The organism is Tardiphaga sp. vice154 (assembly GCF_007018645.1).
Lineage (GTDB): Bacteria > Pseudomonadota > Alphaproteobacteria > Rhizobiales > Xanthobacteraceae > Tardiphaga.
In genome coordinates this window covers 3376040-3489717 of record NZ_CP041399.1, presented here as the reverse complement: position 1 = coordinate 3489717, position 113678 = coordinate 3376040, and the positions used below count along the sequence as shown (strand labels likewise).

107 protein-coding genes, 1 tRNA gene and 2 pseudogenes (2 of these 110 running past the window's edge) are annotated in these 113678 nt (G+C 64.3%); 69 read left to right on the top strand and 41 right to left on the bottom strand.

The window, feature by feature from the left end:
* From secY to FIU28_RS16265, 7 genes are all read left to right on the top strand, one after another.
* Window positions 1–351, top strand: partial view of a preprotein translocase subunit SecY gene (gene secY, locus FIU28_RS16295; RefSeq protein ID WP_143574266.1) — the 3' portion only. 981 nt of this gene lie to the left of the window's left edge; only the last 351 of its 1332 coding nucleotides appear in the window; its start codon lies beyond the left edge, outside the window; its stop codon occupies window positions 349–351.
* Window positions 348–1271 (top strand): adenylate kinase, encoded by a 924-nt coding sequence (locus FIU28_RS16290; RefSeq protein ID WP_143574265.1) that lies wholly within the window; start codon window positions 348–350, stop codon window positions 1269–1271. Before secY ends, FIU28_RS16290 begins: the two co-directional genes overlap by 4 nt.
* A 192-nt stretch (window positions 1272–1463) precedes the next feature.
* The gene (gene rpsM / locus FIU28_RS16285) at window positions 1464–1832 is read left to right on the top strand and encodes a 30S ribosomal protein S13 (RefSeq protein WP_143574264.1); all 369 of its coding nucleotides are present in this window, start codon (window positions 1464–1466) and stop codon (window positions 1830–1832) included.
* 112 nt (window positions 1833–1944) lie between these two features.
* Window positions 1945–2334: a 30S ribosomal protein S11 gene (gene rpsK / locus FIU28_RS16280; RefSeq protein ID WP_143574263.1), complete on the top strand. Its 390-nt coding sequence runs from the start codon at window positions 1945–1947 to the stop codon at window positions 2332–2334.
* 103 nt (window positions 2335–2437) lie between these two features.
* Complete coding sequence (locus FIU28_RS16275; protein ID WP_143574262.1) at window positions 2438–3469, top strand: DNA-directed RNA polymerase subunit alpha; 1032 nt, start codon at window positions 2438–2440, stop codon at window positions 3467–3469.
* A 114-nt stretch (window positions 3470–3583) separates the two neighbouring features.
* Window positions 3584–4000: a 50S ribosomal protein L17 gene (gene rplQ / locus FIU28_RS16270; protein ID WP_143574261.1), complete on the top strand. Its 417-nt coding sequence runs from the start codon at window positions 3584–3586 to the stop codon at window positions 3998–4000.
* Window positions 4001–4280: 280 nt separating this feature from the next.
* Window positions 4281–5075, top strand: coding sequence for an SDR family NAD(P)-dependent oxidoreductase (locus tag FIU28_RS16265; RefSeq protein WP_143574260.1), 795 nt, complete (start codon window positions 4281–4283; stop codon window positions 5073–5075).
* Window positions 5076–5322: 247 nt separating this feature from the next.
* On the opposite strand, the gene FIU28_RS16260 is transcribed toward FIU28_RS16265, so the two are convergent.
* On the bottom strand, window positions 5323–6336 hold the full coding sequence (locus FIU28_RS16260) for a zinc-binding alcohol dehydrogenase family protein (RefSeq protein ID WP_143574259.1): 1014 nt from the start codon (window positions 6334–6336) through the stop codon (window positions 5323–5325).
* A 127-nt stretch (window positions 6337–6463) separates the two neighbouring features.
* A complete protein-coding gene (locus FIU28_RS16255; protein ID WP_368039313.1) occupies window positions 6464–7906 on the bottom strand; it encodes an OprO/OprP family phosphate-selective porin in 1443 nt (480 codons plus the stop codon).
* A gap of 427 nt (window positions 7907–8333) precedes the next feature.
* On the opposite strand from FIU28_RS16255, the gene FIU28_RS16250 reads away from it, so the two are divergent.
* The 4 genes from FIU28_RS16250 to FIU28_RS16235 all read left to right on the top strand — a co-directional run bounded on the left by FIU28_RS16250 (window position 8334) and on the right by FIU28_RS16235 (window position 12774).
* A complete protein-coding gene (locus tag FIU28_RS16250) occupies window positions 8334–9689 on the top strand; it encodes a DegQ family serine endoprotease (protein WP_246661010.1) in 1356 nt (451 codons plus the stop codon).
* 235 nt (window positions 9690–9924) lie between these two features.
* Window positions 9925–11256, top strand: a complete 1332-nt coding sequence (locus FIU28_RS16245) for a replication-associated recombination protein A (RefSeq protein ID WP_143574257.1) — start codon at window positions 9925–9927, stop codon at window positions 11254–11256.
* Window positions 11257–11401: 145 nt separating this feature from the next.
* Window positions 11402–12094 (top strand): tetratricopeptide repeat protein, encoded by a 693-nt coding sequence (locus tag FIU28_RS16240; protein WP_143574256.1) that lies wholly within the window; start codon window positions 11402–11404, stop codon window positions 12092–12094.
* A gap of 71 nt (window positions 12095–12165) precedes the next feature.
* Complete coding sequence (locus FIU28_RS16235) at window positions 12166–12774, top strand: hypothetical protein (protein WP_246660702.1); 609 nt, start codon at window positions 12166–12168, stop codon at window positions 12772–12774.
* 66 nt (window positions 12775–12840) lie between these two features.
* Here FIU28_RS16235 and FIU28_RS16230 read toward each other — a convergent pair whose 3' ends face one another.
* Complete coding sequence (locus tag FIU28_RS16230) at window positions 12841–13317, bottom strand: cupin domain-containing protein (RefSeq protein WP_143574255.1); 477 nt, start codon at window positions 13315–13317, stop codon at window positions 12841–12843.
* A gap of 1155 nt (window positions 13318–14472) precedes the next feature.
* On the opposite strand from FIU28_RS16230, the gene FIU28_RS16225 reads away from it, so the two are divergent.
* The 11 genes from FIU28_RS16225 (at window position 14473) to FIU28_RS16175 (ending at window position 23376) form a co-directional block, all read left to right on the top strand.
* Window positions 14473–15774 (top strand): RluA family pseudouridine synthase, encoded by a 1302-nt coding sequence (locus tag FIU28_RS16225; protein WP_441351632.1) that lies wholly within the window; start codon window positions 14473–14475, stop codon window positions 15772–15774.
* Window positions 15775–15784: 10 nt separating this feature from the next.
* The gene (gene bluB, locus FIU28_RS16220) at window positions 15785–16432 is read left to right on the top strand and encodes a 5,6-dimethylbenzimidazole synthase (RefSeq protein ID WP_143574254.1); all 648 of its coding nucleotides are present in this window, start codon (window positions 15785–15787) and stop codon (window positions 16430–16432) included.
* 47 nt (window positions 16433–16479) lie between these two features.
* A complete protein-coding gene (locus FIU28_RS16215) occupies window positions 16480–16779 on the top strand; it encodes a hypothetical protein (RefSeq protein ID WP_246660701.1) in 300 nt (99 codons plus the stop codon).
* 58 nt (window positions 16780–16837) lie between these two features.
* Window positions 16838–17623 carry an ATP12 family chaperone protein gene (locus tag FIU28_RS16210; RefSeq protein WP_143574252.1) on the top strand — a complete coding sequence of 262 codons (786 nt, stop codon included), beginning with the start codon at window positions 16838–16840 and terminating at the stop codon, window positions 17621–17623.
* A gap of 55 nt (window positions 17624–17678) precedes the next feature.
* A complete protein-coding gene (gene fliK / locus FIU28_RS16205) occupies window positions 17679–19358 on the top strand; it encodes a flagellar hook-length control protein FliK (protein ID WP_143574251.1) in 1680 nt (559 codons plus the stop codon).
* Window positions 19355–19621 (top strand): EscU/YscU/HrcU family type III secretion system export apparatus switch protein, encoded by a 267-nt coding sequence (locus FIU28_RS16200; RefSeq protein WP_143574250.1) that lies wholly within the window; start codon window positions 19355–19357, stop codon window positions 19619–19621. Before fliK ends, FIU28_RS16200 begins: the two co-directional genes overlap by 4 nt.
* 64 nt (window positions 19622–19685) lie before the next feature.
* On the top strand, window positions 19686–20498 hold the full coding sequence (gene blaOXA / locus FIU28_RS16195; RefSeq protein ID WP_143574249.1) for a class D beta-lactamase: 813 nt from the start codon (window positions 19686–19688) through the stop codon (window positions 20496–20498).
* Between the two features lie 108 nt (window positions 20499–20606).
* Window positions 20607–22139, top strand: a complete 1533-nt coding sequence (locus tag FIU28_RS16190) for an acyl-CoA carboxylase subunit beta (protein WP_143576226.1) — start codon at window positions 20607–20609, stop codon at window positions 22137–22139.
* A gap of 55 nt (window positions 22140–22194) precedes the next feature.
* Complete coding sequence (locus FIU28_RS16185; protein WP_143574248.1) at window positions 22195–22368, top strand: DUF4160 domain-containing protein; 174 nt, start codon at window positions 22195–22197, stop codon at window positions 22366–22368.
* A 31-nt stretch (window positions 22369–22399) separates the two neighbouring features.
* Window positions 22400–22657 carry a DUF2442 domain-containing protein gene (locus tag FIU28_RS16180; RefSeq protein ID WP_143574247.1) on the top strand — a complete coding sequence of 86 codons (258 nt, stop codon included), beginning with the start codon at window positions 22400–22402 and terminating at the stop codon, window positions 22655–22657.
* Window positions 22658–22743: 86 nt separating this feature from the next.
* Complete coding sequence (locus FIU28_RS16175; protein WP_143574246.1) at window positions 22744–23376, top strand: trimeric intracellular cation channel family protein; 633 nt, start codon at window positions 22744–22746, stop codon at window positions 23374–23376.
* A gap of 44 nt (window positions 23377–23420) precedes the next feature.
* Here the strand turns inward: FIU28_RS16175 and FIU28_RS16170 are convergent, their stop codons facing one another.
* Both FIU28_RS16170 and FIU28_RS16165 read right to left on the bottom strand, forming a co-directional pair.
* Complete coding sequence (locus FIU28_RS16170) at window positions 23421–24614, bottom strand: glycerophosphodiester phosphodiesterase family protein (RefSeq protein ID WP_168203087.1); 1194 nt, start codon at window positions 24612–24614, stop codon at window positions 23421–23423.
* A 303-nt stretch (window positions 24615–24917) separates the two neighbouring features.
* Window positions 24918–25922, bottom strand: a complete 1005-nt coding sequence (locus FIU28_RS16165; RefSeq protein WP_143574244.1) for an alpha/beta fold hydrolase — start codon at window positions 25920–25922, stop codon at window positions 24918–24920.
* Window positions 25923–26117: 195 nt separating this feature from the next.
* Between FIU28_RS16165 and FIU28_RS16160 the strand changes: the two genes are divergently transcribed.
* The 9 genes from FIU28_RS16160 (at window position 26118) to FIU28_RS16120 (ending at window position 37433) form a co-directional block, all read left to right on the top strand.
* Window positions 26118–26792: a methionyl-tRNA formyltransferase gene (locus tag FIU28_RS16160; RefSeq protein WP_143574243.1), complete on the top strand. Its 675-nt coding sequence runs from the start codon at window positions 26118–26120 to the stop codon at window positions 26790–26792.
* A gap of 309 nt (window positions 26793–27101) precedes the next feature.
* Window positions 27102–28589, top strand: coding sequence for an RAD55 family ATPase (locus FIU28_RS16155; RefSeq protein ID WP_143574242.1), 1488 nt, complete (start codon window positions 27102–27104; stop codon window positions 28587–28589).
* A 1-nt stretch (window position 28590) separates the two neighbouring features.
* A complete protein-coding gene (locus FIU28_RS16150) occupies window positions 28591–28950 on the top strand; it encodes a response regulator (RefSeq protein WP_168204674.1) in 360 nt (119 codons plus the stop codon).
* A 312-nt stretch (window positions 28951–29262) separates the two neighbouring features.
* Window positions 29263–32748: an indolepyruvate ferredoxin oxidoreductase family protein gene (locus FIU28_RS16145; RefSeq protein WP_143574240.1), complete on the top strand. Its 3486-nt coding sequence runs from the start codon at window positions 29263–29265 to the stop codon at window positions 32746–32748.
* Window positions 32749–32867: 119 nt separating this feature from the next.
* Entirely contained in the window at window positions 32868–34016 is a 1149-nt protein-coding gene (locus FIU28_RS16140; RefSeq protein WP_143574239.1) for a thiolase domain-containing protein, read from the top strand.
* On the top strand, window positions 34016–34405 hold the full coding sequence (locus tag FIU28_RS16135) for a Zn-ribbon domain-containing OB-fold protein (RefSeq protein ID WP_143574238.1): 390 nt from the start codon (window positions 34016–34018) through the stop codon (window positions 34403–34405). The genes FIU28_RS16140 and FIU28_RS16135 overlap by 1 nt, the downstream gene beginning before the upstream one ends.
* Window positions 34406–34606: 201 nt before the next feature.
* Window positions 34607–35467, top strand: coding sequence for a MaoC family dehydratase (locus tag FIU28_RS16130; protein WP_143574237.1), 861 nt, complete (start codon window positions 34607–34609; stop codon window positions 35465–35467).
* Window positions 35468–35534: 67 nt separating this feature from the next.
* Window positions 35535–36491: a dihydrodipicolinate synthase family protein gene (locus FIU28_RS16125; RefSeq protein WP_143574236.1), complete on the top strand. Its 957-nt coding sequence runs from the start codon at window positions 35535–35537 to the stop codon at window positions 36489–36491.
* 141 nt (window positions 36492–36632) lie between these two features.
* Window positions 36633–37433 (top strand): NUDIX hydrolase, encoded by an 801-nt coding sequence (locus tag FIU28_RS16120; RefSeq protein WP_143574235.1) that lies wholly within the window; start codon window positions 36633–36635, stop codon window positions 37431–37433.
* 140 nt (window positions 37434–37573) lie between these two features.
* Here FIU28_RS16120 and FIU28_RS16115 read toward each other — a convergent pair whose 3' ends face one another.
* On the bottom strand, window positions 37574–39139 hold the full coding sequence (locus FIU28_RS16115) for a long-chain-fatty-acid--CoA ligase (protein ID WP_143574234.1): 1566 nt from the start codon (window positions 39137–39139) through the stop codon (window positions 37574–37576).
* Between the two features lie 213 nt (window positions 39140–39352).
* On the opposite strand from FIU28_RS16115, the gene FIU28_RS16110 reads away from it, so the two are divergent.
* Together FIU28_RS16110 and FIU28_RS16105 are read left to right on the top strand one after the other, a co-directional pair.
* The gene (locus tag FIU28_RS16110) at window positions 39353–41530 is read left to right on the top strand and encodes a PQQ-dependent dehydrogenase, methanol/ethanol family (protein WP_143574233.1); all 2178 of its coding nucleotides are present in this window, start codon (window positions 39353–39355) and stop codon (window positions 41528–41530) included.
* 107 nt (window positions 41531–41637) lie between these two features.
* A complete protein-coding gene (locus FIU28_RS16105) occupies window positions 41638–44319 on the top strand; it encodes a PAS domain S-box protein (RefSeq protein WP_143574232.1) in 2682 nt (893 codons plus the stop codon).
* Between the two features lie 337 nt (window positions 44320–44656).
* On the opposite strand, the gene FIU28_RS16100 is transcribed toward FIU28_RS16105, so the two are convergent.
* A complete protein-coding gene (locus FIU28_RS16100; protein ID WP_143574231.1) occupies window positions 44657–45013 on the bottom strand; it encodes a GrlR family regulatory protein in 357 nt (118 codons plus the stop codon).
* 499 nt (window positions 45014–45512) lie between these two features.
* Here FIU28_RS16100 and FIU28_RS16095 point away from each other — a divergent pair, with 499 nt between their 5' ends.
* Window positions 45513–45872, top strand: a complete 360-nt coding sequence (locus FIU28_RS16095) for a hypothetical protein (protein ID WP_246660700.1) — start codon at window positions 45513–45515, stop codon at window positions 45870–45872.
* A 3-nt stretch (window positions 45873–45875) separates the two neighbouring features.
* Here FIU28_RS16095 and FIU28_RS16090 read toward each other — a convergent pair whose 3' ends face one another.
* Entirely contained in the window at window positions 45876–47072 is a 1197-nt protein-coding gene (locus FIU28_RS16090; RefSeq protein WP_210245407.1) for an MFS transporter, read from the bottom strand.
* 467 nt (window positions 47073–47539) lie between these two features.
* Between FIU28_RS16090 and FIU28_RS16085 the strand changes: the two genes are divergently transcribed.
* Window positions 47540–47776 (top strand): hypothetical protein, encoded by a 237-nt coding sequence (locus FIU28_RS16085; protein ID WP_143574230.1) that lies wholly within the window; start codon window positions 47540–47542, stop codon window positions 47774–47776.
* Window positions 47777–47809: 33 nt separating this feature from the next.
* On the opposite strand, the gene FIU28_RS16080 is transcribed toward FIU28_RS16085, so the two are convergent.
* Window positions 47810–47998: a hypothetical protein gene (locus tag FIU28_RS16080; RefSeq protein ID WP_441351236.1), complete on the bottom strand. Its 189-nt coding sequence runs from the start codon at window positions 47996–47998 to the stop codon at window positions 47810–47812.
* A 192-nt stretch (window positions 47999–48190) separates the two neighbouring features.
* Here FIU28_RS16080 and FIU28_RS16075 point away from each other — a divergent pair.
* From FIU28_RS16075 to FIU28_RS16060, 4 genes are all read left to right on the top strand, one after another.
* Window positions 48191–48267 (top strand) — tRNA-Arg (locus FIU28_RS16075).
* A gap of 60 nt (window positions 48268–48327) precedes the next feature.
* Window positions 48328–49842 (top strand): threonine ammonia-lyase, biosynthetic, encoded by a 1515-nt coding sequence (gene ilvA / locus FIU28_RS16070; RefSeq protein ID WP_143574228.1) that lies wholly within the window; start codon window positions 48328–48330, stop codon window positions 49840–49842.
* Between the two features lie 215 nt (window positions 49843–50057).
* A complete protein-coding gene (locus FIU28_RS16065; RefSeq protein ID WP_143574227.1) occupies window positions 50058–51017 on the top strand; it encodes an IclR family transcriptional regulator in 960 nt (319 codons plus the stop codon).
* Window positions 50947–52503: an acyl-CoA carboxylase subunit beta gene (locus FIU28_RS16060; RefSeq protein WP_143574226.1), complete on the top strand. Its 1557-nt coding sequence runs from the start codon at window positions 50947–50949 to the stop codon at window positions 52501–52503. Before FIU28_RS16065 ends, FIU28_RS16060 begins: the two co-directional genes overlap by 71 nt.
* A 169-nt stretch (window positions 52504–52672) precedes the next feature.
* Here FIU28_RS16060 and FIU28_RS16055 read toward each other — a convergent pair whose 3' ends face one another.
* Window positions 52673–53956, bottom strand: coding sequence for an MFS transporter (locus tag FIU28_RS16055; RefSeq protein ID WP_143574225.1), 1284 nt, complete (start codon window positions 53954–53956; stop codon window positions 52673–52675).
* Window positions 53957–54063: 107 nt separating this feature from the next.
* The gene (locus tag FIU28_RS16050) at window positions 54064–54834 is read right to left on the bottom strand and encodes an enoyl-CoA hydratase (protein ID WP_143574224.1); all 771 of its coding nucleotides are present in this window, start codon (window positions 54832–54834) and stop codon (window positions 54064–54066) included.
* 178 nt (window positions 54835–55012) lie between these two features.
* On the opposite strand from FIU28_RS16050, the gene FIU28_RS16045 reads away from it, so the two are divergent.
* From FIU28_RS16045 to FIU28_RS16005, 9 genes are all read left to right on the top strand, one after another.
* Complete coding sequence (locus FIU28_RS16045; protein ID WP_143574223.1) at window positions 55013–55639, top strand: TetR/AcrR family transcriptional regulator; 627 nt, start codon at window positions 55013–55015, stop codon at window positions 55637–55639.
* A 143-nt stretch (window positions 55640–55782) separates the two neighbouring features.
* Window positions 55783–57279 carry a CoA-acylating methylmalonate-semialdehyde dehydrogenase gene (locus tag FIU28_RS16040; protein ID WP_143574222.1) on the top strand — a complete coding sequence of 499 codons (1497 nt, stop codon included), beginning with the start codon at window positions 55783–55785 and terminating at the stop codon, window positions 57277–57279.
* Between the two features lie 16 nt (window positions 57280–57295).
* On the top strand, window positions 57296–58444 hold the full coding sequence (locus tag FIU28_RS16035) for an isobutyryl-CoA dehydrogenase (RefSeq protein ID WP_143574221.1): 1149 nt from the start codon (window positions 57296–57298) through the stop codon (window positions 58442–58444).
* Window positions 58441–59508, top strand: a complete 1068-nt coding sequence (locus tag FIU28_RS16030; protein ID WP_143574220.1) for an enoyl-CoA hydratase/isomerase family protein — start codon at window positions 58441–58443, stop codon at window positions 59506–59508. Before FIU28_RS16035 ends, FIU28_RS16030 begins: the two co-directional genes overlap by 4 nt.
* A gap of 54 nt (window positions 59509–59562) precedes the next feature.
* Window positions 59563–60450, top strand: coding sequence for a 3-hydroxyisobutyrate dehydrogenase (gene mmsB / locus FIU28_RS16025; protein WP_143574219.1), 888 nt, complete (start codon window positions 59563–59565; stop codon window positions 60448–60450).
* An 11-nt stretch (window positions 60451–60461) separates the two neighbouring features.
* Complete coding sequence (locus FIU28_RS16020) at window positions 60462–62192, top strand: AMP-binding protein (RefSeq protein WP_143574218.1); 1731 nt, start codon at window positions 60462–60464, stop codon at window positions 62190–62192.
* Window positions 62193–62292: 100 nt separating this feature from the next.
* A complete protein-coding gene (locus FIU28_RS16015) occupies window positions 62293–62754 on the top strand; it encodes a MaoC family dehydratase (RefSeq protein WP_143574217.1) in 462 nt (153 codons plus the stop codon).
* An 11-nt stretch (window positions 62755–62765) separates the two neighbouring features.
* Window positions 62766–63683 carry an SDR family NAD(P)-dependent oxidoreductase gene (locus tag FIU28_RS16010; protein WP_143574216.1) on the top strand — a complete coding sequence of 306 codons (918 nt, stop codon included), beginning with the start codon at window positions 62766–62768 and terminating at the stop codon, window positions 63681–63683.
* Between the two features lie 20 nt (window positions 63684–63703).
* Window positions 63704–64936 carry an NAD(P)/FAD-dependent oxidoreductase gene (locus FIU28_RS16005; protein ID WP_256365910.1) on the top strand — a complete coding sequence of 411 codons (1233 nt, stop codon included), beginning with the start codon at window positions 63704–63706 and terminating at the stop codon, window positions 64934–64936.
* On the opposite strand, the gene FIU28_RS16000 is transcribed toward FIU28_RS16005, so the two are convergent.
* The 3 genes from FIU28_RS16000 to FIU28_RS15990 all read right to left on the bottom strand — a co-directional run bounded on the left by FIU28_RS16000 (window position 64933) and on the right by FIU28_RS15990 (window position 68508).
* Window positions 64933–66012, bottom strand: coding sequence for a D-TA family PLP-dependent enzyme (locus tag FIU28_RS16000; protein WP_143574215.1), 1080 nt, complete (start codon window positions 66010–66012; stop codon window positions 64933–64935). The genes FIU28_RS16005 and FIU28_RS16000 overlap by 4 nt on opposite strands.
* 156 nt (window positions 66013–66168) lie before the next feature.
* Window positions 66169–67989 (bottom strand): ABC-F family ATP-binding cassette domain-containing protein, encoded by a 1821-nt coding sequence (locus FIU28_RS15995; protein ID WP_143574214.1) that lies wholly within the window; start codon window positions 67987–67989, stop codon window positions 66169–66171.
* A gap of 9 nt (window positions 67990–67998) precedes the next feature.
* Window positions 67999–68508: a YaiI/YqxD family protein gene (locus tag FIU28_RS15990; protein ID WP_143574213.1), complete on the bottom strand. Its 510-nt coding sequence runs from the start codon at window positions 68506–68508 to the stop codon at window positions 67999–68001.
* An 826-nt stretch (window positions 68509–69334) separates the two neighbouring features.
* Here FIU28_RS15990 and FIU28_RS15985 point away from each other — a divergent pair.
* The 3 genes from FIU28_RS15985 to FIU28_RS15975 all read left to right on the top strand — a co-directional run bounded on the left by FIU28_RS15985 (window position 69335) and on the right by FIU28_RS15975 (window position 70955).
* Entirely contained in the window at window positions 69335–69646 is a 312-nt protein-coding gene (locus tag FIU28_RS15985; RefSeq protein WP_246660699.1) for a type II toxin-antitoxin system RelE/ParE family toxin, read from the top strand.
* A 50-nt stretch (window positions 69647–69696) separates the two neighbouring features.
* The gene (locus FIU28_RS15980) at window positions 69697–70137 is read left to right on the top strand and encodes a helix-turn-helix domain-containing protein (RefSeq protein WP_246660698.1); all 441 of its coding nucleotides are present in this window, start codon (window positions 69697–69699) and stop codon (window positions 70135–70137) included.
* Window positions 70138–70214: 77 nt separating this feature from the next.
* Complete coding sequence (locus FIU28_RS15975; RefSeq protein WP_143574212.1) at window positions 70215–70955, top strand: hypothetical protein; 741 nt, start codon at window positions 70215–70217, stop codon at window positions 70953–70955.
* A gap of 192 nt (window positions 70956–71147) precedes the next feature.
* On the opposite strand, the gene FIU28_RS15970 is transcribed toward FIU28_RS15975, so the two are convergent.
* The 3 genes from FIU28_RS15970 to FIU28_RS15960 form a co-directional block, all read right to left on the bottom strand.
* A complete protein-coding gene (locus FIU28_RS15970) occupies window positions 71148–71873 on the bottom strand; it encodes an SOS response-associated peptidase (RefSeq protein WP_143574211.1) in 726 nt (241 codons plus the stop codon).
* 56 nt (window positions 71874–71929) lie between these two features.
* Window positions 71930–72661, bottom strand: coding sequence for a hypothetical protein (locus FIU28_RS15965; protein WP_143574210.1), 732 nt, complete (start codon window positions 72659–72661; stop codon window positions 71930–71932).
* Between the two features lie 198 nt (window positions 72662–72859).
* Window positions 72860–73798: an HNH endonuclease gene (locus tag FIU28_RS15960; protein ID WP_168202960.1), complete on the bottom strand. Its 939-nt coding sequence runs from the start codon at window positions 73796–73798 to the stop codon at window positions 72860–72862.
* A 475-nt stretch (window positions 73799–74273) separates the two neighbouring features.
* On the opposite strand from FIU28_RS15960, the gene FIU28_RS15955 reads away from it, so the two are divergent.
* Both FIU28_RS15955 and FIU28_RS15950 read left to right on the top strand, forming a co-directional pair.
* The gene (locus FIU28_RS15955) at window positions 74274–74648 is read left to right on the top strand and encodes a hypothetical protein (RefSeq protein ID WP_143574208.1); all 375 of its coding nucleotides are present in this window, start codon (window positions 74274–74276) and stop codon (window positions 74646–74648) included.
* On the top strand, window positions 74645–75451 hold the full coding sequence (locus FIU28_RS15950; RefSeq protein WP_143574207.1) for a MaoC/PaaZ C-terminal domain-containing protein: 807 nt from the start codon (window positions 74645–74647) through the stop codon (window positions 75449–75451). Before FIU28_RS15955 ends, FIU28_RS15950 begins: the two co-directional genes overlap by 4 nt.
* A gap of 90 nt (window positions 75452–75541) precedes the next feature.
* Here the strand turns inward: FIU28_RS15950 and panC are convergent, their stop codons facing one another.
* A complete protein-coding gene (gene panC / locus FIU28_RS15945) occupies window positions 75542–76393 on the bottom strand; it encodes a pantoate--beta-alanine ligase (protein WP_143574206.1) in 852 nt (283 codons plus the stop codon).
* Window positions 76394–76773: 380 nt separating this feature from the next.
* On the opposite strand from panC, the gene FIU28_RS15940 reads away from it, so the two are divergent.
* From FIU28_RS15940 to FIU28_RS15920, 5 genes and pseudogenes are all read left to right on the top strand, one after another.
* Complete coding sequence (locus FIU28_RS15940) at window positions 76774–77649, top strand: alpha/beta fold hydrolase (RefSeq protein WP_143574205.1); 876 nt, start codon at window positions 76774–76776, stop codon at window positions 77647–77649.
* 39 nt (window positions 77650–77688) lie between these two features.
* A complete protein-coding gene (locus FIU28_RS15935; RefSeq protein WP_143574204.1) occupies window positions 77689–77910 on the top strand; it encodes a hypothetical protein in 222 nt (73 codons plus the stop codon).
* Window positions 77911–77949: 39 nt separating this feature from the next.
* Window positions 77950–78210: pseudogene (locus FIU28_RS15930) on the top strand (type II toxin-antitoxin system RelE/ParE family toxin); the annotation flags it as partial.
* 75 nt (window positions 78211–78285) lie between these two features.
* The gene (locus FIU28_RS15925; protein WP_143574203.1) at window positions 78286–79008 is read left to right on the top strand and encodes a VWA domain-containing protein; all 723 of its coding nucleotides are present in this window, start codon (window positions 78286–78288) and stop codon (window positions 79006–79008) included.
* Window positions 79009–79051: 43 nt separating this feature from the next.
* Entirely contained in the window at window positions 79052–79780 is a 729-nt protein-coding gene (locus tag FIU28_RS15920) for a DnaJ domain-containing protein (RefSeq protein ID WP_143574202.1), read from the top strand.
* A gap of 215 nt (window positions 79781–79995) precedes the next feature.
* Here FIU28_RS15920 and FIU28_RS15915 read toward each other — a convergent pair whose 3' ends face one another.
* A complete protein-coding gene (locus tag FIU28_RS15915) occupies window positions 79996–81765 on the bottom strand; it encodes a D-alanyl-D-alanine carboxypeptidase (RefSeq protein ID WP_143574201.1) in 1770 nt (589 codons plus the stop codon).
* Between the two features lie 385 nt (window positions 81766–82150).
* Here FIU28_RS15915 and FIU28_RS15910 point away from each other — a divergent pair, with 385 nt between their 5' ends.
* Window positions 82151–82486 carry a phasin family protein gene (locus FIU28_RS15910; RefSeq protein WP_143574200.1) on the top strand — a complete coding sequence of 112 codons (336 nt, stop codon included), beginning with the start codon at window positions 82151–82153 and terminating at the stop codon, window positions 82484–82486.
* 63 nt (window positions 82487–82549) lie between these two features.
* Here the strand turns inward: FIU28_RS15910 and FIU28_RS15905 are convergent, their stop codons facing one another.
* Window positions 82550–84241, bottom strand: a complete 1692-nt coding sequence (locus FIU28_RS15905; RefSeq protein ID WP_143574199.1) for a pilus assembly protein — start codon at window positions 84239–84241, stop codon at window positions 82550–82552.
* Between the two features lie 365 nt (window positions 84242–84606).
* Here FIU28_RS15905 and clpS point away from each other — a divergent pair, with 365 nt between their 5' ends.
* Together clpS and clpA are read left to right on the top strand one after the other, a co-directional pair.
* Entirely contained in the window at window positions 84607–84939 is a 333-nt protein-coding gene (gene clpS, locus FIU28_RS15900) for an ATP-dependent Clp protease adapter ClpS (RefSeq protein WP_168203085.1), read from the top strand.
* 257 nt (window positions 84940–85196) lie between these two features.
* Complete coding sequence (gene clpA, locus FIU28_RS15895) at window positions 85197–87605, top strand: ATP-dependent Clp protease ATP-binding subunit ClpA (RefSeq protein WP_143574197.1); 2409 nt, start codon at window positions 85197–85199, stop codon at window positions 87603–87605.
* Between the two features lie 215 nt (window positions 87606–87820).
* Here the strand turns inward: clpA and FIU28_RS15890 are convergent, their stop codons facing one another.
* On the bottom strand, window positions 87821–88174 hold the full coding sequence (locus FIU28_RS15890) for a PilZ domain-containing protein (protein WP_143574196.1): 354 nt from the start codon (window positions 88172–88174) through the stop codon (window positions 87821–87823).
* 110 nt (window positions 88175–88284) lie between these two features.
* Entirely contained in the window at window positions 88285–89211 is a 927-nt protein-coding gene (locus tag FIU28_RS15885) for a glycine/sarcosine/betaine reductase selenoprotein B family protein (RefSeq protein ID WP_143574195.1), read from the bottom strand.
* A 196-nt stretch (window positions 89212–89407) separates the two neighbouring features.
* Here FIU28_RS15885 and FIU28_RS15880 point away from each other — a divergent pair, with 196 nt between their 5' ends.
* Window positions 89408–90244 (top strand): lytic transglycosylase domain-containing protein, encoded by an 837-nt coding sequence (locus FIU28_RS15880; RefSeq protein ID WP_246661006.1) that lies wholly within the window; start codon window positions 89408–89410, stop codon window positions 90242–90244.
* A 2-nt stretch (window positions 90245–90246) separates the two neighbouring features.
* Here FIU28_RS15880 and FIU28_RS15875 read toward each other — a convergent pair whose 3' ends face one another.
* Complete coding sequence (locus FIU28_RS15875; RefSeq protein ID WP_143574193.1) at window positions 90247–90606, bottom strand: PilZ domain-containing protein; 360 nt, start codon at window positions 90604–90606, stop codon at window positions 90247–90249.
* A 154-nt stretch (window positions 90607–90760) separates the two neighbouring features.
* Here FIU28_RS15875 and FIU28_RS15870 point away from each other — a divergent pair, with 154 nt between their 5' ends.
* From FIU28_RS15870 to tsaA, 4 genes are all read left to right on the top strand, one after another.
* The gene (locus FIU28_RS15870; RefSeq protein WP_143576222.1) at window positions 90761–91495 is read left to right on the top strand and encodes an AzlC family ABC transporter permease; all 735 of its coding nucleotides are present in this window, start codon (window positions 90761–90763) and stop codon (window positions 91493–91495) included.
* Window positions 91492–91836 carry an AzlD domain-containing protein gene (locus FIU28_RS15865; RefSeq protein WP_143574192.1) on the top strand — a complete coding sequence of 115 codons (345 nt, stop codon included), beginning with the start codon at window positions 91492–91494 and terminating at the stop codon, window positions 91834–91836. Before FIU28_RS15870 ends, FIU28_RS15865 begins: the two co-directional genes overlap by 4 nt.
* Before the next feature lie 70 nt (window positions 91837–91906).
* Window positions 91907–92890, top strand: a complete 984-nt coding sequence (locus FIU28_RS15860; RefSeq protein WP_143574191.1) for a Bug family tripartite tricarboxylate transporter substrate binding protein — start codon at window positions 91907–91909, stop codon at window positions 92888–92890.
* Between the two features lie 14 nt (window positions 92891–92904).
* Window positions 92905–93396: a tRNA (N6-threonylcarbamoyladenosine(37)-N6)-methyltransferase TrmO gene (gene tsaA / locus FIU28_RS15855; RefSeq protein WP_143574190.1), complete on the top strand. Its 492-nt coding sequence runs from the start codon at window positions 92905–92907 to the stop codon at window positions 93394–93396.
* Window positions 93397–93461: 65 nt separating this feature from the next.
* Here tsaA and FIU28_RS15850 read toward each other — a convergent pair whose 3' ends face one another.
* The 4 genes from FIU28_RS15850 to FIU28_RS15835 form a co-directional block, all read right to left on the bottom strand.
* The gene (locus FIU28_RS15850; RefSeq protein ID WP_143574189.1) at window positions 93462–93890 is read right to left on the bottom strand and encodes an HIT family protein; all 429 of its coding nucleotides are present in this window, start codon (window positions 93888–93890) and stop codon (window positions 93462–93464) included.
* Between the two features lie 67 nt (window positions 93891–93957).
* Window positions 93958–95223, bottom strand: coding sequence for a GNAT family N-acetyltransferase (locus FIU28_RS15845; RefSeq protein ID WP_210245528.1), 1266 nt, complete (start codon window positions 95221–95223; stop codon window positions 93958–93960).
* Between the two features lie 79 nt (window positions 95224–95302).
* Window positions 95303–96055, bottom strand: coding sequence for a glycerophosphodiester phosphodiesterase (locus FIU28_RS15840; RefSeq protein WP_143574187.1), 753 nt, complete (start codon window positions 96053–96055; stop codon window positions 95303–95305).
* A 14-nt stretch (window positions 96056–96069) separates the two neighbouring features.
* Window positions 96070–96537, bottom strand: a complete 468-nt coding sequence (locus FIU28_RS15835; protein ID WP_143574186.1) for a RidA family protein — start codon at window positions 96535–96537, stop codon at window positions 96070–96072.
* Between the two features lie 243 nt (window positions 96538–96780).
* On the opposite strand from FIU28_RS15835, the gene FIU28_RS15830 reads away from it, so the two are divergent.
* Window positions 96781–97638 carry a cell envelope integrity EipB family protein gene (locus FIU28_RS15830; protein WP_143574185.1) on the top strand — a complete coding sequence of 286 codons (858 nt, stop codon included), beginning with the start codon at window positions 96781–96783 and terminating at the stop codon, window positions 97636–97638.
* 110 nt (window positions 97639–97748) lie between these two features.
* Here FIU28_RS15830 and FIU28_RS15825 read toward each other — a convergent pair whose 3' ends face one another.
* Together FIU28_RS15825 and FIU28_RS15820 are read right to left on the bottom strand one after the other, a co-directional pair.
* Window positions 97749–99041, bottom strand: coding sequence for a DNA polymerase IV (locus FIU28_RS15825; RefSeq protein WP_143574184.1), 1293 nt, complete (start codon window positions 99039–99041; stop codon window positions 97749–97751).
* Window positions 99038–99340, bottom strand: coding sequence for a DUF3572 domain-containing protein (locus FIU28_RS15820; protein WP_143574183.1), 303 nt, complete (start codon window positions 99338–99340; stop codon window positions 99038–99040). The genes FIU28_RS15825 and FIU28_RS15820 overlap by 4 nt, the downstream gene beginning before the upstream one ends.
* 230 nt (window positions 99341–99570) lie before the next feature.
* On the opposite strand from FIU28_RS15820, the gene FIU28_RS15815 reads away from it, so the two are divergent.
* On the top strand, window positions 99571–99936 hold the full coding sequence (locus FIU28_RS15815) for a response regulator (RefSeq protein ID WP_143574182.1): 366 nt from the start codon (window positions 99571–99573) through the stop codon (window positions 99934–99936).
* A 9-nt stretch (window positions 99937–99945) separates the two neighbouring features.
* Window positions 99946–101319: a PleD family two-component system response regulator gene (locus FIU28_RS15810; RefSeq protein ID WP_143574181.1), complete on the top strand. Its 1374-nt coding sequence runs from the start codon at window positions 99946–99948 to the stop codon at window positions 101317–101319.
* A gap of 259 nt (window positions 101320–101578) precedes the next feature.
* Here FIU28_RS15810 and rpmG read toward each other — a convergent pair whose 3' ends face one another.
* The 12 genes and pseudogenes from rpmG to FIU28_RS15745 form a co-directional block, all read right to left on the bottom strand.
* Complete coding sequence (gene rpmG / locus FIU28_RS15805) at window positions 101579–101746, bottom strand: 50S ribosomal protein L33 (RefSeq protein ID WP_143574180.1); 168 nt, start codon at window positions 101744–101746, stop codon at window positions 101579–101581.
* 120 nt (window positions 101747–101866) lie between these two features.
* Window positions 101867–102203, bottom strand: a pseudogene (locus FIU28_RS15800) (LLM class flavin-dependent oxidoreductase); the annotation flags it as partial.
* A 233-nt stretch (window positions 102204–102436) separates the two neighbouring features.
* Window positions 102437–102646 carry a hypothetical protein gene (locus FIU28_RS15795; RefSeq protein ID WP_143574179.1) on the bottom strand — a complete coding sequence of 70 codons (210 nt, stop codon included), beginning with the start codon at window positions 102644–102646 and terminating at the stop codon, window positions 102437–102439.
* A gap of 106 nt (window positions 102647–102752) precedes the next feature.
* Window positions 102753–103487 carry an NUDIX hydrolase gene (locus FIU28_RS15790; protein ID WP_143574178.1) on the bottom strand — a complete coding sequence of 245 codons (735 nt, stop codon included), beginning with the start codon at window positions 103485–103487 and terminating at the stop codon, window positions 102753–102755.
* 54 nt (window positions 103488–103541) lie between these two features.
* Window positions 103542–103976 (bottom strand): DUF983 domain-containing protein, encoded by a 435-nt coding sequence (locus FIU28_RS15785; protein ID WP_143574177.1) that lies wholly within the window; start codon window positions 103974–103976, stop codon window positions 103542–103544.
* Window positions 103973–106399 (bottom strand): ribonuclease R, encoded by a 2427-nt coding sequence (gene rnr, locus FIU28_RS15780; RefSeq protein ID WP_143574176.1) that lies wholly within the window; start codon window positions 106397–106399, stop codon window positions 103973–103975. The genes FIU28_RS15785 and rnr overlap by 4 nt, the downstream gene beginning before the upstream one ends.
* 2 nt (window positions 106400–106401) lie before the next feature.
* Window positions 106402–109197, bottom strand: coding sequence for a type I DNA topoisomerase (gene topA, locus FIU28_RS15775; protein WP_143574175.1), 2796 nt, complete (start codon window positions 109195–109197; stop codon window positions 106402–106404).
* A 451-nt stretch (window positions 109198–109648) separates the two neighbouring features.
* Window positions 109649–110767, bottom strand: coding sequence for a DNA-processing protein DprA (dprA, locus tag FIU28_RS15765; protein WP_143574173.1), 1119 nt, complete (start codon window positions 110765–110767; stop codon window positions 109649–109651).
* A gap of 98 nt (window positions 110768–110865) precedes the next feature.
* Window positions 110866–111438, bottom strand: a complete 573-nt coding sequence (locus FIU28_RS15760; protein WP_143574172.1) for a pyridoxamine 5'-phosphate oxidase family protein — start codon at window positions 111436–111438, stop codon at window positions 110866–110868.
* A gap of 75 nt (window positions 111439–111513) precedes the next feature.
* Entirely contained in the window at window positions 111514–112149 is a 636-nt protein-coding gene (locus FIU28_RS15755; RefSeq protein WP_143574171.1) for an SOUL family heme-binding protein, read from the bottom strand.
* Between the two features lie 110 nt (window positions 112150–112259).
* Window positions 112260–112850 (bottom strand): glycerol-3-phosphate 1-O-acyltransferase PlsY, encoded by a 591-nt coding sequence (gene plsY, locus FIU28_RS15750; protein ID WP_143574170.1) that lies wholly within the window; start codon window positions 112848–112850, stop codon window positions 112260–112262.
* Between the two features lie 6 nt (window positions 112851–112856).
* A protein-coding gene (locus FIU28_RS15745) for a dihydroorotase (protein ID WP_143576221.1) crosses the window boundary here: on the bottom strand, window positions 112857–113678 show its 3' portion. Its footprint extends 480 nt past the window's final position; only the last 822 of its 1302 coding nucleotides appear in the window; its start codon lies off the right edge, out of view; the stop codon is at window positions 112857–112859.

Here is a 113678-nt window from a genome sequence, read left to right as displayed (position 1 = left end):
TTCGCGTTCTTCTACACGGCCATCGTGTTCAACCCGACCGAGACCGCCGACAATCTCAAGAAGCATGGCGGCTTCATCCCGGGCATCCGTCCGGGCGAGCGCACGGCCGAATATATCGACTTCGTGCTGTCGCGCGTCACCGTGCTCGGCGCCGCTTATCTGGCTATCGTCTGCCTGATCCCGGAGATCCTGATCTCCTATGCGTCGGTGCCGTTCTACTTCGGCGGCACGTCGCTGCTGATCGTGGTTTCCGTCACGATGGATACGGTCGCGCAGGTGCAGGGCTATCTGCTGGCGCACCAGTATGAAGGCCTGATCCGCAAATCGAAGCTGAGGGGTCGGCGCAAATGAGGCTGATTCTTCTCGGGCCGCCGGGGGCGGGCAAGGGAACGCAGGCACAGCGTCTCGTCGAGCGTTACAACATCGTTCAGCTTTCCACCGGCGACATGCTTCGCGCCGCCGTCGCCGCCGAGACCGAGATCGGCCTCAAGGCGAAGGACATCATGGCCTCGGGCGGCCTGGTACCGGACGCGGTTGTTGTCGGTATCATTTCCGACCGGATCGAACTGCCGGATGCCGCCCATGGCTTCATCCTGGACGGCTTCCCGCGCACCGTGCCGCAGGCCGAAGCGCTCGATGCGCTGCTGAAGTCCAAGGGGCTGAAGCTCGACGCCGCGATCGAATTGCGCGTCAACGAGAGCGCACTGCTGCAGCGGGTTGAGGCGCGCATCGCGCAGATGACCGAGCGCGGCGAGACTGTGCGCAATGACGACACGCCGGAAGTGCTTTCCCAGCGGTTGTCGAACTACCGCGCGTCGACCGAGCCGTTGGTGCACTACTACTCGGACAAGCGGAAGCTGATCACCATCGACGGCATGATGTCGATCGAAGAAGTGACGCTCGAAATCAACCGCGTGCTCGATGCGATCGCCGATTCGGACAGCGCGGAGAAGACCGTGCGCAAGTCCGCGAAGAAGAAGGTCGCCGTAAAGCGCGAATCGGCCGCCAGGCCGGCGAAGAAAGCGGCGAAAAAGTCCGTAAAGGCGCCGGCAAAGAAGGCCAAGCCGGCCAAAGCAGCCAAGAAGGCGGTGAAGAAAGCCGTCAAGAAGGTCGCCAAGAAGGCTGCCAAGGCGCCGAAGAAGGCCGCGAAATCGGTCGCCAAAGGTAAAACCGTGAAAAAGTCCGCGAAAACCGCAAAAAAAGCGGTTTTCGGGGCGAAGAGGGCGGCCAATTCCGTCAAGAAGACCGCGAAAAAGCGAGCCAAACGCTAGTCGAGGTTGACGGAACGAAGTCGAATACTTTAATAAGGCCCGTAATCCAGTCGGATGTTTGTCAGACGATGCCGGGCCCCACCAAGTTCAGGGGGCGGGCGTCGTGTTCGCGTTTTGCGGAGACCCGCCCGACAACCCCGACAGAATGAATATAATGCCGCTCCGTGATGGACCGGTGACAGGAGAGAAGTCTTGGCCCGTATCGCCGGTGTAAATATCCCGACCAACAAGCGCGCCCTCATTGCGCTTCAGTATATTCATGGCATTGGCCAGAAGAACGCCGCTGACATTCTCGAGAAGGTCAAGATCCCGACCGATCGTCGCGTCAACCAGCTGTCGGACGCCGAAGTCTTGCAGATCCGCGAAGTCATCGACCGTGACTACATGGTCGAAGGCGATCTTCGTCGCGAGACCGGCATGAACATCAAGCGCCTGATGGATCTCGGCTGCTACCGCGGCCTGCGCCATCGTCGCGGCCTGCCGGTTCGCGGCCAGCGCACCCACACCAATGCGCGTACGCGCAAGGGTCCGGCCAAGTCGATCGCCGGCAAGAAGAAGTAATTTCGCAAGGATCATAGCGGAGGAGGGCGGACAGCATGCTGTTCGCCATTCCCCGTTGAGGTGTAGCCGCTGGCATTACGGCGGCGTTTGAGATCACATAGAAAGGTTACACATGGCCAAGGAAGCCACCCGCGTCCGTCGTCGTGAACGCAAGAACATTGCATCCGGCATCGCTCACGTGAACTCCTCGTTCAACAACACGACCATCACCATCACCGACGCACAGGGCAACACCATTGCCTGGTCGTCGGCCGGTACGATGGGCTTCAAGGGCTCTCGCAAGTCGACCCCTTATGCCGCGCAGGTCGCTGCGGAAGACGTGTCGAAGAAGGCGCAGGAACACGGCATGCGCACGCTGGAAGTCGAAGTTGCGGGCCCCGGTTCGGGCCGTGAATCGGCGCTCCGCGCGCTGCAGGCGTCGGGCTTCACCGTGACCTCGATCCGCGACGTCACCACGATCCCGCACAATGGCTGCCGCCCGCGCAAGCGTCGGCGCGTCTAAGGATTTGTTGCGAACGCGGGTGGCATCGGCCGCCCGCGATTGTTTTTGTTGATTTGATATCGCGCGGACGAACCGCGATCTCCAAAGCCTGAGGTTTACCGGCATGGGTGATACAGTAACGATCCAGAAGAATTGGCAGGAGCTGATCCGGCCGAACAAGCTGCAGGTGACCCCTGGCAGCGATCCAACCCGTTTTGCGACCCTCGTGGCCGAGCCGCTCGAGCGCGGCTTCGGCCAGACGCTCGGCAATGCGCTGCGCCGCATCCTGTTGTCGTCGCTGCAGGGCGCGGCCGTGCAGGCCGTGCAAATTGACGGCGTGCTGCACGAGTTCTCCTCGATCTCCGGCGTGCGTGAAGACGTCACGGACATCGTGCTGAACGTCAAGGACATCTCGATCAAGATGCTCGGCGAAGGCCCGAAGCGCATGGTCATCAAGAAGCAGGGCCCGGGCGCCGTGACCGCTGGTGACATCCAGACCGTCGGCGACGTCACCGTGCTTAACCCCGACCTGCAGCTCTGCACCCTCGACGAGGGCGCCGAGATCCGCATGGAATTTACCGTCGCCGCCGGCAAGGGCTACGTTGCCGCCGAGTTCAACCGTCCGGAAGACGCGCCGATCGGCCTGATCCCGGTCGACAGCCTGTACTCGCCGGTTCGAAAGGTTTCGTACAAGGTCGAGAACACCCGCGAGGGCCAGATCCTCGACTACGACAAGCTGACCATGACGATCGAGACCAACGGCGCGCTGACGCCGGATGACGCGGTGGCTTACGCCGCGCGCATCCTGCAGGACCAGCTCAACGTGTTCGTCAATTTCGAGGAGCCCCGCAAGGAAGTCGCGCAGGAGATCATTCCGGATCTCGCCTTCAACCCGGCGTTCCTCAAGAAGGTCGACGAGCTCGAATTGTCGGTGCGTTCGGCGAACTGCCTGAAGAACGACAACATCGTCTACATCGGCGATCTCGTTCAGAAGTCGGAAGCCGAAATGCTCCGCACCCCGAACTTCGGCCGCAAGTCGCTCAACGAAATCAAGGAAGTGCTCGCCCAGATGGGTCTGCACCTCGGCATGGAAGTGCCCGGCTGGCCGCCGGAAAACATCGACGAGTTGGCCAAGCGCTTCGAAGACCACTACTAGAAACGAATGGCGGATGGCCGGCTAACGCCGGCCGTACTGCCGCGGGCGAACACAGGCAGCCCACCTGAAACATGTCCGACGAACCGTCGTGGCAATTGAATAGGATTAGATATCATGCGTCACGGTAAGGTTCATCGTAAGCTCAACCGCACCGCCGAACACCGCAAGGCGATGTTCGCCAACATGTGCGCGTCGCTGATCAAGCACGAGCAGATCATCACCACGCTGCCGAAGGCCAAGGAACTCCGTCCGATCGTCGAGAAGCTCGTCACGCTTGGCAAGAAGGGTGGCCTGCACATGCGCCGCCAGGCGATCAGCGAAATGAAGGACCAGGATCAGGTTCGCAAGCTGTTCGACGTCATCGCCAAGCGCTATGCCGACCGTCAGGGCGGCTACACCCGCATCATCAAGGCCGGCTTCCGCTACGGCGACAACGCCCCGATGGCGCTGATCGAATTCGTCGACCGCGATCCCGATGCCAAGGGTCTCGATTCCGGCCCGACCCAGGAAAAGAAGTCGGAAGCCGCGTAAAGCAGCTTCTTCTTTCGTGTTTCGGAAAAGCGGCGCCCTCGGGTGCCGCTTTTTTGTTGCGTCCGCACACTCCCATATCGTCGACCGGCTTGACCGGGTACCCCAGTAAACATAGGCCCGAGTGTACTGGATCGCCCGGTCCCAGCGCGCAAGTGCGCGCCGGGACGGGCGATGACAGTTGTACTTGTTGCTGGATACGAGGCATCACCCGCGCGTGAGCGCGATTGCGCTCCGTCCCGCGCGTTCCGATATCAGCTCCATCATCACATGGAGCGACGCAATGAAGATCGATCTCACCGGCAAGACCGCCCTCGTGACCGGCTCGACCGCCGGCATCGGCCACGCCATTGCCAGAGGGCTTGCTGCCACCGGCGCGGAGGTCGTCGTCAATGGCCGCACGAAGCCCAAGGTCGATGCCGCCGTCGCGGCGATCGCCAAGGCGTTGCCGGGCGCCAAGGTGAAGGGCGTGGCCGCCGACGTCTCGACCGCGGCAGGCTGCCAGGCGCTGGTCGAAGCGCTGCCGGACGTCGATATCCTGATCAACAATGCCGGCATCTTCGAGCCGAAGGGCTTCTTCGATATTCCCGACGAGGACTGGACGCGGTTCTTCGAGGTCAACGTGATGTCCGGCGTGCGGCTGTCGCGCGCCTACATGCAGGGCATGCTGAAGCGCAACTGGGGCCGCATCGTTTTCATCTCGTCGGAATCGGGTCTCAATATTCCGCGCGAGATGATCCACTACGGCATGACCAAAACGGCGCAACTGTCGGTGTCGCGCGGCCTTGCCGAACTCACCAGGGGCACGGCGGTGACGGTCAACTCCGTGTTGCCGGGTCCGACATTGTCGGAGGGCGTCGAGACCTTCATCAAGGATCTGGCGCGGCAGCAGGGCCAGTCCGAGGACGAGGCCGGCGTCAACTTCGTCAAGCAGAACCGCCCGACCTCGCTGATCCAGCGCCTCGCCAGCGTCGACGAAATTGCCAATATGGTGGTCTATGTTAGTTCCAAGGAAGCCTCGGCGACCAACGGCGCCTCGCTGCGCGTCGAAGGCGGCATCGTGCAGACGATTGCGTAGGATGCCGGACAGGCTTGCCAGTCCGCCAAACGCCGACCTCATGCCATGGAGACCCCCGCAGGGGCGCTGCTCGGCAGGAGGACGAAATAGGGGCGCTGCTTGCTGTGGCGTTCCCCGGCACGGGTGATAGCGCGCGTCAGCCGTCGCAAGTTGCCGGCGGCATGAAAAAGAGAGGCGCGCCGGGCAGGCCGCCTCTCTTTGTAACACAGCTTTGATAACTAGCTAAAAACCGCGTCGATGGCTGGATCTACCAGCCTTCGAGCACGATCTTGCCGACCGACTTGCCGGACTCGATCTGCGCATGCGCGCGCTTCAGATTTGCGGCGTTGATGGTGCCGTAGGTCTGGTCGAGCGTGGTGCGCAATACGCCCTTGTCGATCATGTCGGCGACGTCGTTCAGCAGATGGTGTTGGCCGATCATGTCTGCGGTCTGGAACGAGCTGCGCGTGAACATCGATTCCCAGTGCAGCGATCCCGCCTTGCCCTTGAGCAGCGAGAAGTTGACGCTCGCGGGATCGTCGATCAGACCGATCCTGCCCTGCGGCGAGAGGATGTCGGCCAGCGCCGGAAAGTGATCGTCGGTGTTCGTCAGGCTGGCGATCAGTGCGACATCAGGCAGCTTCAGCGCCTTGATCTGATCCTTCATCGGCCTGGAGTGATCGATCACCGCGTGGGCGCCGAGGTCCTCGCACCACTTCACGGTCTGCGGCCGCGACGCCGTGGCGATCACGGTGAGGCCGGTGAGGCGTCGCGCGAGCTGGATCAGGATCGAGCCGACGCCGCCGGCGCCGCCGGTAATCAGCAAAGAGCGCGGATCGACACTGCGGCCGGGCAGGGCGCCGAGCCGGTCGAACAGCAATTCCCACGCGGTGATGGAGGTCAGCGGCAAGGCTGCGGCCTGCGCGAAGGACAGCGTCTTCGGCTTGGTGCCGACGATGCGCTCGTCGACCAGATGGAATTCCGCATTGGTGCCCTGGCGCAGGATGGAGCCGGCGTAGAACACCTCGTCGCCCACTTTGAACAGCTTGACGTCCGGCCCGACCGCATCGACGATGCCAGCGGCGTCATAGCCGAGGATCTTGTGCTCGCCTGCGGACGGGGCGGCACGCTTGCGCACCTTGGTGTCGACGGGATTGACCGACACCGCCTTCACCGCGACGCGGATGTCGCGCCCGACAGGCTTCGGCGTGGCGGTCTCGAAATCGACCAGCGACTGGGCTTCTTCGATCGGTAGTGATGCGGTGTATCCAACGGCCTTCATGGCAAGCTCCCTGATTGTTGATCTCTAGGTGCCGCGTCGGCGGGTGGTTTGCAAGCGCATCCGCTCAATAAGTGCAGGAGCGACCTTGCGGCCGCTCCTGCACTTGTCGTTGGCCGGAATAAGTCCGTTAGAAAGCCACCTGCGTACGCATCGTGTACACGTCGTATTTGGCGCCGATGTCGAGGCTGGCGGCGGTGGCCTTGTCGACCTGGCCGTGGATCCAGTTGAACATGAAGCGGACGTTCGTGTTGACGTACCAGTTGACGCCGACCGTGGTGTTCTTCAATTCGCCGCCGCGGATGTTCTGGTCGTTCAGGCTCATCTGGCTGTAGCGCGCCGCCACTTCCCAGGCGCCGTAATCGCCGGACTGCAAGTGCGCCGGCTTCGCCGGATTGATGCCGCCATAGGAGCCGGTCACCGGATTGTACTTCCGCCGTTCGCCGGTGAGCACATAGCTCGCCTGCGCATAGCCGCCGTTGAAGTGCGCGTCGGCGAAGCCTGCCTGCCGCTCGACATTATAGTCGAAATATTCGCCCTGGGCGTAGAAGCTGCCGATCTGGCCCGCGGCCTCGCCGGAGAACACCTGCACGCCCTTGACGTTGGTCAGGAAGCTGTTGGCGTTGAGCAGCGCATTGGTCGCCGGATCAATCCGGCTTTCGATGCGTTCGCTGAACGATGACAGATTGTTGACGCCGGGCGCGCCGCCGGTGTCGAACAGGAACTGCGCATCGGCGCCGATGATGAACGAGCCGACCGCATTGTTGACCGGCACGAAGACGCCGCGCGCGGTGGCGCCGGTCTGCGCCCGCAGCGTATGCGACACGGTCGATGACGGGCCGGTGAAGTACGAGCCGACCCACCAATTGTCGCCATTGGCGTGGAAGCCGACGGCGGAGCGGAAGTCGCCGGCGGCGACGTTGGTGGCGATCACCTGCGACGAGGCGCGTTCGATGAAGGTGATGTTGTTGGAGCTGGTGGCTTCGTCGAGCGTATACGGCACATCCATATAGCCGGCGTCGATATAGAGGTTCTTGATGCCCTTATAGGTAACATACGCATTCTCGAGCGCCGACGGGCTGTCCGGCGTGCCGCCGAAATCATAGACCAGCGCATAGTCCCAATCGCCGGCGAAGGTGCCGAGCACGCCGATGCGGGCGCGGCGGGCATTGACGCCGTTCTGGGCGTTCTGCGGCGCGGTAAGGCCGCTGTTCGGCCGGTAGTCATAGCCGCCGACATCGAGATGCAGCCGGCTGGTGATGGCAACGCAGTTGCGGTTGTCGTCGGTGCAGATCGTCGGGCGGTTGCCCGGCATCTTTACATAGGCGCCGCTGACCGGCAGAACTGGCCCCTTGGTGGGGTAGGCGGCTTGGGCGTTGGTCACGTTCACCCGGGCATCGACCTTGGCGCTGGCGGTCGTCGCCTTGGCACTGGCGGAGGCAGCAGCCGTGGTGTTGGCCTGGGTCTGCTTCTGCAGCCGGTCGAGCTTTTGCTCCATCAGCTTGAGCTGCGCCTTCAGCAGCGCGATCTCGCTGTCGCCGGCCGATTGCGCCTGCGCCGGCAGCGCTGCCATGACTCCGAAAAGTCCGGCCGCCGTAGCGGCCCCGAGTCTTGTGATCGACATCGAAATCATCCCTCGTTAACGATGGGACGATTGGTCGCGCCGATCGGACGGCAAGGGAAGCGACTTGCCGGGTTCCGGGCGGTTCTGGGTCCGTTTTGCGACGTAGTGTGGCTTTCGTGAGCGATACCGGACATTATCGATGCGCCTGGCATGGCGATCCTCCTGTGATCGTTACGTGGCTTCGGCCAGGCGTTGGTACGAGGGGGTCCGAACTGCCGCCGAGCCTGCGAATCCGCAGCGCTCTGGCAGCCTGATTCGCAGCAAACCCACCCTTTGATTGCCAGGCCGGGCGGCCTATATTCCCTGCGATTTCCTTAACGAGGCCTGCATCTTGACCCATCTCCGTTTCGCGACCGCGTTCGCCCTTTGCGCCGCCCTGCTGTCCGCGGGCGGCGGTCAGGCGCAGGAACGCCGGGTGCCGGCCTCGCCGACCGAATTGCGGATGTCATATGCGCCGATCGTGCAGCGGGTGCAGCCGGCCGTGGTCAACGTCTACGCCGCCAAGACGGTGCAGGTTCGCAATCCGCTGATGGAGGATCCCTTGTTCCGCCGTTTCTTCGGCGGCCAGGGCATCCAGCCCGAGCAGATGCAGCGCTCGCTCGGCTCCGGCGTGATGGTCGATGCTTCCGGCCTCGTCGTCACCAATAACCATGTCATCGAGGGCGCCGATCAGGTCAAGATCTCGCTGTCCGACAAGCGCGAGTTCGAGGCCGAGATCGTGCTGAAGGACAGCCGCACCGATCTGGCGGTGCTGCGCATCAAGGACGGCAAGGAGAAATTCCCGACGCTGGACTTTGCCAATTCCGACGACCTCCTGGTCGGCGATGTCGTGCTGGCGATGGGCAACCCGTTCGGCGTCGGCCAGACCGTGACCCACGGCATCATCTCGGCGCTGGCGCGTACCCAGGTGGGGATCACCGACTATCAGTTCTTCATCCAGACCGATGCCGCGATCAATCCCGGCAATTCCGGCGGCGCGCTGGTCGACATGGCGGGCAAGCTCGTCGGCGTGAATACCGCCATCTTTTCGCGCTCCGGCGGCTCGCAGGGCATCGGCTTTGCGATCCCCGCAAATATGGTGCGCGTGGTCGTCGCTTCCGCCAAATCGGGCGGCAAGGCGGTGAAGCGGCCGTGGCTCGGCGCCCGCCTGCAGGCGGTGACGCCGGAGATCGCCGAAACCATTGGCCTCAAGACGCCGTCCGGTGCCTTGGTCGCCAACATCACGCCGAACAGCCCCTCGGCCAAGGCCGGGTTGAAATTGTCCGACCTGATCGTGGCGATCGACGGGCAGGTTGTCGATGATCCCAACGCCTTCGACTATCGCTTCGCCACCCGCCCGCTCGGCGGCACCGCGCAGATCGACGTGCAGCGCGGCGGCAAGCCGTTGAAGCTGACCATCGCGCTGGAAACCGCGCCCGATACCAATCGCGAGGAGATCGTTATCACCACGCGCTCGCCGTTCCAGGGGGCGCGGGTCGCCAACATCTCGCCGGCGCTGGCCGACGAGTTGCGTCTGGATTCCTCGATCGAAGGCGTCGTCGTCACCGAACTCGCTGACAATGCCGCCGCAGCCTCCGTCGGCTTCCAGAAGGGCGACGTCATTCTCGCGGTGAACGATCAGAAGATCACCCGCACCGGCGATCTGGAAAAAGCCACCCGCGACCGCTCCCGCATCTGGCGCATCATCCTGGTCCGCGCCGGCCAGCAGATCAACGTCACGCTCGGCGGATGACGATCATCACGCAAGCCGCGCCGCGACTTCTTTCCCTCCCCCCCGGCGAAGCGAAGCTTCGCGGGGTGGGGAGGGTGGCCCGGCGAAGCGTAGCGAAGCCGGGTCGGGTGGGGGGGCTGCCACAAGCGCCGTCGCCTGTGGCACCCCCACCCGACTCGCCTTCGGCGAGCCACCCTCCCCGCAAGGGGGAGGGAAAGGACTCGCGGCGATCGCCGGGGGCGAAGCAGGCATACACATGAGCCCGAAGCGCCCAGCCACGTCACCCAATCTGTTCGCCGCCGCAGGCCTGGAACATGACGCGCCGCGTCCGCTGCCGGAGCGGTTGCGGCCGCGCGTGTTGTCCGACGTCGTCGGCCAGGATCACATCCTTGGCCCCGATGGCGCGCTGACGCGGATGCTGGAAACCCGCACGCTGGGGTCATTGGTGTTCTGGGGCCCGCCCGGCACCGGCAAGACCACCGTCGCGCGGCTTCTGGCCGACGCCACCGAACTGCACTTCGAGCAGATCTCGGCGGTGTTTTCCGGCGTGGCCGACCTCAAGAAAGTCTTCGAGGCCGCGCGAGCGCGCCGCGAGATGGGCCGCGGCACGCTGCTGTTCGTCGACGAGGTGCATCGCTTCAACAAGGCGCAGCAGGACTCGTTTCTGCCTGTCATGGAAGACGGCACCGTGGTGCTGGTCGGCGCCACCACCGAGAACCCCTCGTTCGAGCTCAACGCCGCGTTGTTGTCGCGCGCGCGCGTGCTGGTGTTCCAGTCGCTCGACAGCGCGGCGATCGAACGGCTCTATGCCCACGCCGAGAACGTCGAGGGCAAGAAGCTGCCGCTCGACGAGGAGGCCCGCGCCGTGCTGGTGCGGATGGCCGATGGCGACGGCCGCGCCGCGCTGACATTGGCCGAGGAAGTCTGGCGCGCCGCGCGCGCCAATGAGATGTTCGACGCCGTGCAACTGCAGGAGATTCTGCAGCGCCGCGCGCCGATCTACGACAAGTCGGCCGACGGCCATTACAATCTGATCTCGGCGCTGCATAAATCGGTGCGCGGAAGCGATCCTGACGCAGCGCTGTACTATCTCTGCCGCATGCTCGACGCCGGCGAGGACCCGCTGTTCCTGGCGCGCCGTGTGGTGCGCATGGCGGTGGAGGACATCGGCCTTGCCGATCCGCAGGCGCTGGTGATCTGCAACGCCGCCAAGGACGCGTTCGATTTCCTCGGCCATCCCGAGGGCGAGCTGGCGATCGCGCAGGCCGTCGTCTACATCGCCACCGCACCTAAATCCAACGCGGTCTACATGGCCTACAAGGCCGCGATGCGTGCGGCAAAAGAGGGCGGCTCGCTGCTGCCGCCGAAACACATTCTGAATTCGCCGACCGCGCTGATGAAGTCCGAAGGCTATGGCGGCGGCTATCAATACGACCACGACACGCCCGACGCGTTTTCCGGCCAGGACTACTTCCCGGAAGCGATGGGCCGGCAGAAATTCTACGATCCGCCGGAGCGCGGTTTCGAACGCGAGATTCGCAAGCGGCTGGACTACTGGGACAAGCTGCGCCGCGAAAAGAACGAGTAGGGTGGGCAACCGTAGGGTGGGTTAGCGCAAAGCGCGTAACCCGCCGCCTATCGAGGATTACCATGACCGCGGCGGGTTACGGCGCTGAAGCGCCTAACCCGCCCTACAAAGAAGCTGCGCCACGCGCGCACGGGAGCCGCAACGAATGATCCATCTTCGCATCTATGCCGCTGTTCTTGCGGCTCTGTTGCTGGCCATGCCTGCCCGCGCCGAAATGGTCGACGTCGCACCCGGCGTGCAGGTCACCAAGCGCAGCTACAAGGCGCCGCTCAATGAGCAGCCGTTCTATGGCTTCGTTCCCAAGGACGCCACGCAGCGCGCGGCCGACGAGCAATTCGTGTCAACGCTGGTCGCCGCCACCGGCAGCCGCGACAAGGCCTTCGAGGAAGCCAGCACGCGCGCCTGGCGCGCGGTGCTGGCGGGCCGGGCCGGGGATGCGTTGATGCGGTTCAACCAGGCCTGGCTGATCCAGCCGGAGCCGAGTGCGGTGTATCACGGCATGGCGGTGGCCTTGTTGATGCGGCACGCCGATCCGGTCGCCGCCGAAGAGCTGTTCGACATCGCGCGCCGCCAGCCGAAGCCGCTGAAAATGCTGAACGCCGATTACGGCCGCTTCCTGCTGGTCGCCAAGCGTCCGGTCGAGGCGCAGAAGGCGCTGGAGCAGGCGGTGATCGACACGCCGGATGTCGGCGACGCCTGGTCGAACCTGGCGCAGGCCCGTCTGCAGAACGGCAACCGCGACGCCGCCTGCACGGCGGCCGACGAGGCCACGCGACGGCGCCCGTCGGCTACCGCGTTGAAGGAACTCAAAGTGCTGCGCGTGGGCGCGAAATGCTAGCGGGCCGCCGGTTGGCCATCGGCTCGCCGACGCGTATAATGCGGGTGCACGTTTCACATCGGATCGGATCGATGCTGACAGTCAACTTCATGCGGGCCGTCCTCGTCGCAATGCTCGGCATGGCCGGTCAGGCGGCGCAGGCGCAGGTCGCCCCGGTGCCCTATGGCATGCCCGGCGGGCTGATCGGCTTCGGCGGTCACTGGGCCGGCAGCGCTGCGACATTCGATAGTTCAGTGCCGGGCATCGACTCCCGTTATGTCGATCCGTCGTCCGACTGGCGCGCGAATTTTCGCACCGGCATGTTTTCCGGCGCCGAGGCCGGCCACTTCGGTCTGAACGGTTCCGGCGTAGGCGCGGCCCCGTCGGATTTCGGCGCGCTGTCCTATCAAAGCGCGGTGAGCGGCTACAATTTCAAGGGCGCGGGCGATTTGCCGGTGACGGTCTATGCCGGCTTCGACGCGCTGACCTACCGGCCCGGCATCGGCAGCCCGCTGGCGCCGTTCTCCAGCGACGCCAGCATCAACGCCGGCTACCGCGCCCGCGCCGGCATCGCGTTCCAGCCCGCGGCCAATGTCACGCTGTCATTCGAGGCCAGCGTCACCCAGCAGGGCTCCGGCGAAACCAACATCAACTCGCCGCTGCTGCCGGCGCTGTCGCCGTTCTCGGGCGTCCGCCGCTGATCCGGGCGGCGGGAGGCGTGAACCGCATCCTCCCACAGTTTTCGGATTGCAGCGCCAGTATGAGTATCAGTGCTTGTCGGAGCCATGTTTGGGCTGCACCGACCACGCCGGCGGCTCATCCTTTTTGTCGGCCTTGGCCACCTCAGCCGTCGCCTGGACCTTGCCGGGGGCATGGTGGGTAGGCGCGTAGATCGCATAGACCTGCATCGGCTCTTTTCCGGTGTTGGTGATGTTGTGCCAGGTCCCCGCTGGCACGAGTACGCACCAGCCGTCGGATACGTCTTTTTCAAACGTCAGCTGGTCCTTTGTGGCGCCCATCCGCGCGCGGCCGTTGCCCGAGTCGAGGCGCAGGAATTGATCGGTCTCCGGATGCGCCTCAAGGCCGATGTCGCCGCCGGGCGGGATCGACATCAGCGTCACCTGTAGATAGCGCCCGCTCCAGGCGACGGAACGATAGTCCGTATTGTCCTTGGTTGCTTGTTCGATATTAAACGCTTGCGGCTGGGGTCCAATATCCTGGATCCTGTCAACGCTGTTGCTCATGACTTGCATCCTCAAGATTGCTGCGACTTAACCGTCTCGCGTCCGGTTGTACGGGACTAATTGATGGTGTTGGCAACGGTTCCGATTTGCGGGGGCGTGATCGACGATCAGGACGGTGGATGCGGGTATGGGCTTGACAATATACCTATAAGATTATAATCTTTACACCATCCCGTCCGCGAGGGGCGCTTCATGAGGCGTCTGGAGTGGGGCGGGAGGCGGCGCCTGCGGGCGGGGGAGGACGTATCCCCGCGCACTCGGGAGGCTGGAGGTCACCGTACGGGCCCACTACGGGGCTCTGCCGCTCTTTGTCGGCTGGACGCGGACAGGGAAAGGCGGGGAAATCCCGCCGGAAGCTGTCCCGGAAGCACGGTCCCCCGGCCCAAAATCGTCGCGGTGGCGCGCCGAGAGGCGACGCGACCTGGCTCCGTCGCCGACGGCGGAGCGGATCGCGACAAACCACCCCCACGCGCCTTCAGGCGCGCCGCCACCCCTCATGTTTGAGGGGCGGGAATTGCGCAAAACCCGGGCTCATCGAGCCGCGGGATCGCAAACACTTGGCCGATAAGCCAGTTTCACAGTGACCCTGAGCGCCATATGCGCTACGCACAGCGATTATCCCGGAGCTGTATTATGAGCCGTCGCGACAAGAAGCCCCTCGTCAAATCCCGTGGACCCGCCGGTCCGCGCGGCAAGGGTGGGCGCCCGAAGACTGCCGGCACCACGACGTCCGGCGCCAAGCCGGGCCGTCCTAAAGCCGCGCGGTCCGATGGCGAGCGGCAGGAGCGGCCGTCATTCGGCAAGGCCGGCCGCATCAAGAGCGATCGCCCGATGAGCGCGCGCCCGCCGCGCGAGCGCGCCTCCGAGCGGCCGGAGCGTTCCGAGCGTCCGCAGGGCTCGGAGCGTCCCGCGCGCTTTGAACGGTCCGAGCGCCCGCAGCGCAGTGAGCGTCCCGCCGAGCGCGGTTTTGGCGATCGCGCGCAGAGCGCGCGCCCGTCGCGCGAGCGTTCGGCCGCCCGTCCCGAGCGGGCCGAGCGCCCGGAACGATCGCCGCGTCCGGCGTTTCGGCCCCAGCGGCCCGAACCCGCCGCCGAGCGTGGCCGGGGCGATCGCCCCACCTCCGCACGTCCGTCGCGCAACCGCATCGATGCGGCTCTGGATCGCCACGAATGGGGCGATCCGCGCGAGCCCCGCGACACCCGTTTCGAGACCCCCGAACGTGGCGAACGCCAGGCGCGCAGCGCGCGCCCCGAGCGCGCCACAAGCCGTCCGGAACGAACCGAGCGCCCGCAGCGCACCGAACGCTTCGGTAGCGAGCGCCCCGGCAATGACCGTCCGCCGTCGCGCGGCGGCCGGCCGGTGCGCGAGTCGCGCGAGCGCGAGCCCAAGCGCGAGCGTCCGCCGTTCGATCCCGATACCTTCGTGCCGGAGCCCAAGGTCGTCGTGCCGAAGGCGCCGCTGCCGACCGCAGTCGAGATGGCCGTCGTCACCGCCGACGAGGCCGGCATGCGCGTCGATCGCTTCCTCGAGGCGCGCTTTGAAGGCCTGTCGTTCTCCCATATCCAGCGCATCGTCCGCAAAGGCGAGCTGCGCATCAACGGCAAGCGCGCCGATTCCAAGGACCGGCTGGAAGAGGGCCAGACCGTCCGCATTCCGCCGCTGAAGCTCGACGCGCCGAAGGTCGGCGGCGGCGTGCTCTCCGAAGCGGCGCAAAAGACGCTCGATGCCATCAAGGAGATGATCCTGTTCGAGGACGCCGACGTGATGGTGCTGAACAAGCCGGCCGGCTTGGCCGTGCAGGGCGGCTCCGGCACCGTGCGGCATGTGGACGGCATGCTGGAAGTGATGCGCGACGCCAAGGGCCAGAAGCCGCGCCTGGTGCATCGCCTCGACAAGGACACCGCGGGCTGCCTGCTGATCGCCAAGACGCGCTTCGCCGCCACCAAGCTGACCGGCTCGTTCCGCGAGCGCTCGGCACGCAAGATCTATTGGGCGCTGGTCGCCGGTGTGCCGAAGCCGAAGCAGGGCCGCATCTCGACCTATCTCGCCAAGGAAGAGAACGAGGAAGACACCATCATGCGCGTCGCCCAGCACGGCGACGAGGGCGCCAGCCACGCGGTGACGTATTACGCGGTGGTCGAAACCTCCGCGCAAAAACTCGCCTGGGTGTCGCTGAAGCCGGTGACGGGACGGACGCACCAGCTGCGCGCGCACATGGCGCATATCGACCACGCCATCATCGGCGACCCCAAATACTTCAACAAGGAAAACTGGCAGCTGCCGGGTGGCATCCAGAAGAAGCTGCATCTCCTGGCGCGGCGCATCGTCGTGCCGCATCCGCGCGGCGGCTTCATCGATTGCTCCGCGCCGCTGCCGCCGCACATGCTGCAGACCTGGAATCTGCTCGGGCTGGAAGCCGACCGCTTCGACCCGATCGAGAACGCCCCGGAAGAGTAGGGGCCGAGCGGTGTCCGTCTCCACAGCGCCCGATTTCGACGCCGGTTTTCGCGCGCGGCTGCACGATCTGTTCGTGTGGCGCCGCGATGTCAGGCGCTTTCGGACCGACGCATTGCCGCAGGGCGCGATCGAGCGGCTGGTCGAAACCGCCTGCCTGTCGCCGTCGGTCGGCCTCAGCCAGCCGTGGCGCTTCGTCATTGTCGATGACGCCGCTCGTCGCGCCGCGGTGCTGGCGAATTTCACCGCCTGCAATGCCGACGCGCTGGCCAGCTTCTCCGGCGATCTGGCGAAGCTCTATGCCACGCTGAAGCTCGCGGGCCTCAGCGATGCGCCGTGCCATGTCGCTGTCTATGCCGATCGCGCCACCGAGGTCGGGCACGGCGTCGGCCGTCGCACCATGCCGGAAATGGCGGATTATTCGGTGGTCGCGGCGATCTCCACGCTGTGGCTTGCGGCGCGCGCCGAAGGCATCGGCATGGGCTGGGTCTCGATCCTCGATCCCGACGCCGTCACCCAGGCGCTCGACGTCCCCGCCGACTGGCGGCTGATCGGCTATTTCTGCATCGGCTATCCCGTGATGGAATCCGACAGCCCCGAGCTGGAGCGTGTCGGCTGGGAACAGCGACGCCCGCTCGCCGATCACATCATCAGGCGCTGACGCGCGCCGCACTTGAGTTGGTGCGCCGGCATGATCACATGCTATCCATGATCAAAATTCTGCTGCAAAGCCTTTCGATGGTGATGATCCTTGCGGGCACGGCGTCCGCGCAGATCCTGCCGCCCGGCGGGGCGATCCTGACGCCGCCGCCCCCCGCCGCCCCGCCACCGCCGAGTATGGCCGTTCCGGTGGTTCCGAAACTGGATCAGATGCCGACCACGTCGACGGCGCCACGCGCGCGTGGCTCGTTCGGCGATCGCGTCACCGATTGCCTGCAGGACGGCGCGGCCGCAGGTCTTGGCCCAAACGATCGCGCGGCCTATTCGCGCGCCTGCGCCAACCGCTGAGTTGGCGCAGCGATGCGCTTGCACTAGGTTGATTCCATCAACAGGACCATAAAACGCGATGCGTGAATTGTTTGACGAAGTCTACGGGCAGGGCGGGCTCGATCCGGAAGAGGCGGTGCGCCAGTCGACGCGCGGGCCGCAGCGCAAGCGCTTCTATGCGCGCGCCGGAATGGTCGAGGCGCCCGAGGGATTTGCGATCACACTGGACGACAAGACCGTGCGAACGCCGTCGCGCAAGCCGCTGACAGCGCCCGAGCGCAGCATCGCGGAAGCCATCGTAGCCGAATGGGAAGCGCAGCAGGACACCATCAATCCGACGACGATGCCACTGACGCGGCTCGCCAACAGCGTCATCGACGCGGTCGGCGACAACGTCACCGCGGTGAGTGACGACATCGCCAAATATTTCGGCACCGATCTGTTGTTCTACCGCGCCGGCCATCCGCAGGAACTGGTGGCGCGCGAGGCGCAGGCGTGGGATCCGGTGCTGTTCTGGGCCGTCGAGGATTTTGGCGCACACTTCATGCTGGCCGAGGGCATCATCCATGTGCAGCAGCCGGAGAGTTCGATCGCCGCGGCCCGCGCGACGCTGCCGAACGATCCGTGGACCGTCGCGGCGCTGCATCTGGTGACGACGATCACCGGCTCGGCGCTGCTCGCACTGGCCTTGCTGCGCGGCCGGCTCGATGCCGATCAGGTCTGGGCCGCGGCCCATGTCGATGAAGACTGGAACATCGAGCGCTGGGGCGTCGACGGCGAAGTGGCGTCGCGCCGTGCGGCCAAGCTGATCGATTTTCGCGCCGCGGCGCGCGTGGTTGCTGCGCTGGCGCCGCGCGCCGGTTAACGAGGGCTTAACAACGCCGCGCTATCGTTGGTCTCCCGCACCCGGCGAGAGCATCATGGTACTCGGCGTCACTCCAGTCTCACCATACGTCGCCGTCAAAGGCGTACAGGGCGATGTCGGCTTCCGCTCGGGCAGCATCGTCACCGCGCGCGTGGTGAAACTTTTGCCGGACAATCAGGTCCGCATCGCGATCGGTAACGTCGCCGTCGATGTCTCTTCCGAAGTGCCGCTGCAGCCCGGCCAGACCCTGCAGCTCGCGGTATCGCAGGCCGCCGACGGCGTCCGCCTCGCGGTGGTGACGCCGCAGCCGGGATCGACCTCGCAGGCCGGCACGCCGCAAGACAGCGTGACGCTGGCGCCCGAGGCGCAGCTCACGCTGGCCAATGTGCTCACCACATCCAAGGTGACACTGACCGCGCCGGAAGAAGCGGCGGTGTCCACGGCCGCGCAGGTCGCCGCGACTCAGCAGGCCGGACTTGCGACCTTGTTTGCCAATCTCGGCGACGCCGCCGCGTTGCAGAAGCTGCCATTGCCGTTGCAGCAAGCGGTCGCCAACCTGCTGGCGCAACGGCCGCCGCTCGATCAGAATTTGACCGGCGACGAGCTGAAGGCCGCGTTCCAGAACTCCGGCCTGTTTCTCGAAGCATCATTGGCATCCGGCACCGCGCCGTCCGCGACGATGCCCGACATGAAGGCCGCGCTGATCGTGTTCCGGCAATTGCTGTCGAGCGCGCTCGGCGGCCATGTCGCGACCAACGGCGCGGCGTCCTTCGTCGCGACGTCGGAGCAGGGCATGCCGTCAGCGCCCGGCGTCAGCGTCGTCACGGCTGCGCCCGGAACGCCGTCGCCGTCGATCATGCCGGGAATGCTGACGCCGGACGATGTGTTGCAGCAGGCCGGGTTGTTCGCCGTCGAGGATTTTGTCGACTTCACGGGCAAGGCGCAGATGATTCCGCCGCCCGCTAGTTCGCCGGAAATGGCGGCCCGCGTCGCGGCGAGCGGTGCCACGCTCAGCCAGTTGCAGGAAGCGTTGCAGGCGCCGCATCTCGCCGGCAACGGAATCGACGCCGCGCTCGACGAGGGCGCGCTGCTCAATCTGGTGTCGCCGAATGGCAAGCCGCCATCGTCGCTGCCGTCCGAGCTGCTGCTGCGCGGCAGCGTGCCGCCGCCGCCGTTGCGCGGCGCGCTGCCGAGTGCGCAGCCGATGCCGTTGTCCACGCTGCAGCCGAACGCGCCGGTGGCGGTCACGCTGCATCATCTGCTTGCCGATACCGACGCCGCGATCGCCCGCCAGACGCTGCTGCAGGTGGCGTCGTTGCCGGATCGCACTGACGCCACCGCGTCACGGCTCGATGCGGCCGCGCCGCGCTGGAATTTCGAGATCCCGTTCGCGATGCCGCACGGCACCGCGGTGGCGCAGTTCGAGATTTCGCGCGACGGCGGCGGTGATAGCGAGGCCGAAGCCGCGCAGCGCGTCTGGCGCGCGCGGTTCTCGCTCGATGTCGAGCCGGCCGGCCCGGTGCATGCGCTGGTCTCGCTGTCGGGCGACAAGACCTCGGTGCGGCTGTGGGCCGAACGCGCGGCCACCGCGCAGCAATTGCGCGCCGGCTCTTCGCAGCTCGGCCAGGCGCTGTTGCGCGCCGAGCTGCAGCCCGGCGATATCGTGATTCAGGACGGCGCGCCGGTGCAGCCCGCACCAGCTTCGGCCGGCCATTTTGTGGACCGCGCGCTGTGATCGTCGATACCAAGCGCCTGGTCGCGGTCGCGCTGCATTACGACAAGACCGGCGCGCCCATCGTCACAGCGAAGGGCAAGGGCACGATCGGCGCCAAGATCATCGAGATCGCGAAAGCCCACGATATTCCGATCGAGGAAAACGAGGTGCTGGCCGGCGCGCTCTCCAATGTCGATATCGGCGAGGAAATTCCCGCCGAGCTCTACAAGGCGGTGGCCGAAGTGCTGGTCTTCGTGCTGCGGCTGTCGGGCAGGGTGCGCTGACGCTGTCATGATTCCACCACGATGCCGCGCGCATCTGCGCGCTCCATTGCTGACAGGTATTCCCGTGATTACTCGCCGCCACGCGCTCGGCCTGCTGGCCGCCACCGTTGCTTCGCCGGCCTTCGCCCATGTCGCGCCCCAGCGCAGCGAGATCCGCGACAGCCTTGCCAAGCGCTTCACGGACGCCGGCACGGTCGGCACCTTCGTCGGCTACAAGGTCGACGACTATCTGATCGTCGCCAGCGACAAGGAGCGCTCCGGCGAGGCCTTCCTGCCGGCCTCGACCTTCAAGGTCCCGAATTCGCTGATCGCGCTGGAGACCGGTGTGGTCGGCGATCCCGACAAGGACGTCTTCAAATGGGACGGCATCACCCGTAATTTTCCCGGCTGGAATCAGGATCACACGCTGCGCTCGGCGATCGCGGCGTCGGTGGTGCCGGTCTATCAGGAGATCGCGCGGCGCATCGGCGCTGCGCGGATGCAGAAATATCTCCGCGACTTCGACTACGGCAATGCCGACATCAGCGGCGGCATCGACCAGTTCTGGCTGACCGGCGCACTGCGCATCGACCCGATGGAGCAGGTCGATTTCATCGACCGGCTGCGCCGCGGCGCGCTGCCGGTCTCGAAGCGCAGCCAGGATCTGGTGCGCGACATCCTGCCGGTGACCCGCGTGGGGGACGCCGTGATTCGCGCCAAGACCGGGCTGCTCGGCGCCGAAACCGGCCGGCCGTCGCTGGGCTGGCTGGTCGGCTGGGCCGAGAAGGGCGACGCGCAGACCGTGTTCGCGCTCAACCTCGACATCCGCGAGCCTCGCCACGCCGCAGACCGCATGGCGATCGCGCAGGCCTGCCTGACCGACATCGGCGCGCTCTGAGCGGCGCGCCGCGGTGCGGAATTTTCGACCGTTTCCACCGCCGAAAACCCCATGCTACAACCCCAGCCAAAGGCGGCGACCAATCGCCGGACAAACGGGCTGGAGCAGATGAAAGACATTCTCGACACCCTCGAAGACCGTCGCGCCGGTGCGAAACTCGGCGGCGGCGAAAAGCGCATCGAATCCCAGCACGCCAAGGGCAAGCTGACCGCGCGCGAGCGGCTCGAGCTGTTGTTCGACAAGGGCTCGTTCGAGGAATTCGATATGTTCGTCGAGCACCGCTCGGTCGAATTTGGCATGGAGAAGTCCAAGATCCCCGGCGACGGCGTGGTGATCGGCTGGGGCACCGTCAACGGCCGCAAGACCTTCGCCTTCGCCAAGGATTTTACCGTGTTCGGCGGCTCGCTGTCCGAAACCCACGCGCAGAAAATCTGCAAGATCCAGGACATGGCGATGAAGGCCCGCGCGCCGATCATCGGGCTGTACGACGCCGGCGGCGCGCGCATCCAGGAGGGCGTCGCGGCACTCGCCGGCTATTCCTACGTGTTCCGCCGCAACGTGCAGGCCTCCGGCGTGATCCCGCAGATCTCGGTGATCATGGGGCCGTGCGCCGGCGGCGACGTCTATTCACCGGCGATGACCGACTTCATCTTCATGGTGAAGAACACCAGCTACATGTTCGTCACCGGGCCGGACGTGGTGAAGACCGTGACCAACGAGGTCGTCACCGCCGAAGAACTCGGCGGCGCCAGCGTGCACGCGACGCGCTCCTCGATTGCCGACGGCGCGTTCGAGAACGACGTCGAGACGCTGCTGCAGATGCGCCGGCTGATCGACTTTTTGCCGAGCAACAACCAGTCAGGCGTGCCCGAATGGCCGAGCTTCGACGACATCGAGCGCGTCGACATGTCGCTCGACACGCTGATCCCCGATAATCCGAACAAGCCCTATGACATGAAGGAGCTGATCCACAAGGTGGTGGACGAGGGCGACTTCTTCGAGATCTCGGAGACGTTTGCCAAGAACATCGTCACCGGCTTCGGCCGCATCGCCGGCAAGACAGTGGGCTTCGTCGCCAACCAGCCGATGGTGCTGGCCGGCGTGCTCGACAGCGACGCTTCAAGGAAAGCCGCGCGCTTCGTGCGTTTCTGCGACGCCTTCAACATTCCGATCGTCACCTTCGTCGACGTGCCGGGCTTCCTGCCGGGCACTGCGCAGGAATATGGCGGGTTGATCAAGCACGGCGCGAAACTGCTGTTCGCCTATTCGCAATGCACGGTGCCGCTCGTCACCGTGATTACGCGTAAGGCCTATGGCGGCGCGTTCGACGTGATGGCCTCGAAGGAGATCGGCGCCGACATCAACTACGCCTGGCCGACCGCGCAGATCGCCGTGATGGGCGCCAAGGGCGCAGTGGAGATCATCTTCCGGCAGGACATCGGCGACGCCGAGAAGATCGCCGCGCGCACTAAGGAATATGAGGACCGCTTCCTGTCGCCGTTCATCGCCGCCGAGCGCGGCTATATCGACGACGTCATCATGCCGCACTCCACCCGCCGCCGCATCGCACGGGCGCTGGCGATGCTGAAGGACAAGGCCGTGGATGTGCCGATGAAGAAGCACGACAACATGCCGCTTTGACGAGTAGGTTCTGCCAGCAGGGCCGTGAGAGTCGGGGAGTGCGACGCCGACTGTTTTGCGGTGGGGTCCTTACCGCGCATTCTTCTACTCTGCGGACGGTACGGAACCGGCGCATGTCCATGTCCGCAAGGGAGACATGGAATTGAAGGTTTGGCTGCACGACTTGACGATCGCGGTCAATATCGGCTTCCGGCCGCATGAGATCGGCGCTATCATCAGGCAGCTCTGAATGCGTCAAACTGAACTGATGGATGCCTGGAATGAGCACTTTGGAAATTGACGTCGGTGATCTCCGCGCGCGTTCTGTCGAGTGCAGCGCGACCGATTTGATCGTGACATTGCGGGATGGGCGGAAGATTGCAACGCCGCTTGACTGGTATCCCCGCTTGAACGCCGCATCAGCTGCGCAACGCGCTAACTACGAAATCATGCCGATGGGAATTCATTGGCCCGAGATCGACGAGGATCTGAGCATCGCGGGGATGTTGCAGGGCAAGTCGGCGGTAAGGGCGGGCTAACGCCTGGCGCGCCCGAAACGGCTAATACCACGGCCTCCCATCTCCGCTTCGTGTTACAGAGCGGTTCAACCACTCTGGACCACTCCATGCCCCACACCGAAGCGTTGTTGTTTCCGCTGGCCATGATCGCGCTGGTGGCCGAGGCCATGACGGCGGCGCTGGCGGCCGGGCGGCGCAAGATGGACTGGCTTGGCGTCGCCATGCTCGGCTGCATCACCGCGCTCGGCGGCGGTTCGGTGCGCGATGTGCTGCTCGGCCATTATCCGCTGTGGTGGGTCTCCAGTCCCTCTCTGCTTCTGGTGACGGGCGGGGCGGCGCTGCTGACCATTGCGCTTGCGCGTTTCGTGCACCGCTTCCACGCGCTGTTCCTGGTGCTCGACGCCATCGGCCTCGTCGTCTTCACCATCATGGGCTGCAACGTCGCGCTCGGCATGGGCCAGCCGCTGCTGATCGTGGTGGTGGCGGGCATGATCACCGGCTGCGTCGGCGGCGTCCTGCGCGACGTGCTGTGCAACGACGTGCCGCTGCTGTTTCGCAGCGAGCTCTATGCCAGCGTCTCGATCGTTACCGGGCTGCTTTACATCGGCGGCAGCCGGCTCGGCATCAGCCCCGACCTCGTGACCGCCGTAACGTTCCTGGTCGGGCTGACGTTCCGGCTGCTGGCGATCCGGCTCAAGCTGGAAATGCCGAAGTTCGTCTATGACAGCGACGGCCGCTGAAACGCGGCCATGAATTCCCGCCGTCGACGGCCATCGATCCGGCGCTAGTTCATCCCCATGCAGCTCGCATAGAACGTCGTGGTCGAAGGCCAGTCCGAGAACATGCCGCGGATGCCGACCTGCCGGGCGAGCACGTCGAGCACTGTCAATGTGTCGCCATCGCGGTCGATCGCTGATTTGACGGAGGAATGATAGAAGCCGCCGCCTTTGCCGAGCGGGCCGTCGCGCTCCAGCGACCAGCCGATCAAATCGAGGCCGGCTTCTTTCGCGGCTTTGGCGTAGGCGGAGGGGACGATCTCGTTCTTGTCATTCAGCGCCAGCATGGTGGTGATCGGCGGCGCCAGGATCCTGACGCCCTGGGCGCGCAGCTCCGGCATCGACGGCTTCCAGGTTTCGGGCCTGTTGGGATCGAGGCCCTGCTTCTCATAGCGGTCCTCGAGGTAGACGGCCTGCGCCGCAAAATCGGGCGCGGTCTTCACCCAGTACAGGATGTCGGCGAGGGAAAAGCTTTGCGCGAACACGTCGGCGGGCGGAATGCCGGCCTGGCGATAATCGTCGAGCATTTGCGTGGCGTATTTTTCCTGGGTGTAATCGCCGTCGAACGGCATCGGCACTTCCGCGGCCTTCAGCTCCGGCGTGAATTTGGCGCCGAGGCCTTTGATCAGCGCGATGCTGTCGGCGTGGGTCATCAGCGTGCCGGACGCGGCGTAGAGGTCGGTGCGCCAGCGCGGCGTGCCGTTCTGATAGTCCGCAGGCGTCGTGGCGTTGGGGTTGAAGCCGTCCATCTTGGCCGACAGCGTCCTGAACTCTGCCAAAGTGATGTCACTGGTGCAACATTTGGCCGAGGCCTTGCGGCCGGTGGCGGGATCGGCAGGGACGAAACCTTGCGAGCATTTCGCCGCCAGCGCCGGCACCGAGAGGATGTTGGTGGTGGTGTGCAGATCGCATTGCGAATGCCGGCACACCAGCTGGCGGTCTTTCGTAAACGTGACGTCGCATTCGATCACGCCGGCGCCCATTCGCGCTGCGGCGAGATAGGATTCCCGGCTGTGCTCCGGAAATTGCAGCGGTGCGCCGCGATGGGCGATCGAGAAGGCGGTCTTGTGGAACGGCCCGGTGCATTGGGAGAGCTGGGTCTTGAGTGGACCGTCCTTCATCTTGTCGACGAGGTAGAACGGGCGCGGTCCGATCTGCGCCTCGCGCGGCAGCGGAATATCCTGTGCGACTGCAACACCCATCAGGGTCAGCAACCAGAGCGCAGACGGCAAAGCGGTGCGGGGAACGACCGGCATGGTAATCTCCGTAGGACATGATGGGCGGATAAGACCATGGCTGTGTGACGTTCGTGTGCGCGTTCTGACGGTTGCTTTTACTGCAGCGGTTTCTTTTGCGATGTCATTCGCAGATCAGAACGGGCGGCAGCGGCGGGGATCGTCGGAAACTACGGATTCGTGCCTCGACGACCGAGCCAAAAGCCGATTCGATCTGTACAAAAACTGAATGATAGCGGCACCGCGGGATTGACCACGGCGCCGCTGCGGTCATTTCGCCGTGGCGCTGAGAAACGCCAGCATCAGCTCGTTGAACTTTGGCGCGGCGTCGAGAAAGACGAGATGGCCGGCGTCGGGCAACACCTCGACCCTGGCCTTCGGCATCTTGGCGGCGGCGGCCTTCGCGAGGTCGGCGTTCTGGCCCATCTTCGGGCGCAGCACTTCGGGCGCCAGCGGCTTGCCCGGCGCATTGAAGTCATCGCCCCCCATCACGAACAGCGTCGGCTGCGCGATCAGCGGCACTTCAAGCGCCACCGGCTCGCGATAGATCATCTGCGAGGAACTGACGAAGGCATGCAGCCAGCGCGGATAATCCGCGGCGCCCTTGATGTTGAATCGTGCGTCGATCAGCGGCGTCACCTGATCGGGCTGCAGCTTCATCGCATAATTGACCTCAAGTTGCTTGCGATAGCCGTCGGCGGTTAGCTTATCCTCGGTCTCGATGATCTTTTCGGTCGGCGTCGGCGGCACGTAGAGCCGGTAGTCCTCCAGGCCGATCGGCGCTGCCAGCAGCAGATGGTCGATATGGTCGGGATAGGCCCGTGCCAGTCGCACGGCGAGCATGCCGCCCAGCGAATGCGCGACCACGTCGAATTGCGGGATCGCCAGATGGTCCATCAGCGCGATGGTGTTGCGAGCGAGATTGTCGAAATGCAGTTCGCCTGACGGCTTGGAGGATTTTCCGAAACCGATCTGGTCCGGCACCACCACGCGGTAGCCGGCTTCGCTGAGCACGCCGATCACCGGTGCCCAGTAGCTGGAGGGAAAGTTACGGCCGTGCAGCAGCACCACGGTGCGGCCGTTCGGCTTCGCCGACTTGATGTCCATATAGGCCATCTTGAGCGGCTCGCCCTCATTGACCACCGGCAGCATCTGGACCGGATAGGGATAGGCGAAGCCTTCCAGCCCGATTCCGTAGGGCTCGCGCACCGGATCGGCGGCGTGGGCGGTCAGGGGCAGGGTGGCGAGCATGGCGGATAGCAGAAGACGTTTCATCGGGCGGACTCCGGGGATTGGTGGCGCCGGTGTGCTGCCGATTTGCGGCGACATGAAGCCTTCGCGGATCACAAACGCGAACCAGGCGGCGAACCGCGCGGTTCGGGTGATCATCCAATTTTAAGGCGTCGCTGCGACAGTGTGATTCGCACAGCCCTGCAGTCCATGCGAGCGAATAACCGGGTACGGCTTTTCATGTTCGACACCATCATCCTGCTGACCGGCCCCGCCGAACATTCGGTGTTCACGACGCTGCTGCGCGGGCACAATCCCGGCCTGACCGTTCTGCCGGTGTTCACCGCCGACGATCTTGCGGTGATCGAACCGGAGTGGCTGTGTCGGGCGCGGCTGATCGCCTTCACCTCCAGCGTTCCCGTGCCCGGCGCCGTGCTCGATCAACTCGGCTATGGCGCCTATCATTTCCATCCGGGGTCGCCGCAATATCCCGGCAGCTCGCCGGCCCGAGCCGCCCTCGATGACCGCGCAACCGAATTCGGCGGCACCGTGCACCGCCTGGTCGCGCAAGCCGATGCCGGCAGCATTGTCGATGTCGAACGTTTTGCGATCACCGACGACGCCAGTGTCGCCGGCCTCGAAGAGCAGGCCTATACGACACTGGTGACGATGTTCTGGCGGCTCGCCGGCGTGCTTGCAAAACAGCCCGCGCCGCTCGTGGTGCGTGCCGAGCGCTGGGGCGCAACCCGCAACACCCCGGCACGTCGCGCCCGTCCGCCCGGCCCGATGATGGCGGACACCGCCAGCAGCGTCATCACGCTCGCCGCCAGCCATGAACATGGACTCGTTCCGCGCATCGGCCAGGGCTTGCGACCGCGCGCCAGCATCCCGGAGACCGAGACCGAGCCGGCCTGATTGTCCGGGCTCGACACGTAGCCGCGATGCTTGAACCGTCGAGCCGCGGAGGCGGCGTGCGTGACTCAGCCATCGACGTCCTTGAGCTCGCTGAGTTTGCGGTGTGCGGTACCGCGGCCGTATCATCATCCGCGCTCGGAACCGGACGGTACGCCACCGGACACAACCATATACGCGCGACATTCCGATATTGTTGACGACGGCTGGAACGACTTGCCGCGTTGGACGTTACTGCATTTCACCGCCTTACGGGATTGGCGCGAATAAGCGACGACCGGCATGGCGGCTTGGGGCAGAGGCAATTGATGGATGACTAGTGACAGCGATCGGTTTGCAACCGGCGTTCCGGGTCTCGATACCATTCTAGGCGGCGGCGTATTCGACGGCGGGATTTACATCATTCAGGGCGCGCCAGGCGCCGGCAAGACGATCCTTGGCAATCAGATCTGTTTTGCGCAGGCGGCGATGGGCCGCAACGCGCTCTACATTACGTTGCTGGCGGAAAGCCATGCGCGGATGATCGGCCATATGCGCCGCCTGAAATTCTTCGACGAAGCCGCGATCCCGGACCGGATGTCCTATGTCGGCGCCTTCAAGACCCTCGATGATGACGGGCTGCGCGGACTGCTGGACGTCGTCCGGCGCGAGGTTCGTACCCGCAAGGCCAGCATCGTCGTGCTCGACGGCCTTATCACCGTGCATGAAAAGGCCGGGTCCGATCTGGAATTGAAGAAGTTCATCCACGAATTACAGACCCAGGCGTCGTTCAGCAACTGCACCATGTTCCTGCTCACCAGCGCCTTCGATGCCAATACGCATCCGCCCGAGCACACGATGGTGGATGGCCTGATCGAGTTGCGGTCGTCGCTGCATGGCCGTCGCGCCGAGCGATCGCTGCAGGTTCACAAGCTGCGCGGCAGCTGGTTCATGGGCGGCAAGCATTCCTACCGCATCACGGAGAATGGCCACGCAATCTACCCGCGCGTCGAGGCGCTGCTGGAGACGCCGAGCGTCTGGGACAGCGCGGACGGGCCTAAGGTCTCGATAGGCATTCCCGGCGTCGATGCCATGTTCGGCGGCGGGGTCGATACCCATTCGGTGACGGTGGTGCTCGGTCCGTCCGGCTCCGGCAAGACAACTTCCGGCCTGCAGTTCCTGACCGGTGGTCCGGCCGATGAGCCGGCGATGCATTTCGGTTTCCACGAGAACCCGCGCGCACTGACCATCAAGGCGGAGACGCTGAAGCTGCCCCTGACCGAGCGTGGCGATCTGATCAGCCTGCTGTGGCGGCCGCAGACCGAAGCGATCCTCGACGAGGTCGCCACCGAATTGCTCGGCGCCATCAAGGCGCGCGGCGTGCGCCGGCTGGTGATCGACGGCATCGAGGGCTTCTCCAAGTTGACCGACGAGAAGGGCCGCATGGGTTCTTTTTTATCGGCGCTGTGCAACGAGTTGCGCGCGCTCGGGGTTACCACCCTGGCAACGGCGGAAACCGAACATGCCGGCGTGACGCCCGGTCAGCCGCTCAAGGGCATGAACCAGACCGGCCTTTCCGCGGTCGCCGAGAACATCCTCTCGCTGCAACTGGCAGCGCTGCGCTCGGAAAATCACAGGCTCATGACGATCCTGAAATCGCGCGATCGACGAACCGATATGCGGATGCGCCGCTTCGAGATCGGCGAGGGCGGCATCCGGCTCGACGACGATTATCTCCAAGCAGAGAGAATTCTCAGGGATATTTCCAGCCAAGGTCCGGCCACAGCTCCATCGGCGGATCTCAAATTGACTGGAGAATAGGGTGCGTACAGTCCTGATTGTCGAGGACGAATGGGCGATCGCCGACTGGCTGGAAGTCCTGTTGAGCGAAAATGCCTTCAACGTCCTCGTCGCCGGCAACGGCCGTGAGGCGCTCGACATCCTGCACCGGGAAACGCCTGACCTGGTGCTGACCGATTTCATGATGCCGTTCCTCGACGGCGCCGGCCTGATCACCGCGATGGCTGCAAACGAGAAACACCGCGACATCCCGATCGTGATGATGACGTCGCTGCTCGAACATGTCGCCAAGGAACGCGCCGGCAAGTTCCGGGCCTATTTGCGCAAACCGTTTCGCGAGGCCGATCTGATGAAAGTGATCGGCGAGATTTTTCCGGCCTAGCATCGTTGCCTGGGTAAAATTCCTGCGCTGGCGGCCGTCGTCCACATGAAAACGTGTATGATAACCTGAAAGTATTGCGCTGCACGCACTTACTTCCTTGCGAAAACCGCCATCTTGGCGAAATATCGCAGTCTCCGTTTCGTTATTTTCATCACGAAATTGCGTTCTTGATGCGCCGGCTCACTTGCCGAGAATTTTGGTGCGTTGCTCTCGATATCCAACATAGAATGTTTCCACGGGAGTCGAAGGGCACCCAATCGACACGCAATAAAGCCGGGGCGATACGATCCTGGCGGCAGTGAAGAGGATGCGATGGGAATCAACCAGGGCCCGATCAGTCTCGATCAGAAATATACGCAAGGTTCAGGTCATATATTTTTGACCGGCATCCAGGCTCTCGTGCGTTTGCCCATGGCGCAGATTCGCCGCGACCGTGCGCAAGGGCTCAACACCGCCGCCTTCGTCACCGGCTACCGCGGCTCGCCGCTCGGTGGCTATGACCAGCAATTGATGGCGGCGCGAAAACATCTCGAACAGTACGGCGTCAAGTTTCAGCCCGGCGTCAACGAGGATCTCGCAGCCACCGCGATCTGGGGCACGCAGCAGCTCACGCTCTCGCCCGGCGCCAATTACGATGGCGTAGTCGGCATCTGGTATGGCAAGGGCCCTGGCGTCGACCGCTGCGGCGACGTGTTCCGCCATGGTAACGCGGCCGGTTCGGCGAAATTCGGCGGCGTGCTCTGCCTCGCCGGGGACGACCACGGCGCCAAGTCCTCGACGGTGCCGCATCAGTCCGACCACGCTTTCATGTCGGCCTTGATGCCCTATCTCTATCCGTCGTCGATCCACGAGATGATCGAGATGGGCATGCTGGGCATTGCGATGTCGCGCTACTCCGGCTGCTGGGTCGGCATGAAGGTGATCACCGAGACGGTGGAAACTACCGCCGAGATCGACCTCGCCAACGAACTCAAGCCGTTCAACATCCCGACCGACTTCGAAATGCCCGCCGGCGGCCTCAATCTGCGCTGGCCGGACGATCGCTATGACCAGGACCGCCGGCTGCAGGACTACAAGGGCTTTGCCGCGATCGCGTTTGCTCGCGCCAATCACATCAACCGCATCACGATGGATTCGCCGAACGCGCGATTCGGGATCATGGCCTCCGGCAAGAGCTATGAGGACGTGCGCCAGGCTTTGCGCGAACTCGGCGTCACCGAACAGGTCGCCGCAAAAATCGGACTGCGGCTTTACAAGATCGGCATGCCTTGGCCGCTGGAGCCGGAGGGCGTGCGCCAGTTTGCCGCCGGACTCGAGGAGATCTTCATCGTCGAGGAACGCCGCGAGATCGTCGAGAACCAGGTCAAGCAGGAGCTGTTCAATTCGCCCGGCCTGCGTCCGCGCATCGTCGGCAAGATGGACGACAAGGATCACCGCTTCCTGCCGTTCGCCGAAGAACTCAGTGTCGCCAGGGTCGCGACCTCGCTGGTCGACCGCTTGCTGGCGATGGAGATCGATCCGGAGATCGCGGCGTTGCTGCGCGCCAAGGCCGACTGGTTTCACGGTCGCGATGCCTCGCAGGTGCAGGCGGTGGTGCCGATCACCCGCACGCCGTATTTCTGTTCGGGCTGCCCGCACAACACCTCGACCAAAGTACCGGAAGGTAGTCGGGCGCTGGCCGGCATCGGCTGCCACTTCATGTCGCTGTGGATGGATCGTTCGACCGAGACCTTCACCCATATGGGCGGGGAGGGCGTGCCGTGGACCGGCATTGCGCCGTTCACCTCCGAGAAGCACATCTTCGCCAATCTCGGAGACGGCACCTACTTCCATTCCGGCTCGCTGGCGATCCGGCAATCGATCGCCTCCAAAGCCAACATCACCTACAAGATTTTGTATAACGACGCCGTGGCGATGACCGGCGGGCAGAAGCACGACGGCGAACTGTCGCCGCAGCAGATCACCTTCCAGCTCCACGCCGAAGGCATCCGCGACATCTATCTCGTTTCGGAAAATCCGGATGCGTATCCGGCGAAAGATATCGCACCCGGCGTCAGGCTGGCGCATCGCGACGAACTCGACAATGTGATGAAGACCTTGCGCGAAGTGCCGGGCTGTTCGGCGATCGTGTTCGTGCAGACCTGCGCGGCCGAAAAACGCCGCCGCCGCAAGAAGGGCATTCTGGAAGATCCGCAGCGTCGCGTCGTCATCAATCCCGCCGTCTGTGAAGGTTGTGGCGATTGCTCGGTGCAGTCGAACTGCATCTCGGTGGAGCCGCTGGAGACCGAACTCGGCCGCAAACGCACCATCAACCAGTCCTCCTGCAACAAGGACTATTCCTGCCTGCGCGGCTTCTGCCCGTCCTTCGTCACCGTCGATGGCGGCAAGATGCGGCGCAAGGCGCCGGTCGAGCTCGGCAGCATCGGTGCACTGCCGGAGCCGTTGACGCGCCCCGGGCTTGAGCGGCCGTACAATGTCGCGGTTGGCGGCGTCGGCGGCACCGGTGTGCTGACGATCGGCGCGCTGCTCGGCATGGCCGCGCATATCGAGGGCAAGGCCAGCATGATCCTGGATATGTCGGGCCTCGCGCAAAAGGGCGGCGCGGTGCTCAGCCATGTCAGGCTTGCATCTACCACGGAGGAGGTGACCTGTTCGCGCATCGTCACCGGCACCGCCGATCTGCTGATCGCCGCCGACGAAGTCGTCGCCGTTGCGAAGGACACCATCGGGCTCTGCGAGTCCGGCCGCACCTTCGGCGTCGTCAACACCCATCTCATTCCGATCGCGGATTTCGTGCGCAACCGCGATTTCAATTTCCAGTCGCGCAAGGTGAACGACGTGCTGGAACGGTCGTTGCGCCCGCAGTCCACATTCCTGGATTTCACCAAGGCCGCCGAAGCGCTGCTCGGCGATTCCATTGCTACCAACATGATGATGATGGGCTTTGCCTATCAGCAGGGCCTGCTGCCGCTGCAGGCGGCGTCCATCGAGCAGGCGATCGAACTCAACGGCGTGTCGATCAAGATGAATATGCTGGCGTTCCAGCTCGGCCGTCTGGCGTCCGCCGATCCGGCGCGGCTTGCGTCGATGCAGAAGGGCGCCGACGAAACCGTTGCGCCGAAGACGCTGGATGAAATGTCGCTCGACGAGATCATCGGGCATCGCAGCGCGATGCTGACCGACTATCAGAACGCCCCGCTGGCGGCGCGTTACCGCACGCTGGTCGATCGCGTTCGCCATGCTGCGATGCAGGGCGGTTATGACGACGAACTGCCGCGGGCCGTGGCGATCAATTATGCCAAGCTGCTCGCCTACAAGGACGAGTATGAGGTCGCGCGGCTTTACACCGACGGCAAATTTGCCAGACAGGTCGCCTCGCAATTTGAAGGTGATTACAAGATCAGCATCAACCTCGCGCCGCCGATGCTGCCCGGCAAGGACGCCACCGGCCGCCCGAAGAAGCGCGCGTTCGGCGCCTGGATTCTGCCGGCGTTCCGCGTGCTGGCCCGCCTGCGCGGGCTGCGCGGCACGGTGTTCGATCCGTTCGCCGGCACCGCCGAGCGCAAGATGGAGCGCGACCTGATTGCGGGGTACGAGAAGGACGTCGATACCGTGCTCGGGCTGTTGTCGCCGCTGACGGTGGATACCGCGGTGGCGCTGCTGTCGCTCCCCGACCAGATCCGCGGCTACGGCTTCATCAAGGATGCCTCGGTGGCGGCGGCCAGAATCCGCTATGCGGAATTGGCGCGCGATCTGGTGAACCCGCCGCCGGCGCCGCGCCAGATCGCGGCGGAGTAGGGCGCCATTCCGCTCCGCGAAATCTGCTTCCGCAAAGCCGCCGCGCGTTTGCGCGGCTTGCCAATGGGGCGATGACGCGCCAAGACTTTCTGCGGGAACGAAACACCACGGAGAATTTCTTGACCATCAAAGGCAAGGCGTACATCGCCGGGATCTACGAGCATCCGACCCGGCACGCACCCGACAAATCTCTCGCGCAATTGCATGCCGAAGTCGCCAAGGGCGCGCTCGAAGACGCCGGGCTGACACACAAGGATGTCGACGGCTACTTCTGCGCCGGCGACGCGCCGGGCGGGTTGTGGCCGATGGTCGACTATCTCGGCCTCAAGCCGCGCCATGTGGATTCCACCGAAACGGGCGGCTGCTCCTACATCATCCATCTCGGCCATGCCGCGCAGGCGATCGCCGCCGGCAAATGCTCGATCGCACTCGTGACGCTCGCCGGCAAGCCGCGCACCAGCGCAATGCCGCCGCGCATACAGGGCGCCGAGGCCGACTTCGAGACGGCGTTCGGCGCGACCACCCACAACGCCTATGGGATGTGCGCCATGCGGCACATGCACGACTACGGCACCACCAGTGAACAGCTCGCCTGGATCAAGGTCGCCGCCTCGCATCACGCGCAATACAATCCCCATGCAATGCTGAAGGATGTCGTCACCGTCGAGGACGTCATCAACTCGCCGATGATCTCCGATCCGCTGCACCGGCTCGACTGCTGCGTTGTCTCCGATGGCGGCGGCGCGATGATCGTGACGACGCCGGAAATTGCCAGGAGCCTGAAGAAGCCGTTGGTGCGCCTGATCGGCCATGGCGAGGCGATGAAGGGCCCGCGCGGCGGCAAGGATCTCGACCTGACCTACTCGGCCGGCGTGTGGTCCGGTCCGCGCGCCTTCGAGGAGGCCGGCGTCACGCCGCAGGACATGAAGTACGCCTCGATCTATGACAGTTTCACCATCACCGTCCTGATGCAGCTCGAGGATCTCGGCTTCTGCAAGAAGGGCGACGGCGGCAAGTTCGTCTCCGACGGCAACCTGATCTCCGGCGTCGGCAAGCTGCCCTTCAACACCGATGGCGGCGGGCTGTGCAGCAACCATCCGGTCAACCGTGGCGGCATGACCAAGATCCTCGAAGCCGTGCGGCAGCTGCGCGGCGAAGCCCATCCCAAGGTGCAGGTTCCGAATTGCGATCTCGCCATCGCGCATGGCACCGGTGGCCTGCTCGGCGTGCGCCATGCCGCCTCGACCGCCATTCTGGAGCGCGTGTAATGACTGAAGCCAAGAAGTACCCGACCCCGGTCGGAAATCCCGAAACGCAGCCGTTCTGGGATGCCGCGAAGGAAGGCAAGTTCCTGATCAAGCGCTGCAAGGCGTGTGGCGAGGCGCATTTCTTTCCGCGCTCGATCTGCCCGTTCTGTTTTTCCGACGAGACGGTATGGGAACAGAGCTCCGGCGAGGCCGAGATCTACACCTTCAGCCACATGCGCAAATCGGCGACCGGCCCCTACGTGATCGCCTATGTCACCCTGAAGGAAGGCCCCTCGGTGCAGACCAACATCGTCGATTGCGATCCGGCGACGGTGAAGATCGGTCAGAAGGTCAAGGTGGTATGGAAGCCGACCGATGGCGCGCCACTGCCGTTCTTCACGCCCATGTAGCTTCTTGTTTCCCCTCCCCCTCGTGGGGGAGGGTGGCACGGACGAAGTCCGTGACGGGAGAGGGGGCGCCACAAGCGTTGACGCCCGTGGCACCCCTCTCCCATCACAGTCCGGAACGGCGACAGCGCAGCCCTCTCCCACAAAGGGGAGAGGGCACCACGACTGGCGCCGCGAAGAAATAAAAACAGAGGAAACCACCCCATGCCGATCAACTACGATGCGATGATGGCGATGACCAATTTCGGTCAGCCCTACGCCTACACCGACCGCGACGTGATGCTGTACGCCTATGGCATCGGCCTTGGCGCCGATCCGATGGACGAGCGTGAGCTCTCCTTCGTCAACGAGGCCTATTACACAGAGCGCCCGCTGAAAGTGGTGCCGACCTTCGCCTCGGTGGCAGCTTGGGGCGCCGGTCCCGGCGAGATGAATCTCAACAAGGTGCTGGTGGTCGATGGCGAGCGCGACATCACCTTCCACCGGCCGATGCCGGCCGCCGCCAGGATCACTGCCGACTCGTCCGTCCTTGACGTATTTGACAAGGGCAAGGAGAAGGGCGTGGTGATCCGCCACAAGACGGTTTTGCGCGACGAGAGCGGCGCCGAACTCGCGACCCTCGTAGCGTCGCGCTTCGCCCGTGGCGATGGCGGCTTCGGCGGTCCCGCCGGCAAGCAGCCCGAACCGCACGCGATGCCGACCCGCGCGCCGGACCAGAGCGTCGAGATCTCGACCCGGCCGGACCAGGCGCTGGTCTATCGGCTCTGCGGCGACCGCAACCCGCTGCATTCCGATCCGGATTTTGCCAAACGCGCCGGCTTCCCGCGCCCGATCCTGCACGGCATGTGCACTTATGGCCTGACCTGTCGCGGCGTGCTGCAGACCTATGCCGATTACGACCCCGCCGCGTTCAAGCAGCATGCGGTACGGTTCTCGTCGCCGGTCTATCCCGGTGAGACCGTGACCATGGACCTGTGGAAGGACGGTAGCGTGGTGTCGTTCGAGGCCAGGGTGAAAGAGCGCAACGTTACCGTCATCAAGAGCGGCCGCACCGTGCTGGCCTGACGCGGAAGCGGGCAGGACAAGCCCGCTCTTTCGCTCTAGAATGCCGCATCATTCACCGAGGCCCATCATGAAACTGACCCCCAAAGCCGCCGGCACCTTCGCCATTGCCCCGACGCCGTTCTTTGAAGACGGCCGCGTCGATGACGGCTCGATCGACCGTCTGACCGACTTCTATGCCGAAGCCGGCTGCGACGGCATCACCGTGCTCGGCATCATGGGCGAAGCGCCGAAGCTGGAAGCCGCGGAAGCCGAGGCGGTGGCCAAGCGTTTCGTCAAGCGCGCCGCTAGCAAGATGCAGATTATCGTCGGCGTGTCGTCGCCGGGCTTCGCCGCGATGCGCTCGCTGGCTCGCGCCTCGATGGACGCCGGCGCCGCGGGCGTGATGATCGCGCCGCCGCCGACGCTGCGCACCGACGACCAGATCACCACCTATTTCAAGCAGGCCGAGGAAGCCATCGGCGCTGACATCCCGTGGGTGCTGCAGGACTATCCGCTGACGCTGACCGTGGTGATGACCCCTGCGGTGATCCGCAAGATCGTGATGGACTCGAAGTCCTGCGTGATGCTGAAGCACGAGGACTGGCCGGGCCTGGAGAAAATCACCGCGTTGCGCGGCTTCCAGAAGGACGGATCGTTGCGCGAGCTGTCGATTCTCACCGGCAATGGTGGCCTGTTCCTCGACTTCGAGATGGAGCGCGGCGCCGACGGCGCGATGACCGGCTATGCCTTCCCGGAATTGCTGGTTGATGTGGTGAACTTCCAGAAGAACGGCGAGCGCGACAAGGCGCACGACCTGTTCGACGCGCATCTGCCGCTGATCCGCTACGAGCAGCAGCCGGCCATCGGTCTCGCCGCCCGCAAATACGTGCTGCACAAGCGCGGCGTGATCGCCTCGCCGGCGCAGCGCAAGCCGGGGTCGAGCATCACGGTCACCGCCAAGGCCGAGATCGACTACCTGTTGTCGCGCGTCGCCCGCTTCGACAAGCGCGCCAACCTGCAGCCGCAGTCCAGCGCGGCGGAATAGGTGTAGGGCGGGTTAGGGCGCCCTTGCGCCGTAACCCGCCATCACAAGGTACGATCGGGGCAATGGTGGGTTACGCGCAAGGGCGCTAACCCACCCTACGCATCGCGCATCATCAAGAATGCCGTTCAGGGAGTTCTCATCATGCCCACCGAGCCCGGCGTTGCACGGCCTGCGTCCACCATCCTGCTGTTGCGGCAGGGCGACGCCGACGCCATCGAAGTGTTCATGATGCTGCGGCACTACCAGATCGAGTTCGCCTCCGGTGCGCTGGTTTTTCCTGGCGGCAGCGTCGATCCCGGCGACCAGGATATCGTCGCACGGCCGGAGCTCTATGCCGGCGTCGATGGCGATGACGAGGCAACGCTGAAGTTTCGTATCGCCGCGATCCGCGAGACTTTTGAAGAAAGCCGCATCCTGCTCGCGCGCCCGCGCGGCTCGGCTGAACTGATCGACGCGAAACGCGCCGGCGAGATCGCCGACGCCCATCGCGATGCGCTCAATGACGGCCAGGTCAAGTTCGCCGATATCCTTGCCGACAATGGTCTCGTGCTCGCGCTCGATCTGCTGGTGCCCTATGCCCACTGGATCACGCCGGAGGGCATGAAGAAGCGCTTCGACACCTGGTTCTATCTCGCCGAAGCGCCGCCCGAGCAGGTTGGCCTGCACGACGGCAAGGAGGCGACCGACTCGATCTGGCTGTCGCCGCGCGAGGCGCTGGAGGGCGGCGCCTCGGGGCGCTTCACGCTGCCGTTTCCGACGACGCGCAACCTGATCAAGCTCGGCCGGCAACCGGGCGTGGCCGCGGCGCTCGACGGCGCGCGCGCAAACACAATAGTCACGGTGATGCCGGTCCTAGCCCGGGACGGCGACAAGCGCACGCTGCGGATTCCGCTCGAGGCCGGCTACGACGGCGAAGTTTTCGAACTGACCGGCGCGCCGTAGCAGACGCTCGCGCGGAACTATCCACGTCATTGCGAGGAGCCACTTGGCGACGAAGCAATCCAGTTCTTTCCACGCGTGCCGCTTTCTGGATTGCCGCGTCGCTTTGCTTCTCGCAATGACGGGGAAAGGCCTGGGTAAATCTATCCCGCCTTGGCCTGCTTCGCGCCCGCGTTTTCCCAGAACGGTTTTCGCAGTTCGCGCTTCAGCACCTTGCCGGCGCCGGACAGCGGGAACGGCTCCTGGCGTACCTCGACGCTGCGCGGGCATTTGTAGCCGGCGATCCGGTCCCGGCAGAAGGCGATGATCTCCGCGGCATTCACGGCATGGTCGGGCTTGGTGATGACGAAGGCATGCACCGTCTCGCCCCATTGCGGATCGGGGATGCCGATCACCGCGCATTGCGCCACCGCCGGATGCTGCGCGACGGCGTTCTCGACCTCGATCGAATACACGTTCTCGCCACCGGAAATGATCATGTCCTTCATCCGGTCGACCAGATAGATATAGCCCTCGTCATCCCTGTAGCCGCCGTCGCCGGTGTGCATCCAGCCGTCGATCACGGCCTTCGCGGTCTCTTCCGGCCGCTCCCAGTAGCCCATCATCACATTGGCGCCGCGCACCGCGACTTCGCCGACCACGCCGTTCGCCACCGGCCGGCGGTCGGCATCGACGATTGCTACCTCGCAGCCGACCGCGGCGCGACCACAGGCGCGCTGCCGACCTTTCGCGAACGCCGCCTCGCCAAAATGCTGGTCCCACGGCAGATGCGTCGCCAGCGGCGATAGCTCGGTCATGCCGTAGAGCTGGTGGAATTCCGTCCCCGGCATGCCGGCCATCGCGCGCTTCAGCAGCGTCTCGTTGATCGGGGACGCCCCGTACATCATCTGCTTCAGCGAACTGAGATCTGCCTCGGGAAAAGCGGGGTGATCGACCAGCATCTGGATCATGGTCGGCACGATTAGCGTTGCCGTGACCTTCTCGCGGGCGATGGTCGCCAGCACCAGTTCGGGATTGAAGACGCGGACGATGACGTTGGTGCCGCCGGACAGCAGCAAGGCGAACATCGCGCCGCCATTGGCGACGTGAAACATCGGCGCGGCGTTGAGATAGATCGTGCCCAGCGGCACCAGCCCTTCGGCCAGCATGTGCAGCGAGTTGACGACGATGTTGCCGTGGCTGAGCATCACGCCCTTGGAGCGCCCCGTGGTGCCGCCGGTGTAGAAGATGCCGGCGAGGTCGTCGCGGCCCCGCATGGCGTCGGCGACGGGTTCGCTGTCGCGGATCAGTTGCTCGTAATCATGCGCCCCGGCGGGGCCTGCCGCGTCGTCGGCATGGATCAGCGCGAGCGGCATGGCCTTCGCCAGATCGACGCCCATCGCGGCAAAGGCGCTATCGACCACCAGCGCGCTGGCGCGGCAGTCCAACAGCGAATCGGCGATCTCGGCGTGGCTCCAGCGGACATTGGTCGGCACCACCACGGCGCCGGCTGAGGCAATGCCGAGATAGAGTTCGAGATAGCGGTCAGAATTCAGCATCAGTACCGCCACGCGGTCGCCGGCACCGATGCCGAGCGTCTGCAGCGCCCCGGCCAGCCGGGAGACGCGCTCGCCGACCTCACGCCAGGTGCGCCGCCGCTCGCCGTCGATGGTGGCCATGCCCTCGGGATTGACCTGTAGCGCCCGGCGCAGGCCCTGGGTGATGTTCATGGAATTCTCCCTATCACGGCGCTGCGGATGCTGGTTGCATCTCTGGCCGGCGGCGATCATAGCCGCGGTCGGGGATGCCGCAAGCGGCCAGCGGGCGCCGTAACGCTGCGTCGCACCACAGGTCACGCCACGAGAATTGTGCTGAACTGTTGACGCCGCGCGCGCCGTGCGTAGCATTCGCACAGGCCCGCCAGAGGCCATTGGGAGTGAAGCATGCAGCGACTTGCCGGTCAGCGCGCGTTTGCGCGCCAAAAAATCATCGACACCTTTTTCTCCGGGACTTCCTTTTCGAAAACCTTTCTTGCCGCCGCGGCCGTGCTCGTCGTTCTGTCATTCGGCAGCATCGCGCAGGCGCAGACCAAGGGGTCGCCGGAACACATTACTGCGGTCACCGGGGCGATCGATAGCGCCGCAATTATCGCCAATGGCGCTAATTCCAAAGACTGGCCGAGCTACGGCCTCGACTACGCGGAAACGCGCTTCAGCAAGCTCAACCATATCACGGCCGATAATGTGAAGAACATCGGGCTGATGTGGACCTACAATCTGGAATCGATCCGCGGTGTGGAAGCGACGCCGCTGGTGGTGGACGGGATCATGTATGTCACCGCGCCGTGGAGCATCGTCCACGCCGTGGACGTGCGTTCCGGCAAGCGGATCTGGAGTTTCGATCCGCAGGTCAGCCGCGAAAAGGGCTATCGCGGTTGCTGCGACGTCGTCAATCGCGGCGTCGCGCTCTACAAGGGCAAGGTGTTCGTCGGTGCCTATGATGGCCGCCTGATAGCGCTGGATGCGGCAAGCGGCCGGAAGGTCTGGGAGAAGGACACCATCATCGACAGCAAGATGTCCTACACCATCACCGGCGCGCCGCGGGTGTTCAACGGCCGCGTTGTGATCGGAAATGCCGGCGCCGAATACGGCGTGCGCGGCTACGTCACGGCCTATGATTCCGAGACCGGCGACCAGGCATGGCGCTGGTTCGTGGTGCCTGGCGATCCCTCGAAGCCGTTTGAGGACGAGTCGATGGCGGCGGCTGCCAAGACCTGGGACCCTGCCGGAAAATACTGGATCAATGGCGGCGGCGGTTCGGCCTGGGACAGCATCACTTTCGATCCCGAACTCAACATGGTCTATATCGGCACCGGCAACGGCTCGCCTTGGAATCGCAATCTGCGCAGCCCCGCGGGCGGCGACAACCTGTATCTCGGCTCCATCGTCGCGCTGAACGCCGACACCGGAAAATATGTCTGGCACTATCAGGAAACGCCGGGCGATAATTGGGACTATACCTCGACCCAGCCGATGATCCTCGCCGACCTGACGATCGACGGCGCGGCACGAAAAGTCGTGCTGCACGCGCCGAAGAACGGCTTCTTCTTCGTTATCGACCGCACCAATGGCAAGTTTATCTCGGCGAAGAACTTCGTCGATGTGAACTGGGCGTCGGGTTACGGGGCCGACGGGCGGCCGATCGAAAATCCGGAGGCGCGCACGCCCGACAAGTCGTTCGACAGTATTCCCGGCCCGTTCGGCGCCCATAATTGGCACCCGATGTCGTTCAATCCGCAGACCGGCCTCGTCTACCTGCCGGCACAGGGTGTGCCGCTCAATCTGACCGGCGAGAAGAACTTCGTGCAGAACGCGCCGGCGCCGATGAAATTCGGCGGCACCACCGGCTGGAACGTCGGCTTCGCGCTCAATGCCGAGCCGCCGAAGAACCTGCCATTCGGCCGGTTGCTGGCCTGGGATCCAGTTAAGCAGAAGGAGGCCTGGCGTGTCGAGCATATCGCGCCGTGGAACGGGGGCACGCTGACGACCGCGGGCAATCTGGTGTTCCAGGGCTCCGCGGATGGTCGCTTCGTGGCCTACAACGCTTCCACCGGCGAGAAGCTTTGGGAGACCCCGGTGGGCACTGGCGTCGTGGCGGCGCCGGCGACCTATATTGTTGATGGGGTGCAGTATGTCTCGGTCGCGGTCGGGTGGGGTGGCGTGTTCGGCATCACCCAGCGCGCCACCGAGCGGGAAGGGCCGGGCACGGTGTATACCTTCGCCATCGGGGGCAAGGCGCCGTTGCCGGCCTTCACCCAATATCAGACCTCCAACCTGCTGAGCGGCGTCAAATACGATCCGAAGGACGTTCCGGAGGGAACCGCAATCTACGTCAGCAGTTGCGCGACCTGCCATGGCGTGCCTGGGGTCGACAAGGGCGGTAACGTCCGCAATCTTGGCTATGTCGCAACCGAGACCATCGCCAACCTGAAGAACTTTGTGTTCAAGGGCCCCTTCATGGACAAGGGCATGCCGGACTTCACCGGCAAGCTGACGGAAGCGGATGTGGTGAAGATCCAGGCCTTCATCCAGGGCACCGCCGACGCGATCCGGCCCAAGTGAGCCCGAAATAACCATAGGCTGGGCGGCTTGCTTGCGGGTCGTCCAGCCAGTTTCCCCCTGCGGCGAAGTCATAGTATATTGCGGCGGTCTGGAGCCCGTCCGAACCGATGGCCAATGAAGTGATGCCGTTCATGCAGCGGGTCCGATCGTCCTCGCTGTCGATCGGACAACTGACCTTTGGCGGATTCCTGCTGGTGCTGGCGGTAATCCTGGTGACCGGCATCAACAGCGTGGTCGCGATCCGTGACATCGGCAACACCTTCGCCGAACTGCAGCGGCTGCAGCGCGTCGGCGATCTCGCCGAGGAAATCGACCGCCGCATGAACGGGCTGCGGCTGGCGGCGCGCGATGTCGTCACCGATTCCGACGTTCAGCCGGAAAAGGTGACGCAGGCCGCGGTGACGTTGGGCGAGTTGCTCAAGAACACCCGGATCGATCTGGCGCCCGAGCAGCGTGAGATGATCGATGGCGTGGCGGCCCGGCTGGACAGCTACCGCGAGGGCATCGAGCGCGTCTCGGCGCTGATCGCGCAGCGCGCCACCCTGGTCGCGGCGTTGCCGCCGCTGCGTGAAAAATTCGAGGCGGCCATCGAACAGACGCCGAACCGCGGCACCGCCCGCAGCCTGTTCCGGGCGCAGAACGAGGTCAATGCCGCGCTGCTGGCGCGCGATCCCGACGGCGCCGAACGGGCGGCGCAGCGGATGCGCGACCTGCCGATCGACGACGACGCGCTGCACGCCGCGGCGGACGCCTATGCCGACGGCATCATCGCCATCGCCGCCACCGAAAGCCGGATCGCCGACCTCGACCGCGACGTGCTGGGCACCGAGGGACGGCTGATCAGCCGCGTCACCGAATTTCTGCGCGAGCTCAGCGCCCGGCGCGGACGGGTGCTGTCGCGCGATTTCGCCGGGACGCTCAACGAGGCCAAATGGCAAAGCATCGCGCTGGGCTCGGCCGGCGTGCTGATCGGGCTGCTGGCGGCCCTGTTTGTGGTGCGGCGTATCGTCAGGCCGCTAAAAGCCATTGCCAGATCGATCCGGGCGCTGGCCGGCGGGGTGCCCAACACCGCCATTCCCGCCACCGACCTCGACAACGAGATCGGAGACATCGCGCGGGCCGCGGAAGTGTTCCGCCACACGCTGGTCGAGGCCGATGCCGCGCGCGAGGCCGCCGTGCACGCGCTGGCCGTGCAACGGCTTGCCGAAGAAAGCTACCGCAAGCTGTTCGAGGGCTCGGTGGATGGCATCTATGTGACGACGCCGGCCGGCGCATTGCTCAACGCCAATCCGGCGCTGGCGCGGATGATGGGCTACGAATCGCCGGGAGAGCTGATCCGCGCCACGCTCGACATCAGCCGCACCATTTATGTCGACCCCTCGGCGCGCGCCGAATACATGATGCGGATGCAGCGTGACGGCATGGTGCGCGAATTCGAGTACCAGGTCCGGCAGCGCCACTATACCATCCTGTGGCTGTCCGACAGCGCCACCGCGGTGCGCGACGAGAACGGCGAGGTGGTGCGCTACGAGGGCACGGTTCGCGACATCACCAACCAGAAGCGCGCCGAGGCGGCGATCCGGGAAGGCCGCCGGCTGCTGCAGCAGGTCATCGATACCGTGCCCGCCGTGATCAACGTCAAGAACCCGGATCTGCGCTACGTGCTGATGAACCGCTACATGGCCGGAATCTTCGGCATCGAGCCCGGCGAAGCGATCGGCCGCACCACGGCCGAGCTGATGTCGAAATACGATGCCGGCAAGACCAGCGAACCGGACAAGCAGGTGCTGGCGACCCGCCAGGGGCTCGGTTTCTATGAAGAGGAATACCAGGATGCGTCCGGCGCAATGCGGCAATGGCTGGTCAACAAGCAGCCAATGCTGAGCGCCGATGGCAGACTGGAGAACATCGTCACGGTGGCGCTCGACATCGGCGAGCGCAAGCGCAGCGAGGCGGAGATGCGCAAGGCCAAGGACGCCGCCGAAGCCGCCTTGCGTAATCTGCGCGAGACCCAGAACTCGCTGATCGAAGCGGAAAAGCTGGCGGCGCTCGGGCGGCTGGTCGCCGGCGTGGCGCATGAGGTCAACAACCCCGTCGGCATCAGCCTGACGGTGGCGTCGTCACTGGAGCGCAAGATTGCGCTGTTCGGCGAGGAGGTCGCGCGCGGCGAGCTGCGCCGTTCCAGCCTCACCGACTTCATCGAATCTAATCGGGACGCGGCGCAGCAATTGGTCGCGAACCTCAATCGCGCAGCCGAGCTGATCCAGTCCTTCAAGCAGGTCGCCGCCGACCGCAACTATTCCGATATGCGGATGTTCGACCTCGCCGACCTGACCGAACAGGTGGTGATGAGTCTGAAGCCCGGACTGCGCAAGCAGAACCTGGCGCTGTCGGTGGATTGCCAGCCGAACCTGATGATGAATTCCTATCCCGGCCCGTACGGCCAGGTGCTGACCAACCTGTTTCTCAACACGGTAGCCCATGCGTTTCCCAATGGCAGTGGCGGCGCGGTCGAGATCAAGGTGCGCGATAGCGGTGCCGACCATGTCGAGGTGCTGTTTTCGGACAACGGTATCGGCATGAGCGCAGAGATCCGCCGCCGTGCCTTCGATCCGTTCTTCACCACGCGCCGTGACCAGGGTGGCACCGGGCTTGGCCTGCACATCGTCTACAGCATCGTCACCAACCGGCTCGGCGGCCGATTGCATCTGCACTCCGAACCCGGCAAGGGCACGCGGGTACAGATCATCCTGCCGCGCACCGCGCCGCTGGAATTGGCGGCGGAGTAGGGCGCGCGCGTGCTCTGTGTTTCTGCGGGCTCGCCGCTGATAGTCTGGCCCCGCCCTGTCCACGTCGTCCCCGCGAACGCTGGGCATATCGTCGTTCCATCGCAACACCTTAATCTGGTGTTGCACTTCGTTTGAGAACCCAAGGGATCCATAACCTCTGTCCGTTCTGATAGCAGGATGCCGTCAGCTACAGCTAGGCACAATTCTCCGGCGGGTATGGGTCGTAAGTCTCGGTGCCTCGATTAAGATCGGGCGATCGGGGCGGGCGTTGCGGGGTTTATGGGAGGTCCCGGATCGGCGCTCGCAAGCTCGCTTGTCCGGGACGACAGGAGAATAGCTATTCGGTATCCGCCAGCTTTCTGAGCGTGGCGCGAAAAATCTGGCTGGCCTTGCCGACCAGCGCCGTGCCGTTCATCGTGGCCGAGGTAGCCGTGAACGTGCCGGAGACGCCGATGCCGACCGGCTGGTTCTGGCCACCGAACAGCGGACTCTGCAGGGGGCTCGGCGTGTGCTGCCTCACCGTCACTTCGCCCTTGAAGGTGTTGGTTTCGGCATTGCTGACATAGCTGCCGACATAGAACAGATAGGCGTCGCCGCCCAGGATCTGGCCGTCGCGAAACACGACAACGCCGCTTCCCTTGCCAGACCGTCCGTCCAAAAGATCGACGTGAATCGAATAAAGTGCGTTTTTCATAATATACCGGTGGTGACCCGTCCCCTGGCCACAGTGCATTATGCAAATACCAACTATCAACGTCAACGCGATGTGCTGAAATGCAGCACGCCCTTACTATCCGCAGTATGACATCGCGCCCTGCGTTGGAGGTTTGTCGCATGGGCTTGGCTAACACCGTATTAGTACGACCCCGCCAATTATAGCAATGCCGGCGGAAAGTTATCGCCCGCGCAATCGCTGCAGCGCGAAAGAGTTGCTACGATGCCGCCGCCGTCGAATCGCTTACCTTCATTTCAGGCGAGGCTGCCGCCTGTGACAGTAAGCAGCGCGTTTTCGGTTATCGTGTGCACCTTTGCGTGAGCGATACGAGACATTACGGGCCTTGGCCCGGGACATGCCTAAAAAACAGACTGCGCTGGCCGGGAAGCTGGAGCGAGCACATGAGCGACGGGATGTCTTCCGGCGCCGACGCGCCGTGTTTGCGTACCACGCATGAGCAAAAGGACCGCCGCCGCCGATGGCGTCTGCCGGAGCATCGGCCCTGGCAGTGGCGCTGCTCTCGCTGACGCTGTACTCGCTCGCGGCGCGCGATCTCGGGCAATATGCCGGCACCAGCCCGGAACTGAAATCCTGGTTCGACAGCCTGCTCAGCGGCAAGGGGCCGTGCTGTTCGGATGCCGACGGCAGTGCGGTCAGCGATGTCGACTGGAAGTCTAGCGGCGGGCATTACCGGGTGCGGCTTGATGGCGTCTCGTTCGACGTACCCGACGAGGCCGTGCTGACCGGTCCGAACCGGGTGGGCCGTACCATGGTATGGCCGCTGGTCGGTACGGCCGGAACCACAATCCGCTGCTTCCTTCCGGGCAGCATGACCTGAACCTCAGGCGGCGCGGCGGATCTCGGACAGTACGCCGATCAGCGATATAGCCGCCAGCACGATGACGGCAGTGCCATAAATTTCCAGCGTCAGGGTCATGCCTAGCACCGGCACGGCCAGCCCGGCGGCGATGGTCGGCAGGCTGAAGGCGAGGTAGCAGATCACGAAGATCACCGAGAGCAGGCCGGCGCGCTGATGCGGCAGCGCCAACGGGACCACGGTGCGAATGCCGCCGAAGAAGCCGGCGCCGAATCCGAGACCGGCGATGACCGTTCCTCCGATCAGCAGGCCGACCGACTGGGCGTGAACGCCGCCCAGCGTGATCGCCACGCCGAGGATCAGCGCGGACATGCTGCGGATCAGGATCGTGGTGCCCGGCCATGGCCGCGCTGCCAGCATCGCTCCGGCACCGCTGAAGGTGAGCACGGCGACGGCGACGCCGCCCAGCAGCAGCGACGATGATCCGCTCACGCTGCGCAGCAGCGACGGCATCAGCGACATGTAGAATCCGCACAGCGCCCATAGTGCGATGTTGCCGGGCGACACCAGCAGCAGCGCCGCGCGCGCTTGCGGGGGCACCATGACGGTCGGCCGCAGCGAGGCCCAGGCGCCGGGGCGCTGGACGGCGGTTTCCGGCATCCACCCCACCAGCGCGGCCTGCAGCAGCATCACGGCCAGCAGGATCAGGTAGCCGAGTTGCGTCGGCATCGGCGCGTAGGTCACCAGCAGGCCCGAGATCAGCGCGCCGGCTCCGGTACTTGTCACCGGCGTGACGCTGTTTAGCAGGGAGCCATGGCTGCGGTTGGAATCGATGATCGCAGCTCCAATCGAGCCGAACGCGATGCCGACGCCAAACCCCTGGATGATGCGCGCCGCCAGCAGCGCCGCCACGGAATCGGCCGCTGCAAACACCGCCATCGACAGCGCGCAGACGATCAGCGAGGCGAACATCATCGGCCGGCGCCCGACATGGTCCGACAGCCCGCCGACCGTGAGCAGCGCGATCAGGAGGCTGATGGCATAGACGGAGAACACTGTCGTCACCATCACCGGCGACAAGCCCCAATGTTCGGCATAGATCCGATACAGCGGCGTCGGTGCGCCGGCCGAAGCCGCAATGGCGCTGAGCGAGGAGATCTGCAGGACGATCGCGGCGCGGGACGTCATCCGGACTGGCGGGACGTCGAAAGGGGCGGGCATGTGGCGAGCGAACCTGGAGTGAGGACGTGGAACCCGTTGCGCCGCCGCTACCCTTCGAAGGATCTTGCTGCTTGCGGCGTCCAATTCAGGGCCGGGAGGTCAATCATGCCCAGCGCGCGCGAGCATCACAACCGCGGCTGGCTCGGGCGCCCCGCGCGCGATTGCATGGCTCCGGCGGCTGCCGCCCCTTAACAGCTGGCGAATCCTTCCTATACTAGGATGGTCATCAACAACGAAAGGAGGTGGTCCAGTGTCTTATTCCAAACGCTGTCACCTCGCTGAGGTCGCCGGCTAGGATCACGCTTTGATCCCTGCAAGGCGCCTTGGCGCCCGGTTCAGCGAGACAGGGAAGGGCGCACCGAGCGATCGGGGCGCCCTTTCTTTGTGGCCCTGCTTTTTGAAGTCCTCGGACTTGAACCGGCGCGCGCCTGTGGCACAGTGCGGCCTCGCTTGGGCGGGAGTGAGCGATGTCGAAGACGCCGCGTGAACTGGCGACCCGCATGGCGTCCCGCCGCGAAGCCCGCAACGACGACGGCTTCATTCGCGAATCCTACACGCTGCCCCGCGACAACGCCCGCGCGGCGGCACGGGCGTTTCTCGACCGGTTTCCGAAGCAGGCCTATATGAGCGAGGTCGAGCGCTGGCGCGAATTGCCGGACGGCGCGATCGAATTCACGATGCGGCGGCTGCCGACGGCGGATTAGCGACCGCGATCAATGGGCGATTGCACGGCTGCATCAACCCTGCCGGTCGTCGCCGTCCGGCGGTGTGATCTGCAGTTCCAAGAGCGCCAGGGTCTGCAGCATCACCGGGTTGCGCTCGCCCTCTTTGGCGCTGCGCAGGATGCTTTCGGCAAGCGACCGGAGCTGCCCGTTGGGTACCGGGGGCGGCAGGCTCGCCACGGCGCCGGACAGCGCCCGGGTCATCGCCAGAATGATGTCGGGTGAAACGGCTGCGTTGGAAAAGTTCTTTATGGCAGCCTCCCGGGCGGTTCGGCGATATGCAACTGTCGCTTCTCGACAAAGCTGCCGGGCGGGGAATGTTCCGGGCGAAAACCCGCCTTCGGCCGGTTCCGGGGGGCTGGCTTTTGCTGCTTTGACCGCTATGGTGCGGCCGTCGCACTCGTAGCTCAGCTGGATAGAGCATCGGATTTCGATTCCGAGGGTCGGGCGTTCGAATCGCTCCGAGTGCACCATTCCGCGTCCTCCCGGATCGACGCGAGCACCGCCGGCGCATGCGCCGTTAAGGATCCATCGTGACTGACTATATCAGAAAAATCCTCGACACCCGGGTCTATGACGTCGCGGTGCAAACGCCGCTCGATCCGATGGTGCGGCTCAGCGCGCGGCTGGGTTCGCCCGTGCTGCTCAAGCGCGAGGACCTGCAGCCGGTGTTCTCGTTCAAGATCCGCGGCGCCTATAACAAGATCTCGCGGCTGACGGCCGAGGAGCGCGCCGCCGGCGTGATCTGCGCTTCGGCCGGCAACCACGCCCAGGGCGTGGCGCTGTCGGCGCAGCGGCTCGGCATCAAGGCGACCATCGTGATGCCGGTCACCACGCCGCCGATCAAGATCGACGCCGTTCGCTACTGGGGTGGCAACGCCGTTCTGTTCGGCGACACCTTTGACGAGGCCGCAGCGCATGCCAGGCAGTTGCAGGCCGAGGGAGGCCTGACCTATGTGCATCCCTATGACGATCCGGACGTGATCGCCGGCCAGGGCACCATTGGCATGGAGATCCTGCAACAGCACCCCGATCCGATCGAGGCGGTGTTCGTGCCGATCGGCGGCGGCGGGCTCGCCGCCGGGGTGGCGTCCTTCATCAAGTTCCTGCGGCCGGAAACCAAGGTGATCGGCGTTGAGCCGTGCGATGCCGCCTCGATGAAGGCGGCCATCGCCGCCGGCGAGCGCGTCATCCTCGACCGCGTCGGGCTGTTCGCCGACGGCGTCGCGGTGCGTCAGGCCGGCGTGGAAACATTCCGGCTGTGCCGCGATCTGCTCGACGACGTCCTGGTCGCCGACACCGACGAGATGTGCGCGGCGATCAAGGACGTGTTTGAGGACATGCGGGTGCTGGCGGAGCCCGCCGGCGCGCTGGCGCTGGCCGGGCTGAAAAGCTACGCCGCCGCCAATCCCGTGCGAACCGGCGCGCTGGTTGCCATCAATTCCGGCGCCAACATGAATTTCGATCGCCTGCGCCATGTCGCCGAACGCGCCGAGGTCGGCGAGGCCCGCGAGATCCTGCTCGCCGTGACGATCCCCGAACAGCCCGGCAGCTATCGCCGTTTCATCGAGACGCTCGGCAACCGCACCATCACCGAATTCAACTATCGCTACGCCGATGCCCGTGACGCCAATGTCTTCGTCGGCATGAAGCTCGACGATGCCAAGCACGCCAAGCCGGCGCTGATCGCGCAGCTCGAAGGCCTTGGCTACAAGGTGCTGGACATCAGCGCCGACGAGACGGCCAAATCGCACGTCCGCTATATGGTCGGCGGCCGCGCGCCGCCGGCGCTCGGCGACGAGATGATTATGCGCTTTGAATTTCCGGAGCGCCCCGGCGCGTTGCTGAAATTTCTGGACCAGATGGGACCGGACTGGAACATCACCCTGTTTCACTACCGCAACCACGGTGCCGACTACGGCCGCGTGCTGGTCGGCATGCAGGTGCCGCCCGCCGACCGTGCCCGCCTGACGGAGCGTCTCGCCTCGCTGGGCTATCCCTATGAAAACGAAACGGCGAACCCGGTGTACCGGATGTTCCTGACCTGAGTTGCGCCCAGTCCGGGTCGGACAGCAGCGCGGCGCTCTGACGATCCATAGGGATAAGGCGCGATCATCAAGCCGGGTGTTGTCGTGGCGCGAACCCTCAGCTAGATTATTCCGCAAGCGGAATATAATTCCGCAAAACGGAATAGGGCGGCGGCGCGCACGGGAAGCTCACAGGGCTCAACCCGCGGCAAGCGTCGCCCGCAGGGGAACGCACTATGGGACGACGCTCGGAACGGCTTAGCAAACAGGGCATGCTTGCCAGTGATCTGACAGGCGACGGCGACGTGATCCAGGTCGTGTCGCGCGCGTTCGACATCCTGCGCTGCTTCGAAGGGCATGACGCGCGGCTGGGTAATCTTGAAATTTCCAGGCGCTGTGGCCTGCCGCGCTCCACGGTGTCGCGGCTGACGCACACGCTGACACGGATGGGCCAGCTGGCCTATCTGCCCGGTGACCAGAAGTATCGCGTCGGTCCAAGCGCGGTGGCGATGAGCACGTCGATGATGCGCGGCCTGCAGGTCCGCAACCTGATCCGGCTGCGGCTGCAGGAAGTCGCCGAGCAGATCCCCGGCACCATCGGCTTCACGATCCCCGACCGCTTTCATATGGTCTATCTCGAATATGCCCGCGCCGATCACGCGCTCGGCCTGCATTCCGTCACTGGCAGCCGGATCGCGATGGGCCGCTCCGCCGCCGGCCACGCTTATACGGCGGCGCTCGATGAAGATGTCGGCAATTCCCTGATGACCGAGATGTCGCGCGAGATGCCGGAGGATTCGAACATCCTGCGCAGCCGCATCGAGGGCAATCGGGCCTCGCTGCGCGAACATGGCTATGTCACGGCCGGCGGCATTTTCAGTCCGCATATCACAGGCATCGCGGCGCCGATCTGGTCGCCGCAGTATCAGACGTTTGTCGTCGTCACCATCGGCCTGCTGGCATCGATGTACGACGAGGCGCGCCTGCAGCAGGAAGTGGCACCGGTGTTGATGCAACTGGCCAGCGCGATCGATGCGATGGTGCAAAATGCCGAAAGTGGCCTGACGTCGGCGCCAGTCGCCGTCGCGCCGCCGCGGTCGAAGCAAATTCCCTTGGAGAGCGTGAATGATCTGGAAGCCGGAGCTCGAGGACCTCGCCCGGCGCGAAGCGTTCGCGCGGGAGATGGGCGGCGCTGACAAGGTCAAGCGACAGCATGACCAGGGCCGGCTCACGGTTCGCGAGCGCATCGACAAGCTGATCGATCCCGGAAGCTTTCACGAAGTCGGCGCCGTCTCCGGCGTCGGCGAATATGATGCGTCCGGCGAACTCACGCATCTCACGCCGGCGAACTGCGTGTTCGGTCGCGGCAAGGTCGAGGGTCGTCCGGTCGTCGTGGTCGGCGACGACTTCACCGTGCGCGGCGGATCGGCCGATGCGTCGATCTCGGCCAAGCCCTTGATGGCCGAAGAGATGGCGCATGATTTCCGGCTGCCGATCATCCGCGTGATCGAAGGCTCCGGCGGCGGCGGCTCGGTCAAGACCATCGAGACCAAGGGCGCGGCCAATTTGCCGGGCGGCGTCGGCGGCACCCGCTGGTACTGGTACACGACGGCGAATCTGGCGCAGGTGCCGGTGGTCGGCCTTGGGCTTGGCTCGGTCGCCGGGCTTGGCGCCGCGCGGCTGGCGTCGTCGCATTATTCGGTGATGACGAAGAACTCGGCGATGTTCGTCGCCGGTCCCCCGGTGGTGGCGCGGATCGGGGCTTCGCTGGAGAAGAAGGCGCTCGGCGGCGCCGACATCCAGACCCGCGCCGGCGGCGTCGACCACGCGGTCGAGACCGAGGAAGAGGCGTTCGCCTGCGCGCGAAAGTTTCTCTCTTATCTGCCGTCGTCGGTCTACGGCCTGCCGCCGACCACGGTCTGTACCGACGATCCCGAGCGCGCCGACGCCCGCTTGTTGAACGCGGTGCCGCGTGACCGAAAACAGGTCTACAAGATGCGTCCCATCATCGACGCCGTGGTCGATCGCGGCTCGTTCTTCGAGATGGCGGCGAATTTCGGCCGGCCGGTGATCACGGGCTTTGCGCGCCTGGAAGGCCGCGCCGTGCTGGTGCTGGCGAGCGACCCTTTCCATTACGGCGGCTCGTGGACGGCGGACGCCTGCCAGAAGGTGGTGCGCTTCGTCGATCTTGCGGAGACATTCCATCTGCCCGTTATCTATCTGATGGACTGCCCCGGCTTCATGATCGGCCTGGATGCGGAGAAGGCGGCGACCATCCGTCACGGCGTCCGCGCGATGGCGGCGGTCAACCAGACCACGGTGCCGTGGTGCACCATCATCATCCGCAACGCCTTCGGCATCGCCGGCGTGGTGCACCAGCCGGCCAACCGGTTCTCGATGCGCTACGCGTGGCCGTCGGCCAGTTGGGGCTCGCTGCCGCTGGAGGGCGGCATCGAGGCGGCGTACCGCGCCGAGATCGATGCGGCCGACGACCCCCGTGCCAAGCAGCAGGAGATCGAGGACCGCCTCAACAAACTGCGATCGCCGTTTCGTTCGGCCGAAAAATTCTGGGTCGAGGAAGTCATCAATCCCGTGAAGACCCGCTCGCTGCTGTGCGAATTCGCCAGACTCGCGGAGCCGCTGCGCATGGCCGGCCCGACGCGGCTCGCGATGCGGCCGTAGTCAAAGTTGTCGTTCCGGGATGCGGCAGACGGCGAAGCCGGCTGGCGGAGACCTCAGCCACTCCAATTGGAGTGGCGGGGAACCTCGACGTGTTCATCGCATCACATCGGGATTCCGGGTTCGCTCGCGCTGTTGCGCTCGCGCCCCGGAAGGTCATGTTTGTGTCTGGCTAAGCCGCCACCACCTTCTTGTCCCGCGATATCAGCAGCACGATCACCGCCGCGACGATGCACAGCAGGCCGGCGGCGAAGAACGCCGGCAGATAGCTCAGCAGCACCGTGCGCGATAGTCCGGCACCAAACGCGGCAGTGGCCGCGCCGAGCTGGTGGCCCGCAAAAATCCAGCCGAACACCAGGCCTGCGCGTTCCGGCCCGAACTTCGCCGCCGTGAGCCGCACCGTCGGCGGCACCGTGGCGATCCAGTCGAGCCCGTAGAACAGCGCGAACAGCGACAGGCCGTAGAAGGTGAAGTCGGTGAACGGCAGCGCCAGCAGCGAAAGCCCGCGCAGGCCGTAATACCAGAACAGCAGATGGCGGTTGTCATAGCGGTCCGACAGCCAGCCGGACGCGATGGTCCCGATGAAATCGAACACGCCCATCGCGGCGAGCAGGCCGGCTGCCTGAATCTGCGGGATGCCGAAATCCAGGCACATCGGGATCAGGTGCACCTGGACGAGGCCGTTGGTCGAGGCGCCGCAGATGAAGAAGGTCGCAAACAAGATCCAGAATACCCGGGTCCGGGCGGCATCGCGCAACGCACCCAGCGCCGCAGCCATGATCGGCGCGGTGTTGGGGGCCGGGTGCACGATAGGCGCATCGCTGGCGTCGCCATAGGGCCGCAGGCCGAGGTCGGCCGGCCGGTCGCGCATCACAAGCGCCACGCCGAGGGCGGCCACCGCCAGCATCACGCACATCAAGACCAGCGCCCAGCGCCAGTCGGCGCGCTCGGTGATGCTGGCCAGCAGCGGCAGGAAGATCAACTGCCCGGTCGCCGCACTCGCCGTGAGGATGCCGATCACCAGCCCGCGGCGCTCGTTGAACCATCGCGTCGCCACCGTGGCGCCGAGCACCAGAGCGGTCATGCCGGTGCCGATCCCGACCGCCACGCCCCATAGTGCCACCAACTGCCACAGTTGCGTCATGCCAAGCGACAGCAGCAGGCTGACGACCACCACGAGCAGGGCAATCAGCGTGATATGGCGCAGTCCGTAGCGGTTCATCAAGGCGGCGGCGAACGGCGCCATCAGCCCGAACAGCACGAAGCGGATCGACATCGCCGAGGAAATCTCCGCCGTGCTCCAGCTGAACTCCTTCTGCAGCGGCACGATGAACACGCCGGGGGCGCCGACCGCGGCGGCGCTGACCAGCGCCGTCACGAAGGTAACGGCGATCATCGCCCAACCGTAATGGATGTTGCGGCGGGCGAGGGCAGCGGCGAGCCATCCGGAGATCATGATTTTACCTGTCGGCCGATGAGGCAGTTTGCATGATGTTCATCATATGATCCGCCGTCGGATATGCAACTTCTATCACTGGCCAAATTGGCATGACGCGGATGCGTCTAGCGCTTGCGGTCGATGAAGCCCTGCATCAGCCGCTGCGGTTCGCCGGTGAGATAGGCCTGGCCGAACACGCCGACGCTGAGATTGACCGACTCCTTCAACGGCAGTTCTTCCCATTGCTTCATCAATGCTTTTTGCGACCGCATCGCTTCGGGCGCGCATTCCAGGATGGCCGCGACGGTGCTTTCGACGGCGGCATCGAGGCCGCCTTCGGTCGCGACGACATCGACCAGGCCCCAGCCCAGCGCGGTCGGGGCATCGATGGTCGCCGCCGTCATGATCAGCCAGCGGGCACGGCCCCAGCCGATCAGCCGCGGCAGCAGGGCGGCGTGGATCACCGAGGGGATGCCGACCTTGACCTCCGGCATGGCGAATTTGGCGTCGTGCGCGGCGATGCGGAAGTCGCACGCGGCGGCGAATTCCAGCCCGCCGCCGAGGCACCATCCGGGGATGCGCGCGATCACCGGCGCCGGAAAGGCGCGGGCGGCCTCGCAAAGGTCGCGCAGCCCCGTGATGAAAATCTCGGCGGAGGCCTGATCGAGCGTCGCCATCTCCTTGATGTCGGCGCCGCCGATCATGCTTTTCTCGCTCTCGCCCGCAACGATGAGCGCGCGAATGGCGCGTTCCGTCGCCAGCGCCTTGAGCCCCTCGCGGACGTCCCTGATCGCAGCAGAATTGAGGATGTTGAGCGGGCCGGCGTTGCAGATCGTCAACCGGACGACGCCGCGGGGATCGCGGTCGATGCCGCAATGGGGATTAAGCATGTGCATGGGATTTCCTCGGCGTGACTGTGCCGGCGTTGTCCGCCGGTCACATGGTGCCAATTCCCGGCCAAATGCCCGCGATGTCAAGCGACGGCCGTTGCGGAGGGCTATGCGACGTATTAATATGATCGCTATCATTCCTTCGACCGGCCAATTGATCGCCTTCCGGAAAGCTGGAACACCGATGCGCTATTCCAAGGAGCACAAGCTCGAAACCCATGCGCGCATCGTCAAAAAGGCGTCGGTGCGGCTGCGCGAAAAGGGCGCGCACGGCATTGGCGTCGCCGACCTGATGAAGGACGCAGGTCTCACGCATGGCGGGTTCTACGCGCATTTCGATTCGCGCGAGGCGCTGGTGGTCGAGGCGTTCGGCTATGCCATGGACCGTTCGATGGAGCGCTGGCGGCACCTGGCCGGGCAGGCGGCACCGCAGGACCGGCTCGCCGCCATCGTCGAGGCCTACCTGTCGCCGCAGCATCGCGACAATCCCGGCCATGGCTGCGCCGTGCCGGCGCTCGGCGCCGAGATCGCTCGCGAGAGTCCGAAGACGCGAAAGGCATTTGCCGCCAAGCTCGACCAGATGATCACGATGATGGCCGAACAGTTCACTGCCGAGGCCGGAAAATCAGCGCGCCAGCAGGCGATGGCAGCGCTGGCCACCATGATGGGCACGCTGGTGATGGCGCGGGTTGCCGGCTCCGGCGAATTGTCTGAGGAACTGCTCAGCGCCGGCCGCGATGCCGTGTTGGCCCGCATCCCGGCAGTGAAGAAGCCAGCCGCGCGCGCCTCAAAACCTGCCGCAAAAGTCTGATTCCGGCCTGCGAATGCGACCTTCGTCGTAGGCGCCTTACCGCGGTGCGCCCGCATTTTCGCACGTCGGCTGCGCGCGCAAGGCCTTCCCAAATCCGGCAAAGCCTGTGCAACATGCCGGCAAAATAAAACCGGGAGGTACGCATGCGGAACATCGGTCATTTCATTGGCGGCCGTGAGGTCGAGGGCACGTCGGGACGTTTTGCGGACGTCTATGAGCCGATGACCGGCGACGTCCAGGCGCAGGTTGCGCTGGCCTCCAAGTCCGAAATGCGCGCCGCGGTAGAGAATGCGATCGAGGCGCAAATCGCCTGGGGCGCAACAAATCCGCAGCGCCGCGCCCGCGTGATGATGAAGTTTCTCGAACTGGCGCAGCGCGACTACGACAAGATGGCCGACCTCCTGGCGCGCGAGCACGGCAAGACGGTGCCGGATGCGAAGGGCGACATCCAGCGCGGCCTCGAAGTGGTGGAGTTCGCCTGCGGCGTGCCGCATCTGATGAAGGGCGAATATACCGAAGGCGCCGGACCCGGCATCGACATCTATTCGATGCGCCAGCCGCTTGGTGTCGTTGCCGGCATCACGCCGTTCAACTTTCCGGCGATGATCCCGATGTGGAAGTTTGCGCCTGCGATCGCCTGCGGCAACGCCTTTATCCTGAAGCCCTCGGAGCGCGATCCCGGCGTGCCGATGATGCTCGCCGAACTGATGATCGAGGCCGGCCTGCCGCCCGGCATTCTCAACGTCGTCAACGGCGACAAGGAGGCGGTCGATGCCATCCTCGACGATCCCGACATCAAGGCCGTCGGCTTCGTCGGCTCCTCGCCGATCGCGCAATATATCTATGAGCGCGCCGCGGCGACCGGCAAGCGGGCGCAATGCTTCGGCGGCGCCAAGAATCACGCCATCATCATGCCCGACGCCGACATGGACCAGACCGTGGATGCGCTGATCGGCGCCGGCTATGGCTCCGCCGGCGAACGCTGCATGGCGATCTCGGTCGCAGTCCCGGTAGGCCAGGCCACCGCCGACCGGCTGATGGAGAAACTGATCCCGCGCGTAGAGGCGTTGAAGATCGGTCCATCCACCGATCCCTCCGCCGACTTCGGACCGCTGGTGACCCGCGCGGCGCTGGAACGCGTCAAGGACTATGTCGAGGTCGGCATCAAGGAGGGCGCGACGCTCGCGGTCGATGGCCGCGGCTTCACGATGCAGGGCTATGAGAACGGCTTCTACATGGGCGGCTGCCTGTTCGACCATGTCACGAAAGACATGCGGATCTACAAGGAGGAGATCTTTGGCCCGGTGCTCTCCGTGGTCCGCGCGCACGACTACGCCGAAGCGCTGGCGCTGCCGTCGGATCACGACTACGGCAACGGCGTCGCGATCTTCACCCGCGACGGCGACGCCGCGCGCGACTTTGCAGCACGGGTCAATGTCGGCATGGTCGGTATCAACGTGCCGATCCCGGTGCCGATCGCCTACTACACCTTCGGCGGCTGGAAGAAATCCGGCTTCGGCGACCTCAACCAGCACGGCCCGGATTCGATCCGCTTCTATACCAAGACCAAGACCGTCACCGCGCGCTGGCCAAGCGGCGTCAAGGAGGGCGCGGAGTTCTCGATCCCGACGATGAAGTGATGCAAGGCGAATTCGCGTGAACCTGTTCGCCCTCAACGAAGACCAAATCGCGGTCCGCGACATGGCGCGCGACTTTGCCGCCGAGAAGATCGCGCCCTTCGCTCTGCAATGGGACGAGGAAAAGTTCTTCCCCGTCGATACCATGCGCGAGGCGGCAGCGCTCGGCATGGGCGGGATCTATATATCAGACGATGTCGGCGGCTCGGCGCTGACGCGATTCGATGCGGCGTTGATCTTCGAGGCGCTGGCGCAGGGCTGTCCGACGGTGTCGGCCTTCATCTCGATCCACAACATGGCGTCGTGGATGATTGATGCCTATGGCAACGCGGCCCAGCGGCAGCAATGGTTGCCGAAACTATGCAGGATGGATCTAATTGCGAGCTATTGCCTGACCGAGCCGGGTTCCGGCTCGGACGCGGCGGCCTTGCGCAGCCGCGCGGTGATCGATGGCGATCACTATGTCCTCAACGGCCAGAAGCAGTTCATCTCCGGCGCCGGACGGGCTGATCTCTACGTCGTGATGGTGCGGACCGGGGATGAGGGCCCCGGCGGGGTCTCGACCCTGGTGGTCGAAGCCGAAACGCCCGGCCTGTCGTTCGGCGGCAATGAGCGCAAGATGGGCTGGAACGCGCAGCCGACCCGTGCGGTGGTCTTCGAGAACGCCCGCGTGCCGGTCTCCAATCGGCTGGGCGACGAGGGCATCGGTTTCAAGATTGCGATGGCCGGGCTCGACGGCGGCCGGCTCAACATCGCCGCGTGCTCGCTCGGCGGCGCGCAATCCGCGCTCGACAAGTCGCTGGGCTACATGAAAGAGCGCAAGGCGTTCGGAAAACGGCTCGACGAATTCCAGGCGCTGCAATTCCGGTTGGCGGACATGGCGACCGAGCTGGAAGCCGCGCGCACTTTCGTGTGGCGTGCCGCCGCCGCGCTCGATCGCAAGGACGCGGACTCGACCATGCTGTGCGCGATGGCCAAACGCTTCGGCACCGATGTCGGTTTCGAGGTCGCCAACCAGGCGCTGCAACTGCATGGCGGCTATGGCTATCTCAGTGAATACGGCATCGAGAAGATCGTGCGCGATCTGCGCGTGCACCAGATCCTCGAAGGGACTAACGAGATCATGCGGCTGATCGTGGCGCGAAAGTTGATCGAGGGTGCGCGATGAATGCACCGATGATCGAGCCCGACCTGATCGTGCGACGCGAAGGCGCGGCCGGCGTGATCCGGCTGAACCGGCCGAAGGCGCTGAATGCGCTGACGCTGGAGATGACGCGCGGGATCGCCGATGCGCTCGATGCCTTCGCGGCCGATCCGAAGATCGCGCTGGTGCTGCTCGAAGGCGCAGGCGAGCGCGGGCTATGTGCCGGCGGCGATATTCGCGGGCTGTATGAAAGCGCCAGGATCAAAGGCGATCTCGGAAAGATATTCTGGCGCGAGGAATACATCGTCAACGCGCGGATCGCGAACTATCCAAAGCCCTACGTCGCCTATATGGACGGTTTTGTGATGGGCGGTGGTATAGGTCTCGCCGGCCACGCCAGCCACCGCGTGGTGACCGAAAATACCAAGGTGGCGATGCCAGAGGTTGGGCTCGGCTTCTTCCCGGATGTCGGCGGCACCTGGCTGTTGTCGCGCGCGCCGGGCGAACTCGGCACCTACTTCGGATTGACCGGGCTGACGATGAACGGCGCTGATGCCGTGGTTTGCGGGCTGGCCGATGTGTTGATCCGCACGACCGATTGGGCGGCATTGAGAGAAACGCTGACAACGGCCGCAGCCGGGACCGATGCCGCAGGCGTCATGGCGACGTTGAAGCGATTTGCGTCGGCGAGCGAAGTCGGCCCGGTCACAAAGCGGCGCGACCTGATCCACCGCGCCTTTGCGCATGACAGCGTCGAGGAGATTATCGCCGCGCTTGAGCAGGACGGGTCCGACTTCGCGCAGGCGACGTTGCAGGCACTGGCAGATAAGTCGCCGCGCGGTCTTAAGGTGACGCTGAAGCTGCTGCGCCTGGCGCGGACGTCAAGTTCGCTGGAAGAGTGCCTGAAGCGCGAGTATCTGGCGGCGCTCGAAGTGTTCGACAGCGCCGACTTCGTCGAAGGCGTGCGGGCCGCGATTATCGACAAGGACCGAAATCCGGCATGGCAGCCGCCGGATCTGGCGGGTGTGACGCCGGATATCGTGGCGCGCTATCTGGCGAAACGCGATGTCGAGCTGACTTTTCCCTAAGGCGGCTCGGCGTCGCACGGGAATTCAATCAAGAAAAAAGCACGAGGGCAGGACATGACCACCATCGCATTCATCGGTCTCGGCAACATGGGCGGCCCGATGGCCGCCAATCTCGTCAAGGCCGGGCACACAGTCCATGGCTTCGACCTGACGCCGGCGTCGTGCGAACAGGCCAAGGCGGATGGCGTGACGATCGCTGCCACTGCAGCGGACGCCGTGAAGGGTGCCGACGTCGTCGTCACCATGCTGCCCGCCGGCAAGCATGTATTGTCGGTGTGGAGCGAGATCATCCCGGCGGTGGGCAAGGGCACGCTGATGATTGATTGCTCGACGATCGACGTCGAGAGCGCGCGCAAGTCGCACGAACTTGCCGCCGCGCAAAAATTGCCGTCGGTTGATGCGCCGGTGTCCGGCGGCACCGGCGGCGCCAAGGGGGCAACGCTGACTTTTATGGCCGGCGGCGCGGCTGATGCCTTCGCAGCGGCCAAGCCGATCCTGGGAGCGATGGGCAAGAAGATCGTGCATTGCGGCGAGGCGGGGGCGGGGCAGGCGGCCAAGATCTGCAACAACATGATCCTCGGGATTTCGATGATCGGCGTCAGCGAAGCCTTCGTGCTGGCGGAAAAGCTCGGCCTGTCGCACCAGGCGCTGTTCGACGTCGCCTCAACCTCATCGGGCCAGTGCTGGTCGCTGACCTCCTATTGTCCTGTACCCGGCCCGGTGCCGACCTCGCCGGCGAACAACGAGTACAAGCCGGGCTTCGCGGCGGCCCTGATGCTGAAGGATTTGCGATTGTCGCAGGAAGCGGCCAAAGCCGCGGGGGCCTCGACGCCGCTCGGCGCGCATGCCGAGAGCATCTATGAGAATTTCGACAAGGCCGGCCATGGCGGGGTCGATTTCTCGGGAATCATCCAGCAGCTGCGCCAACTGGCTGCGAAGTAGCAGAGCGCATAATGACCACCTTCCAGCAAGCCCGCGCCTTCCTGCTCGAACACCGCACCGACTACGATACGGCCGTCGCCGGCTTTCGCTGGCCGGACCCGGTCGATTTCAACTGGGCGCTCGACTGGTTCGACGCCGAACTGGCAAGCCAGCCGGACAGCCGCGATCGCGCCGCGTTGTGGATCGTCGATGCCGCCAGCAACCGTGAGACCAAACTATCCTTCGCGACGCTGGCGAAGCGCTCCAACCAGGTCGCTAACTTTTTGCGCGCGCAAGGATTGAAGCGCGGCGATCATCTGCTGCTGCTGCTCGGCAATGTCGTGCCGCTATGGGAGACCATGCTGGCGGCGATCAAGCTCGGCGTCGTCGTGATCCCCGCGACGACTCTGCTGACCCCCGACGAATTGCGCGACCGGCTCGATCGCGGGCGCGCGAAAATCGTGATTGCTGCGCCGGATCAGGTCGCAAAATTTGCTGACGTTGGTGGGCCGAATATCATTCGTGTGGTGGCGGGCGACGCGCAGGACAGCTGGATTCCCTTCGCGCAGGCCGCCGATTTCCCCGACACCTTCACGCCGGACGGCCCGACCAAAGCCGACGATCCGCTGCTGCTGTACTTCACCTCTGGCACGACTGCGAAGCCGAAACTGGTGCGGCACAGCCAGCGCAGCTATCCCGTCGGCGCTCTGTCGACGATGTACTGGCTCGGCCTGCAGCCCGGTGACGTCCATCTCAACATCTCCTCGCCTGGCTGGGCCAAGCACGCCTGGAGCTGCCTGTTCGCGCCGTGGAATGCCGGCGCGACCGTGTTCGTGGTCAACCAGCCGCGCTTCGATGCCAAGGGCCTGCTGGCGACCATCGGCCGCTGCGGCGTCACCACGATGTGTGCGCCGCCGACGGTGTGGCGGCTGTTCATCCAGGAGAAGCTTTCGACCTTCAAGGTCGCCTTGCGCGAGGTTTGCGGCGCCGGCGAGCCGCTCAATCCGGAGGTGATCGATCAGGTTCGCAATGCCTGGGGCCTCACCATCCGCGACGGCTACGGCCAGACCGAGACCACGGCGCTGGCCGGCAATTCGCCGGGGCAGAAGGTCAAGATCGGCTCGATGGGCCGGCCACTGCCAGGCTGGCAGGTCCGCATCACCGACATCGACGGCGAGCCGGCGAAGGAGGGCGAGGTCAGCCTGCCGCTCGGCACCGACCGGCCGGCGGGGCTGATGCAGGGCTACCAGGCCGACGACGGCAGCGTCAGCGGCGCGGACGGCGCGATCTATCGCAGCGGCGACGTGGTGTTTGCCGATGATGACGGCTACCTCACCTTCGTCGGCCGCTCCGACGACGTGTTCAAGTCTTCCGACTACCGCATCAGCCCGTTCGAGCTGGAAAGCGTGCTGCTGGAACACGAGGCCGTCGCCGAGGCCGCGGTGGTGCCTAGTCCCGATCCGATCCGGCTAGCGATCCCGAAAGCCTATGTGATGCTGGTTGAAGGCTGCGAGCGCAGCGCCGCCACGGCGCTGTCGATCTTCGAGCACCTGCATGTCCGCCTCGCGCCGTTCAAGCGCATCCGCCGCATCGAACTGGTGACGGAGCTGCCTAAGACGATCTCCGGCAAGATCCGCCGCGTCCAGTTGCGCCGTCTCGAACACGACAATGACCGCGACGACGCCCTGCGCGGCGTCGAATTCCGCGAGGAAGACTTTCCGGCGCTGCAGGCGGCGCGGCCGACGGGGTTACCGGAGACGTGACCATCTATCCGGCGCATAGCTGCAGCGCACAATTTCGCTTGGCCAATGGCCCCGCGCTGTGGAATGTGCGGCCGGAAACCAGCGAGGATGGCAAGATTCAATGACGTCTCTTATGCAATACGACACCTATATCGGCATGGTCGGACAGGACATCGGCGTGTCGGCCTGGCACCTTGTCGATCAGAAGCGGATCGACGTGTTTGCCGACGCCACCGAGGATCATCAATTTATTCATGTGGACCCCGTTCGCGCCAAGGCGACGCCGTTCGGCAGCACGATCGCGCACGGCTTTCTCACCACGTCGCTGATTTCGGTGTTTTCCTACGAGGCGCTGCCAAAGCTTGCGGACGTCGCGATGAACATCAATTACGGCTTCGACCATTTGCGCTTCGTGTCGCCGGTGAAGTCGGGCTCGCAGGTGCGCGGACATTTCGTCCTGAAGGAAGCGTCGTGGCGCAAGCCGAAAGAGCTGTTCACCCGCGTCGGCGTCAGTGTCGAGATCGAGGGCGGCGCCAAGCCCGCTCTGGTCGCGGACTGGCTCGCGCTCACCTATTTCAACTGAGGGAGCCACTCATGAGCATTCGATTTGACGGCCGCGTCGCCATCGTCACCGGCGCCGGCAACGGGCTTGGCCGCGCGCACGCGATGGGCCTGGCCAAGCTCGGCGCCAAGGTCGTGGTCAATGATTTCGGCGGCGCGCGCGACGGCACCGGTGGCTCGCTCTCCGCCGCGGACAAGGTGGTCGAGGAAATCCGCCAGCTCGGCGGCATTGCGATTGCGGATGGTGCCGACGTCTCGAATTTCGAGCAGGTCACGATGATGGTCGATCGCGCGACCGCGGAGTGGGGCAGCGTCGATCTGATGTGCGCCAATGCCGGCATCCTCAGGGACAAGTCGTTCGGCAAGATGGAGCCGGCGGATTTCGCGAAGGTGCTCGACGTGCACCTCACCGGCACGTTCAACTGCTGCAAGGCGGTGTGGGACGGCATGCGCGCGCGCAATTTCGGCCGCATCGTGCTCACCACCTCGTCGTCGGGCCTGTATGGCAATTTCGGCCAGTCGAATTACGGCGCAGCCAAGACCGGCATGATCGGGCTGATGAACGTGCTGGCGGAGGAGGGCCGCAAGACCGACATCCGCGTCAACACCATCTCGCCGACCGCGGCAACGCGCATGACCGAAGAGCTGCTGCCGCCGGACGCGCTGGCGCTGTTGAAGCCGGAATCGATCACCCCCGCGGTGCTGTATCTGCTCAGCGAGAACGCGCCGACCAGGACCATCATGGGCGCGGGCGCGGGTTCGTTCGCGGTCATCAAGCTGCTGGAGAGCGAAGGCGTCAATTTCGACGAAAGCGAATGGAGCCCGGATACGATCGCCGCGCATTTCGCCGAGATTTCTGATATGGCAGGCGCCAGGGCGCTGGAAGGCGCGTTCCAGCAGACCCAGAAATACGTCCAGCAGGCCGCGACCCGGCTGGGCATCAAGGTCTAACTCTCGATCGGACGATCATCGTGACCGACGTTGTGCAACAGGACGTCGCGGTGATCGGCGCCGGGCCGGCCGGGCTGATGGCCGCCGAGGTGATCGCGCAGGCGGGCACGCGCGTCACCGTCTATGACGCGATGCCGTCTGCCGGCCGCAAATTCCTGATGGCCGGGCGCGGCGGGCTCAATCTCACCCATAGCGAACGATTGCCGGCCTTCGTGGCGCGCTACGGCGCGGCGATGCCGCAACTGGCTAAAGCCATCGAGACATTGCCGCCGGACATGTTGCGCGCCTGGAGCGAGTTGCTGGGGCAGCCGACCTTCGTCGGCTCCAGCGGCCGGGTGTTTCCGCAAGCGTTCAAGGCGTCGCCGCTGTTGCGGGCGTGGCTGCGAAGACTGGATCAGTCCGGCGTGCAGTTCGCCATGCGGCATCGCTGGACCGGCTGGGACGGCGACGGACGGCTGCTGTTCGACACATCGGAAGGTCCGCGCGTGATCGCCGCCAAAGCCACCGTGCTGGCGCTGGGCGGCGCGAGCTGGCCGCGGCTCGGCTCGGATGGCGCGTGGGTCAAGACGCTGGCCGCCCGCGGCATCGATGTCGCCCCGCTGCGGCCGGCGAATTGCGGTTTTGCGGTCGCCTGGTCGGACGTCTTTCGCAACCGCTTCGCCGGCTATCCGCTGAAGGCGATGGCGCTGTCGTTCGGAGGGCAGGTGGTGCGCGGCGAGGCGATGCTCACCCGCACCGGCATCGAGGGCGGCGCGATCTATGCGCTGTCGGCGCCATTGCGCGACGCCGTCGCGGCGAGTGGCACGGCCACGCTGCATGTAGCGCTGCGTCCCGACATGACCGCTGCCGAGCTGATCGCCAAGCTCTCGGCGCCGCGCGGCAAGCAGTCGCTGTCGACCTTCCTGCGCAAGGCCGTGCATCTGCCGCCGGTCGGCATCGCACTGCTGCAGGAGGCCGCGATCGTCTCGGGCACGTCGCTGGCATCGCTGTCGACCGCCAGCCTCGCTGCGCTGATCAATGCGGTGCCCATCGTGCTGAGTGGCATTGCGCCGATCGCCCGCGCGATTTCGACCGCCGGCGGGATCGCGTTCGACGAGCTCGACGCCGACTACATGATCACGGCCTTGCCGGGCGTGTTCGCCGCCGGCGAAATGCTGGACTGGGAAGCGCCGACCGGCGGCTACCTGCTGCAGGCCTCGTTCGCGACGGGCGCCGCCGCGGGCAGGGGCGTGGTGAAGCGGCTGAAACGCTAGCGGAGTTTCCCCCGCGCCGCGACCGGCAGCGTGCCGATCACTTCCTCGCCGCGCACCATCACCACCTCGTCGAACATGTTGACGACCACGCAGATATGGTTCGGCACGATGCGGACGACGTCGCCGACATTGGGACGGGTGTTGCTGCGGGTCAGGTCGAGGAAGCCGTGCTCCTCGGCGAACTTGGCGATTTTCGCTTCGGGATGTTCGAGGATCAGGCCGTGGCCGTCGAGCCCGCCGGTATCCGAGGTCAGCGTCTTGGAGCCGGCGTCGACGATGCCGCGGTCCGGTCCGGCGCGGCTCACCACCGTCGCATAGACGTTGGCGGCGCAGTCGTCCCAGGCCGCCGCGCCCGCTTCGACCTGCATGCGGTCGTTGTAGATATAGGTGCCGAAGCGATGTTCGGTGGCGCCCTTCAGGGAGCCGACATTCTTCAGGTTCGGCGTGCCGCCGGTGGAGACGATGCGCGGCTCCAGCCCGAGCGCGCGGACGCCGGCCAGCGCCACGTCGAAGAATGTCTGCGCGTCGGCCCAGCCGGTCTCGGTCGGATACAGCATGAAGCCGGCGAAGACGAGGCCCTCGCTGGCGTCGATCAGTCTGGCGAGTTCGATGGCTTCCGCCGGCGTCTCGACGCCGGCGCGCTTGCGCCCGGTATCGCATTCGACGACGACGTCGAGTGGCAGGCCGGAGAGTGCGGCGGCCTTCTTCAGCCCCTCGACGACGGTGGGGTTGTCGGCGGCGACGGTGATCTTCGCCTTGGCCTGTAATGCTGCGAGCCGCACCATCTTCTCGTCGCCGATCAGATTATAGCTGATCAGGATGTCGTCGATCCCCGCGTCGGCCATGATCTCGGCCTCGCCGAGCTTCTGGCAGGTGATGCCCTTCGCACCCGCCGAGATCTGCAGCTTCGCGAGCATTGGGCTCTTGTGCGTCTTGATATGCGGCCGGTTGGCGACGCCTGCGGCATCGCACACCGCCTGGATGCGCGCGATGTTGCGCTCCACGCGGTCCATGTCGATCACCAGCGACGGCGTGCCGAAGTCACGGGCGATCAAGGCTGCGAGGGCGGTTGTCATCGAAAATTTCTCCGGCATTTCATCCGTCATTCCGGGGCGGGACAGCGCCGAAGGCGATGGCCCGAACCCGGAATCTCGTCATGGTGGAGTCTCACTTCGGGATTCCGGGTTCGCGTTCGGCTGGCGCCGCCCGCGCCCCGGAATGACGAATGTGGCTCAGGCGTTCTCGATCTCTTCGCGCAGCGTCTCCAGCTCCAGCCACTTTTCCTCGGACTCGGCCAGACCCTTCTGCGCGGCGGACAGCGCCGCGGACACGGTGTCGAACTTCTTGCGATCCTTCTTGTAGAGGTTGGGATCGTCGAGATGCCGCTGCTGCTTGGCGATGTCGGCCTGGAAACTGGCGATCGCCTTCGGCAGCGTGTCGAGCAGGTGCTTGTCCTTGAAGTTCATTTTCTTCTTCGCCGCCGGCTTGGCGGGGGCGGACTTGCCGTTGCCGCTGCTTTTGCCGGTTTCGACCGCCGCGGTCGTCGCCTTCTCGCGCTTCAGGTCGGCGCCGCGCTGCGCCAGCATGTCGGTGTAGCCGCCGGCATATTCGGTCCACTTGCCGTTGCCTTCCGGCACGATCACCGAGGTCACGACGCGATCGAGGAAGTCGCGGTCATGGCTGATCAGGATCACGGTGCCTTCATAGTCACCGAGCATGTCCTCGAGCACGTCGAGGGTTTCGAGATCGAGATCGTTGGTCGGCTCGTCCAGGACCAGCACGTTCGACGGCTTGGCCAGCGCGCGGGCCAGCATCAAGCGGCCGCGTTCGCCGCCGGAGAGAACCTCCAGCGGGGTTCGCATCTGCTCCTGCGAGAACAAAAAGTCCTTCATGTAGCTGACGACGTGCTTCGGCGTGCCGTTGACCATGACGTGGTCGCCGCGGCCGCCGGTGAGGGCTTCGGCCAAGGTCGTTTTCGGCGACAGGCTTTCGCGGTGCTGGTCGAGCGTCGCCATCTCGATATTGGCGCCGAACCGGATGGTGCCGGAGTCGGGGGCTTCGCCGCCGGTCAGCATGTTGATCATCGTGGTCTTGCCGGCGCCGTTCGGGCCGACGACGCCGATGCGGTCGCCGCGCTGGATGCGGATCGAGAAGTCGTCGACGATCTTGCGGTCGCCATAGGTGCGGCAGATGCCCTTGGCTTCGACGATCAGCTTGCCGGACTTGTCGGCCTCCGACGCCGCGAGGTTGGCGCTCCCCGTGACGCCGCGATAATCCTGCCGCTGCGCGCGCAGATCGTGCAGGCCGGCGAGGCGCTTGACGTTGCGCTTGCGGCGGCCGGAGACGCCGTGGCGCAGCCAGTGCTCCTCGTTGACGATCTTGCGGTCGAGCTTGTGCTGGTCGCGCTCTTCTTCGGCCAGAATATCGTCGCGCCATTGTTCGAAGGCGGAGAAGCCGCGGTCGATCTGCTTGATCTGGCCGCGGTCGAGCCAGGCGGTGGCACGCGACAGATTCGAGAGGAAGCGGCGGTCATGGCTGATGATGACCAGCGCGCAGCGCCGCGAGGCCAGTTCGCCTTCCAGCCATTCGATGGTGGTGAGGTCGAGATGGTTGGTCGGCTCGTCGAGCAGCAAAATGTCGGGCTCGGGCGCCAGCACGCGGGCCAGCGCCGTGCGGCGCGCTTCGCCGCCGGAGAGGTTCGAGGGATCTTCCTCACCGGTCAGACCAAGCTGCTCCAGCAGGTACATCGCCTGGTAATGGTCGTCGCCGGCGCCCATGCCTGCCTCGACATAGGCGAGCGTGGTGGCGAAGCCGGTGAAGTCCGGCTCCTGCGGCAGGTATTGCACGGTGGCGCCGGGCTGCACGAAGCGGCTGCCCTTGTCGTAGTCGACCAGGCCGGCGACGATCTTCAGCAGCGTCGACTTGCCGGAGCCGTTGCGGCCGATCAGGCAGACGCGCTCGCCCTGCGACACCGACAGTTCGACGCCGTTCAGCAGCGGGGTGCCGCCGAAGGTCAGGTTGATTTCTTTGAGCTGGATCAGCGGGGGAGCCATGAATTCCGTTCAATCTGGTTTCGGCGCGGGCGCAACGGCCGGCGCGCGCTGGATGCGGCGGATCGTTTGATCCAGCGCGGAGAGGAACGCCGAGCGGTCGCGCGGCGAGAATGATTTGGGACCGCCGGTGACTTCGCCCGACGACCGCAGATCGGTCATCAGGTTGCGCACGGCGAGGGTCATCCCGATCGAGGCCTCCGAGAACGGCTTGCCGTTCGGCGCCAGCACCTCGGCGCCGGCCTTGACGCAGCGGCTGGCCAGCGGGACATCGGACGTGATCACGATATCGCCTTTTCCGGCGCGTTCCGCAATCCAGTCGTCGGCGGCGTCCATGCCGGAACCCGCCGCGATCCGCTCGATCGAGGGATCCAGCGGTATCCGGATGAACTGGCCGGCCACCACGCTGACCGGCAGGCCAAAGCGCGCGGCGACGCGATAGATCTCGTCCTTGACCGGGCAGGCGTCGGCATCGATGTAGATTCGGGTGCTCACGGGGGCGCGGGTGCTCGGGTCGGTCATCGGTTTGCGGGGGAGCCGGCACCGGACAGGCGACCGTACGCTGGCTGCTGCAAGGCGTATCATCTTGTGCACCTGCGAACAAAACATATCGCAGCTTTCGGGAGGAATCGTGGCGAAACCGGCCGAACCGCCCCGACGGGCGGCCGAAGCCTGCCGGAAACCCGGCGCCGGGGTGCGGTTGCACCCCTCCGACCCCGAATTCAGACAGAACGCCATGCGACATGCCTCCGCGGTCTCGCGGCTCCAGGAGCCCGAGTTTTGCCGGAAAATCCCCTCGAACCACGAGGGGAGGCGGCGCGCCGACAGGCGCTAAGGGTGGTGCTGGGTGACGCGATCCGCATCGCTGCGAACCGCGACGCCTGTGAGCGCGCCACCGCGGCGTCTTCAGGCGCCGGGACCGTGCTTCCGGGGACGTGGCGTGGTCTGGGGCAACGCGCCCGTCCACCCGGCGGTTTCCCGCCGCCGCCTATCCCGCGTCCAGCCGACAAAGAGCGGCAGACCCCCGTAGTGGGGCCGGACGGTGACCCGGGCCTCCCGAGTGCGCGGGGATACGTTGTCCCCGCGCCCGCAGGCGCCGCGTCCCGCTCCGCTCCAAGACGCCTCATGAAGCGCCCCCTCGCGAACGGGACGAGGGAGCTAATAGTCCTAGATAGGATAATTGTCAATATGCTCTTGTCAGCGCGGTCCGAAGCCCGGCGTTCCGCAATGCCTCGCATCCGTGTCTCGGCATCCGTGTCTCGCCGATTGTCATCGCCACGCGGCCTGCCGATAATCTTGAACTTGGCGCCGCTCCGCGCTATAACACCCAGTGTTAGGGATCGGCTTCGTGCGGATTTTCAAGACCAAGGCATTTGCCCGGCTCGCGCGTCACCATGATGTTGTGGATGCCAGTCTCATCAAGGCCGTGGACGACGCGGCGCGCGGTCTGGTGGAGGCCGACTTGGGAGGCGGCATCATCAAGCAAAGGGTCGCGCGCCCTGGCGCGGGGAAATCGGGCGGGTTTCGCGTGATCCTGGCTTTCCACTCGGAAACGAGGTCGGTGTTCATGTATCTGTTCGCCAAGAGTGACCAGGACAATCGACGACAATCAACTCGTCTCGTTCCGGGAATTGGCGCGCGCCTGGTTGAAGGCCTCTGACGAGGCCATCGACAAGGCCAAGGCTGAAGGCAGAATTCTGGAGGTGCAACGTGAGAAAAGCAGCAGCTAAACCAGGTCGGGCGCCGGTGACAAAGCGAAAGGCTGCAACGGGGATGTATGAGGCGCGTCGCCCACGCAAGGTTCATGCGGCCGTTCGGCCTGATGAAGATCCGGACAGTATCGACTCGGTGTTGCTTGAGACGGCGCGGGATATGCTCGAAGCCGGTCTCATGGATCGCGCAGGCTATGAAAAGATCACAATGCGGCATCTAAAGAGCAGTCATGCGATTGGCGAGATCGAGGCGATTTCGGCCGAGCAGATTCGTGCCATGCGAGAGCGCGCGCGAATGAGCCAGGGTGTTTTCGCGCAAGTGCTGAACATCTCGCCCGGGTACGTATCGCAACTGGAGCGGGGATTGAAGCAGCCCGAAGGGGCGACCCTCAAGCTTCTCAGCATGATCCAGCGCAAGGGCATCGATGCGCTGCTGTAGTGAAAAGCTGATCATTCAAACTGATGAAGCGCGCTGTAGGATACGCCTGTGGTTTCAAATTTGTCGGGGGGGGGGGAATGTCGGAGATTTCAGACGGTCTAGATGCGCTGCGTAACGTAATGAGTTTGCGGGACATTGCTAGCTACATTGAGCGCACCGCAAGATGGGTGGCCCCTGAAACCTTCAAGCTTTTGCCCGTCTGGTTTCCCGAGCATGCGCGTCGCACGCCTTTTTACAAGGGCAACTGGTCGGAGCCGCAAATGAACAGGAACCGGGAAACTGGCAACTCGGTGCATAAGTTCGAAGGAAATGTGAACGCAAATGAAGCTCTTACTCTTGCGCTTGGTCTGAAAAAGAGACTTCGGCCAAACTGGTCTTGCTGCCATATCTGGGGCATCGACGATCCGACTTACCAGCTCTCGAATGTTGTCGTAATGGACCGGCGCTTCTACTCCTGTGTGGGCAATATGGTACTGCTGCCGACGCCACTGAAAGCCTTTACCGATACAATGCCAGAGATAAAGGCAATGCTGCGCATCTGCGCGCGTAACCTCTATGGCTGGCAATGCGACCACGATAATTTGCTGGCGACAAACACAGCGCTCGATGCTTGGGCAGACTGGAGCGCCTATCCGACCAGCTGGCCCCGAACGCCCGCCGAAAAACTGCCGCTGGGTGTAGTTTCGATGACCGCAAGCATCGAAGCTGCCGCGCGAAAGCGCAAAGCGGGCATCCGACATGATCTCAGCCATGCCGGAAGCTTCTACCCGCGAGCGGAAGTAAAGGCGGTCCTCGCTTACTGGAACATCTCAGTTTAGCAGAGCGACTGGTGTGTTGCTCCGGACTGACATCCGCAGCTAGGCGCCGACATGATCGATCAATGCGGCCGGACTGGTCTTCCCATCGGAATCGCCATCACGTCGATATCTCGACCGAAGCCGGCAAGGCCAGTCGCCGAATTAGGTCCACTGGTCAGTCCATTCCGCGGTAACCGCCGGGACCATTCGTCGTCATTCCGCCGCGGCATCGCCGTCCTTCTTGACGCCGCGTGCCATGATTGTTAGCGCGCCGTCCGGCAGCTTGCGCTGCAGAATTTTTGCTTCCTCCCACGGTGCCCGCAGCCAGGTGTCGACCTCGTCGGGTGTCGTCAGGATCACCGGCATCGCCTTGGGATGCACGGCGCCGACCTCGGCGTTCGGCTCGGTGGTCAGGAAGCCAAAGAGGTCAGCCGTCACCGCGCCCTCGCGCACCTTGCGGACGGATGTCCAGTTGGTCCACAGGCCCGCGAAGCAGACCAGCGGGCGGCTTTCGTCGAGCGCGAACCAGATGTCGCCGCCGGCATCCCTGTTGAATTCGCTGAAGGACGACATCGGCACGAGGCAGCGGTGCTCGACGCCGAGCCACGGCTTCCAGTGCCGGCTGGTGACATTGCGGATGTTGGTGGTGCCCTTGTCGGGCTCCAGCCGCAGCAGCTCGTTGAAATCGACCTGCTTGCCCTTCGCCTCGAGTTTCGCCGCCCGTTTGCTGGTCGCGTCGAACAGCGCTTTTGACGAGGACGGCATGCCCCACCTCGCCAGAGCGAGTTCGCGGCCGTCGGCAGTATTGCGCACGATCGGCGCCGGATAGTCCGGAAAGATACCGGGCATCGGCGGCAGGTTGCCGGCGCTGTCGCGGTCAACATGGAACAGGGCACGGATCGCGGCCTGGCCTTTGGTCAGGGAATACAGGTTGCACATGAGATTATCCTGAAGGGTCCGGCCGGCAGCGTCCAGACCGCCACACCCTCTGGCGGCTATGCTGCTCTTACGTCGCTCCACAGCCGATCGCGGATAATAGTCTCAAGCTCATTGAGAAGTCTATTGCCCACCCTTTCAAGCGCATCACGTTGTGGCCGCTCTCCATACTCCTCAAGTTCGTATTTAATGCGATGCTCACTAAGCGCGTCCCAACTTAGGTCTCCAATCGCCACGAACCTTGCCTTGATGTCTGCCGACATGAATATCCCCTGCTTTAATATCAGGGCATGATGTTCCCGAAGCTTATCTGCTGCCTTTCCATGTCGCAGCCAAAAGATGGCCTTTTGAAGCGCCTTATTTCTATTGTCGCTCGATTTAATTTCAATTTCGCTAGACTTCGAGAATTCGTTGTCTAAGAAAAATTCGTCGAGTTCGGCATCCGACATGCGGTTGATGTCTGGGTAGCTTTGAAACGCAGCAGTGAAGGCTAGCACACTGTTAAAACCATCGATCAATGTGCTCCATGCGTCGGGTAGCGTTTCAAATTCGCGTTGATGCAATTTCGACGCGCGGTCCATCGCTGCGGAAAAACCGAACTTCAATGTTTCAATCTCGCGCTGCTGTCCGTGCTTGAATGCTTCGAGGCGCTCATTGAATTTGGAGTTAACCCATTTGTCCCCGAATACTTTCATGGCTCCGAAGACCGCAAGGAAAATTCCGCCAAAGCCGACCGCCGATAGGCCGACTGCAGCCAAATACGGTTCGATTGTCGAAGACATCGCCAGCAACGCTGCTTCCTCTCTAAATCGGCGCTTTGGTCCGCATGCGCTTTTGGTCGCGAAACGGCGGATGAGCGGTTTCCGCTAATTGCGGAGACGGCTACAATTTCTTTCAGATGGGCACGACGCGAAATCTCCGATGCAGCGAAGACCTCATGCGCGCTGTCGGCTAATAGTTCTGAGAATCTAAGACGCTCCGTTGTAAATCTAAAAATTACCAGAAAGACGCTTCGCGTGCTTTTTTTGGTGACGGCGAAGAAATGCCTTTTGCTTTTCAGCTGGTGGGATCCGAAGTCGCAGGCCGTCATTTAGGTTATGCATTTGCATCTCCTCGCTTGAGAGCATTTTGCTGATTATGACATCTCCGGCATCGCTAAACGATATGTACCCTCGATCAAACAGTGCATCCAGCGATGCTGTCAGTAACAGGCCATTGTCAGGGCTTGTCTTTTCGCTGCTTGAGCCGTCAGCCCAGGACACGATGTGCGAAGCTCGAAGCGTCTCCTTGAGCATGGAGCCAGTGACTGCGCATCCTCCGCCCCACCGAATTTCGAGCTTTTTTCGGAAGGCGTTCTGCGCTATGCGAACTTTAACTATAGCTTCCCGATCGACCGGCCCGACCCATGAAATCTCGTCCTCGTCCGAGAATACTATCGGATCCAATTGCTTGAGAACGTCGAGAATGAATTGCTGAGATCGAGCCAAGGCGTCCTCATCTCTGGGCATGTATCGGCCGATCCAGATGAAGTCGTCTTCGTCGCGGTAATCCTCAATGGCGATGTTATCCGGTGAAGAGAGAGCCTTATGAAGGTCTGATGTGGCGTCCCACATCGCATCCCAATCAGCTAACGAAAAATGTGTGATTGTTTCGTCGCCAAATGCGCCTGCTATCTGCTCTATGGTCTCTATCTGAGATGAGCCAAATCCGATCCAAACGACGTCACCTTTACCTAGAAACTTCCCGAAAAATGCATAGATGTCGAAAGTTCCGCCGGAATTAGTCCAAGTTGCCAAGTGGCACCAATCGGAATCGTGTTCGTTACGAGCTAGCTTTGAATTTCGTCGCTTCAGGCCGCGCATTTCAAGGCGTAGTGCCAACTCAGTCGCAAGTCGTTGTCGAGTTGTCGCCTTAGTCGTTAAAGCCATTAGTTGGTCCTTTGTGAATGGAACTGGCGCGTCGGAATAGTTTAAGTTGCTTCGATTGGGACTTGCAAGCGACATCGTCGCAACTTCATCTTGATAACAGGCCTCACTGGCACCAGTACGATCAGTCAGCTTAGGCCGGATGGGCAATGTAACTCCACGTTTGCTGGTCTTTAGGCCCCGCATATCGCTGCGCTCATGTGGGCTATTACTAGGCTTCCGGATTTGCTGCGTCGTCCGACGTATCAGCGATCATTGTCCATGAGCGCGCCAGGCTAAAATGGCGGCTACAGCAGCCGTCACGGTCGCCAATCACTCCGCCGTTTCCTGATGACGGCGAGCGCCTAGTCGCCTTTGAATTTATTGATTTCGACATAAGAAGTGTTGCGCTTTCGTTGCCCACGAGCGCGCAAGCGCCGTAGCTTCGTAGGATAGGAGATCAATTTGGATTGTTAATGTTGGTGCTCTTGATCGGGGCTTGGACAGCGCCGATTATCTGGGCGTATTGGAAGGGCATCTCGGCCGTTCGTCATGCAACGATCCCGCTAATTGCGGTTTCTTTTTTCTCATCAGCCGTTGTCGGCGCGCCCTACGGTTGGTTCTTTTGGTTGCTGGCATAACTCTGCGCGGTGCTCGCAATGGGGGCCAAAAGGTGCGTCATATTCTTCGCTCAAGATTACGGAATAAGAGCCTCCGCCGCCTTGAACAGATCTTCCAGGCTTATTGCAGTGATCCAGCATCGGCTCTCGGAGAAGCCGTCAGTCGGATCGTCGCCCTTGCGCTGGCGTCGGCGATGCGTACCATCCCGGGCAACAGCGAACGCTCAAGCTCGCAGCTTCGGGAGAAAACATGACCAAACGGCTGGAACCGTACCGCGTGGAGGCGTTCAACACCGCCAAGGCGTCGGAAAACAAGATGCATGACGATCGCGTGGCGCAGAAATTCGGCTTCAGCGGCGCTCTGGTGCCCGGCGTCGACGTGCTGGCCTATATGATCCATCCGGCGGTCGAGGCCTGGGGCCGCGCGTTCCTGGAACGCGGGCTGATCGAGGCGCGCTTCACCCGGCCGGTCTATGACGGCGAGACGGTGCTGGTCACGGCCGAGCCGGACGGCGAGGGGCTGGCGTTGCAGGTCGAGGGCGGCGACGTCCGCGCCACAGGCTTGGCGTCGCTGACGGCGCGGCTGCCGGCTTTCGCGCTGGCGGATTATCCGGAGGTCGAGCCGGCGGCGGTGCGGGCGCCGGTGGATGCGCGTTCCTACGAAGTGGCCAAATGGCTCGGCAGCGCGCCGCGCTGCTGGCCGCAGGACGCCGCCGCGGAATATCTCGACGAGATCCGCGAGGCCGATCCGATCTATGCGCGCGAAGGCATGACGCATCCCGGCGTGCTGCAGCGAATCATGAACAAGGTGCTGGTCGACAATGCCATCCTGGGGCCGTGGATCCATGTCGGCAGCCGGATGCAGCTCTTGGCGCCGGCGAGGCTCGACGATGAGCTGGTGGCCCGCGCGCGCGTCACCGCGAATTACGAGAAGAAGGGGCATCGCTTCGTCGAGTTGGACGCGCTGATCGTCGCCAACGGCACCACGCCGGTGGCGCATTGCCAGCATGTCGCGATCTACCAGCCGCGCGAGCAGGTGGCGAAGCAGGACGCATAGCCCGGATAAGTCACCGCGCGCATCGCGCGCGGTGACGCCGTCCGGGGACAGCCGGGATGCGGATGGGTCGGCCCCGGATTGTCATCCGGGCTACACGCCGACATTGTCGATCAATCGCGTGTTGCCGATTTTCGCGGCGACCAGCAGGCGCAGCGGGCCGTCCTTGAGCGAGGCGACGGGCGCCAGCGATTCGGCGTGGCGGGCTTCCACATAGTCGAGCGCGAAGCCGCCCTCGGTGATAGCGTCGGCCGCCGCTTTCATCGTCGCCTTGATGTCATCGCCGGCTTTCAACCGCCTGGCCGCGTCCTTCAGCGAGCGGTACAGCACCGGGGCGGCGGCGCGCTGCTCGGCGCTGAGATAGACATTTCGCGAGGACATCGCGAGGCCGTCGCGTTCGCGCACCGTGGGCGCGCCGGTGACCTTGACGCCGAGGTCAAGGTCCCGCGCCATCCTTGTCACCACCTTCAGCTGCTGAAAATCCTTCTCGCCGAAGAACGCCATGTCGGGCCGGGTCTGGGTGAACAGCTTGCCGACCACGGTGGTCACGCCGCCGAAGAAATGCGGGCGGAAGCGGTCCTCGAGCCCAGTGGTCGCCGGCCCCTCGGTGAGGATCTTGGTGGCGAAGCCTTCCGGGTACATCGTCTTCACGTCGGGATTCCACACCAGGTCGACGCCCTCGGCGGCGAGTTTGGCTAGATCGGCCTTCCAGGTACGGGGGTAGGCGCCGAAATCCTCATTGGGGGCGAATTGCGCGGGATTGACGAAGATCGAGACGACGACGCGGCTGGCGCGGCGCTTCGCCAGCCGCACCAAAGCGATGTGACCGTCGTGCAGCGCGCCCATGGTCGGCACCAGCGCCACCGTCGCCTTGCGCGCGCGAAGCCCCTCCAAAGCGCGGCGGAGGGCGGGCAGGGTGCGGGCGATCAGGGGAGAGCGGGGCATTGGGGACGCGATCCTGGAAATGGCAGTGAGTCGGCTGCGGGGCCGCTGCCAACCTATCAAACGCGGGGGCGGCACGACTACCGCCAACAGGACCGGCATTCTGCCAACAGGAACCCGTGAGGGCGGATACCGTTGTTATGATGCCCGATTTGGGAGGTCCATCCCTGCCGGGAGACTAAAATAGTCGTTAGAATTGTCTGTAATCAATGACGTCGCCATTGAGCAGATGCACAATAAAAGGATGCGGCGCACAATGTTATGGCGGGCAAATCACACATTTTGACCTTCCTGTCATCGCGCTGTGACATATATATTGAAAAAGCCATCGGAGAGTCTGTCACCTAACTTACCGTAGCCGGCGAACGCCACTAGGGACCAACATGAAGCGCGGAATTCTTATCCTGCTTTCAGTTTGCGTACTGACCACCGTCGCGTATTTCACCGCGAGCAAGTGGGCGATCCGCCATGAGACGCTGACGTTCTACGACAAGGTTCGCGACCGCCCGGTCGAGATCGACGTGGCCGTTCGCCGCGACAAGGAAATGCAGGCCAATGCCGGCATGCTGACGCTGCCGGTCGCCATCCTCAACCACGGCAACACCGTCAAATTTACTGAGTACTCTTTCCTCGCCAACGTGTTCGCCGCGCGCGGTTACATGGTCGTGAGCATCCAGCACGATCTCGCGACGGATGCGCCGCTGGTGACCAAGGCCGGCGAGCTCTATGTCGGCCGGCTGCCGGTCTATAAGCGCGGCGTCGAGAACATCATGTTCGCGATCTCCGAGCTGAAGAAGATCCAGCCGAATTCCGATTACGATCACCTGACGATGGTCGGCCATTCCAATGGCGGCGACATCTCGATGTACTTCGCCAAGATGCATCCGGACGAAGTGCGCAAGGTCGTGACGCTGGATAATCTGCGCGTTCCGTTCATGACCGACGGCAAGACCAAGATCCTGTCGTTCCGCTCGCAGGACGCGGTGTTCAAGCCCGATCCCGGCGTCGTGCCGGATGCCGACATGTGCGAGAAGCTCGGCATCACGGTGGTCGATACCGGGGCGCAGCATACCGACATGAGCGACCGCGGTCCCGACGTGTTGAAGAGCAAGATTCAGGGCCTGCTCGACAAGTTCCTTGAGGACGACAACAAGCTGCCGGTGGTGAAGAAGCCGAAGGCGGCCGCGCCGACGCCGCTGAGCAGTGCCGCCGATCCTGCGCAGGGCCAGGTCGCGCAGTATCGACCGGGCGTGAACTGAGACGGTTCACTTCCCGTCGTTTTCTGCTAAACTTTCGAAATGTCCAAGCTCCTTGAAGAAGCTCTCATCGAAGTGCGCAAGCTGCCGCCGTCCGAACAGGATGGGGCAGCAGGGGCGTTGATCCACTATCTTGCGAGCCGGCACAATTCGCTCTTGAGCGATGATCAACTCGCCGAGGTAAGACGTCGCCGTTCCGACCCGGACCAGGTATTGGTATCGAACGAGCAAGCTCGCGAATTTATCCGGCGTCTCGTTTCCTGATCGCCGGAGATGCGGATCTCCTAAGACGATCGGGCGCTCGCTGATATTGCAAAGATTTACCGTTGGATCGCTTATGAGACACCGGCCGTCGCAGGCAAAGTGGTCTGGCGATTGTATGCGAGTATCGAAAGGTTGACCGACTTCCCCGACAGCGGTCGTCCCGGCAATGACCCCGGCACTCGAGAATGGATCGTTCCGAAAACACCGTACCTTGTCGTTTACGAAGTATTCGAGTCGTCGGATGAGCTGCGCGTCTTGGCCATCTTTCACCAGGCACAGGACAGGCAAAGTTCGAAATAGGACGTGTCGACGCACGCCATTGACCGGGTCACCTGCACTCGCCACATAGACAAAGCAATGTGCGCAGCGAGCCCCATGTCCCGCGACCCAACCATCCCCAAATCCGCCACTGACGCCCTGACGGCCCGGCCGTCGGCCGCTGCCGACATCGCCGCGTTCGTCGCCAAGGCCAAAGCGATGGCGCCGCAGGCCGGCGGGCGCGGGCGGCTGGTGTTTGCGCTGGATGCTACGATGAGCCGGCAGCCGACCTGGGACATGGCCTGCGCGCTGCAGGCCGACATGTTCCGCGAGGCCGCCTCGGTGGGCAGCCTCGACATCCGGCTGGTCTATTTCCGCGGCATGGCGGAGTGCCGCGCCACGGGCTGGATTTCGGACTCTGCCGAGCTGGCGCGGCTGATGGGCCGGATCAGTTGCCAGGGCGGCCAGACCCAGATCGGCAAGGTGTTGTCCGAGACCCGGCGCGAGGCGGTGGCCTCGGGCGTCCGCGCGCTGGTGTTCGTCGGCGACGCGATGGAGGAATCGGTCGATGAGCTCTGCGCCCGCGCCGGCGAGCTCGGCCTGCTCAAGGTGCCGGTCTTCATGTTCCAGGAGGGCCATGACCCCGCGGCCGAGCAGGCGTTTCGCGAGATCGCGCGATTGACGGGCGGGGCGTGGTGCCGGTTCGATCCGGGCGCTGCCGCGCAGTTGCGCGAGCTGTTGCGGGCGGTGGCGGCCTACGCCGCCGGCGGCCGGGCGGCCCTGATGCGGCTGTCGCAGACCGCGCCGGGTGCGGCAAAGCTGCTCGGACAGATGAAGTAGCGCACAGCTTTCGCTTCGGCCCGCAACCGCCTATCTATGCCCTATGCCTACTCTGATCGCCGGCGCGCTCGCCGTATTCGTCATTTACATGCTGCTGCAGATGTTTCGCGCGGCGAACCCGGCGATTCTGGCGCGCGGCGTCAAGATCGGCGGCGGCGTGGTGGCGCTGGCGGTGGCGGCTTTTACCGGCATCAAGGGGGAACTCGCGGTGGCGATCCCGCTCGGCATTTTTGGCGCCGGGCTGCTCGGCTGGTCGCCGTTCGGCACCGCCGGTTTCAGCAATATCGGCGGGATGTTCGGTGGGCGAGGGGCCAAGTCGGCCGGGCAGACCTCGCAGGTCCGCTCGCCTTATCTCGAGATGACGCTCGACCATGACAGCGGCGCACTGACCGGCGTCATTCTCGCAGGGCCCCACGCCGGCCAGTCGCTGGAGGCGTTCGACCTGCCGCAGCTGGCCTCATTGATGGCCGGCTTCGATGCCGAGAGCGTGGCGTTACTTGAATCGTATCTGGACCGCAGGTTTCCCGCCTGGCGTCAGGACGCGCAGCCTGACGGGGCAGGGCGGCACGACCGCGCGGCGTCGAGCGGCAAAATGACGGACGAGGAGGCCTATCAGATCCTTGGCCTGCAGCCGGGGGCGGGGCGCGAGGAAATCAGCCACGCGCATCGGTCGCTCATGAAGAAACTGCATCCCGACCAGGGGGGCTCGACGTACCTCGCGGCTCGGGTAAACGAGGCCAAGGACACTCTGCTTCGCACGCATCGCAACTAACTCCGAACGCTAACAACGCTGTTCTGAGCTTCTGGTCTCTGCAGGACGCCCCATCGCCCGCCGTTGTCCGGCGTGGTCGATCATCCCTTGCCTCCGTTCTAGCCGCGAAGTCTTGACGAGAGGTTTGCGTGGGCCCGATTTGTTTACCGTGAAACGCAAGATGGCCGGGACATCGTCCCGGCCATCCAAACAAGGTAAATGAAGGGTTTCTGCGCTCAGTTCTTGATGGTGATGCAGGAGATCTCGGAGCGCTTCAGGGTCTTGCAGACCGCTTCCGCCTGATCCTTGTCGAGGCCGGCGAAGCGGGCGCGGTACAGCTTCTTGTCGCCCTTCGACACCACCGTCTCGGTGAACGGATCGGCCTTGCCGAGCAGGCCGCGGGCCTGTTCACGGGCGGCGTCGAGGCGCAACTTGGCCTCGCCTTCGCTGTCGAGCGCGCCGACCTGGATGATCCAGCCGCTATGCGTAGCGATCACCGGCTTGATGGCGCCGTTCTGCTGCAGCGCCTGGGTCACCGGGGCGTTGCGCGGCGCGGGGGCCGGCTCGGCATAGGCCATCGCCTGGTTCTGTGCATGGTTGGCGGGCAGCACGCCGAGAATGCCCTGGCCGGTGCCGAAATTGGCGGGCTGGCGCGGCATCTCCGAGCGCTGGTACAGCGAGTTCGAGGTTTCCGCGCTGCGGCCGGCTTCGTTGCGTGTCACGGTATTGGTGACGGGCGGGGCTTCCGGGGCGGCCGAGGCCGTCTTGAACTGGCCGGACTTGACCTGCACGGTCTTGACCCGCACCGGCTTCATCGGATCGGACGAGCCCGGGATCAGCGCCAGCGGTGCGCCTTCGATGACGCCGCTGCTGAGCATGGCCGGCTCCGGCTTGCGCGGCGCCGGCAAGGCTGCGGTTGCCGCCGCCATCACCGATGGCTTCACGACCACGGGGGGAGCTGCGCGGACCGGCGTCTCGATCGTCTCGGGCGCGGCGGAGGCGACCTGCACGGCGCCGTTGACCTGCTTCATCTGCGTCGGGCGCGCATCGGCCTGCGCTTCGGCGACCTCGCTCGCGGCCTCGTTCGGATTGCGTTCGGTGATAGCGGCAACGGTGCGGCGCGTGCCGCCCTTTTCGAAATTTTCGGCCAGCAGGTTGCGCATGATGTTGTCGCGCGAACCACCGGAGCGGCCTCCGAGCACGACGCCGACCAGATGGCGGTTGCCGCGGCGCATCGAGGACACCAGGTTGAAACCAGAGGCGCGGGTGTAGCCGGTCTTGATGCCGTCGACGCCTTCGACGCTGCCGATCAGGCGGTTATGGTTGCGGATCACGCTGCCGCGCCAAGCGAAGGCGCTGGTCGCAAAGTAGCGATAATAGCGCGGGAAGCGGTCCTGGATCGCGCGGCCGAGCGTCGACTGGTCGCGGGCCGTGGTAACCTGCTCGTCGTTCGGCAAGCCGTTGGCATTGCGGTAGACGGTACGGCTCATGCCCAACGCGCGCGCCTTGCGCGTCATCAGCTTGGCAAAATCGTCCTCGTCGCCGGCGATGGCTTCGGCGATCACCACGGAAGCATCATTGGCCGAACGCGTCACCAGGCCCTTGATGGCGTCTTCGACGCGCAGCGTCTGGCCGGGGCGCAGGCCGAGCTTGGTCGGCGCCTGCTCGGACGCGTATTTCGAAACATCCATTTCGGTATCGAGCGTCATCTTGCCGGATTCAAGTTTCTCGAACAGCAGATAAAGCGTCATGATCTTGGTCAGCGAGGCCGGGTGTCGCAAGGCGTCAGGATTGTTGGCGGACAGGACCGCGCCCGTGTTGCCATCGACCATGATCGAGGCGAACGCCGGGCTGTAGCCGCCGCCGGTGGCGACACGGTGGCCGGAGCGATGGCGACGCCTGGCATCGGCGGGATCGGTGGTGAGGGCGATGGTCGCAATGAGCGTGGCCAGTCCGAGCGCGCAAATCCGCAGCGTGCGCGATGAAGCCAAAGTTGTGCGAAGCATGAACTTCCCCGTCCCGATCTTCCGTCTCATCACCGGTCCGTGAGGCTAAATTAAGCCCACGATCCATGATGCGTCGCCGTTCACGCGCTGCGCCTGAACACTCTCTCGACCGTGTCGCGGTCACTGTCGTTTCAGCTAAGAGATTGTGTCCATGCGGTTATTGGCCTCTCAGCCGAACGCAGCACTCCAAGGAATGAGGTTAGGACCGGCGAGTTTCCAAAAGGTTAAGCAACTCTTGCAGGGCAGCCGCGCATTTGTGCTCAATATTAATGTTGTGCAGTGCACAATAACATTTGACTGGATTGTGCGGTGCGATATACATGGGCGTAGTCAGAGGCCGGGCGACCGGAAACGGCTGACTTGTCAGTCTGGAAAGGGATCCACCATGATCAACGTCGAAGAAATGCAGAAATACGGCAAGGAACAGTTCGACAGCGTCGTCGCCTCGGCCGCCACCATGCAGACCAGCGCGCAGGCGATCGCCTCCGCCGTCAGCGATTACACCAAGAAATCCTATGAAGACGGCAATGCCTTCGTCACCAGGCTGTCGGGCGTCAGGTCGCTCGACAAGGCGATCGAGGCGCAGACCGAATACGCCAAGTCGTCCTACGAGGCGTTTGTCGCGGAATCGCACAAGATCAGCGAACTTTATGCCGACCTCGCCAAGCAGGCCAGCAAGCCGTTCGAAGGTTTCATCGCCAAGATGACGCCCGCCCGCTGAACCGTCACCACGCTTTATCAAAACGCCCGGCCGGATGGCCGGGCGTTTTAGTTGGCGCGTGCGCTACTTCGCGACGCGCAGTTGCGACAGCGAGTTGTAGATCGAGTTGAACGCCGTCACGGTCTGTGACGCCGCGGTGACCAGATAGAAATTGCCGCTATTGCTGGCGCAGTATTGCAGCACACTGGACGTCGGGTCGGCCGGCGATCCCGTATTGACCTGAATCGTGTAGATCGTAACGCCCGCCGCCTTGATGTTGTCGCACAAGGTCTTCTGGCGGTCGTCGATCATGGTGCCGGTCTGCGAGCTGCCATTGCCATATTCCGGCCAGCGGTTTTCCGTGTTGAGACCGTCCGACAGCAGGATGATCGCCTTCACATAGGTATAGTTTACCTCCTCGGCGGGGGCATTGAACGGTGCCGTCTGGCCCAGAGACTGCCACGCCAGCGCCATGCCGATTGGCTGGTTGGTGCCGCCGGTGCCCTGCATGGCATCAATGCCGGATTTCAGCGTGCTCCAGTCATAGCTCAGCGGCGTCACCGTCTGCAGGAGCGGCGAGTTGCCGGGCGCACAATAGGACTCCTGGTTCTCGTAATACTGCTCGGCGGGGAATAGTGATGCCGTCGTGCCCGTAACCGGCGCGCTGTTCTTGGTGTCGTAATCCTGGGTACGGTCTGCGATGCAGCCGCTCCATGTATTCCGGTTGTTCGGCGTCCAGACGTGGGTGTAGGTCGGCTGCTTGCAGACCTTGCTATTGTTGTTGCCGCTGCATGTGCAGGCGCTCGAGAAGCCGTTGCAGCTCGCATAATATCCCGAACTGACGGTGACGGTCGTACTGGAGGCGACGCTCGTGTAGCAACCGTTGATCAGGTAATGATAGGCGTATTGGTAGCTCGACCTGTCGGCGCCAGGGCAAATCAATCCGCTCGACGGGATGCTGCTGACGACGCTGGTGCTGGTGCCGCTGGCCATGCAGGTGAAGCCGTCGTAGTTCATCGACCAGGGGCACGACGAACCTGGCCCGATCTGCGACCAGTTGCTCGGCTTCTTGGCCGAGGTGTTGAGGTCCGGCGCTTCGGCCTCCCAGTCAGTCCAGTCGATCCAGCTGGCGTTATAGTTGCTGGCGCCCATATTGACGTCCTTGGCGAAGGGGACGACGGAGATGTAGACGTCGCCATTGGTCTTGGAGAGCGCGCTGAGCTGGTCGACCAGGCTTTTCGCCGCCGTCTTGAGCGCGGGCAGCTTGCCGTCCTGGTTCATCGAGCCGGTATTGTCCAGCGCCATCGCGACCCGCATGCGGGCATTTCCCCAGGTGGTGGTCGATGACGAATTGATGGCGAGACGCGGGAAGCCGACCACGTTCATGAATTCGGTTGGTACCGATCCGGCGCCCGAGACCTGAACGGTCGCCCCTTTGCCGGTGTTGGGGGTGTAGACGGCGGAAACCGTGATCGCCGGTGCGTTCGGGTTGGTGTACAGCGCGTTGAAATAGACGCTGGCCTTGGCCGTGATGTCCGCGGCCGTCATGCTGGGCGTCACCGCGAGGTCCTTGGAGACCATCAGCGCTGCCGAATCCAGCGCCACCTGCATGGAGGACCGGGCCGAGGAGGCGCGGGTATAATCCACGGCGGCGCCGACAAAGCCGAGCAGGGGGGCGAGCACGATGGCGAACATGACGGCAACATTGCCGCCTTCCGCAGGCAGGAAACGCTGCAGGAAATTCCGGGCCAGACGTGACGTCGATCGGTTAGACATGAATACCGCCGCGATTGAAGATACGGAGATGTCGCAGGCTGCGGTTAAACAGACGGTAAATCCTGCCCCGGGATTTCGTAAAAAAGCCCTCTATTTATCCAAAAGGTTGTGGTCGTTTGGCCTTGAACGTTAACCGGGGGTGAACGGGGTCCCCGGGGTTTTGCCGCTGGCGGTGGTCGGGTATGCTTGCAGAGAGCCGGTACGAAACCCATATTCGTTTCGTCGGCCGGCCGACAAGGCGCTGCCATTTCGGGCTGCGACGGTGCCGCCCACTCCTTCGGAGATTTCGACGACACGCCATGTTGCAGATAACCTCAGAATTAAATCCGTTGGGCCCGCCGATGGCCGCCTCAGATCCCGTTCGGATGGCCGGCGAGGATAACCGGTCGGGAACGCCCGGTGGGCCGAACGCATCGGTCATCACCAAGGTAAAGCCGAAGAGCAAGCGCCCCAATCTCTACCGGGTGCTGATCCTGAACGATGACTACACGCCGATGGAATTCGTCGTTCACGTGCTGGAAAAATTCTTCCAGAAAAACGTCGAGGCGGCGACCGAAATCATGTTGCATGTCCACCACCACGGTATCGGCGAGTGCGGCGTGTTCACCTACGAAATCGCCGAGACCAAGGTGACGCAGGTGATGGACTTCGCCCGCAAGCACCAGCATCCTTTGCAATGCGTGATGGAAAAGAAGTAACCTCTGCCGGTTGCTTCGATTTGAGTCCCCGAACGGGAACGGGATTTGTATTGTTTCAGGCAGGCGCCTGCGGGATGGCCTGTGGGCCGGCACCGCATCGACGATGCCGGCGCAGGAAGCTTGCCGGCTGCGGGCAAAACGACACGCCAACGGAACCGACCTTTCGCCACAAGCTTGCATACCTATATGTGAGAAAGGTTCTTGTTGCCTGAGGCGGCAACGCCCATCATGATGATGGGGGCCAAAGAGGACGCGGAATGCCAACTTTTTCACAAAGCCTCGAACAATCGCTGCATCGCGCTCTCTCGATTGCGAATGAGCGTCATCACCAATACGCCACGCTGGAACATCTGCTGCTGTCGCTGGTGGATGATTCCGACGCGTCGGCAGTTATGCGGGCCTGCAGCGTCGATCTCGACAAGCTGCGCACCAGCCTGGTGAACTATCTCGAAACCGAATTCGAAAACCTGGTGACGGACGGCGCCGACGACGCCAAGCCGACCGCCGGTTTCCAGCGCGTGATCCAGCGCGCGGTGATCCATGTGCAGTCGTCCGGCCGCGAGGAAGTGACCGGCGCCAACGTGCTGATCGCGATCTTCGCCGAGCGGGAGAGCCACGCCGCGTATTTCCTGCAGGAGCAGGACATGACGCGCTACGACGCGGTCAATTACATCAGCCACGGCATCGCCAAGCGTCCGGGCGTTTCCGAAGCCCGCCCGGTGCGCGGCGTCGACGAGGAAACCGAGACGGCCAAGGGCGGCGACGAGTCCAAGAAGAAGGGCGAGGCGCTCGATACCTATTGCGTCAACCTCAACAAGAAGGCGCGGGACGGCAAGATCGACCCGGTGATCGGACGCAGTGCCGAGATCAACCGTGCGATCCAGGTGCTGTGCCGTCGCCAGAAGAACAATCCGCTGTTCGTCGGCGAAGCCGGTGTCGGCAAGACCGCGATCGCCGAAGGCCTGGCCAAGCGGATCGTCGATTCCGACGTGCCGGAAGTGCTGGCGGCGGCCACCGTGTTCTCGCTGGACATGGGCACGCTGCTGGCCGGCACGCGCTACCGCGGCGACTTCGAGGAACGCCTGAAGCAGGTGCTCAAGGAACTCGAGGCGCATCCGAATGCGATCCTGTTCATCGACGAGATCCATACCGTGATCGGCGCCGGCGCCACCTCCGGTGGCGCGATGGATGCTTCGAATCTGCTCAAGCCTGCCCTGGCTTCAGGCGGTATTCGCTGCATGGGCTCGACCACTTACAAGGAATACCGTCAGCACTTCGAGAAGGACCGCGCCTTGGTGCGCCGGTTCCAGAAGATCGACGTCAACGAGCCGACCATCGAGGATGCGATCGCGATCCTGAAGGGCCTGAAGCCGTATTTCGAGGACTATCACAAGCTCAAATACACCAACGAGGCGATCGAGGCGGCGGTGCAATTGTCGTCGCGCTATATCCACGACCGCAAGCTGCCGGACAAGGCCATCGACGTGATCGATGAGTCGGGTGCGGCGCAGATGCTGGTGGCCGAGAACAAGCGCAAGAAGACGATCGGCATCAAGGAGATCGAGACCACGATCGCGACGATGGCGCGGATCCCGCCCAAGAGCGTGTCGAAGGACGATGCCGAGGTGCTGCGTCATCTCGAGACCACGCTGAAGCGCGTGGTGTTCGGGCAGGACAACGCCATCGAGGCCTTGTCGGCATCGATCAAGCTGGCGCGTGCCGGCTTGCGTGAACCGGAGAAGCCGATCGGCTCCTATTTGTTCTCGGGCCCGACCGGCGTCGGCAAGACCGAAGTGGCCAAGCAACTCGCTGCCTCGCTCGGCGTCGAGCTGATCCGCTTCGACATGTCCGAATACATGGAGCGGCATACGGTATCGCGCCTGATCGGCGCGCCTCCCGGCTATGTCGGCTTCGACCAGGGCGGCCTTTTGACCGACGGCGTCGACCAGCATCCGCATTGCGTGGTGCTGCTCGACGAAATCGAGAAGGCGCATCCCGATCTGTACAACGTGCTGCTGCAGATCATGGATCACGGCAGGCTGACCGACCACAACGGTAAGCAGGTCAACTTCCGCAACGTGATTTTGATCATGACCACCAATGCCGGCGCCGCCGACATGGCGAAGGCGGCCTTCGGCTTCACGCGCAGCAAGCGGGAAGGCGAGGACCACGAGGCGATCAACCGGCAGTTTGCGCCGGAATTCCGCAATCGTCTCGATGCCATCGTCTCGTTCGCGCATCTCAATGCGGACGTGATCGGCATGGTGGTGGAGAAGTTCGTGCTGCAGCTCGAGGCCCAACTGGCCGACCGCGATGTCACGATCGAACTGTCCGAGCCCGCCAAGGCCTGGCTGGTCACGCACGGCTATGACGAGCAGATGGGCGCGCGTCCGATGGGCCGCGTGATCCAGGAGCACATCAAGAAGCCGCTGGCCGATGAACTGCTGTTCGGCAAGCTGAAGGACGGCGGCCACGTCCGCGTGGTGCTGGTTTCCGACGAGGCCGTGCTCGGTGTCGCGCAGGAGCGCATCGGCTTCGAATATGTCGATGGCCCGGTGACGCCGAAGCCCGAGAAGCTGCCGGGCAAGCGCGCCACCGCGCGCAAGCCGAAAACGGGCGGTCCCGGCGGATCGAAGGGTCCGGCGAAGGAGCCCTTGAAGGCCTAGGCAGCGCGAAGCCTGTCAAACGAAAAGGCTGGCGAGAAATCGCCGGCCTTTTTGGTTTGAGTTGAGCTGTCATTCCGTGGCGCGAGAGCGAAGCTCGAGCGAACCCGGAATCTGGAAATGTTCATCGTGCCATATCGAGGTTCCCCGCCGCTCCAATTGGAGTGGCTGAGGTTCGCTCGCGCTGATGCGCTCGCGCCCCGGAACGACAGTTTCAATTACTGCCCCAGCAGATCGTTGATCCGGCGCTGCAACTGGCGTTTCTTCTTCTCGCTTTTGCGCAGCCGCTCCGCGAGATCCGACTCCGGCAGCGCCTGGTCGGCGGGATCGGTGAACGCGACGCCGACGATATTGTCGCGCCACCAGATGATTTTCGCCAGGAACGACTTGCCCTTGCGGGCGATCGCAAGCTGAATCCGGTCCTTGGGCAAGCGCGCGCCGCTCTTGAATTCGAGCCGGGCGCCACGCTCGGAAATATCGCGTATCACGCATTCTTTCGGCGTCTTGGCATCGCTGGACGCGATGCCGCCAAAGATCACCCCATCACGCATCCCTTTGCGCCGCTCGTCCATGATGCGTTCCCCGTTTCGAACGGGACACTAGCGAGTTCCGCGCAGCAAGGAAGATCGAGGCGGCTTCGATGCGCTGTTAACGTAAACGCAGGATTGTCCTGCGTCTGGAATCAGGCCGCGGGCTCTCGCAGCGTTCGGGCGACGGCCTTTTGGGCGTCGAACTCGGCCCGGCGCCGCGCCAGTTCAGCCGGCGAAAGCAGCGCGACATTGTTGTAATCGCGCTTCCATGCGGCATCCAAAGCCCAGCGCAGCGGCGATTGCACGGTGGTCTGCGGTCCCACCGCGGATTCCAGCACGCGCATCGCCAGGTCCAAGGTGAAGTCCTGCGATGCCGCGTCGTGCGGTCGGCCGGCGGCATTGCCGAGCGGGAAATCGCTGAACAGGAAGCGCGGCACGGCGGCGTGCTCGACGATGTCCTTGGCGCAGCCCATCACCACCGTGGCGATGCCGTTTGCCTCCAGATGCCGGGCGGTCAGGCTGATGGTCTGGTGGCAGACCGGGCAATTCGGCACCAGTACGGCGACATCGACACGGTCGGCGCGGCAGCGCGCCAGAATCTCCGGCGCGTCGGTCTCCGTGGTGACGCGGTGGCTGCGGTTGGTCGGCGCACCATAAAAGCGCGGCGCGATCTTGCCGATCCGCCCGGACGCGGCAAGCCGATGCAGCGCGGGCAGCGGGAACCAGCTATTGCTGTCGGTCGCGGTCGTGTGCACGCGGTCATAGGCGATGTGCGAGATGCGCAGGTCGTGCGTCTGCGAGCTGTCGCCGTCATACACCGAATAGAATTTGGCGCCGCCATTATACGCCGCACCGGGACCCTGATCGCCGCGCGCGGGATCGAACGGCGCCGCCGTGGTGATGATGGCGACGCGCGATTGTGCCAGCGGCTTCTGCAGCGGCTGGAACGGCGCGTCACTGTGATGGGCCCAGCGGTAAGGCGTATCGTAACCGATCGCGCGATAATACTCGCGGGTACGCGCCATATAGGGGATCGGCACGTCGTCGTCGGCTGCAAAGCCTTGCGCAGTCTCGTCCATGCCGTCTCTCCCGCTTCCGCCGCATTTGATCCATAGCTATCGGCTGCGATCCCGCTGTCAAGAAGCCCAGGACTTGATGAACCGCCCCCTTGCGATCCTTGGCCGCATTCTTTGCATCGCCATGATGCTTGGCACGCCGTCGCAGGCGCAGGAGGCACTGCCGTCAAGCGAACTTGCCAAGCCCGGCGCGGATCGCATGATGCCGGCGGCGGCGCCGGATGTTTCGCGCATGACCGACACCCGCGAGTCGATGTGCCTGATGATCGAATCCGCCGCCCGCGCCAACGAGCTGCCGCTGGAATTCTTTGCCCGCGTGATCTGGCAGGAGAGCCGGTTTCAATCCAACGCCGTCGGTCCCGTGACCCGCAGCGGTCAGCGCGCGCAGGGCATCGCGCAATTCATGCCGGGCACCGCGAATGAGCGCCGGCTGCTGGATCCGTTCGATCCGGTGCAGGCGCTGCCGAAGTCGGCGGAATTTCTCAGCGAGCTGCGCGCGCAATTCGGCAATCTCGGCCTCGCCGCCGCCGCCTACAATGCCGGGCCGCGCCGCGTGCAGGAATGGCTGGACGGCAAAGGCTATATGCCGTTCGAGACCCGCAACTACGTCTCCGCGATCACCGGTGCGACGGTCGAGGACTGGCAGGCGGCTGGTCGCAATGGCCGGGCGCCGGAGCGGTTGCGCAGCTCGAGCTGTCGCGAATTGATGGCGCTGCTGCAACGCGCGCCCAATCCGTTCGTGACGCAACTCGAAGCTCGCGTGAAACTCGGCGAGGCGCGCGCGTGGGGCGTGCAGCTCGCCGCCGGCTTCAACCGCGACCGCGCGCTGGCAAGCTATGCCCGCGCCATGGTGCGGCTGCGCCCGCTGATCGGCGATCGCGATCCCAATCTGCACGGCGGGGTGTTGCGCAGCCGGGGCACGCGGATGTTCTACCAGGTGCGGATCGGCGAGGACACGCGGGCCGCCGCCGACGCACTCTGCCATCAGATCCAGCGCATCGGCCAGGCGTGCCTGGTGCTGCGCAACCGGGGCTGAAATCAGCGCTCGCAGCTCAGTTGCTCGACGCGTCGCGTCAGTGCCTTGTTGGCGCGCTCCATGGCTCGAACGCGCAACGCCCAGTTTAGCGTCATCTGCGTGGGGACGCTTCGATGATCGCGAAAAGCAAAGCCCGCGCGACCGGAGCGCCGCCATATCAGGCGTGCCCGGAAGGCGAGGCCTTTGTGAGGGATGGTGAGATCGAATTCACCCGCCAGAAGATCGACGTTGCCGAGATCGACCAAGGCACCGCGATCCGAGTAATTGCGAATGGTGCAGTCAAGTTTCGAGCGACGTTCGTTGAACGCGACGCTCCCTCCATAATATACTCGGCTGCGGAATGTACTGCGTCGATCGAGCATGGCATCACCCCAGGTTACCGCTAGAACTACCTCAGGTAGCGTCACTTTGAGAAGCCGAGGCGCGGTAAACTGTTTCTTAAGGTAAATCGCCGGCTTGACCGGGGCCGGCTTTGCCGCCCATGAGACGGCGTAGGAAAAATCGCAAAGGTTGCTCGTGGCACTGCCGGCATTGGACTCGACGGACTGGCAGGGCAGCGCAAAGGCCTATGCACTCGGCCTGCGTGCCATTTTTTCCACGATCCTGACGCTGGTGCTGTTCGCCACCTATGTCGGCATCGGCGCACTCGCGCATGACACGCGTTTCAGCCTGCTGTGGGCGCTGGCCTCGACGCTGTTCGTATGGGCCGGACCGGCACAGATCATTCTGATCTCGACGCTCGGCTCCGGGGCCACTGTCGTTCAGGCGGCGCTGGCCGTGGGCGTCAGCGCGATCCGGCTGTTTCCGATGGTCGTCTCGGTGCTGCCGATGCTGCGCACACCGGACACCCCGAAGCGCAGGCTGATCCTGCCGACGCATTTCATCGCGGTGACGCTGTGGGTGGAATGTTATCGCCTGCTGCCGCAGGTGCCGCGCGAGCGTCGCATCGCCTTCGTCAACGGGCTCGGCACCGGCCTTGTCGCGCAGGCGATGCTGGCGACCTGGGTCGGCTATCACCTCGCGGCCAATCTGCCGCCTTTGTTCGGCGCAGCCATCCTGTTGCTGACGCCTCTCGCCTTCCTGCTGTCCACCGCGCGCAACTGCAAGCAATTGTCCGACGTCGTGGCGCTGGTGCTCGGCCTGGTGCTGTTTCCGCTGGTTTCGCTGCTCAACACCGGCGTGGATATCATGATCTCCGGCGTCTCGGCCGGCTCCATCGCTTATGGTGTCCACTGGTGGCGACGGCGATGAGCGACTTCATCGGAGACTGGCACGCGCTGGCCGTGCTGCTGCTGGCAGGGTTTCTGCCCAATGAAGTCTGGCGCATGCTCGGCCTCTGGCTCGGCGGCGGCGTCGACGAGGAATCCGAATTGCTGGTGTGGGTGAGGGCGGTGGCGACCGCGATCCTCGCCGGCGTCATCGCGCAGATCCTGGTCTTGCCGCCCGGCGCGCTGGCCACTATCCCCGCCGAGTTGCGCTACGGCGCCGTCGCGGTCGGCCTTGCCGTTTTCATGGCGTCGAAGCGATCGATCTTTTTCGGCGTGGCGTCCGGCGAGCTGGTGATGGTCGCCGGCAAATACTGGCTGGGCTGACGACTCAGCTTGCGTCCCCCTCGGCGTTCGCTAGTCTGCCGCCAACAAAAACAAGACATCGGGTGAAACCATGACATCACGCGCCAGCTCCGTCTTCATTTCGTGCTGGGCGCTTGTCGCCCTCATGCTGGCGACGCCGGTTCGCGCCGCGGAATATCCGGTTCGGCCGATCAAGCTCGTAGTTCCCTATGCCGCCGGCGGTCCGACCGATGTGCTGGCACGATTGGTCGCGGACTATCTCGGCCGCGATCTCAAGCAGGCCACCGTGGTCGAGAACAAGCCGGGCGCGCAGGGCGCGATCGCGGCCGAGGTCGTGTCGCGCGCCGAGCCCGACGGCTACACGCTGTTCGTCACGGCGGCGTCGATCATGGTGCTCAACCCTCTGCTCTACAAAAAGCTGCCCTATGACGCGCAGAAGGATCTGCGCATGCTGACGATTGTGACCGACCTGCCGGTGGTGATGGAGGTGCATCCTTCGGTGCCGGCGAAGACGGTGCAGGAGTTCGTCGCCTACGCCAAGGCCAATCCCGGCAAGCTCAATTTCGGCTCGGCCGGCACCGGCGGCACCATCCATCTCGCCGGAGAAATGTTCAAGCAGATCGCCGGTGTCGACATGACCCACATCCCCTACAAGGGCGCGGGACCGGCGCTGACCGATCTGTTGTCCGGCAATATCCAGGTGATGTTCGACACGCTGTCCACTGCGCTGCCGCCGGTCAGAGCGGGCATGCTCCGCCCGCTCGGCGTGTCGTCGGCGCAGCGCAGTCCGGATCTGCCGGATGTCCCGACCGTGATCGAAAGCGGTTATCCGGACTATCAGGTCGGCGTCTGGTTCGGCCTGGCCGGACAGGCGAAGCTGCCGGAGGACATCGTGAAGAAGATCATGGCGAGCATGGACCGCGCGCTGGAGGATCCGGCGTTTCGCGCTTCGCTGGAGAAGATCGGCTTCCCGGTGCTGCGCCCGAAGACGCCGACGCAGATCGCGGAATTCGTTGACGAGGACCGGGCGCGGTGGTCGAAGGTGATCAAGGCGCAGAACATCTCGCTGGATTGAAACGGGATTGACCGATGGTTCGTGAAAGCGAGATCCGCGACGGCGAGAGCGCCGTCGATGCGCCGAAGCCTGTTCATGCCGGGCTGGTCTATATCGGCCGCATCCGCACGCCCTGGACGTCGCGGCTGGAGACGCCGCGGCAGGGCCGCCACGACGGCCCGGTATGCCGGCTGGAAATCTTCGAGCCCTGGGTGCCGGCGTTGCAGGGGCTCGATCTGTTCGAGCATCTCGAAGTGATCTACTGGCTGCATCTGTCGCGCCGCGACCTGGTGCTGCAAAGCCCGAAGAATGACGGCCGCGCGCGCGGTACCTTCTCGCTGCGCTCGCCGGTGCGGCCCAACCCAATCGGCACCTCAATGGTGAGGCTGATCGGCATCGAGGGTCCGACGGTGTTCGTGCGCGGCCTCGACTGTCTCGACGAGACGCCGCTCCTGGATCTCAAGCCCGACCGCTGCGAGTTCACCCCGCTGGCGCCGCCGCAGCCCGGCGATTTCCAGACGGGGTAGGTGGCGTTTTTTCACCTCGCCCCGCAAAGAGCGGGGCGAGGTGGCGCAGGGCCGGTGCGATCCGGTTACAGCGCCGCCAGCGCCGCGATCAGCTTCGTCGCATTGTCTTCCAGCACCTTGGGATCTTCCTTGCGCGTCGCGGGCGGCAGCAGGCCGACATTGTCGTGGCGGGGCATCACATGCATGTGCAGGTGGAACACGACCTGGCCGCCGGCTGCTTCCGAATATTGCGCGATGGTCATGCCGTCGGCGGCGAAAGCCGTTCGGGCCGCCGCTGCGATCCGGTGCGCGGTGCGGGCGACGTGGCCGTAATCGTCTGCCGTGATATCGAAAATGTTGCGCGCCGGCGCCTTGGGAATCACCAGCGTATGGCCGGGCGTGCGCGGCATGATGTCGAGGAAGGCGAGGGTGTGGTCGTCTTCATACACCTTGTAGCAGGAGAACTCGCCGCGCAGGATCTTGGCGAAGATGTTGCTGGGGTCATACGCGGTCATGGTGCCTCCCGGAGAATTTCGGCGACTGTCGCCGCCAACCTTGAATCGGTCAACCCGTACCGGCGCGTCAGGTCGGTTCTTCGTGGGTGCTGTGAATGTCACCCTTGCGGAACGGGCCGGCCTCGGTCAGTTCGCGCACCGCTTCCGCCACATGCGCGCGCTCATGTTTCAGATAATCCGCCACCGCGCGGCGGAAGCCGGGGTCGGCGATGTAATGTGCGGAGTAGGTGGTCTGCGGCAGGTATCCGCGCGCGATCTTGTGCTCGCCCTGCGCGCCGGCCTCGACGGTCTTCAGCCCGCGCTGGATCGCAAAGTCGATCGCCTGATAATAGCAGACCTCGAAATGCAGGAACGGGTGGTGCTCGACGGCGCCCCAGTGCCGGCCGAACAACGTGTCCGAGCCGATGAAGTTGATGGCGCCGGCGATCCAGCGGCCCTCACGCTTCGCCATGATCAGCACGACGTCGCGGGCCATGGTGGCGGCGATCTCGCTGTAGAAGGCGCGGGTCAGATAGGGCCGGCCCCATTTGCGCGACCCGGTCTCCATGTAGAAGGCGAAGAAGGCGTCCCACGCATCGTCGGTGATGTCATTGCCGGTCAGCGCGTGGATGGTGATGCCGTTCGCCAGCGCGTCGCGACGCTCGCGCTTGATCGCCTTGCGGTGGCGCGAGTTCAGGGTGGCGAGGAAATCGTCGAACGAGGCATAGCCGGGATTGTGGAAGTGAAACTGCTGGTCGGTGCGCTGCAGGAATCCCTTTTCGGCGAGAAACTTCCACTCGTTCTCTCGCGCAAAGGTGACGTGCACCGACGACGCGTCGGTCGCGTCGCACAGTCCGATCAGCCCGCCGGCCAGCGCCTGGCCGATGCGGTGGGCATCGGCGGGATCGCGGATCAGGAGGCGCGGGCCGGTCGCCGGGGTGAACGGAACCGAGGCCTGCAGCTTCGGATAATACTGGCCGCCGGCGCGCTCATAGGCGTCGGCCCAGCCGCGGTCGAACACGTACTCGCCCTGGGAATGCGATTTCAGATAGCACGGCACCACGCCGACGATGGCGGCATCGCGCTTCGCGATCAGGTGCCGCGGACCCCATCCGGTGCGCGCGCAGGCCGAATTCGATTTCTCGAGCGCGAGGAAGAAAGCGTGCGAAATGAATGGGTTATACGTCAAAGCCGAGGTGTTGGTGCGGGGCGTTGAAGGCGCGCACGAGGCTAGCGTGTCCAGCGATTCGAGTTCGCCAGCGTCGGCGCCGGAGGTGGCGCAGGCATCCCAGTCCACGGCCGGAATCTGGCTGATGGAGGAGACGGCTTCCAGCGTTATGTCCGACGAATTCATCAAGGCCCGGTCAGTTGCGATCGGCCATCGCGATGACCGTCCATAGATTTGTGCATCGCGGAGGTCAGCGCAAGGGCGGTCACGGTTCGGGGACGAAGCCCTCGAAAATCATCTGGTCGGCATGAGCCCTGGCGACAGCGCGCTGTTCCGGGGTGCGCACTGTCCAGGTCAGCAGCGCGCAGCCGAACAGATGACGCGCTATCCACGGCGCCGGGGCCGGCAAATCCTTCACCCAATAGGCCACGAAATGCGGCCGGGTGGTGAAAGCATGGCGAAGGCTTTGCATGCCGCGGCGCTGGGCCGGTGTCAGTTCCAGCCACTCGCCGTCGTCGTAGCGCCGCTGCGCGGTGATGCCGCGCGGCAGCGCCGGCAACAGCTGGCGCAGCGCCAGCACCTGGTCGGGATCGAACGACATCACGGCCACTGGGCCGGAATAGGATTTCAGGATTTCCGCCATCCGGCCAACGAGCTGGCGGTCGCCGTCGAAGTGACTTTTCACTTCCAGCACCAGCCCGACCCGGCCATCGACCAGCGCGCAGAGATCGGCGAGCGACATCATCCGCTCGTCGGTGTCCTTGAACGCCACCTGCTTCAGCTCGGCGGCGGTGTGGCTGCGCAGCGAGCCGGAGCCGATGGTGAGCCGGCCGAGATCGTCGTCGTGGTGGACCATCGCCTCGCCATCGGCGGACAGTTGCAGGTCGACCTCGATCGAGAAGTTGCCGGCGATCGCGGCGGCGATGGCGCCCGGCATGTTCTCGACCACGCCGCGGGCGCGGTCATGCAGGCCGCGATGCGCGACCGGGCGGGCGGTGAGCCAGGCGGGAGCGTGCATCGCAGGTTCTCTGGTTAGGCGACCTCGAACACGCCGTCGACCTCGACGGCGCAATCGGCGGGCAGGGAGGCCACGCCGACCGCGGCCCGGGCATGCCGGCCCTTGTCGCCGAACGCCGCGACCATCAGGTCGGAAGCGCCGTTGATGACCTTCGGCGCATCGACGAAGTCGGGGGTGGAGTTGACGAAACCGCCGAGACGGACCACGCGCACCACCTTGTCGAGATCGCCCAGCGCGGCCTTGACCTGGGCCAGCAGGTTGATGGCGCAGCCCCGGGCGGCGTTGACGCCCTGGTCGAGCGTGACGCCGGCGCCGAGCTTGCCCTTGGCGATCAACTGGCCGTCCGCGCCCATGCAGATCTGGCCGGAGACGAACAGCAGATTGCCGGTCCGCACGAAGCCGACGTAATTCGCCACCGGGCTGATCGGCTCATGGATCGTCACACCGAGGGCTGCCAGTTTCTGCTCGACCGTTCCTGCCATTACCGTCTCCGTTCTGAAAATTGCGTCCGAACCGTCCGCGTGCCGCGTCGGGCGGCCTGTTTCACCCATCGCGTCCTGTCATGCAAGCAACCACGGGTGACGCCCGGCGCCGACAGGGAACGCCTCGGTAGCATCAAATTCACGACAATGGACCGGCATATTTCGGTCGTCGCCAATTCCGGCCGCAGTTGCGGCGCAATGGGGCGCTCTTTAGTATCGTCACTCAGCAGTCAGGGAACCCGCATGCGCCGATCAGCCTCTCTTTCCTGCATTCAAGCCGGTGCCGTGGCGCTGGCGCTGATGGGTCTCGGCGGCGCGGCGAAGGCCGCGGCCCCCGTGCCGTTCATGGCGCATCAGGCGCTGTATGAATTGAAGCTGCTGAAGTCGCGCGGCAATGCCAGCGTCAATTCCGCCAGCGGGCGCATTCTGTATAATTTCACCGGCAGCGCCTGCGAGGGCTACACCTCGGATTTCCGCCAGGTCTCGGAGCTGGAAACCGGCGAGGGCAAGAACACGCTGAGCGATTTGCGCTCGACGAGCTGGGAAGACGGCGCCGGCAAGAGCTATCGTTTCAAGATCGACACTCGCATGAACGACGGCGACCCCAGCGTGATCGACGGCATCGCCGAGCGCGAGGGCGATCACGTCACCGTCAAGCTCAAGCAGCCGGTGGTGAAGACCCTCACGCTCGATGGCTCGACCGTGTTTCCGACCGAGCAGATCCACCGCATTATCGCCGCGGCGCGCGACGGCAAGTCGCTGCTTGAGCTCAAGGTCTATGACGGCTCCGACACCGGCGAGAAGGTCTACAACACGCTGACGGTGATCGGGGCCGCGATCCCCGGCGACCGCGCCGGTGCCGAGCCCGATGCCTCGACCACGTCCGACGCGATGAAGCCGCTGACCCGCTGGCCGGTGACGGTGAGCTATTATGACGAAACCGCCAAGCCGAACAGCGGCGAGCAGACGCCGGTCTATGCGATGTCGTTCGAGCTGTACGAAAATGGCGTGTCGCGCTCGCTGGTGCTGGACTACAATGATTTCGTGATCGGCGGCACCATGGGCAAGTTCAACGTGAAGGACAGCAAGCCCTGCAAGTGATGAGCGTAGCCCGGATGACAATCCGGGGCCGGGCCATCCACTATTGATGCTGTTCCCGGATTGCGTCGCCTCGCCGCCATGCGGCGCGTCGACTTCATCCGGGCTACAAGTTACGAACTCTTTACCGGCCCCTCATAGGCAATGCCGCGGATCACCGCCGCGTCGCCGAACTTCTTGCGCAACCCGTCCATCGCGCGCTCGGCATCGGCGGAGCGGCGGTCGATCATGTCGGTGTCGCCGGCCTGCGAGCCCGGCTGCAGCGCGCTGACGCCGGTGCCGATCAGGCGGAAGGCGGTGCCGTCGATCTCCTTCGCAAGCATCTCGCGCGAGATCGCAAAGATCTTCGCCGCGAGCTGGGTGGGGGAATGGATCGATTGCGAGCGGGTGCGCTGGCGGAAATCCGCGGTCTTCAGTTTCAGGGTCACCGTGGTGCCGGCCACTTCCCCGCTCTTCAGTCGCGACGATACCTTCTCCGACAGCCGCCACAGGATCTTCTCCAGTGTGGCGAAGTCGCGGATGTCCTCATTGAAGGTGGTCTCATTGGAGATCGTCTTGGCGTTACGATCGGCCACAACCTTGCGGTCGTCGATGCCGCGCGCCAGCCGCCATAGCCGGCGGCCTTCGCCGCCGAACTGCTTCATCAATTCAAGCTCGTCGGCCTTCTGCAGGTCGCCGATCTTGCGGAAGCCACGCTGCGAGAGCCGTTCGGCGGTGGCGGGGCCGACGCCGAAGATGAAGCCGACCGGGCGGTCGGCCAGCATCGCGCAGGCATCCGCCTGGTCGAGCACGGCGAAGCCGCGCGGCTTGTCGAGATCGCTAGCGATCTTGGCCAAAAACTTGTTCACCGACAGGCCCACCGAAACCGTGATGCCGATGTTGCGCTCGATCTCTGCGGCAAACTTCGCCAGCACCTTGGCCGGGATCATGCCGTGGACGCGTTGCGTGCCGGCGAGATCGAGGAAGGCCTCGTCGATCGACAGCGGCTCGACCAACGGCGTCAGCGCCTGCATCGCATGGCGCACCTCGCGGCCAACGCGGACGTACTTGGCCATGTCGGGTTTGACCACCGCGGCTGCGGGGCACAGTTCCAGCGCCTTGAACATCGGCATTGCCGAGCGGATACCATAGGTGCGGGCGATATAGCAGGCGGCCGACACCACGCCGCGCTTGCCGCCGCCGATGATGACCGGGCGGTCGGCCAGTTCCGGATTGTCGCGCTTCTCCACCGTGGCGTAGAAGGCGTCGCAATCGATATGGGCCATCGTCAAAGCGGGCAGGGCATGGTGGCGCACCAGCCGCGGCGAGCCGCAGGCGGTGCAGCGCCTCGCGGCGATATTCTGGTCGGCAAGGCAATCCCGGCAGAAGCAGCGCGGTCCGCTCGTTTCTGTCGGGGCGGGAATCACGGGATGTCGCGCTCGAGCCTGGGATCGCCGAGTGCCTGCCGGGCGGCTGCAATGGTCGTCGGATGCAACTGGGACGAGGCCGAAAACGCCTGCACCGTCTCGTCGTCGCGCAGCACGAAATCCAGCACGCTGACGAGAAACTGCGGGTCCTTGGCGGCGGAGCGCAGCGTCTCCGGGCCGATTCCGCTCTCGGACAGGAACAAACCCAGCCGCTCAGGCTCGCCGGCCACGAAGGATAGCGCCTGAATGGCAACGATTTCAGCGACTTGTCCCGGGTGCTGGGAGCGCTTTTTTAGCATGGCTGTTTGCCTTTCCGTAACTAATCGTCTCTAGTTTACCATCATGCCCGAGTCACCGGGGCGTTGCCAGCAACTGGCCGATGCCGACGGACAACGGGCGCTCCGGCAGGGGTGGTCGGGGACACTCCGGGCCGCAACTGAGTTCCCCTTGCAGGTTGTATCGCGCGTGCGGCAGAGCAATGTCGTTCGGCGCACATCGAGAACGTTATCGTTCAGGATTGGAGGGCGGGATGGCTAAAACCGTCCTGATCGTGGAAGATAATGAGCTCAATATGAAGCTCTTCCGCGATCTGCTTGAAGCGCATGGCTATCTGACCATCGGTACCAGCAATGGTTACGAGGCGCTCGAGATCGTTCGCAAGCAACGTCCCGATCTCGTGTTGATGGACATCCAGTTGCCGCAGGTGTCCGGCCTCGAAGTGACACGCTGGATCAAGGACGATCCGGGGCTGCGCATGATACCGATCGTCGCCGTCACCGCCTTCGCCATGAAGGGCGATGAAGAGCGCATCCGCGAGGGCGGCTGCGAAGCCTATTTATCCAAGCCTATTTCAGTCGGCAAATTTATCGAGACCGTTCGTCGGTTTATCGGTTAGGGGGTCTCGATGTCCGCGCGTATCCTGGTCGTCGACGACATCCCCGCCAACGTCAAGCTGCTCGAAGCCCGTCTCTCGGCCGAATATTTCGACGTTACCACCGCATCGTCGGGCGCCCAGGCGCTGGAGATCTGCGCGCGCTCCGAATGCGATCTGATCCTGCTCGATGTGATGATGCCGGACATGGACGGCTTCGAGGTCTGCCGCAGGCTGAAGGCCAATCCGAAGACGCATTTCATTCCGGTGGTGATGGTCACCGCGCTGGACAGTCCGGCCGATCGCGTGCGCGGCCTCGAGGCCGGCGCCGATGATTTCCTGACCAAGCCGGTGGCGGACGCCGTGCTGATTGCGCGGGTCCGTTCGCTGACGCGGTTGAAGATGATGACCGACGAGTTGCGGATGCGCGCCATCACCTCGCTGGAGATTGGCGTGCAGGCGCCGGAGCGCTCGGCGGTGGCCGATCCGGGCATGGGCGGGCGCATTCTGCTGGTCGATGACCGGCCGTCGTCCTATGAGCGGCTGGCGCCGATCCTGAGCGCCGAGCACCATGTCGATGTCGAACCCAATCCTGCGGACGCCCTGTTTCATGCAGCGGAAGGTAATTACGACCTGCTGATCGTTTCGCTCGGCCTGGAGAGTTTCGACGGCTTGCGGCTGTGCAGCCAGGCGCGTTCGCTGGAGCGCACGCGGCAGGTGCCGATCCTGGCGATCGCGGATGCCGACAATGATGCGCGGATGCTGCGTGGCCTCGAAATCGGCGTCAACGACTACCTGTTGCGCCCGGTCGACAAGAACGAGCTGCTGGCGCGCGCACGGACGCAAGTCAGGCGTCGCCGCTACACCGACCATCTGCGCGACAATGTGCAGAACTCGATCGAGATGGCGATCACCGACGGTCTCACCGGGCTGCATAATCGCCGCTACATGGAGAGCCATCTCGAAACGCTGGCGGAGCAGGCCGCAAACCGCGGCAAGCCGCTGGCGGTGCTGATGCTCGACATCGACTTCTTCAAGTCGATCAACGACAACCACGGCCATGATTGCGGCGACGACGTGCTGCGGGAATTCGCCGTGCGGATCCGCAAGTCGATCCGCGGCATCGATCTGGCGTGCCGCTACGGCGGCGAGGAATTCATCATCGTGATGCCGGAGACCGACCTCAAGGTCGCCGGCATGGTCGCCGAACGTCTGCGCCGCGCCATTGCCGGCGAGCCCTTCGCGATCGACAAGGGCAACAAGCACATCGAGGTGACGATCTCGATCGGTCTGTCGACGCTGGAAATCAAGGGCGAGCCGGTCGCCGACGTCCTCAAGCGCGCCGACGTGGCTTTGTATCGCGCCAAGCATGACGGTCGTAACCGGGTGGTCTCGGCGGCGGCTTGAGTTTCCTTTTCTTACCCTCCCCTGGAGGGGGAGGGTCGAATAGATCGCACGGAGTGCGATCTATTCGGGGTGGGGTGAGTAGCGAAACGACGGAGCTTCGCCATTCACCCCACCCCGTCTCGCATCGCGCTGCGCGCGACTGCTCGCCGACCCTCCCCCTCCAGGGGAGGGTAAGAAGACGGCGCAGCCGTCTGAACTTCCCACAACGAAAAACGGAGCCTTTCGGCTCCGTTCGATCGTCAGCAGCTGAAAACATCGCTTACTTGATCTTGGATTCCTTGAACTCGACGTGCTTGCGCGCGACGGGGTCGTACTTCTTCTTGACCATCTTGTCGGTCATGGTGCGCGAGTTCTTCTTCGCAGTGTAATAAAAGCCGGTGTCCGCGGTGGAAACGAGCTTGATCTTGATGGTGACCGCCTTGGCCATGTGAAAACCTCTGATGTCAGGAATCGGTGACAGCCAGAGCACTGGCCGCGTTGCGCGCAACCTAGCCTCGAATGCCCCAAAGTCAAGGTTGGCGGTCCGGAAAAGCGCCCATCCGGCGTCTCAGGCGGGAAAGAAGCGGTTTTTCGGTCGGGGCAGGCCCGGATTGTCCCGTAGCGTGGCACCTTCCTCTTCGGCGCGGAAGATTCCGCGTCGTCGCAGTTCCGGCACCACTCGATCGACGAAGGCATCCAGGCCCTCCGGCAGAAACGGGAACAGGATGCGGAAACCGTCGCAGGCCTCCGTCACCAGCCATTCTTCCATCTGGTCGCCAATGGTCTGCAGCATGCCGACGAAGGTTGCGCCGTAGCCGCCTCGCCCTGCGCGAGCAGGCGCGCCGCAAGGTCGATGACGTGCGGACGGCGCTCTCGCTGGTATTGGTTGGCGGGATCCCGGGCAGGGGGCAGGAAAAAATCCTACATGCCGATTGCGACATCGTCGAACGCGCGCGGCGCAACTGACGTTTCGCCCTTCCAACTTCCTGATGCTGATACCGAAAGATTGCGACGCCAGCGGCCGGAAGAATCCGGCGCTCACGCGGGAAGAAGATTGTTGCGGTTCAAGCAAGGCAAGGTGGACTGCCGCGACGGCGGCGGACAACGGGAGATCAGGCGTCGCTCGGTCCTGCAGCGGTCAGAACATCGTGGTGCGCGATTCGCTCGCCATCAGCTCTTCGTTTTCCGCAAGCTGGATCCACGATACCGCCAGGTCGAGCATCGCGCGGACCTTTTCGTGGTCGTCCTCCACGCTGGCGCGCTGGCCGAGCGCGGATGCTTTCTGGCGGTATCGGAGCGAATCCGGCGTGAAGGTCGAAACATCGACGACGTCTTCGAACGAATGCATTTGCCCCATTGTCGTTAGCTCCTCGCCTCCAGAGGTGTGTAAGTGGCAGCGGCAAACGATTGGGTTAAAATAACTGTGAAAATAGATCGCAGTTCAATATTAGCACTCAGCCTTCGCCGGGTAGCATATCAAGCTGCATCTTGCCACTATACCAATGGAAAAACGGCAGAGGCGCATGATGGTTCAATGGACCAGTACTTAGCCGCTTCTGCAATTGATTCAGAACATTTTTTGTCATCGCGTGGGCATCGGCCAGATGTTCGGAGCCGAGTTCGACCCATAGCAACTCTACCAGTTCCGCGTCGGCGTGTATGACGCCTTCGATACGATGTGCGATAGCGGACACATCAGCGGTAAAGAAGCGTGTATCGAACCGCTTGATCCGGCCGGGCGGCGTGATGGCGCGCGCGATCAGAAACAGTCCGGACGGATCGGGCAGCAGGCCGGCATCGTTGAACGCCGACCATGCGCCAGACAGTTTTTTGGGCTGGCCTTCGACCTTGCGGCCGAGACAGAGCCCGGTTTCCTCGCAAGCTTCCCGGATAGCGGCGACGGCCAGAGAACGCGCGCGCGAAGGGGCGGTCTTCGGACTACCCTTGGCGAGATTGGCTTCGAGCTCGGGCGGGAGGGGGGCTGCGATCGGGATCTTGCTGTCGGTCTTGTCGACACTGCCACCAGGAAAGACGTACTTGCCGGGCATGAACACGACATTGGCGTGACGCTTGCCGACCAGCACTTTCGGGATTGTTCCGGACCGGTCGACCAGCATCAACGTCGCGGCGTCTCGCGGACGCTTGTAGGGATGGTGATCTGCTTCCTTGCCGAGCTGTACGTCGCTCATGCCGCCCTCGTTTTTGATTTTCTTGATTGATGTCTAAACAGGACGGCCAGCGTATCAGTCGTGGTCGCCGTCGCCAAATCCGTGCATGCGGAACGCCCATTGCAGGCCGACCACCGCGCCCTTGACGGGTTGCAACAAAGCAAGCGACGCGATCAGCGTGAATGGCAGGTAGATGGATAGTTGCAGCCAGATCGCCGGCGAATAGTCGGTCTCGATCCACAGGATCACCGGTACCAAGAGGTGGCCGACGATCACGATGACGAGATAGGCCGGCAGGTCGTCGGCGCGGTGCGCGGAAAAATCCTGCGCGCAGACCGAGCAGTGATCGTCGACTTTCAGGAAGGCGCGAAACAGTTTGCCTTCGCCGCAGTTCGGGCAGCGGCCGATCAAGCCGCGCTTCATTGCGGTCCACACGTTGCGCTTGGCACTGGGGTCCAGCGCGGAGGTCCAGGTTTTTTCTGGCAAGGTTTTTGTCGGTGAATCGTTCATGACGACTTCCTCTTCTTCGTGGGCTTGCCGGCATTTGCTGGGCCGGTGGTGCTGGCACCCCCATTGCCGGCTTCGGCCTTGGCCTTCAATCGGGCATTTCGTCCAAGCTTGATCTTCTTCGGCGGCTTGGCCGGCTTGGATGAGGGGCCCTTCGAAGTTCCCTTTGTCGACTTGCCGCCCGGAGCCCGGCCAATACCGGCTGACCGATCTCCTTCGGACTTGCGGCGGGGGCCTTTGCGCTCAACGCGGCCTTCCGAAAGTAGTTCAAATCGCAAAGCGCCGGCCACCGGCGCCGCTTCCACCAGGCGGACATCGACGACGTCCCCGAGCCGGTGCATAGCGCCGCTGCGCGTGCCGACCAGCGCGTGGCGCGCCTCGTCATAGTTAAAATATTCGGTGCCGAGCGTGCGGATCGGGATCAGGCCGTCGGCGCCGGTATCGGAGAGCTTCACGAACAGCCCGGCGCGGGTGACGCCGGAGATGCGGCCCTGGAAGGTCGCGCCGATACGGTCGGCGAGGAAGTGCGCGATCAGTCGGTCCGAGGTTTCGCGCTCGGCCTTCATGGCGCGGCGTTCGGTGACGGAAATCTGCGCGGCGACTTCCGCCAGCGTCTCCGGCGTCTCGGTGTCCGGCAATTCGCCTTCGCCGAGGCCGAGGCCGCGGATCAGCGCGCGATGCACGATAAGATCTGCGTATCGCCTGATAGGAGAAGTGAAATGAGCGTAGCGGCGCAGGTTGAGGCCGAAGTGTCCGTAGTTGTCGGAGGAGTATTCGGCCTGCGCCTGCGAGCGCAGCACGACTTCGTTCACCAGCGGTTCGGAATCGTGGCCCTTGACCTTGGCCAGCACGCCGTTGAACAGCGACGGCCGCAGCGCACCCTGCTTGGCGAACGGCAGGTCGAGCGTCTTGAGGAATTCCTGCAGGTTGTGAACCTTCTCCTGCGAGGGCTCGTCATGCACGCGGTAGATCAGCGGCAGCGCTTTCTTTTCCAGCATCTCGGCCGCAGCGACGTTGGCCAGGATCATGAACTCTTCGATGAGTTTATGCGCGTCCATGCGTTCCGGCACGATAACGCGATCGACGGTACCGTCGGGCTTCAAGAGGATCTTGCGTTCGGGGATGTCGAGGTCGAGCGGATCGCGTTCGTCGCGCGCCAGTTTTACCACGGCGTAAGCGGCGTACAGCGGCTTCAGGATCTGCTCGAGAATGGGGCCGGTGGTGTCGTCGGGATGGCCGTCGATCGCCGCCTGCGCCTGCGCGTAGCTCAGCTTGGCGGCCGAGCGCATCAGGATGCGGTGGAAGGTATGCGAGCGTTTGCGGCCATCAGGGCCGATCACCATGCGCACCGCGAGCGCGCCGCGCGCTTCGCCGGGCACCAGCGAACACAGGTTGTTGGAGATCCGCTCCGGCAGCATCGGCACGACGCGGTCGGGGAAATAAACCGAGTTGCCGCGCGTCAGCGCGTCGCGGTCGAGCGCCGAACCCGGCCGCACGTAGAACGCGACATCGGCGATCGCCACGGTGACGATCCAGCCACCGTCGTGGTCGGGATCGGGCTCGGCATAGACCGCGTCGTCATGGTCCTTGGCGTCCGGCGGATCGATCGTGATCAGCGGCACGGCGCGCCAGTCCTCACGGCCGGAAAGTGTAGCAGGCTCGGCCGCTTCGGACTCGGTGATCGCGGCGGCGGAGAATTCTTGCGGGATTTCGTGGCTGTGGATCGCAATCAGGCTGACGGCCTTTTCGGTCGATAGCGAGCCGAGCCGCTCCTTCACCTTGCCGGAGGCCAGGCCATAGCCGCGGGTATGGATCAGGTCGACGCTGACCAGGTCGCCGTCTTCGGCGCCGTTGCGGTCGCGCTCGGCAATGTTGAGCTCGCCGCGGCCGGCCTGCTTCTTGTCGACCGGGATCAGCCGGCCGCCGCCGCCCGGCAGCTCGCGGAAAATGCCGAGCAAGCGTGCCTTGGCCTTGTCGACGACCTTGATGACCCGGCCGCGATAGGCGGTGGCGTCGCCTTCCGCCTCGATCTGCTCGATGCGCAGCATGGCGCGATCGCCGACGCCGGCCGCGGTGCCGGGCAGGGGACGGCGCGGGGTGTGGATGCGGATCTTTGGCGTCGCGCCCTGGGTGGCCTCGTCCCACTCGGTCGGCGTCGCCAGCAACTCGCCGTCGCGGTCTCGCGTGACAATATCGACCAGCATGGTCGGCGGCAGCACCGCCGCCTCGTGCACCCGTCGTCCCTGCTTGGCAATCACGCCTTGCTCGGCGAGCTCGCGCAGAATCTGTTTCAGCTCGATGCGGGCGGCATTCTTCAGGCCGAATTCCCGCGCGATCTCGCGGGTGCCGATCTTGCCGGGGTTGGTACGAACGAACGCGACGATCGCATCCCGGGTTGGAAAGCCGTTATCCCGTTTCTTGCTCACAATTATCCGTTCTTGCTGGCGCTTTTCTTCGCAGCAGGTTTTGCGACCTTCTTGGCCGGCGAGGTTTTCGCCGTCACCGGCGCGCGCGCCGGACTGGCGGCCGCGCTTTCGGCCTTCGGCTTGGCAGCCGCTTTCTTGGCAACGGCCTTCTTGGCCGTGGCCTTCTTCTTCGGTGCCGCCTTCTTGGCAGGCTTGGCATCCGCGTCGTCAGACTTTGCCGCGGCCTTCTTGGCCGGTGCTTTCTTGGCGACGGCCTTCTTGGCGGCGCGCTTCGGCTTCTTGCCGCCGCCCTTGGCGGCGCGCTCGTCGATCAGCGCGATGGCTTCTTCCAGCGTGATGGTCTCCTGCGTCTTGTCGCTGGGGATCGTCGCGTTGACGCCGCCGGCGGTGACATAGGCGCCGTAGCGCCCGCCCTTGACGGCCACGCCGCCGAGCGTCGGATGCTCGCCGAGCGGCTTGCCGGGATCGGCGCCGAACTTGCGACCGCTCGGACCCTTCAGGATCTTCTCGGCAATCAGCGTCACGGCGCGGTTGAGCCCGATGTCGAACACTTCGTCGCCGGCTTCCAGGCTGGCATAGGTTTTTTCATGGCGCACGAACGGCCCGAAGCGGCCGAGGCCTGCGGTGATCGGCTCGCCGGTCTCCGGGTGCTTGCCGACTTCACGCGGCAGTGACAGCAGTTTCAGCGCGAGATCGAGTTCGACATCGCTTGGCGACGTATCCTTCGGAATCCCGGCGCGCTTCGGCTTCTCGCCCTCGGCGTAGTCCTTGACGTCGCCGAGCTGGATATAGGGTCCGAACCGGCCGGCCTTCACGGCGACGTCGCGATCGGTCAGCGGGTCCTTGCCGAGAATACGGTCGGCCGTCGCGCCGGAATCCGCCGCGAGCGGGCGGGTGTAGCGGCACTCCGGGTAATTCGAGCAGCCGACGAAGGCGCCGAACTTGCCGGCCTTGAGATTCAATTTGCCGGTGCCGCAGGTCGGGCACTGGCGCGGATCGCCGCCGTCTTCGCGCGGCGCATAGATGTGCGGCCCGAGCATGTCGTCGAGCGCGTCCAGCACCTGGGTGACGCGCAGGTCCTTGATCTCGTTGACCGCGCCGATGAAGTCGGTCCAGAAGTCGCGCAGCACCTCTTGCCAGGAGATCTCGTTGTTGGAGATGCGGTCGAGGTTCTCTTCCAGCGCCGCCGTGAAGTCGTACTCCACGTAGCGCGCGAAGAAGTTCTCCAGGAAGGCGACGACGACGCGGCCCTTGTCCTCGCCGTAGAGGCGCTTCTTCTCGAGCCGGACGTAGCCGCGGTCCTTCAGTACCTGCAGGATCGACGCATAGGTCGAGGGCCGGCCGATCGAAAGCTCTTCCATCCGCTTCACCAGGGACGCTTCCGAGAAGCGCGGTGGCGGTTCGGTGAAGTGCTGGGTTACGGCGAGATTCTCTTTCTTCAGCGTCTCGCCTTCGCTCATGGCGGGCAGGCGGCGCGAATCCTCGTCGTCGGTGTCGTCGTCCTTACCTTCCTGGTAGACCGCGAGAAAGCCGTCGAACTTCACCACCTGGCCGGTGGCGCGCAATTCCAGCACGCGGGCGCCGGCCTTGGCGGAGATGTCCACCGTGGTGCGCTCCATCTCGGCGGATTCCATCTGGCTGGCGATGGTGCGGACCCAGATCAGCTCATAGAGCCGCGACTGGTCGTTATCGAGACGGCCGCGCAACGAGGCGGGGCGGCGCGACAGATCTGTCGGGCGGATCGCTTCATGCGCCTCCTGGGCGTTCTTGGCCTTGGTCGAGTATTGCCGCGCGACGTCGGGAACGTATTTCTTACCGTAGTCTTCGCCGATCACTTCGCGGGCCTGGATGATCGCCGAGCCGTCGATCTGCACGCCGTCGGTTCGCATATAGGTGATGAGACCGGTGGTCTCGCCGCCGATGTCGATGCCTTCATAGAGCCGCTGCGCGATCCGCATGGTGTGCGCCGGCGCGAAGCCGAGCTTGCGGCTGGCTTCCTGCTGCAGCGTCGAGGTCGTGAACGGCGCCTGCGGATTGCGGCGTGCGGGCTTGGCTTCGACGGTGGTCACTTCGAATTTGGCGGCGTCGATCGCCTTGCGGAAATCCTCGGCTTCCTCGCCGGTGCCGATGTCGAGCCGCTGGATCTTCTTGCCGTCGGCGCCGATCAGGCGCGCTTCAAAGCTCTCGCCGCGCGGCGTCGCCAGCGTGGTGACCAGCGACCAGTATTCGCGGGGCACGAACTTTTCGATTTCGAGTTCGCGGTCGCATACCAGCCGCAGCGCGACCGACTGCACGCGGCCGGCGGAGCGTGCGCCGGGCAGTTTCCGCCACAGCACCGGAGACAGCGTGAAGCCGACCAGATAGTCCAGCGCGCGGCGCGCCATGTAGGCGTCGACCAGCGCGCCATCGATCTGGCGCGGGTTCTTCATCGCTTCCGTCACCGCCTGCTTGGTGATGGCGTTGAACACGACGCGCTCGATCTTGTGGTCCTTGATCGCACGCTTCTCTTTCAGCACTTCGAGCACGTGCCAGGAGATTGCCTCGCCTTCGCGGTCCGGGTCGGTCGCGAGGATCAGTTTGTCGGCGCCCTTGAGCGCCTTGGCGATGTCATTAAGGCGGCCGGCAGCCTTGGGATCGACCTCCCAGATCATCTGGAAATTGGCATCCGGATCGACCGATCCGTTCTTGGCAGGAAGGTCGCGCACATGGCCGAACGACGCCAGCACCTCGTAGTCAGGCCCGAGATACTTGTTGATCGTCTTGGCTTTGGAGGGCGACTCGACAATGACGATATTCATGTCATTCCAATAGCTTAAGGGAGAAAGACGGGCCGGGATCGCGAGAGTCGCGGCGGCCGTTTCGCGGCGAACATGGGTGTGAAGGGGGTCTGTGTCAAATTTTGTGTTGGAACTCGGGCGCAGCAATGCAACCGAACCTATCTCAAAAGTTGTTATATGCATCCAATGGTTGCATTTTCGACAGGAGTTGGATTAGGCTTTTCATCGGCCGTTCGCGACCGCTCGGGAAGGACATGCAATGCCGTCACCATCCGGAAACGATGCTTCGCACCGCCGCGGGCCGTCCGGGGACGGTGGCCCGGAGGAGGCAGCGCTCTATATAAAGAGTACCATCGTGGATCTGTCGCAGATGGCGCGGCGACACGGCCACGACATGCTCGGCTATCTGCTCGACATGGCGGTGATGGAAGCCGACGAGGTCGCGCGGGATCGCTTCAAAGGGTAGCGAGGTTCAGATCATCGACACCAGCCCGCCGCCGTGGCGCTCCAGCCTGCCGGCCAGTTCAAGCTCCAGCAGCACGGTCCGCACGATCGCGGGCGAGGCGCTGCTGAGCCGGATCAGGTCGTCGATGCCGACCGGGCTTGGGCCGAGCAGGGCGACGATCCGCGCGCGGTCGCTATGGTCGGGCTCGTCGAACGACGCGATCTCTTCCGGCTCGCGGCCGGGCAGTTCGACCGGGCGATCCATGATCGGTGTGACCGCGTTGATGACATCCGCGGCCTCGGTGACCAGGGCGGCGCCCTGCTTGATCAGGTCATTGGTGCCGGCGGCGCGCGGGTCGAGCGGCGAGCCCGGCACGGCGAACACCTCGCGACCCTGTTCGGCAGCGATCCGGGCGGTGATCAGCGATCCCGACCGGTGCGCCGCCTCGATCACCACGACGCCGAGCGAGACCCCGGAGATTAGCCGGTTGCGGCGCGGAAAATCCCGCGCCCGCGGCACATGGCCCATCGGCATTTCCGAGATCGCGCCGCCCTTTTCGAGCAGCGCATAGAGCAGGTCCTCGTGCTCCGGCGGATAGATCCTGTCGTGGCCGCCGGCCAGCACCGCCAGCGTGCCGGAGCGGAGGCTGGCGCGGTGCGCCGCCTGGTCGATGCCGCGGGCGAGGCCGGAGGCAATGACGAAGCCGGCGTCGCCGAGATCATGCGCGAGCCTTTCGGCGAATTTCAGCCCGGCGCCGGAGGCGTTGCGCGAGCCGACGATGGCGATCATCGGCCGCATCGCGGCTTCAAGGCGACCGCGCACGCCGAGTAACGGCGGCGCGTCGTCTATCCCGGCCAACCGCGGCGGATAGCCGGCCTCGCCGGGCGCCAACAGCGAAACGCCGAATTTTCGCGAAGCGGCCAGCTCTCGCTTGGCATCGTCCTCGCCAAAAATCCGGCCGGGCCGGGCGGCACCGCCGCGCCGTGCCAGATCGGGCAGACGCTCAAGCGCCGCACGCGCGCTGCCGAAATGATTGACCAGCGACCGGAAGGTGCGCGGCCCGACATTGTCACTGCGGATCAACCGCAACCAGTCGATCCGCTGGGCGTCGGAGAGATGAATGGTGGTGGGTTGGTTGTTGTCCACGCGGCCCCCTGCGGGACAGCATCGCGCAACTTAAAAGTGCGCGCAACCATTTCGGCTCGCCATGGCGAGGGGTTTCACGGCTTCGACGGCAGGCTTCTTTACGGCTCGCCGGCCGAAGTCGTCTCGAAAAGTCCGGTCGGAAAACCGTCGAGACTGACCTGGTTCTTCTCCCGCCAATAGGCTTCGATCCCGTCGACGCCCTTGGCCCTGGCCCAGGCATCCATCTGGGTGCGTTCCTCCTGGTATTCGAACAGCGGCACGCCGTAGCCGCAGGAGGTCTGCACCAGATCGAAATCGAGGCGGACCATCTGGCGGGCACCAAGCGGCACATCACCCTTGAACTGTTCCTGCAAAAGGCTGCCGAATTCATCGCTGTCGCGGTGAATGACGCGCCCCTTGCCAAACAGCCGCATGATCAGCGGCGGGCCGGCGACGGCGCAGAACATGATCGTCAGGCGGTCGCTGATCCGTAGATGGGCGGCGGTTTCGTTGCCGCTGCCGCTGCGGTCGAGATACATCGCGGCATTGTCGCCCAGAACCCGGAACATGTCGGTGCTGCGAGGCGACATGTTGACATGTCCGGTCGGCGCCGCCGACGCGGTGAAGAACATGTGTTGGGCCGCAATGAAGCGATGGTGATGCGGTTCGAGAGTCGGAAAAAATTTGGCCATGACCGATCATAGGAACAGCTCCGCGAGCTGCCAAGATCGGCATTGCAAAGAGTTTGTGACAGGCTCGGCGTAGAATTACGGACCAGGCTTGCGGACCGCCACGGCGGCTTCGTTGCGACGCAGGAAGGGGAGTGTGAACGGCGCGTCGTAGTTCAGCGCATAGGTGTCCCCGACGGGCCGCCATTGCGAGGTTTTCAGGAGCTCAAGCAACTCCGCCTGCCGCTCGGCGAAATCGCGGCCCGAGCCGGAGAACCGCAAGGCGGCGATGGTTTCGGCCGGCACGGTTATGATCTGTACCCGCTGATCGGCCGGCGCCGGCGCGGTCTGCAGCGTGTAGATCGCCGGAAGAAAGAACTGCATCTGCACGGCGCCACTGGTTTCCGCGGCCTGTACCGGCGTCGTCATGGCAAGTCGGCTGGGCCGCACGTCGACCGGCGTGGTCATGGCAATCCGGTCTGCCGCTCCGCCGGCGCCTGCGTTTGCACCGGCAATATAGTTGAACAACAATTGAAACGCTTCGCTGCGCCCGGCATTGCCGGGCCTGGCGACCACCGCTTGCGCCGTCAGGCGCGGACCGTAGCTGCGGATTTCGACGCGGTCGCCGATCCGCTCGATCACCTCAAAGCGCGGCTCCTCGTACAGCCGGATGCCGAACACGCCGAGCGCGGACTCGATCGCCAAGGTCGCGTAATAGCTGAAGGCCTGCCACATACTGCAATCTCCACCGCGCGACATGCGCGATCGTGCCTCGGCGCTTGTTGATTCAAGGTGGGAGCGGGGTCGACGATGGTCAAGCGGCTTCGCCTGGTGCGGTCGCGCGGCTAGGTCTTCGCGCCGATCTTGCCTTCGGTGCCGGCCTGCAGCCGCTTGATGTTTTCGCGGTGCATGAACCAGAGCAGGGCGGTCAAAATCGTCGTCAGCACGGCGAGTTGAGGTGCCTTGGCCCACCACAGGAAGATCGGCGTGATGACGCTGGCGGTGAGGGCCGCGAAGGACGAGTAGCGCGAGGCGAAGGCGGAGGCGAGCCACGCCATGCAGAAGATCAGCGCGGCCGGCCAGAACAGGCCGAGCATGATGCCGATATAGACCGCCACGCCCTTGCCGCCCTTGAAGCCGAGCCAGACCGGGAAGAGGTGGCCGAGGAACGCGAACAGCCCGGCGACCATCGCCGCGTCCGGGCCGCCGACATTGCCGGCGATGATCACCGCTACGGTGCCCTTCAATGCATCGAGCAGCAGCGTCGCCGCGGCCAGCCCCTTGCGGCCGGTGCGCAGCACATTGGTGGCGCCGATATTGCCGGAGCCGATGGTGCGGATGTCCTGCGTGCCGGCAAGCTTGGTCAGCACGAGCCCGAACGGGATCGAGCCGAGGAAATAGCCGAGCGCTGCGGCAAAAACATAAACGACAATCATTGCGACCTACACATGTTCATACACCGTGCGTCCGCCGACAATCGTACGCGCGACGCGACCGGTAAAGCGGGCCTCGTCGAACGGCGTGTTCTTGCTGTGCGACTTCAGGTCGGCGGGATCCAGCACCCACGGCACGTCGGCGTCAATCACAATGACGTCGGCAACGGCGCCGGGGCGCAGCGTGCCGCCGGGCAGTCCGAGCAGTTCGGCCGGCCGCGTCGACATCGCCCGGATCAGCGTGGTGAAATCCAGTTCGCCGCTGTGGATCAGCCGCAGCCCGGCCGACAGCATGGTCTCGAGTCCGATCGCGCCGGGGGCTGCTTCGGCGAACGGCAGCCGCTTGGTCTCGACGTCCTGCGGATTGTGGTCGGACATGATGACGTCGATCAGGCCGGAGGCGACCGCGGCGACCAGCGCCTGGCGGTCGTCCTCGGTGCGCAGGGGCGGCGACAGTTTGAGGTAGGAGCGATACGGCCCGATATCGATCTCGTTCAGCGTGAGATGGTTGATCGAGGCCGAGGCGCTGACGCGCAGGCCAGCGTCGCGGGCGCGCTGCAGCACCTCGATGGATTCGATGCAGGTGAGGGACGCCGCATGATAGCGGCCACCGGTCAGCGCGACCAGCCGCATGTCCCTCTCCAGCATCATCGCTTCGGCCGCGTTGGGAATGCCGATCAGGCCGAGCCGCGAGGCACGCTCACCCTCGTTCATCACGCCTTCGCCGACCAGATCGGGATCCTCGGTGTGATGCACGATCAGCGCATCGAAGTCGCGCGCGTAAGTGAGTGCGCGGCGCATCAGCTGCGCATTGGTGATGCTCTTGTCGCC

Excerpts from the sequence above, each read along its gene's own strand:
- FIU28_RS16235 (WP_246660702.1), top strand. The coding sequence starts at position 12,166 with ATGCTGACAGTCAACTTCATGCGGGCCGTCCTCGTCGCAATGCTCGGC.
- tsaA (WP_143574190.1), top strand. The coding sequence starts at position 92,905 with ATGGTTCGTGAAAGCGAGATCCGCGACGGCGAGAGCGCCGTCGATGCG.
- FIU28_RS16040 (WP_143574222.1), top strand. The coding sequence starts at position 55,783 with ATGCGGAACATCGGTCATTTCATTGGCGGCCGTGAGGTCGAGGGCACG.
- rpmG (WP_143574180.1), bottom strand. The coding sequence starts at position 101,746 with ATGGCCAAGGCGGTCACCATCAAGATCAAGCTCGTTTCCACCGCGGAC.
- FIU28_RS15755 (WP_143574171.1), bottom strand. The coding sequence starts at position 112,149 with ATGTGGCAGGCCTTCAGCTATTACGCGACCTTGGCGATCGAGTCCGCG.
- FIU28_RS15835 (WP_143574186.1), bottom strand. The coding sequence starts at position 96,537 with ATGGCAGGAACGGTCGAGCAGAAACTGGCAGCCCTCGGTGTGACGATC.
- FIU28_RS15935 (WP_143574204.1), top strand. The coding sequence starts at position 77,689 with ATGTCCAAGCTCCTTGAAGAAGCTCTCATCGAAGTGCGCAAGCTGCCG.
- FIU28_RS15960 (WP_168202960.1), bottom strand. The coding sequence starts at position 73,798 with ATGGCTTTAACGACTAAGGCGACAACTCGACAACGACTTGCGACTGAG.
- FIU28_RS15920 (WP_143574202.1), top strand. The coding sequence starts at position 79,052 with ATGCCTACTCTGATCGCCGGCGCGCTCGCCGTATTCGTCATTTACATG.
- FIU28_RS15885 (WP_143574195.1), bottom strand. The coding sequence starts at position 89,211 with ATGGACGAGACTGCGCAAGGCTTTGCAGCCGACGACGACGTGCCGATC.
- FIU28_RS16190 (WP_143576226.1), top strand. The coding sequence starts at position 20,607 with ATGAAAGACATTCTCGACACCCTCGAAGACCGTCGCGCCGGTGCGAAA.
- FIU28_RS16100 (WP_143574231.1), bottom strand. The coding sequence starts at position 45,013 with ATGAAAAACGCACTTTATTCGATTCACGTCGATCTTTTGGACGGACGG.
- FIU28_RS16060 (WP_143574226.1), top strand. The coding sequence starts at position 50,947 with ATGATCTGGAAGCCGGAGCTCGAGGACCTCGCCCGGCGCGAAGCGTTC.
- FIU28_RS16155 (WP_143574242.1), top strand. The coding sequence starts at position 27,102 with ATGACTAGTGACAGCGATCGGTTTGCAACCGGCGTTCCGGGTCTCGAT.
- FIU28_RS16030 (WP_143574220.1), top strand. The coding sequence starts at position 58,441 with ATGAATGCACCGATGATCGAGCCCGACCTGATCGTGCGACGCGAAGGC.
- FIU28_RS15970 (WP_143574211.1), bottom strand. The coding sequence starts at position 71,873 with ATGTGCAACCTGTATTCCCTGACCAAAGGCCAGGCCGCGATCCGTGCC.
- FIU28_RS15975 (WP_143574212.1), top strand. The coding sequence starts at position 70,215 with ATGTCGGAGATTTCAGACGGTCTAGATGCGCTGCGTAACGTAATGAGT.
- FIU28_RS15760 (WP_143574172.1), bottom strand. The coding sequence starts at position 111,438 with ATGGCCAAATTTTTTCCGACTCTCGAACCGCATCACCATCGCTTCATT.
- FIU28_RS15795 (WP_143574179.1), bottom strand. The coding sequence starts at position 102,646 with ATGCATTCGTTCGAAGACGTCGTCGATGTTTCGACCTTCACGCCGGAT.
- FIU28_RS16110 (WP_143574233.1), top strand. The coding sequence starts at position 39,353 with ATGCAGCGACTTGCCGGTCAGCGCGCGTTTGCGCGCCAAAAAATCATC.
- FIU28_RS16055 (WP_143574225.1), bottom strand. The coding sequence starts at position 53,956 with ATGATCTCCGGATGGCTCGCCGCTGCCCTCGCCCGCCGCAACATCCAT.
- FIU28_RS15785 (WP_143574177.1), bottom strand. The coding sequence starts at position 103,976 with ATGAACGATTCACCGACAAAAACCTTGCCAGAAAAAACCTGGACCTCC.
- FIU28_RS16210 (WP_143574252.1), top strand. The coding sequence starts at position 16,838 with ATGCGTGAATTGTTTGACGAAGTCTACGGGCAGGGCGGGCTCGATCCG.
- FIU28_RS15990 (WP_143574213.1), bottom strand. The coding sequence starts at position 68,508 with ATGACCGACCCGAGCACCCGCGCCCCCGTGAGCACCCGAATCTACATC.
- FIU28_RS16175 (WP_143574246.1), top strand. The coding sequence starts at position 22,744 with ATGCCCCACACCGAAGCGTTGTTGTTTCCGCTGGCCATGATCGCGCTG.
- FIU28_RS16065 (WP_143574227.1), top strand. The coding sequence starts at position 50,058 with ATGGGACGACGCTCGGAACGGCTTAGCAAACAGGGCATGCTTGCCAGT.
- FIU28_RS15915 (WP_143574201.1), bottom strand. The coding sequence starts at position 81,765 with ATGCTTCGCACAACTTTGGCTTCATCGCGCACGCTGCGGATTTGCGCG.
- FIU28_RS16265 (WP_143574260.1), top strand. The coding sequence starts at position 4,281 with ATGAAGATCGATCTCACCGGCAAGACCGCCCTCGTGACCGGCTCGACC.
- FIU28_RS16170 (WP_168203087.1), bottom strand. The coding sequence starts at position 24,614 with ATGGGTGTTGCAGTCGCACAGGATATTCCGCTGCCGCGCGAGGCGCAG.
- FIU28_RS16240 (WP_143574256.1), top strand. The coding sequence starts at position 11,402 with ATGATCCATCTTCGCATCTATGCCGCTGTTCTTGCGGCTCTGTTGCTG.
- FIU28_RS16135 (WP_143574238.1), top strand. The coding sequence starts at position 34,016 with ATGACTGAAGCCAAGAAGTACCCGACCCCGGTCGGAAATCCCGAAACG.
- FIU28_RS16245 (WP_143574257.1), top strand. The coding sequence starts at position 9,925 with ATGAGCCCGAAGCGCCCAGCCACGTCACCCAATCTGTTCGCCGCCGCA.
- FIU28_RS16290 (WP_143574265.1), top strand. The coding sequence starts at position 348 with ATGAGGCTGATTCTTCTCGGGCCGCCGGGGGCGGGCAAGGGAACGCAG.
- FIU28_RS15850 (WP_143574189.1), bottom strand. The coding sequence starts at position 93,890 with ATGACCGCGTATGACCCCAGCAACATCTTCGCCAAGATCCTGCGCGGC.
- FIU28_RS16090 (WP_210245407.1), bottom strand. The coding sequence starts at position 47,072 with ATGCCCGCCCCTTTCGACGTCCCGCCAGTCCGGATGACGTCCCGCGCC.
- FIU28_RS16145 (WP_143574240.1), top strand. The coding sequence starts at position 29,263 with ATGGGAATCAACCAGGGCCCGATCAGTCTCGATCAGAAATATACGCAA.
- FIU28_RS16275 (WP_143574262.1), top strand. The coding sequence starts at position 2,438 with ATGGGTGATACAGTAACGATCCAGAAGAATTGGCAGGAGCTGATCCGG.
- FIU28_RS16020 (WP_143574218.1), top strand. The coding sequence starts at position 60,462 with ATGACCACCTTCCAGCAAGCCCGCGCCTTCCTGCTCGAACACCGCACC.
- FIU28_RS15890 (WP_143574196.1), bottom strand. The coding sequence starts at position 88,174 with ATGGACGAGCGGCGCAAAGGGATGCGTGATGGGGTGATCTTTGGCGGC.
- FIU28_RS16015 (WP_143574217.1), top strand. The coding sequence starts at position 62,293 with ATGACGTCTCTTATGCAATACGACACCTATATCGGCATGGTCGGACAG.
- FIU28_RS16230 (WP_143574255.1), bottom strand. The coding sequence starts at position 13,317 with ATGAGCAACAGCGTTGACAGGATCCAGGATATTGGACCCCAGCCGCAA.
- FIU28_RS16255 (WP_368039313.1), bottom strand. The coding sequence starts at position 7,906 with ATGGCAGCGCTGCCGGCGCAGGCGCAATCGGCCGGCGACAGCGAGATC.
- FIU28_RS15845 (WP_210245528.1), bottom strand. The coding sequence starts at position 95,223 with ATGAATTCGTCGGACATAACGCTGGAAGCCGTCTCCTCCATCAGCCAG.
- FIU28_RS15910 (WP_143574200.1), top strand. The coding sequence starts at position 82,151 with ATGATCAACGTCGAAGAAATGCAGAAATACGGCAAGGAACAGTTCGAC.
- FIU28_RS15790 (WP_143574178.1), bottom strand. The coding sequence starts at position 103,487 with ATGAGCGACGTACAGCTCGGCAAGGAAGCAGATCACCATCCCTACAAG.
- FIU28_RS15950 (WP_143574207.1), top strand. The coding sequence starts at position 74,645 with ATGACCAAACGGCTGGAACCGTACCGCGTGGAGGCGTTCAACACCGCC.
- clpS (WP_168203085.1), top strand. The coding sequence starts at position 84,607 with ATGGCCGGCGAGGATAACCGGTCGGGAACGCCCGGTGGGCCGAACGCA.
- FIU28_RS15810 (WP_143574181.1), top strand. The coding sequence starts at position 99,946 with ATGTCCGCGCGTATCCTGGTCGTCGACGACATCCCCGCCAACGTCAAG.
- FIU28_RS15860 (WP_143574191.1), top strand. The coding sequence starts at position 91,907 with ATGACATCACGCGCCAGCTCCGTCTTCATTTCGTGCTGGGCGCTTGTC.
- FIU28_RS16085 (WP_143574230.1), top strand. The coding sequence starts at position 47,540 with ATGTCGAAGACGCCGCGTGAACTGGCGACCCGCATGGCGTCCCGCCGC.
- FIU28_RS15905 (WP_143574199.1), bottom strand. The coding sequence starts at position 84,241 with ATGTCTAACCGATCGACGTCACGTCTGGCCCGGAATTTCCTGCAGCGT.
- clpA (WP_143574197.1), top strand. The coding sequence starts at position 85,197 with ATGCCAACTTTTTCACAAAGCCTCGAACAATCGCTGCATCGCGCTCTC.
- FIU28_RS15995 (WP_143574214.1), bottom strand. The coding sequence starts at position 67,989 with ATGGCTCCCCCGCTGATCCAGCTCAAAGAAATCAACCTGACCTTCGGC.
- FIU28_RS16045 (WP_143574223.1), top strand. The coding sequence starts at position 55,013 with ATGCGCTATTCCAAGGAGCACAAGCTCGAAACCCATGCGCGCATCGTC.
- FIU28_RS15940 (WP_143574205.1), top strand. The coding sequence starts at position 76,774 with ATGAAGCGCGGAATTCTTATCCTGCTTTCAGTTTGCGTACTGACCACC.
- FIU28_RS15830 (WP_143574185.1), top strand. The coding sequence starts at position 96,781 with ATGCGCCGATCAGCCTCTCTTTCCTGCATTCAAGCCGGTGCCGTGGCG.
- FIU28_RS16165 (WP_143574244.1), bottom strand. The coding sequence starts at position 25,922 with ATGAAACGTCTTCTGCTATCCGCCATGCTCGCCACCCTGCCCCTGACC.
- FIU28_RS16095 (WP_246660700.1), top strand. The coding sequence starts at position 45,513 with ATGGCGTCTGCCGGAGCATCGGCCCTGGCAGTGGCGCTGCTCTCGCTG.
- FIU28_RS16080 (WP_441351236.1), bottom strand. The coding sequence starts at position 47,998 with ATGACCCGGGCGCTGTCCGGCGCCGTGGCGAGCCTGCCGCCCCCGGTA.
- FIU28_RS16160 (WP_143574243.1), top strand. The coding sequence starts at position 26,118 with ATGTTCGACACCATCATCCTGCTGACCGGCCCCGCCGAACATTCGGTG.
- rplQ (WP_143574261.1), top strand. The coding sequence starts at position 3,584 with ATGCGTCACGGTAAGGTTCATCGTAAGCTCAACCGCACCGCCGAACAC.
- FIU28_RS16260 (WP_143574259.1), bottom strand. The coding sequence starts at position 6,336 with ATGAAGGCCGTTGGATACACCGCATCACTACCGATCGAAGAAGCCCAG.
- FIU28_RS15820 (WP_143574183.1), bottom strand. The coding sequence starts at position 99,340 with ATGCTAAAAAAGCGCTCCCAGCACCCGGGACAAGTCGCTGAAATCGTT.
- FIU28_RS15815 (WP_143574182.1), top strand. The coding sequence starts at position 99,571 with ATGGCTAAAACCGTCCTGATCGTGGAAGATAATGAGCTCAATATGAAG.
- FIU28_RS15865 (WP_143574192.1), top strand. The coding sequence starts at position 91,492 with ATGAGCGACTTCATCGGAGACTGGCACGCGCTGGCCGTGCTGCTGCTG.
- FIU28_RS15875 (WP_143574193.1), bottom strand. The coding sequence starts at position 90,606 with ATGCTCGATCGACGCAGTACATTCCGCAGCCGAGTATATTATGGAGGG.
- FIU28_RS15840 (WP_143574187.1), bottom strand. The coding sequence starts at position 96,055 with ATGCACGCTCCCGCCTGGCTCACCGCCCGCCCGGTCGCGCATCGCGGC.
- FIU28_RS16105 (WP_143574232.1), top strand. The coding sequence starts at position 41,638 with ATGGCCAATGAAGTGATGCCGTTCATGCAGCGGGTCCGATCGTCCTCG.
- fliK (WP_143574251.1), top strand. The coding sequence starts at position 17,679 with ATGGTACTCGGCGTCACTCCAGTCTCACCATACGTCGCCGTCAAAGGC.
- FIU28_RS16130 (WP_143574237.1), top strand. The coding sequence starts at position 34,607 with ATGCCGATCAACTACGATGCGATGATGGCGATGACCAATTTCGGTCAG.
- FIU28_RS16125 (WP_143574236.1), top strand. The coding sequence starts at position 35,535 with ATGAAACTGACCCCCAAAGCCGCCGGCACCTTCGCCATTGCCCCGACG.
- plsY (WP_143574170.1), bottom strand. The coding sequence starts at position 112,850 with ATGATTGTCGTTTATGTTTTTGCCGCAGCGCTCGGCTATTTCCTCGGC.
- FIU28_RS15880 (WP_246661006.1), top strand. The coding sequence starts at position 89,408 with ATGATGCCGGCGGCGGCGCCGGATGTTTCGCGCATGACCGACACCCGC.
- FIU28_RS15925 (WP_143574203.1), top strand. The coding sequence starts at position 78,286 with ATGTCCCGCGACCCAACCATCCCCAAATCCGCCACTGACGCCCTGACG.
- FIU28_RS16215 (WP_246660701.1), top strand. The coding sequence starts at position 16,480 with ATGATCAAAATTCTGCTGCAAAGCCTTTCGATGGTGATGATCCTTGCG.
- panC (WP_143574206.1), bottom strand. The coding sequence starts at position 76,393 with ATGCCCCGCTCTCCCCTGATCGCCCGCACCCTGCCCGCCCTCCGCCGC.
- FIU28_RS16120 (WP_143574235.1), top strand. The coding sequence starts at position 36,633 with ATGCCCACCGAGCCCGGCGTTGCACGGCCTGCGTCCACCATCCTGCTG.
- FIU28_RS16180 (WP_143574247.1), top strand. The coding sequence starts at position 22,400 with ATGAGCACTTTGGAAATTGACGTCGGTGATCTCCGCGCGCGTTCTGTC.
- mmsB (WP_143574219.1), top strand. The coding sequence starts at position 59,563 with ATGACCACCATCGCATTCATCGGTCTCGGCAACATGGGCGGCCCGATG.
- topA (WP_143574175.1), bottom strand. The coding sequence starts at position 109,197 with ATGAATATCGTCATTGTCGAGTCGCCCTCCAAAGCCAAGACGATCAAC.
- FIU28_RS16050 (WP_143574224.1), bottom strand. The coding sequence starts at position 54,834 with ATGCACATGCTTAATCCCCATTGCGGCATCGACCGCGATCCCCGCGGC.
- FIU28_RS16000 (WP_143574215.1), bottom strand. The coding sequence starts at position 66,012 with ATGACAACCGCCCTCGCAGCCTTGATCGCCCGTGACTTCGGCACGCCG.
- rpsK (WP_143574263.1), top strand. The coding sequence starts at position 1,945 with ATGGCCAAGGAAGCCACCCGCGTCCGTCGTCGTGAACGCAAGAACATT.
- FIU28_RS16010 (WP_143574216.1), top strand. The coding sequence starts at position 62,766 with ATGAGCATTCGATTTGACGGCCGCGTCGCCATCGTCACCGGCGCCGGC.
- FIU28_RS16115 (WP_143574234.1), bottom strand. The coding sequence starts at position 39,139 with ATGAACATCACCCAGGGCCTGCGCCGGGCGCTACAGGTCAATCCCGAG.